Origin of the sequence: Pseudodesulfovibrio profundus, from assembly GCF_900217235.1 — a bacterium.
Taxonomy (GTDB): Bacteria; Desulfobacterota; Desulfovibrionia; order Desulfovibrionales; family Desulfovibrionaceae; genus Pseudodesulfovibrio; species Pseudodesulfovibrio profundus.
Genome location: NZ_LT907975.1, coordinates 3,772,487 through 3,882,821, shown reverse-complemented (window position 1 = coordinate 3,882,821; position 110,335 = coordinate 3,772,487). Strand labels below are relative to the sequence as shown.

The following is a 110,335-nucleotide window of genomic DNA, read 5'->3' as shown; positions in this document are numbered from 1 at the left end:
GCGTTCATTGTCACCTCATTCACTGGTTGGAGTTCTTGAGCAGCCCCATGAGGGTTGCGGAAATGATCAAAACAGCAACGCCGACACCGAGTATCGGGCCGGGACCAAGCCCACCGGCCAGAGCCAGACCGCACAACGCAGGCCCCACAAAGAATCCGGCATCAACCATTTCGAGCATCAGATTGGTATTGAGTCCACGGAATCGGGGTTGAGATATGGAGAACATCAGTCCGTTCATGAGCGGTGTGGCCGAGCCGACTCCGACCCCATACACAACAGAGGCTGCGTAAAAAACAAACAGCGAGTCCATGATGCTGATCATGAAAACGCCCAGTCCAAACAGCAGCAGACTGCCCGCAGCCAGCACTCCCTTGTCAAACCGATCGAACAGGGGACCGAAGAACAGCCGGGTGGCGATCATCACGCCGGTGGCCGCCATGAAGAACAGACCGGGATCACCAAAACCGTACATGGTGGTGAACGTCTTCAGGAAAAAGAACATGGAAGAAAACACACTGAAAACCAGACCGTTGGCGATCAGCAGCATGAGCACTTTGGGTTGGCGAAGATTGTCCCACATGCTGCCCTTTGCCGCTTCCGTGGCAGCTCCCGATGGACCGGCGTCCATGGAGCGCAGAATCTTCGATAACGGAAAGAGCAGAAAGGCCGGGGGAGCCATCAGCAATGCCGTATAGCTATAGATGATTCCCTGTGGCACGGCAGCTAGTCCGTTTTCCAGAATATACGGAATGACAGCGTAAGGAAGCAGGGTCATGATGGTGATGATGCCAAATCCCTGACCACTTTTATCCGAAGGCATGAAGACCATCAGCAGGGTCACGGAAGCGGACATGACGGTCACGTACGCCGCTCCATGAAGAAGCCGCAGCAGAAGCAACGGGAACAAGGATTCGATATGGTCATAAAGCAGTAGTGAGACCACAGTCAGCCCCAGCCCCAATGCGACTGCTCGCAGGGCGTTGGCAGGAGCCAGCCGTGCGCTGATGATCGGTCTGATCACCAACGCACTGGCGGAAAAAATACCAATGAGCAGGCCATACCACTGCGGCGGGATGGGAAGCTGATTGAGGAAATCGTAGAAACTGAAAAAAACCGCCAGATTGCTGAAGGCAAAGAGTACGAGGATATTCAGCGTGACAAACCCGAAGTTGAAAAGTGAACGCGGTGCTTCCATGATATGCCTTCTCTACCTCAAGGCACCCCATGGTACAATAGAACATTGCGCTACTATGCGGTTATGAAGCCGAAAATGCCCCGATGCCTTCTCCATTCAGTCCAAAAAGCCACGGAAAACCTCTCTTGAATAGCCTTAGGGGACTTTCACCGGCTCGGGCGGCGCCGACGGCTTGGCGAAGAGAAAACCCTGTATATAGTCGGCGCCTTTATCCAGCGCCCATTGCCACTCACCAACGGTTTCAACGCCCTCGGCAATGGTCTTGACCCCCAAACGCCGGGACATCCTGATAAGGTTTTCCGTAATCACGGCCTTGTAGGGATCGTTGTCCACATCACGAATCAACTCCATGTCCAATTTGACGAAATCGGGCTGGAGTTTGGTCAGCAGGTTCAGTGAAGAGAAGCCCGCTCCCAGGTCATCCAGAGCCACACGGAACCCATGCTCCCTGTAGTAGTTCAAAATACTGAGAAGATGTTCGATATCCCTGACTTCCTCACTCTCAACCACTTCAAAAACAATCTGCTCAGGCGAGATGTTGGCCTTTTCTATGGCCGCGATGGTCGTCTGCAGGCAGTGTTCTGGCTTGTAGATGGTTCCGGGGGTAAAATTGATGAAGATGGTCGTGTCGATATTATGCTCCACGCATCCCTCAATGGCGGCCAGGCGGCACGCCCGATCAAGGAAGAACATCATGTCGGTCTGCCGTGCAATATCAAACATCAAACCGGGATTCACGACTGCACCTTCCTCTGTGCTGGCTCTGGCAAGGCACTCGTACGCAAAAACATCGTGCGGGTTATCCGCTGCAACAATGGGATGGAAATGGGAATAAATACGGTCGTTTTCGAGCATTCCGAACAGCCATTCACCCTGTATTTTGGCAACGATAGCGCTCAACGGCTCCATCCGTGTCAGGTGATGGATCGTGAGGCTCTCATTGTCCCCGAGAACCAGCGCCTTGGTATCATGGCGCTCCAGACTACTGACATTATCCAGAAAGTCGCTGCACAGTCGGCTCAACTCCGATTCATTGAAGCGCACACGAAAAACACCGTCATAGGGCTCGTCGTAGGCAAGCTTCATCTGATCGAAGGCATCAATCAGCGCACGCGTTGTATGGATCATGGGCGGTGCCAGATACAGGAAACCACTTTCAGGAAGAGGGTCGGGCGTTCGCTCGCATCGAGAGCATCCGCCAAGTGAAGCGTTCAGTTTTTCAGCAGTCATGGTATTTTCTCCCAATTCTCCAATGGATCGTCAAGTAGTCGAACGGGTTTCAATCAATAGGAGCATGCACCACATTTGAAACATTTCCCATATTATGAATCGGTTGCTGAGTAATCTTATTATTTTTCAGCACACTTCTCTGATCGTCGGTATTCCAAATTTCTGAAAGCTCAAGGACACCTATCTCCCAAATCAGTTAGGGACACAATGCTCGGGAAGAGCGCACCTTCACCAAGGAATGAGGCTTGCCATCAGCGATGGTATCAAGCGGGTCTACTTCCCTGGATTAATTATTCGGAAGTAAAAAACATGGTGTATTCATGGTGCCCTGTATGCTCGTCTGCCTGTTCGCTGAGCACGGTAAACCCCTGGGACAAATAGAATGCATAGCTTGCCTGATTTTCCTTGTAGACAGAGAGGCTCAATTTCGTCCTCTGGCTTTTTGCATGGTTGAGCAGGCTCGTCCCAACGCCCTGTCCCTGATGTTCGGGTGATACGAAAATCGCCGCCAGCGTTTCCTCATGGAGAGAGTAGAAACCAACGACTTTCGAGTCCTGCTCGTAAACGTAGTTTTCGGATGCCGGGATGTACATATTCCGCATGTTGTCCACTTGGGATTCCCAGTATCCTCCATCAACAAAATCATGTGCCTTGACCGAGGCCCCAAGCCAAATGGCCAGAATGTCTTCAAGGTCTTCCTTCGTATATTCTCGTATCATTTTTCACCTGTGCTTGATCGTACCCGGAGCAGTCCTCCGGCGACGTGACGACATACTGGGTAACAACATCCCTTAAGATCAAAAAGCGGAACATTCATTTGTTCCGTGTTGCACTTGAGCTGTATGGCGAAGTTCTATATCGTAAAACCTTAACTGCAACGCATAGGAATTGCGAATGATTGCCACAGTATCCTGCGCCGCCCTCATGGGCATCGACGCCTTCAAAGTCCAACTCGAAGTTGATTTCTCCCGGGCCGGAATGCCCGCTTTCACCATGGTCGGACTGGCCGAAGGTGCCGTCAGGGAATCCAAGGAGCGCGTTTTCTCCGCCCTTAAAAACAGTGGCTTCAAAATTCCACCTGCCCGCATTACGGTCAATCTCGCTCCGGCAGATGTGCGCAAGGAGGGGAGCGCCTACGATCTGCCTCTTGCCATGGGTATTCTCTGTGGAATGGGACTAATTCCGCAAGAGATGCTGGACGACTGGTATCTGGCCGGAGAGTTGTCTCTCTCGGGAGAACTGAAACCGGTCCCCGGCGTCCTGCCGCTGGCCATGGCTGCACGACAGGGCGGTGGCAAAGGCATCATCGTTCCGGCTGCCAATGCCCGCGAGGGAGCGGTGGTCAAAGAGATTCCTGTTCTTGGCGCGTCCTCCATCGGACAGGTTGTGCGAATGCTGCTGGGCGAAGAGACCATGGAACCGGCTTCGGTGGATATCGACACACTCTGGGCCGAACGGCAGGATTTCCTCTGCGATTTTTCCGAAGTCAAAGGACAGGAGCACGCCAAGCGCGCCATTGAAATCGCCTCGGCAGGCTCACATAACCTCCTTTTTATTGGTCCCCCCGGATCGGGCAAGACCATGCTCGCCAAACGCATCCCCACGGTTCTCCCGCCCCTCCGATTCGACGAGGCGCTGGAAGTCACCAAGATCTATTCCGTGGCCGGCCTGCTCCCCTCGGATCAGGCACTGCTGGTCAACCGTCCGTTCCGCACGCCCCATCACACCATATCCGATGTGGGACTCATCGGTGGCGGTCGATACCCGCAACCCGGTGAGACATCACTGGCTCACCGCGGCGTTCTGTTCCTTGATGAAATGCCGGAATTCAAAAAGTCTGTGCTTGAAGTACTCCGCCAGCCCCTGGAGGACGGCGAAGTCTCCATTTCCCGGTCGCTGGTGACGCTGAAGTATCCTGCTGACGTCATGCTTGTGGCGGCCATGAACCCCTAATTGTATTTTCTTTTGGCCAACATAACATTTTTCATGGCGAGGCACTAAATTTGCTCCAAATGTAGCTTTACAGCCCTCCTATTTTCTTTTTCCTTTCCTCGCGCAGTTGTAACCGAGTACAGTTTTAGCCACACTCCAGCGCGAGCAAGGCCTCACGCCCGAAAGGAAACCCCGCCTGAAATGGCGGGGCTTTATCTAAAGGGAACTGCCAAGATAGGCGTTAGATATGTCGCGGCGACCAGGGGAATGCCCTGCCGCTTCCTCGATGGCGTCTCGCGCTTCGTTGTCGAGCCGGGGCCATTCGTCCCCGGCCGTTGTCTGGGCTGCCTCCTGGAACGCCTGCACACTCTCGTGCTGGTTGGGCGGCTCAAAGCCTGCGTGATTCACATACATTTGATGAAACCTTTCGTGCCGAAGGCCGTGCAGGGTTCCTCCGGCATTCTTGCCCGCAAGGCCGTGTTTCCTGGCCGCATAGTCCAGCCGGTGCAGCCAGTTGTCGCCCATGCCCACGGGCATGAGGTTGTAGATCCCCTTCCTGTTGGAGGGGGACACGTATTCCTCAGCCCGCTCAAGAGCCGCCTCCTGTTGCGGGGACAGACCATGCAGAGTCCGAGGCCTGCCGCCCTTTGTCCCGTACTGAACGAGAAGGCTATGGTTTTCCCGGTCCCAATCATTGGGCAGGTCAACTTTGGCCGACTCTTCCCTTCGCAGCCCGAGCTCATACATCAGCTCGATCTGAACCGCCGCCCGACCCGCTTGCGGATACGACGCGTCGTTCCGCATGCGGGTCAGGGTGTCTTGGAAGGCTTCCGGGCTGATCGCGCGGGACGTTGCATTAGCGATGGACCCGCGCTTGACCCCGAAGGTCGAGTTGCTTTTGCTTATGCGGTCGTTTTCGTAAGCGCGGCAGATGTGGCGCGCGGCGCTGAAGACTTCGGCAATCCTGCCGTCGCCCAAGCCATCCGCACGCATGGCGTCCGCCACGCGCTGGAAATGTTTGTTGGTCACCTTGGTCCACTTTTGGGCTCCCATGTTCATCTGGCGCAAGACCTTGACGAAATGGTGGGCCGACTGGCGGATTCGGTGTTGTTTAGATTTCGGTCCGGACAAGGTTGCCCGGTTGATTCCGTACTTGAGGCTGTCGGACTTTCCCATTGGAATTCTCCTTCCGTTAAAGGTTCGGGGCAGCGCCCCGGGGCCAAGCAGATCTGACTTTTCCCGTTATCCTGGAAAGATCTGCCTGTGGCGGAAACCCGCCACGCATCACCGGTCAGGGGTAGAATGAATGCCCGATTCCCATTCGGAAGAAGGTTCCGGAAAAACCAGTCAATAAAGGGTGATGCCCCGCAAGCGCGTATGTCTTGCGGATTGGATGGCATCCATAGGGGAAGTGCGGCAATGACAGACGTAGATATCTGTCATTCAACCTGTGGCGGGTGCTGCGTTACAGCCTGCGTGTTAGGATTTGGAAATGGCCGTTTGTTTGGAAAACGGCGCGCGGATCGTTGAAGCACAAGGCTTCTTCATGCGTCATCAGTTCGGACTTCGTCACGAACTTATGACGCGCGTCAATGCGTTTCACCTCCTTCTGGTGACCGATTTATCCGGTGGATATGCCCCACGATATGACGTCGCTCAACCCTTGCGCAAGCTCTAGCGGGACGATTTTTTCACCTCCCGCCGATTTTTCCGCGAGCGTGACGCAAGCAGCCGCCGGAGCAAGGCCAAGCCCTTCGGGCGTCCGTCTTCGCCGGACGGCCTTGCCCCGGCGGCTTTGCTTGCGTCGTCATCCACGCAGGCGACGGCGAGAGGGATGGCGGTTTCGACTCCGGCTCAAGGGATATCCCCGGTCTTTGCTCTCGCATCCACCCCGCAACAAGCAACAAACCCCTTGCTACTGGGTATTAACTTGTTTATTAATTTGATTAACCATCTAGTTACTTAATTCTGTTAACAAGGTAGTTGATTAACTATGACCAAAAATCACGTCGTTGACCTCACCCCTGTGAAAACCCCGGAACAATTGCTGAAGGAAGAAGTCGGGCTTTACCTGAAGATTGTCCGGGAGACTCAGGGCAAGCCTTTGCGGTGGGTGGCCCAGAAGCTGGGGGTCTCCAACTCGTTCATATCCCAGATCGAGAAGGGGCACGCTCCGATTCCACTGGATCGGGTGCTGGACTTCTCCCTTGCCTACGACCTCCCTATACCGGAGTTTACCCGTATCGTTCTCGTCACCATGCACAAAGACACGTATAGGGCTCTGATGAGCATACTGGAGAATGACCCGGAAATGACCAAAACCGCCAACCTTTGTCACACAACTGCAAAACCGGAAAAGCGAGCCAAGCGGCGCAAAGCTCTTAATCCGGGACTGAGTTCAAAGTCTCTTAATCGAATGCGACAATACATCTTGGAGAACCAGAAGCCAACATATGGGAAACCAATGGCAGGTGACTCGTGATCGATTTGCGGAAACTAGAGCATCTGGGGGTAACCTCGTCGTCCGAGGATGGCGACATCCACAATAATGACGCATTCTTTTTTTTGGAGAATTGTCCTGCACACCGCTACGAGGCCATAATCACGGACCCACCATACGAGATCGGTATTGCTGGCAAGGACTGGGATTGCAAAAAGCTACGGATCGACGTTCTGGCTTACCAATTCCATCGCGTTCTGAAGCCTAGCGGCAATGTCTTTGTCTTCTGCTCGGACTTCCAATTCGGAGACTGGTACCGGGAGCTATCTCGCTATTTTACCAAACTACGCAAATTTGCTTGGTGCAAAACTGATTCGGTCGGGTTCAACAAGGGTATGTTTCAGGAGAGCTTCGAACTCGGACTGCATGTGTGCTCAGAAGATTCATACTTCGGCACGGAAAAACGCAAAAATTATGTGGTCTCCGGAAAAACATCAGGGAAAGAACGGCTAATGCCTGACCCCGACGAAAAGTGGTCAACCAAGAAGGGCGAAAAATCACTTCACCCCACACAAAAATCACTGGAGGTAATCGAAAGTCTGGTTACCTCATTGAGCAAAGAAGGCGACACAATCTTTGATCCCTTCTCCGGAACCGGGACACTTGGGGTCGCAGCCAAAACATTGGGCAGGAGATTCGAGATGGTCGAGTACGGCTTCCGATACCACATTGCAGCTTGGGATAGGATTCTAGGGAAAGAGTAGAACCACGTCCTAACAAGGCAGATCAATATTCAAGGCGAAGATTCACTGCCCGATTCAACTTCATTCGAAAGTGTTCAACGTCGAATATCTCAGTTTCGATGCCCGCGAGCCTAGAGAAGGTCAAGACCTTCAGACAACAAGTTCAGTTCCCGTGCACCATATTCCATGACTTCGGCCTCGGAATCCGACGAAGTGAAGCGTTGTTTTCCCAGCCGTTTATGCCTGAAGCAGAACCCGTTACGGTCCCAGCAAAGAATATTGATGATGCCTGCAGGCAACAGGATACCGGCACGCTGCACTTCGGCCGACTGGCCGGTGACTGGGATCTGATCCATGGGGAGCTGGTGACCTTCACCGATTCGCAGCGCGACTTGCCACCCATCGACCGGCTGGAAGGATTTCGCCCCGACGGGCAAAGCATGCACCATCAGGTGATGGTGGCGGTGCTGTGCGGACGCACCCCGATTACTGCCTGGACCTACTGGATGCCATGCCCGCCTTATGCGGAAAGATTCGCCAGCGGCGAGTGGTTACGTCCGTGAGCAGACCTTTGCGGCTTTATCCTGACGAAATCGTTTGACAATCGGCCTCTGCCAAAATATATTAAAGGACGTATTAATTTGGGGAAGCTTCGCCCTGCATCCCCGTTGCCGCCTCTGGCGTGGCAAAAAACCAATCGCCCTTGAGGAGCTGGAGATATGGCCGAAATAGAAGACCGCTGGTTATCAGTGGACGAGATAGGCAAGTACATCGGTGTCAGCAGTGACACCATTTACCGCTGGATCGACAAGCATGCGATGCCCGCCCACCGCATGGGCCGTCTTTGGAAGTTCAAGAAAGATGAAGTCGACGAGTGGGTGATGGCTGGAGGTGCGGCGGATAAAGCAAATGGAAACAGTTGATTTACATGAACAGGAACCAGTGATGCTTATAGAAATGGAAAAAAGCCCTCCAATGACTCGACCAAAGAAAGAAGCGCATTCGGCTGTGCGAGAAAGATCTGTGGTCTCTTTTTTTTGTGGATGCGGAGGCCTGGATCTGGGGTTTCTCGGAGGCTTTTCGTACAAGGGAACCAAGGTGCCCAAGCTTCCATTTAAACTGCTCGCTGCTTATGACCATGACGACAGGTGTATTCAGACGTACGTCCAGAACATTTCCGATCACGCCGAAGTACGGGATCTATCTAACTACAACCCGAACGAAGTCCCTGCCGCCGATGTTTTGATAGGGGGGTTCCCTTGTCAGGATTTTGCCACGTGCGGCCCACGTCATGGATTGAAATCCACCCGAGGCAGGCTGTATCAAACACTGATTCAGTATATGGAAGTTCACAGACCCCTTGTCGTCATTGGTGAAAATGTTCCGGGTCTCGCCAATATGAAACAAGGAGATGTGCTAAACACGATAAAACAGGATATATCTTCGGTCGGGTACAGGGTCGAGGTTTGGACTCTTTTTGCTCCCGATTATGGTGTTCCTCAAAGGAGAACAAGACTTTTCATTGTCGCTGTCAGAGACGATTTGCAGGGGTACCCAGTCATGCCTAAGAGGACTCACGCTGAGGAGCACTACAGGACGACTCGCTGGGCGATAGAAGACCTTGAGGAGATAACGGACGATTCGATACCAAACCAGTCACAATATTTCAGAGCGTCAAGAGCAAAAAAAGGAAATGGGCAGGGAGACGAGACCACACCAGCCGATTCTCCTTCATACACGATCAGAGCGAACGCAAAGTCCCGTGTGCAGTTTCACTACTCTCTTGAAAGACGGTTGACTGTCCGCGAATGTGCGCGGTTACAGACGTTTCCCGACACTTTTTATTTTCCCCATTCGGCAACTTCTAACATCATGCAAATTGAGACCTCTGCGCATCCCCTTTTCGCGTCCGTGCCTTGCGCTCCGCACCCAATTTGATGTTCTGACCGCACCCCAGCTTGGGCTCATTCCCGGCCTTTTCCTGCCATTTCTGGCCGAAATGCCGGATTTTGGACGCACCTCTCCCTTCAGGCTCGCGCCAGTCGAACAGCTTTTTTCAAATTGAACGCCATGGCGAGGATGTGGAACTCTCCCTCCACCTTCTCACGACCCACGTATCGGGACCGAAAGAATGCGTAGCCACGTTTGAGTGTGCCGAAGGCCCGCTCGACTATTTGCCGAATGCTGCTGATGTCACGGTTGCGGGTCTTTTCGAAGTCTGTCAGCCTGCCGCCACGAGGCGTCTTGTCCATGGTTCCGTCCTCCAAATCGCGATCAAACAGAATGTCCCGGTTCTTCCCGCTGCAATAGCCCTTGTCCGCATAAACCCGTGCGCCGGGATCAAGGCCGACGCCATTCACGAGCCGCTCGAATTCGCCCGTGTCCGAATGGTTCGCGGGAGTGATGTGACCACAGAGCAGAAACCCGTCTCGACTGTCCGTCGCGGCATGGAGCTTGTAGCCGTAATAGGCCCGATTTCTCTTGCGGAGCCAGGCCGCCTCCTCGTCATCCGAATAGCTGACCCGGCAGTCCACCGGCCCATCCTGTTCTTCGGCGTCCTCGGAACGGTCCTCAGGCATCACGTCGATAACCTTGCGCGGCCGCCGCTGCGACTCGACTACCGAGGCGTCCACCACGGCTCCCTCACGGACAAGAAGCCCTTGTCCTTCAAGCTGGCGGTTAAGCATGTCGAGCAAGGAGTCCAGCACCTTCAGGCGGATCAAACCGTTACGGAAACGGCATATGGTGGTCTCGTCCGGCACGTCGTCCTCGATGGAAAAACCGGTAAATCTGACAAAGGAGAGCCGGTCGAGCAGCGCCTGCTCCACGCCCGGATCACTCAGGTTGTACCAACGCTGCAAGAGCAGAATCTTGAACATCGCCAGAGGCGGATAGGCGGGATTGCCCACGGCGTTGGCCTTGCGCCTGATCTTCTTGCACAGAAAGGCGTTGATGGGCTGCCAGTCGATGAGTTCGTTGATCTCATCCAGAAATGTGGTCTTGGTTCTGCGGTGCCCCAGGAAGTAATCACCCAACCGAGGTCCTTTCTGCCGAATAGCCATGCCTTCCTCCTTTGGATGGAGAAATAATAGCATAATAAATCAAATAGTTAAAGAGTAAAAGTGTGGGATTTGCCGTGCAGAGGTCTCAAAGAACTTGCAGAAGCGTGTGGTGCAGATGATTACGCTGAAGAAATCTCAGAAGCGGTAACCGGGATCGTCACCAAACAAATTGAAGAATACAGCGAAAGAAAAAGCTCGACAGAAAACTTCACATCAGCCTTAGAGCAATTTGTTGAGAAAAACACGAAAGGGAAAGGTCCTTTGATCATCTTCGTCGATGAACTTGATCGCTGTCGTCCAAACTATGCGGTCGAGTTGCTGGAACGGATCAAACACCTTTTTGACGTTGAGAACATCGTCTTTGTTTTGTCAGTCGATCTAAGGCAGCTTAAATATGCTGTTGAATCAATATATGGTTCTGGTCTAGAATCTGAAGGATATTTGAGACGGTTTTTTGATATTGTAATCGACCTACCTGAACTTTCTAAAAAAGACTATTGTAGCAACCTGTGTGAAGCATACGGGCTAGAAGAGAATACAATCACGCCTCTGCTGTCCTCCTTTAATGAAATCTATCCCATTTCTCTCAGGCAAATAGACAGAGTTTTTACTCTTTTAAAGATTCAAGTAGGAACGACAAAATGGAATAATGATTATCTCATCAACCTGTATAGCTATACCATTTTAAAAGTTCTTGATGATGATAAATACAACCTTTTCAGTAAAAACAAAATGGCAGATGATACCTTTAAATCATTTGTGAAAGAACTTCATAAAAAACACCCATACTGCGCAGCAGCCATGATGTCATATATGGTGGAAACCATGGCAACAACGCATAGAATTAATCGTCGCGAAGAGTACGATCTAATAACAAAAGACAAGTTCTGGGAACAGGCTTTCAATCAATACGGACAGTTAGGAGATACCACATTAACTGCCCTATTCAATCGATTAGACTTTACTGCCGATCACGCAAGAACGGGGTTTGATTATTGAGAAGCGCCAATTAATCACAAAACTAGAAACCCCTTACCTCAAACCAAGCCGGAAAACTACAATGCCAGCCCACGGATTGCCATTTCAGGTTGGCAGCAAGCCAAAAAACACGAAAAGGGGCAGCTGAAATAACAGCTGCCCCTAAAATTGCATTGGTGCCCCCAGTGCGATTCGAACACACGGCACCAGGATTAGGAATCCTGTGCTCTATCCACCTGAGCTATGGGGGCAACCTTTGAGAAGCCTTGATATACGGGCCTTTAACTAAGGTCAAGGCTAAAAGGCAATCTACCAAAAACTACCAAAAAAAACCCGTATGGGACGCCTAAAACGTCCCTTTTGCGTCCCAAATCCGTCCCGTATTTTTACTGCCGCACGCCGAAACATTTTATAACCGGTACTGTCAGCAGCCTACAAAGGCTTAGGGTACAACTCCTTAATAGCTTTCACATCGGCAAGCAGTGCGTTCAGCTTTTCCATTCGCGGAGGGTCTTCAGCCGCTTCGATATGGGCTTCAAGTTGCTGAGGGATAGGCCATTTCTCAAGGATAGCCGCTTCGCGCTGTTCGACGTAGGAAGGGGCAGGGGCCGGTCCCCATGTTCCGTCAGCTTGAGCTACATAGTCGGGAGAGGGACGTTGCGCTGTCATCTCAACCCAACCTTCGCCGGGGTATTGACCGCCGATCCTCTGCTCATTTGTACCTATTTTCCCATATACCATATTAATAACTCCTTTTTACAACAATTCTACATTTTCCAGTTGTCAGTGTTGTTCCGTCTTCAGTAGCTACTGATATGAAATTTCGGGCTGTTTTGATATAGATAAACTTATTATCAATAGTTCTCACCCGTGTTCCGAAGAAAGAAGCAGAACTTTCGGCGTGATCATCGAATGTACGGACCCATTTTGATATAGTGGGACTATAAATTTCCGCTACCGCTTCGACTGGGCCGGGGTATGTTTTTGTTTCGGCATATTCGGTATTGGCAACAACGTCAGTGCCACCGTTCACCGGCAAACGAACCTGTGTGCCGAGGGAGTAGCTAGTGACATCAGTTACGTTGCTAGCCAGGACATTAGCTTCGCCAATGTACACCCGCCTGATAGGTATGTCGGATGAATTTACCATAACCAATGTTGCCGGATTATAAAGGTCTGAACCGAGGTCAATCCTATCAAAACCCACATTTTGAGGGATTGCTGAAAAGTTGAAGCCAGTAAAAAGACCATTGGCGTCTAAGTCTGCATAGATATAATATGTTCCGTCCAGTTGAGCACTAAGGTCTACAGTGCCGCTTACAGATAACAACTCTGAAAGATTTACATTACCCTGGTAAGCATAGGCTACCTGGAGTCCTGTTTGAACCGTGACTATACCTCCAAAGAAAGTTAGCGATTCAGTCGGGACATCCATACCAAATGCGCTCCACCCTGTCGGACGAGTTCCCATGTTGGCTTGCACTATGGATTGCGGGGCGTGTGGAATATTGACATCAATACCTGTAAGGTTCCCGCCATCAAGGGCTGGCAGCACTCCACCTGGGGCTATAACGGTGTCAGCGTCGTAGCCTTGCACCGTAACGCCAATATCCGCGTCCTTCAAAATGGTGCTATCAGCCGCCTCCACAGCCGTCCCAATCACAAGCCCCATCGTGGCGCGTGCGGCAGCCGCGTCTGCGTCATCGAGCAACGTCTTTGCAAACGCGCTGATACCAAGGTTGGTTTGAGCGGTTGAAGTGTTGGCAAGCCCTGCGAGGTTGTCGGCCTTTTTCATGTCACCCTTGGCCGCTATATCCGCATTGGCTGCGCTGATCACATCATCAATGGCTGTGCTGTTTTTCAACACTGCCGCCATTTCGCTGTCACCGTTAGGGACCGATGGGTCCGGCACGGTTGCGCTGTTACGTACAATTGTCATATTTTCGCCATCCTTGGCTTTGTCGGCTGACTTCCTGTCTGCCGGTGGTTATCTTTTAATTGGGGCGTCAAAGTTATCCAGATATGCGTCGATCTCGTCTTTTATCTCGGGATTCATTTTGGCAATGATGGGGAGCTTGGCGAGTTGTGCGGTTGTGCTGATCTGTCGCCCAGGAGCGGAGACAGCCTTGCCAGACTGAGCCAACCATTTCACAAAGTCGGGATTGGTCAGTAATTTTGCCATGCGGTAGTCTGCTCCAATCCTTGCACCCTGGACAGCGGCACCAACAGCGGCACCCTTTGCCATCGCGGGGATACTGCCACCAAAACCTCCACCAGCGCCGCCTAGTAGCGCCCCTTGACCAATAGGCTTCCACAACTCGCGCCACACGCGAAGATTATCAGTGTTTGAATGGTTAGCAGCTTTTTCGAGGTTCTTCATGTACTCGGCAACCTTGAGCAAGTCTTGATAGCCAGCCGTAGGCTTGCCGCCGCGCATAAAGAGGAAGTTGCGTGATTCGGGGGATAGTTTGTTGATGTTGGTCAGGAACGTATTGAACGAGAAGGCATCACCGGTTGCGTTTTGTGCGCCTGGGTTAGCCTTGCCCATCTGCTGCAACACTGTTGCGCGGATATTCGCCTGCTGCTTTTCTGGGAGTAGCTGGAAGATACGGCGCAGTTTGTCAGAGTCGCCGCCAGCCTTGTTGACAATGGCCTTGTAGGTGTCGCTTGAATTTGCTTTTCTGATGAGTTCATCAAGGGTCCCCTGCCAACCTGGGTCACCTACCAGCTTGTCGCCCTTGAACTTGCTATAGAAAGAGTTTGCTTTGTTCATAGCTTCGGCTGCTTCGGGGCCAACGGCAGACGTTACGTTGTCCAAATCTTTGCGGAGAGCCTTAAAAAGCATCTTATATTTGCCGTCAAGGATGTCAGCATTAGGCTTGCTGTAAACAGAGCCGAGAAGTGATTTCAGGTTCTTCATGGTGCGGGCATTAAGCTCCCCGGTTTCGCCCATAGATTTTTTAATCCCTGCAATGATCTTGTTCACTCCACCGACCAGCGGCTTTGTTGCCGGGTCTGCAAGCTCAGCCTCCAAGGAGGCAACAATCTCACGGGTATTCGGGGCAGACACCATCATATCGTCTGGGATAAGCTGTTCTGCTCTTTTGAACAATTCGTCGGCTTGCCGCTTGAGCGCTTCTTTTTTTGCACTCGCTGCGGTCTTGACGTCAGCACCAAGGACACTTGGTGTCTGAGGCTGCCCAAAGGCGCGAGCTATTTTGTCTGCAACGATACTGCCCTGTTCCATGTTGTGGGCATCATTTGCGCCCATCACTCCACCACCACCGGGAGTTTTGCGGATGGACTGTGACCAAGTATGCATGTTCTGGTTATCGGTCACCATGCCAGCATCAGGCTTAAAGCCGTGCCTCTCAAACATGGCAACGTCATCGGCGGCAGACGGAGCGACCTTCCCAACATGTCGAGCTATGCGCGACTTAATAGGGGCAACCGCACCTTTTACAGCCTTTGCGACATACGGCTTCGCCATGTCAATGCCAGCAGGCACAGCCATGCCCATACCTGTGTCAACAGCGGCAGAGTTCATATAATCGCGGATGTCTTTGTCTTGGTCTTTGCCTTGCACATGACGGCGGTAAGTGTCCCATGCGAGTCCCCCGATAGCATCGCCCATGCCCATGGCAAGAAACTCATCACCAGGAACGGGAGAGGCCGCGCCAATCAGCCCACCGATAGTTCCGCCCACCCCCTGAGAGATAACACGGCCCCAATCAGTTGCACCCCTTTCAGACCCCATGATGCTGCCGTTCTCGTTCAAATAGCGGTCAGCGGCGTGGTAGTCCTTGATATATTGCTTGATTTTGTCTTCAGCCACCCCGGCCTGAACCATGCGGGAGACGTTAGACTTGAGAGCGTTGTCCATTATTGGCCTCCCATGGCCTCTTTGATAAGACGGTCAGCCTCGGCATCAGGGTCAAAGGTCCCTATCCGCCGCGTTGCCGCCCCCGGCTTATTCATTGTTTTTTCCATCAAGTGAGTGAATGTTTTGTCATTGGCATCTGTGGCAGAGCGACGAACAACGTCTGCATACAGGTTGCGTACATCCATCAAGTTTTGGGTTAGCAGCTCATCCGAAGTCTCGGGGTTAAGGTTACCCAAAGCCCTTGCCAAAGCTTCAAGCTGAGATTGAGGGACCTGACCAAGCCCTGCGCCCGAAGCTTTGATTTCAAGCAGCCGGTTAATGGCGATGGTGTCTTTAATTGATTGCAATGTTCCCATAAAATCACCTGTTCCGGTTCCGGCCACCAAGTATCGACCGACACCGGAGTCTGCAAGCATACGCCCGCGAGGCCCAGCAACGGAGCTGCCTTGAACCCTCTTTCCGCTTTCGGGGTCGATCCCAAGGCTTCCAAGGACATAATCAAGCTCTCGGACTGCAATAGCAGCCGCCGTGCCACCAGTGCGAGCGCGAGTAGTTTTTTCGCTTTCAGTCTTACCGCCGGGGAGAGCCACAACGCGCATACCGTTCTCGGCGGTGGGGTCAGAAATGACGGCTGTGTGATTGGTTTTATCCACACTAAGGATTTCCCCGGCCTTGTTGCCAGTGTTCACATCAACCTTGACAGCCGAAGACGGAGTAATTTCCTTCTGGATAGCCGCCTCAACTTGGGCGCGGCGCGGGTCACCTTCGGGGAGTATGCCTAGATAGGCTTGGAGCTTTTCAATCTTTGTAGATGGTTCCCTCTTTGCGGGCGTCATAGCCTCTCGCGCCTTCCACGCCATTGAAGTACTGGGCATATTCACAAGCCCTTGCCCCTGACCGCTTGGCGCAAATGGTCCCTGCATACCGATGGTTGAGAGCAACTGAGGATTAGCGGCCAGCTTCACGTCTGCCGCCTGCTGATTTTGCTGCCGATTAAATTGATTTTGTTGCATTTCAAATTGCTTGCGCGTCATATCGTCAAGCATCCCTTGCCGCTCTTGCTGCCCTTCCCACATCTGCCGCTTGAGGTTGCGATCCTGCGCAGCGTTGAACGCCTGCAAGCCTGAATTGAGGCCATAGGCGAGGGCGAGTCCGTTATTATCTAAAAATCCCATATGTCACCGCCTACCAAGAGAAGAGGCTACCGAGATCATCAGCTATGCCGCCGAAAGACCAACCGTCATCGCCGCCGTATGAACCAAGCAATCCGCCACCAATGCCGCCGATTGCAGAACCCCATGCAGACGTTCCAGCAGCCTTTGCCTGCAAGTTGGCTGCTTCAAGCGCGGCCTGATTTGCGGCTGATTGATTTGCGATAGGAGCAGAACCACCGGCAAGGGCCATGTAGTCAGCGAACGGCTGACGGTGCTGCTGATAGCCCCAGGCGAATTGGTCTTGATTATAGGCGTCCTTGCGTGCGGCTTCACTGTTTGCAAAGTCGATTGCGTTTTGCGCCTGACCGTAATCCCACGCGAATTGATTCGCATTCTGGGCCTGTTTACGTTCGGCCTCAGTGAGTCCTGTTTTCCATGCGTTCAGGTTCTGCGCGTCCCTGCGGTCCAAGTCCTGACCGTAAAGATTGAGAGCCGCTGTATCCGCTCCGAGCAGTCCGGCTTGCAAGCCCTGACCAGCCTTGACAAGCGTGTCGTCGTTCATTCCGTAGCCGCGAGAGCCGAAAAGCCCGTTGCCAGAGAACCGCTGATCAATATCACGGAGACTCTGATCATATGCCTGATAAACAGGCTGGCGCATGTCCTGCTTGAACTGGTCCCAGTCCTGCGCAATGCCGCCGACCTTTTCGTATGGGTTGGCGTTCTGTGCGAACTCAACGCCGTAGTCCATTTGCGCCGGACCCTGACGGTCCGTGTATTCAGGATAAGGGGTCTGATAACCGTCTTCGTTGTTCTTGAGCCAGTCCTGCGCCTTGTTCAGGCCATACTTGACGTTGTTTTCACCGACTGTGCCGTATGCCGTATTTGCCATTGTTCACCATCCTTGGTGATTGTCCCGCCGCTTCCATGCGTTGGGGTTGACACGATATAAAATACTTATTTGAATATGTGTGAGGTTGTGTTATAAAAAGGTCAGGAGAAGACCCATGAAGAAGCTTATTGTTATGATTTGTCTGGTTGGCTTGCTGTTCGGTTGTGCCGCGAAGCAACAACAAACGGCAGAGGCTGAGAAGGAGGAAGAAAAGGCCACTCAGCAGGAGAAGAAGAAGGACAATTCAACCCTGAAGACTATCGACAGCATTCTAGGGATACTGTCTATTTAGACAGTCCACCACGGTCTACTTCCACCGCTTGACTCACTATTTTTGAGTCCTTCGGTTTTGTTGGTATGCCCTGCATAATTCAAATTGGCACCTTTGTTCATGAGTCCAGCCATTTGGCGCATTTGTGCACCCATTGGTACCCCCAGAGCCTTTGCCCCCATAGAAATGGCACCTGATCCACTTGGCGTTGTTGGCCCGTAATTTTCAGCGACAGTACCTACTACGTTTTTCCCAATCATCCCAGCAACAGGACTGCGAGTGAGTTCAGCGAGTTTTGCCCCAATGTGAGGCGCGACAGTCACGCCCATGAAGCCTAACGGCGAATAGCCCATTGGGTTGTCTGGGTCCACAGTCCCAAGGCCGTCCCTTGTTTCGCTCATGGTCTGAACATCATCAGCGCCAGCCCCCCACCCGAAGGCCTGCCCCATGAAACCGCCGCCATGGTGCGTGTCGCGCATTTCCTGCGTGTCAATGCCCACAGCGTCGAGTTCGCCAAGCAAGCCGGATTCAAGGTTGTTCATGGCCTCGGCCTTTAAGCCCCACCCCATGTCACTGTTCACGATACTTTTGTACGTGTTGAAATCAGCGGCCTTTCGAGCCGCCGCCATGTCGCGTATGTTTTTCTGCAAATTCTGGCGATACTGGTTATGGAACGGGCTAGACTTGTTGCTCATGGTCATAGCCTTCCACGCCTCATTCAGGTTCCCACCACTACGCATGGTGTTCAGGAACCCAAGTTGACCCCCTACGCCGGTAGTCATCATGCCACGGCCAGAGAGGGAAGGCATCCCAACTTGCACAGTTCTCCCTGTTATCGGGTCAACTCCCCAAGCTGTGTTATTGTGGTGGGAAGAAGAATAATCCCTATCCCCACTAGAGTCATATCCACCACCGTGGCTTCCACCAGCACCGCCGCCGACATCAGAACCACCATACTTGCCGCCGCCACCTAAACTAGGCATAATCTACTCTCCAAGAGGACCGGCAATCTCTGCCGTTATCTGTTCAATTTCGTATCGTGCGCCGTCACCGTACCATTCTATTTGCAGTCCACAGTCTCGGATGCCGCCATGGATGGTCTGTTGCGTTGGCTCTGCACCGCCTGCGCCGAGCAAGCCGGTTGCGAGGCCGAGAAGACCCGTAGCGAGGCCGAGAAGGTTGCGCCCGTCTTCAACGGGGAAGCCGTCACACAACTGTACCTGTGTTGCTTCATTGTTTTTGACGGCTCTCAAGTAAACCGTGCCTGACCGTATAGGCGTCATGGCGAGTGTGGTTCGCTTGAGAACCATGTCGTAACCGTTGGCTGTAACCTTTTTGGTTCTGCCGTAGCTTTGAATTGGCTTTGGGTCCACTCCCGGCTCAACCTCGTCGGCACCAATGTTTTCATTCATGCGGTAGAGGTTGCCGTCTGCTGTTCCCATGTAGATATTATTGTCAATGGTACAGGCACTGTTGATAATGGCACCAGACATGCGCCACGGACAAAATGCGTTGTTTCGGGGGAAATAGAGGTAGGGCTGGGTATAGCTCTGCAAAAGGAGCATGAACGCGCCAATGGTCGGCAAAAAAGTTATCTCTTGCACCACGGCGTTGAACAGGTTGAACGCTTTGTTGATGCGCTTGCCGAAGTGGGCATCGACGTTGACCTCATCATAGCCGTCTGTTGCGGCTACTGCCCTCATGCCCGTATCGTCAAAATAGAATGTGCGGCCAAAAGCGTTCAACATCCCATGCGCGTTCTGTGCAGCGGAGCTGCTGTCTGTTGGCTCTGAAACATACCAAGATAAAGTGTCAGCACCCGGCATGATCAATCGTCTGATCTGCCCCACGCCCTGCCTGTCGTCTTTTTTGCTGACAAGTACATCCTTGCCGCCGGGACCGACACAAAATGCGTTGACGGGCACACCATCGCCGAATCCGACAGCAACTTCACGGTGTCCACTGCCAGACTGCCAATCCTTGTCGGCAAAGTTAGGAGCAGACAGGTAAATATAATCCACTACATCACCCGAGTTGCCGATCAACACCCCACGCGCTTCGGCAAGGGCGGTGCATTTGCTTGGCGAGTTGGCGATAAGTCCCGTTGTCGTGCCGTCCCAATAACGGATTGAAGGACCACCATCAGCGATCAAAAGCAGACCGTTATAAACCACGGCTTGCGGTTTGGTTGTTGAGTCAGACAAAAAACCTATTTCAGTCCATGCCGGGGTTGAACTCTCAAGGATTGCCTTGCTCATGGCGTAAATTTTGCCACCTGAAAAAGCCACAAGGTATAAGGTCGTGCCGTTGTAGTACGGAGTCAGTCCAAGAATGGGCGTAGTCAGTTTGTTAACGGCATCAGTCACACACTCAAAGCCGGGGCGTACTGTCCACCGGCTCGACTGCTTCGGGTAATACCCGTTCATACTCCGTGAAAGCTCAGTCGATTTCAGGTCAATAGGCGCGTTGCCGTAATTCACCCCCTGGGTTGGCGTGAACACTTGCGGCCTGAGCATTGAATGCTTGCTGGACGGTACGGGCATTAGAGCCACCCCACGCTGTCATCAGCAACGGTGCCAAGTGTGCCGTATGTCTCAAACACACGGTTTTCGAGGTCGCGCATAAGCGTCTGGTCTGCTGACCAGTTGGCACCATCGACATTCGATGCGAGGATAGACATGTACCACGCCATGATGGAGTCACACTTGCCGCCCCATGGGGTTTCGTCTGTGCTCATGGTCGTTGCGGTCCAGCTGCCGGTGTCGTTCTTTGTGTAGTAGTACAGGTACAGGTCTTCCGCGCTCCTCGGCGTTCCCTTGAAATAAGCGTTGGTGCCGCGAATAATCCAGTGCGAAAGCTCACCCGCTGAAATAATGCGCTCCCAGTTGTCGGAGTTGCATTTAATGAGTTCGGTGCTTGTCGCCGGTCGATACAGTCCGTTGTCCGTGAGGAAGTCGGCGGGCAAGGGAAGATAGTCCTGATCGGCCACAGTCGTGAGCGTGGCGCGTTCCTTGGCAAACTCGATGTCGAACTTCGCCAAAACAAGTTCGACGCGCTCTACGGCCTCCTGCGCCATTGCGACCATATCCGCATCTTCCCAACGGGATTTTGCGGCATCGTTCAGCTTAAGCCGAGTACGATCAATCAAATTACTAACAAATGTCATTAAGCCACTCCTTGGTAGGTGGGCCGAAAAGGTCGAGGGTGTTGCCTGAGAGGGAACGAACAGCCGGGGAGAGTTCCCGGTAAAGACGCTGAAATGATGGGAAAAATAAATCTTTGTAGGGACCGGAGAGGGGGACGCCAGCTAAAACAATCTTGTGATATCCCCACTTGAGGAGAGCCGCATAAATCGCCGGGACAGCGGAGCCTCCACCACTAACTCTTATGGGCAGTTTCACGTGGTTCACACTTGGATATTTATGGTGTGACCACACTTCGACATGAGAACCATTTGGGACCCATTGCCGCACCTCATCAGCATGAAAAGAAAAGAGGTAGCGATAAGCCAAGGGGTAATTGAGGCAAGCCCTGTTGAGACCACAAGCGTCGAAGTCAACGCCCATTGCCAACCATGTGGCAAGGTCTGCTTTCGTGTTGGGGCTATCTCCAACGATTAAAAGCACGTCACTTGACAATGATCCGGCCAGAACGCCCGGTGTCGATAGCGCGGACGGTGCGGTATTGAGGGTGCAGAATGAGCCACTTCTCACGGTCAGACGTTTTGAAAAGGTCGTACCCCTGCTTCTTGGCTTCCTGAATGGTCACCATGTCAATGGATGCAACCTTGCGCCCCAAACCTTGCCCCATTGGAGCAGCAGCAGACATGCGCCGCGCCTCGTTCTCCATGAGAATGGGCGTGACGTCCTGCGAGTGGGTGAAGGTCATCTCGTCGGTCTTTTCGTTGTAATCAAAGCCAGTGGAAATATCGAACATGAATTATCCTTGAGAAAGGGGCGGAGAGCCGGGACAAAGGAGGAGAAAACCCAGCCCCCCGCCGTGGAGGGATGTTAGGGGTTAGGCTACGGCAGAGTTGTAGATTTTGCCCATCTTGGCGTTAGCCTTCTCGGAGCGACACTCCAGGGTGTACTCAGTGGAGATGAGAACCTTCTGGCTCATGCCTGTACGGGCAAGCTTTTCGGTCTTCACCTTGCCGAGGCTGGCGAGCTTCCACATGTCCGTCTGGAGGAAGAACATGGAGTCGTACAGCTTGGAGGTGTCGGTGTCCTGTGCGATGAGGCGATGCGGGATGATGGCCACGGAACCGAAGTCTCCTTCGTAGAAGTCAACAACGGCCACGACCTTTTTCGACTTGGCGGCAATGTCCTTGGTCAGGGTGTTGTACCCGTCGAAGTTGGAAATGGTGCGCTTGACCTTCGGGGGAGCAAGTACGCGATCCAGTTCGCCGCCTTCGGACCATGCGGCCTGCATGGCGTCATTGAACAGGGTTTCGGTCAGCGCGTTGGTGACGGCGTAGGAAGCAAAGGATTCATCATTGGTGGAGATGAAACCCTTGATACCCTTGGCCTGACGGGCAGTGAGGGCACCACCGGCGGCAGATGTTGCGTTGTTGACCAGACCGTATTCCATATCCAGGGCCAGTTCTTTGAGCTTCTTGGCGGTCTGGTAGGCGACTTCGGACTTGCGACCATATTTCTTCACTCGCTCGGAGGTGTCAGAAATACGGAACTGCTTGGCCGAAATCTGGGTGTAGTTGTTGTCCAGGATGGGCGGGCTGATGGCGGCGGACTCAAGGTCTGCACCTTCAACCTGTGCGTTGTTGGAAGGAGCCGCGAGAGAATCAACGGGCCACTGGTGAAGGGTCGATTCAGCCTTGGTCTTGCCGATAGCAGACATGAAAGGCGTGGAGTCGGGCGAGATATTGGTGATGACGTCGAGAATGTCGTCTTTCATCGTCGCGGAATAGTTTGCTGTATAAGTGGTGCTGGTAACTTCAGGCATGATTGTACGTCCTGTAATTACCCGCTAACGTCCTGTCGGCGGGGTAATGTGTTTATGCGAGGTGGTCGAGCAGGCCGCTGTTGAACAGGTAGCCGCCGATTTCCTCTAATCCTCCATTGCGGAGGGCCTCAGACTTCATGCGCTTGTTTGCTTTACGCTGCGCTATTTCTTGGGGTTCAGACTGCGGGCCGGATGCCTCAAGGATGGGGGCGCGCTCCTGCGTCTTGACCGGCTGCGGTTTCTGCACGCCCTGTTCAGGGGCAGCCTTGGCCGCAAGTTGTGCCTTGTAGTGAGCGAACATTTCGCCGTAGGCTTGCGGATTACTGTCAAGGTGCTGGTACATCGGGCGACCGATGGACTCGGGGAGGCTCTTGACATGCTCGATGATTGCGCTTTGCACTTCCTCGTACTGAGGGTCTGCCGCAAAATGAGCCTTGGCCTGTTCCATTTGCACCTGGCGCTGGAACTGTGTCATCTGCTGAGCCTGTTCCTCAAAACGGGGGGAAAGCTCCTTGATGGCCTCTTGCTTGGCCTCCCACTTGAGTTCTTCAACGGGGTCGTCGAAGTGTGGCTTTTCAACCTCTTGAGGCTGGCCCGGCTGAACCGGACGGTATCCTTTCAAAACGTGTTCGGCGTAATTGGGGTCCATCTGCATTTGACGGTACAGACCTTCCATAGCGGCGAGTCGGTTACGTTCCTGCGCCAATTCCTGTTGGGTCTGTGTGATCTGCGTCTGGGCACCCTTGCCGACACGCACAATCGCCTCTTGCTGCTGACGGGGTAAGGCCGCAAAATCTGCGCGCTCTTGCTCGTTCAAAAACGAGGGAGCGTGGATAGGTTCGGCCTTTGGTCCTTCCTGTGGTGAGTCCTGCTCCGGTTCCTCAACCGGCTTTTCCTCTACAGGGGCCGGGTCAGGGTCGGGCTGCGGTTCGCCCTCTTCGGAGAGGTCCATCAGTCCATCGGTGATTGCTTCAAGCTGTTCATCCATGCTCTTCGGCTCGGATTCAGCGACTTCAACTTCGGGAGTTTCCTCGACTGGCGAGACTCCACCTTCAATGATTTTGGGGTCCACGGTGTCCTCCTGACTCTAGGCAACGTCCTGTTGCCCGTGGATATGTTCGACATTCTCGAATTGAGAATTGGTCGGTTACTAAGATAATTGTACGGGAGTGAGCGCGGCTGGCTGCAATGTCACTTGCCGCATTAGCGTTCCGGGGGTGGGGGATGGTCCAGGGGCTGCGCCAACGGCAACAGCGCCAATGTCGCCGCCATCATCGGCAGCGGATCGTCCCAAAAACCACTTGCTACTGCGTTAATCGTCGCCATCAAAAACCCCGTACTTTTTCACCCAACGGATTTTTCTTTTTGCTGCACGTTCGATACGTTCGTCATCCCAGTCCGGATGATCTGCTCTCAGGCGCTCCTTGAATTTGGCAAGGGAAACCTTAAAAAAGCGATTTGACCCAGACATGACCTAATCCCAAGAGCGAACAGTGACCGAGTAACTGATCCCGTCGAATAATGAGGGCGTGAAGGTCATGGAACCAAAGGAGCCGACCACAGACTGAGGCGTTGGCGCGGTCATACTTATGGCGACGCCGAGGCTCTGATCATTCTCGTCTGTCACAGCCAGAGTCCCCGCCGTGGGTGAGCCTGTAACCGTGACTTGAATCTGATGGTTGGTGAGTTCAGGGTTGAGGCCAAATGTTACAGGGGTTCCACTTGAGACGCCGCTTGACTTTGTTTCTTTGAACTGGCCCATGCTTATTTCCCCTTGAGCTTTTCAAGCTGTTTCTTGAGTTTGCCTTCACGCATCTTACAGGCGCGGAGTTCTCCGGATAGAGACTCATTCTCGGCTTTGAGTTTGTCGAGTTCACCAGAGTCAACGCCACGCTTTTCAAGTTCGGCAACCTGTGCCAAAGCCTCGTCGCGCTGCTTTCTCACTTTGCGGAGTTTGTTTCTCCATCCAAGCTGATTCATATCAATCCACCTTCACCGGGCTGCTCGTCTTCAAGTTCGCCGTTGAGATAGGCAAACGCTTGTTCGCCTTTGAACTTGTCGAGTTCGGCATCGTTAAACATTTGGTTCAAAAACTCTTCTTGAATTCTGAGGACCGCAAAAGCCTTATCGTCCCATGGGTCCAGTTGGGGGTATGCCCTGCGGAAAGCCTCCCGCATTTGATCTGCCCATTGCTTGAGCCATCGGCTGTCCAGGAACTCCTCCGCTGCCCTGCCCAGATTGCTCTGCCGCTTCATTTCGCTGTCGCTCTGCACGCAGTTGTCCCTCCTGCTCTTCAATCTTCTTGGTGGCCTGTGCAAGTTTCTGCTGCAATGCTCGGCAGTTCGCGGCCTCCTCCTGCGTGGGCAGGAAGTTATCCACCTTGATCCCGAGCAATGAATATTTGTATTTGATGAGTCCGAAGGTCTGCTCCGGAGAAACGCCCATTTGTGCGCCCGGTCCAGCGTTGAACTGAACAAGCTGCTCAAGCATCATGGCTTGCTGGTATTTCTCATTGAAGGACACGCCGACATTGATCTCGATGTCCTCAAGTCGGATGCGCTGCCCCTGCATAATCTGCTGATATTCAGGTGTCGGCCACTTCTCCATGATCTTGAGCATGTCGCCAATGATGTGCTTGAAGACCCAGCCCATACGCCGCGCAAGGAGCCGTTGACGCTGTTGTGCCGCGCTCATGATGAGATTCATTCCGCCAAGCGTCTTGTTGAGGCTGTTGGAGTCCAAGCCCTGATTGTATCGCGTGATGCCTGACTTGTTCTCAATGCCAGACATGGCGTCTTCTTTGGCCTTGAGAATGGCGTTTGAACGCCCACCGCGAGGGGAAGCGTCACCGATGCGCTGCGGATCCCCCTGCAGAACAGTGTGCGGGCCACGCTTCAACAAAGACTTGTAAAGCTGCGGGTCGTTGGTGATCGGGTTGCTGTAGGTCTGTAAGGCCGCAGAATCCTGCGCCAGGCGGTCAAGGTTCGTGACAATGCGCTGATCGTCTTCCAACTGTGACGGATAAGGGTCTTGTGACCATTGATGTGGCAGAGGGAAAGGCTTGCCGACTCTGAACGGTGGCCGCTTGTACGGATTCTCCATGATGTTCAGGACAACGCCGCACGACTCCCAAACGATAACAGGCTCAAGAAGGCCGTCACCGTCAATATCAAGCTTGGTGTAAATCTCGCGAACCTTCACAACCGTATTGGGCTTGAGCAGCTTTTCGTCGCTCTGAAAGTCGTTAATCTCCGACTCCAAGCCTTCAAGGTGTTCGCGTGAATCGCGCTCTGCATCGAGCGTGTCAACGCTGTCCTCATGGCTCAGATTCTCGGATACCTTCTTGTAGCTGCCCTTGCGGTAGATACCGGCCTTTTCATTCTTGCGAATATAGTTCAGATCACGGTCTGTCTGGTGGAAGCAGAGACGTGCATCATCAATCGTCTTCGCCTCTGGCGTGCGGAAAAATTCTTCGGGCGGGATGACTTCAAAGCATGGCCCCGCGAAAGTAATGTCTTTACGAACCGCCTTGACGTCCAGGTACTCTGTGTTTTCATCAAAGGCGGGATTGCCGAACTCGTCAACAATCTGTTGCCCCCACTCGTCAACGGCAGGAATGACGAATGTCTCTTCTTTGTACCGTGAAATGGTATAGGCCGGGTTTGCGCTGAGTTGCTGGAACTCTTCCGCGCTCAACCGCTCGTATTTCTCGGTTACGAGGTCATAGTCTTCTTTGTAGTAAACCTTGACCAGACCACCGTCACGATAGATCAAGCAATCCGTGATGAAAGCGTCGATCATTTCTTCGCCCGGCTGCTGCTTGTACAGAACCTTGCGAACATAGCGGCGCAACGCTTCGGCCTGCTGAGTGTTAGGCAGCTTGAAGGCGAAAAAGTCGTCCGAGAAAACCTCAATCAAGCCGGGCTGTGTCCAGTTCACCGCGTTGGCGATAACCGTGTTAACGGTCGTGGACCACCCTTTAGCCTTCTTTTGCTCGTCGCCGGGATAAGGAGCGCCACGAAAGCGCTTGAAGTCCTCAACGCGCAACTTCGAGCGATCCTCGGCGTAGTTCTTTGACTTGTCGATGTCAGCAGACAGCAAGTCTAAAATTTCAGAATCTTTGATCTGGATTTTTTCCATGAATTGGCCCTTGGGCTTGGTGGTGGGGAAAATTAGAGGAGCATGTTTTGCTGTTCAGGTGCTTCAAGCCGCCCGAATGCAATTGCACCAACGGCGCTTGAGTCCATCGTTAGGACAAAGGCGTCCGCGAGGTTTGGTGAGGGAACGCCACGCTTGGCGAGGTCCGGCTTTGATTCAACCTTTCTCTTGCCGCTAGGCGTGTGCGAATATGTGAGGTTAGAAAGCTCCGCGACAAGTTTGTCAGTGAGCGGGTGGTCAGATAGGAGACTGCATTGCTTCTCAGCGAAAAAGTCCCTTGCCTTGAACCAGAGTTCGGCTCGACTGTTGGCAAAACGCTCGTTTTCAGCCGCACGTTCAGAAACATTGATACCGGTGACGGGCAATCCCCATGATGCGAGGATGTCATAAACGCCCTTGCCCCATGTGAGGGCATCAATCACAATGTGATTCGCTTCCTGATCATAAAATGCGTCACGTACCCTACCGGCTATTTGGATGGAGTCCGTCATGTTGAACTCTTCCATGTGGGTGACCTGACCGCCCTGCCGTGTGACAATTGCGCTCGGGTCACCGCCCATGCTCATGCCAACGTCAACACCCATAACCTTGCCCATTTGCAAGTATCCAATATGGCGCCCTATCGAGGCGTTGATCTCCTCAATTGGGATAACAACGTCACCGGCTGAAACGTCAAACGAGCACTCAAACTCTTGCTCAAATTCGGCATCGGTCATCTCTGACTTGGCTTCGGCCAGTTCGTCAGCATCGACAATCCCGGTTTCACTCGCCTTGTACAACTGAGCCGACCAATTCCCCGACCTCAAAGCCTTGTTGTAAAGCTCCCAAAAGTGGTCGTGCCCATTTGGCGTGCCAATGAAAATCACAAAGCCCTTGCGATCTGAAAGAGCGGGCCGAAGAATCTCACCGTAAAGAGAGGGTGAACACTGTGCAGGCTCATCAACAACAACGCCGTCGAAATACAGACCGCGCATTGAATGGGGATTATCTGCGCCGTAAAGCGTAATCCGCGCCCCATTGGGGAAATCAACGCGCAATTCACTCTCATTGAACTTGACGCCAGGGAAGCCACCTACAAAGGTTTTTAGGTAGTCCCATGAAATTTGCTTTGCTTGCTTATAGAACGGAGCAATGTACCCGTATCGAGCATTTACTTTCGGCGTGCTCGTCGCGCTCAGAATCAACGTAATCAGTGCGCAGACTGTTTTCCCAAACCGTCTATGGGCAACAAGCACGTTGTAGCGCTTGATGTCTTGCAGGAATATTTCTTGGTATTTATGGGGCGTAACTGGAAGCTGGAATTTTGCCACCCTACACCCCCGGCAGGCTCACCGGAACGGGAGCAAGAAGGTTGTCTTTTTTGAGGCGGTTCTGACTCGCGGGTAGCAGGCGAAGGTTGTCCAACGCCCAGCATTGCTTGAAGTCAAAGCAGTCAGCTGATGTGATATTGAAAGATGCTATTGGCCGGATGTGGTCAATGTGGAGATCCCCACTCAAAAAATCATCCCACGAATAGCTTTTGGGCATCGTCTTTTTGAGGCGCCGCTCAAGTTGAGAGTAGTTATAACCAACCAGGTCTTCCCAATGCGCGCCCCCATTAGCCACCCCATCTTTGAGAGAAAACCTCATGCCGGCGGCAATGCGCTTGCTCACATTATAGCTAACCTTTGGCCGCAAAACCTGATGGTAGTAATTGCGTTGGTATTCTCGACGTTCTTCCCTGTGCGTGCGGTTGTACTCACGGTTCTTGGCCTTGCGAACTTCGCGACGCTTTTGGTAGCTTTTGCGGTCAATCTCTCGCGCCCGTTCCTTGTTCTTCTCTCGCCATGCGTACTTTCTAGCACGGTCCTTGTCGGCGTTGTTCTCCCGCCACCGCTTGGTTGCTGCGGCACCACACGACTTACAGTTTGAGACAAGGCCATCACGAGACTCAGCCCTCTTATAGAACTCAGAGACGGGTTTAACCTCACCGCACTTCGTGCATCTTTTTGTTTGGTACTCGGCCATGATATCCATGAAAGGGAGCGTTGCACTCCCAAAGGCTATGCGGATGAAAGAATATCAGCCGCGAGGTGGTAAATTTTCTTGGAGCCACCGAGAGGACTTGAACCCCTGACCGTCTGCTTACGAGGCAGTTGCTCTAACCAACTGAGCTATGGCGGCAAAAACATAAATTGCATTTGGGACTCTGCCCAATCCAAGGGAACCCTTAACTGTAGCCATCTCGCTCCCAACCACACCCCCTTAAAGAGAAGGAGCAGGGGGCTATCTCATCAGCTTCGGCCATCGCATTACACAACGGGCAAACCGACTTGCGCCCCCAGTCCTTCCTTGGGAGGTCTTCAAATTCATGCCCACACTTAGGGCAGTGAAAACTTAATAGCGGCACTTGCTCACCATCTTGCGGTTGCGCCACTTACGAGCCAGAGCCTTGATTACTCGACGGGGGAGGGACATCTAACGCCTCCGCCCTGCATGGCTATCAGCGTTTACATCAATCAATTTCTGAGTACAGGTAGGGCAAAGTCGGGTGGAGCGCATGCGAGGACGCCCGCAGTCGCCACAGCGCAAATTCTGACCATAGCAATTTTCCCATACGGGACCAGTTGGCTTATTCATTGGAACCTTCCTTTTGTGAAAATCGTTCGTGCAGGGGGCAACCTGTTTATTCACCGACATGGGCCAAGCGAGTCTCGACGCCCTACGCCACCATTTTGACCCCACACCCCCCCCTGGCCGGTGGGATGGCGTGCTACCGTTGATAATGGAAGTTAACATAATGGCCGTTACGGGAATAGGCTCTACAGCCTAAGCACTTGTAGTTATTAAATATCCAAAAGCTGCCACTTTTTATCCATTATCAATTAGCCTAATGTGTCACCCAGGTGTTACGACTCGAATTCTTCGTATTCGGCTTCTGCACACGAATCGAGTTGTGCCTGATTGGGCTGACCAGAGAGGACAGCCACGGCTGACTGGGGGAGCTGCGGCATTCCGACGACCTCGACCTGAATACGTGTGTCCTGCGTGGAGTGGTGGTCCACCTTGTCTACCCAGCCACCAGCACCAGGCTGTTTTATCCTGAAGATATGCTTGGTTGGGTTGCCCTTGTCCTTCATCATCGCCTTCTCACACTCAATTTCAAGGCGGTGTCGGGCTTTTTTTATGACGTTAGAAAACTCGGGATTCTGCTCCAAATCAAACACGGCATGCCTTGACCCAAAGCCTATGTAGAATGGCAATTCCGAGATGAGCACTGGTTCGCCGCTCTCTAGCTTCTCCTCAAAATAGAGTTCGCACATGGCGTCGAGGTCCATGCAGTTGTTGTAGAGAGGTGGGCGTCCGATTCTAGCCATTAGAAAGGTATCCCTTCTAGATATCCCGGCCCTGAGTTGAAACCGGATTCAAGTTGCTGTTGTGTGTAGCCCGTGTTCTGCGCGCTGGACTCGGCCTGGACTCTGTCGATATTGCGGCTCCACTCTGTGTGATCAAGCAAATGCGCCTTATCGACCAGCTTGCCATCGAAGTGAGGCACAATTCTTCCTGTCGCTGGCCTTTCATCGCTATATTGTTTGTATGCAAATTTTGCAGGGGTCGGGTACAGGGTGTATGCATTTGAACCATTGGGGTGCGCTCGCCACTTAACGAAATCCCACTCTTTTAGCTCTGCCAGGAGTCCGTGAACACTTCGGATAGACATCCCAGCCCTTTCGGCTATTGAACTTATGGCCGGGTAGCATTCTCCCGTATCGTTGTTGCGGAAGCTGCGGATGGCATGGAGTAGGGCCTTGTGAGCAGCCTTTGGCCGTGGGTCTTTGTCTATTGCGTTGATGTAGACCCAATTGGGCGTGGTAGACTTCTTTCTTTTCACCTATTGCCCGTGCTCCTTTTTGTGACACTCTTTACAGAAAACAATTACATCCTTGGGGAACATCCACTCACAACCTCTATGCTCGTAGGTCTTGTGGTGGACATGCAACTCAACATCCTTTGCCCTGCACTTTTGGCAGCGGAACGATGCCGCCTTGAGAAACTGGTATCTGTTCTCTCTCCAGTATTGGGACTTGAGATATCCAGGGTAGGACATGGCGCGGAGTTCATCAGGCGATTCCCACCGCCTCTTGGCAGGCTTGAATGTCCTACCGCTATTCTCCCACGCCTTCTCTCGCTGCTTGCGGGAGGCGTTGTATCCTACGTTGAATCTGCTCTTTGCCATTCTCACTACGCCTTGCGTCTTTGCGAAATATAACCCGCCCTGTCTCATCGTCGAGCGAACGGGCGTGATTTTTCTATTTGATGCCCCTATGACAAAACGGGCACGTTTTCGACTGCTTGTGTTTGCTGTCGAGCTGCGTCCAGATGATTGTGACGCCGCAGTGAGCGCAGTAGTATGTTCGTTTGCCGTTAGGCATGACCTATGACGGCAGTCCGTTCAAAAGCGAAGTTGGGTGGATAGAACAAAATAACTTCAACCATACTTGCTAGAAACCTCCACCTCCGCCGCGTTTCATTCCTGTTCCCTTGCTCACAGTCACACCGCCTACATGGTCCTGTCTTTCCACGACCAAGCGGCGAAACCAAGGCAAGCGGCAATGATGACAACGGTCAAGCAGAGTGGCATCCAGATCGGGGCAAGCACCCACCACCAAGACCAAGCAATATGGCCGGTCAGTTTCAAACCCACGAAAAGGGCCGTCAAAAGCCCGAAGAACCCAACGCCACCGGATTGTGTCACGGTTGTTTTGCTCATTTAAAACTCTCCTTTTTACAAAAGCAAAAGCCAAATTGCAGCCCATATGGGCGCGTCAATGGACAAAAAGAAAATAGTTATGTGGTGCAGAGCCATTTTCACTTATCTACTGCCTGCTTAATCCACTTAACGTCTGTCTTGATCTCGGTAATCTGTTGCATGATGTGTTCATATCTGGCCTGCTCTGTCTCGACAGAAAGAAGTCGTGCTGAAAGGTCAGATGCCCACCAAACAGTACCGGCGAACTGGACAAGAAAAATAATTACGACAGCAAGTGATACTTTGCGATCAAGCTGCCAGCAGGCATCAGTGTGTTCGTTTGGCTTTGTCATGTGCTACTTGAGTGAGTTTTTTGCTACTCCCTTGATGTGCTCAACGGTCCGGACGGCACCAAGACCAAGCATGCCGCCGATCAGCGAGACAAGAGTCCCGATAGCAAGGGCTGGGGGGTAAATTGCTGTTGCAGGGATAATTGAAAAGGCGATTAAGAGAGACCACAACCAAGTAAGGAGAGGGTAGACTAAAAACTGATAGGCAAGGCCGGCTCCACACACCCAGCCGATAAATGGTCTCCACCCAGCAACGAAAATTGACTTATGACCAGCCTCGGTCTTGTTGACTTCAAGCTGCCCCATGACGAGTTTTACATGCGCGGTCAACTCAGCCATGAACTGATTGAATTTGCGCTTTTCCGCCTCATCTGCGTCCGGCCATATTTTATCGACAATCGTCTTTCCAAAATCAAAGACGCTGCCAACTGCATCATCAAGGCCAAACATTACTTCCCTCCCCACTCAAACACCATGAACTTGCCACGCTTCCACCCGCGCCCATTCAACCAGTTATAAACCGTACTCCACCGCTCGCACAGCCAAAGGGCCAAAGGCTTAGGGCAGCCAATGGACCTCAGTCTGCAAAAGCAATGCAGCGGGTTGAATATGTGTTGAATCCAATTGGGCATTATGGCCTGTCCGTTACCTGATAAGAGTGCCCGTCCTCGTAAAGGCCGTAACTCTCCAAATCTTCGTCGCCGTCATACCAATCGGAAGCGGCAACAGACCCGAACATCAAATCCGGATCCATTGCTTCGTCGAGGGGTGTGATAAGTGTGTCGTCCATGAGGGTTCATATATACCCAAGCGGCGTGGAAAAAACGGGTGCCAAAAAGCACAAAAAAAGCCCCACAGGAGTGAGGCTATAGCGCTGACCTTGGTGGGATTCACCCCTTGCTGATAATCTTACAAACCGTCGAGTAATTCAGCCCAAACGCTGCCGCTATCGTCTTCCTCGGCACGTCGCCCTTGAACATTCGCATTATCTGTGCGTTGCGCTCAGTACGCGGCGGCTTAGGTATCTTTTCTTGACAGCCACCGTACATTTCGCACAGCTTGGTTGCGGACTCTTCGCCGATCAGGTCTCGCAGTTCGTGGAATTTCACACCCCACCCCCAAGCACCTTTTCCCGCTCATCAAGCAGCTTCTTGCAAATGGAGTCAAGCCGCTCAAGACGATCTGCCGCCCGTTTGATAGTCTTTTGGCTCAACGGCTGGGAAGTGTTGCGGAGTGTTTGAATGATTGTTTTGGTGGTCTTCATTTTTCCCCCTTCGCTTTGGCAAGAACCTGTCTGATGGCATACATCTCGTTGGTAAAGTCAGCACCCGCAACCTCCAAACTATTTAGGGTGTCCTTCAAAGCGTCATACATATCCGGTGCGGCGGCGATAAGGGCGGCGTTGGCTTTTGCTGTGTCGTAGTTGGCAAAGCCATCGCGGTCCCCGACTTCATGATTAACGAAGCAAATGTCATCTTGGTCCGAGGTGAACTTGCCGCCCTGCGAAACGTCAAGATTTTTATCGAACACCCACGGCCCCGGCGTATGCCCTTCAAATTTACTCATGTCGTCCTCCTTCTTCGATCATAACCCCAACCGTCAACGGCTTGTCGTGCTCTGTGCCACGCAACCATGGGAACACGTCACTCGCCATGCCATGACGCTTGTCAACGCGGTAGATTTTGCCAGTATCAACGTCTATGATTGTCTCGGTCAACGAATCCCGGCACTCATTGCGACCACATGTGTTGGAGATATTGCCTGTGATGTCCACGCCGCATCCTTTGCAGTGCTTAGTCATGCTTCACCTCCGACCACTCGCCACTCTTCATCTGAGCGGCCAATTCAGTTGCCCTGTCACCGACCTGTTTTGCCCAACGCGAATCAAGCATTTCGGCTGCGGCCTGTTCCCAGTCTTCATAGGAGATAGCTCGCCACATTTTTTGGAACTGCATCAGGCGGCTAATCCCGAGATTGAAACACATGTTGATCAATACGGCCTGACGCACTTCGTCGAGTCGAAGGAATCCCGAATGTCTTTCAAGCAGCGCACGCGCTTCGGCGACATCACGCCACAGCATGGTTTCGGCTTCGCCTTCATTGATCCCCTTGTCATCAAGATTTCTCCCAAATCCAATGGAGAGTTTGCCAGCGGTGCATCGATATGGCTTGAGCCTCAATCCTTCGTGCCTTTTCAGTTGCTCAGTCAATTGTTGCATCATAAGTAGCACTCCCTAAACTCTCGGTATTTCATGGCCTTTTCCATATCTTCATTCATTTTCGACTTGTCCTTGAACCCTGCCCGAAGGCGGTATTTGAGTTCGTTGCCCTTGCAGTATCCGACAAACTCCTCCGGCGTCAGCGTGTCGCGGATGATGTCGATGACCTCTTTGCCAAACTGCCGGTAGTGACTCGGCAGATTTACAGGGTCCGAACATAAAACCTCTGTTGATTTATGCTTGTTGTCGTGAATGTATGCGTCTGGCATTATGCACTCTCCCTTTCTTCCCACGAAACCCATGGGGAATTGTCGTTGACTGGTTGGCCCGGTTCGACACAGTAGACCTCAAGTGGGTTAACAAGTCCCAAACGCCTATTAGTCAACCAAAGCATTTGCTTAGGTTCGTCAAAACTAAAGTTGTTGTTGATGGCGAACTCGTTATATCCGACCAGTGAACCGTTGCAGAGAACTCGCGGCAGCTTCATGCACTGGTGAAAGTGACCGATGAGCAGGGTGTCATACCCCGCATTGTAGGATTGGACAGCAATCCGCTTTTTATGTTCACCGCGAGTGACCGGAGCCAACGCGCCGATGAATCCGGCACCGCCTCGAAACTGATTGCCGTGCGTCATGCGGTAAGTGTGATCGTACACCTTGAACTGCACGTCAGCGCCTTCACCAATGAGGAACTTGATTCGATCATCGTCGGCCATGAAGTCGGCAAGCTCATGGTAGAGCAGCCAGTCAAGGTTCTTGTGCGCGGCTTTCTTGTGCCGAATTTTCTTGGTGGTGCGGGTATGGTTGCCGAACTCACAAGGAACAAACACCTTGCCGAATCTGTCAGCCATGAGAGTCAGCGCACTTTGCAAGTTACGGCGCAAGTCAATCCACGCCGGTCCAATATCTTCGGCGTTGGTTTCCGACAACTCTTCGTGAATGTCGCCAGAAAGCATGTCACCATTCAGGCAGACGATAATCCCCGGCCAGTCGCGGCCCTTGAGGTGATCGGTCAACAAGTATGACGTGTTATCGCAAAGCGTGCGCAAGCGCTCGGCAGCGATATCCATGTCAAACCTGTTAAGCCCCTGGATCTCCTCCGGGCGAACCTGCTCAGCCCAATGGAAATCTGACCACATTGTCATAGGCACATCTTCGCCATGCTCGTGGATTTTTGCCGACCTTGGCACCCACACCGGCACATCGTCCGTGTTGGCACGTGACTTGAGAATAAACCGTTTTACCTCGGCGTCCGTCAGTTTCTCCTTGCGAGCGCGCTTGAGTTCCTTTTCAAGTTGCTGGATCTTGACCTCAAGCCGCAAAGTGTCCTCGTTACCGGGGTCAAGCTGCTCATTGGTGACTATTTCAGCGCCAGCCGGTTGACTCTTTTCGAGAGTTTCGCGTACCTTCCTGACCATGCGGGTTGAACAATCCGCTGCCCTTGCGAGTTCCTTGACCACCCTCCCCTGTCGCCAAACACTGCGAGGGAGGTCGAGGAGCTTGCTTTTTACAATATCGCTTTTATTCACTAGCCGTTCTCCTTTACATCGCTGACGTGCCCATCAAGCTCATGCAGCTTGTCAGTGAGCAGTCGCTCGATGTCCTCTTTCTTGTAGCCGCACATTTCTAGCACTAAGTCTGGCCCATTTGAATAAGTTTGTGTTCCTGCTCTGCCTCCTCAATTGTCCTGCTGCACATCCCGCCGTTCATAATTCGCTTGTTGCAGACTCGTTGATGTTCGTTCCAAGCTGCGCACCCTTTGTATCGGCCCTTGCCTCTTCCCGGCTCGCCTTCGCAGATGACGGGAAAGCGGGAGTGGATGTCTTGCCATGGAGTGCTCACTACAGGCCCAATGCGGCGCGTGTCTTGTTGGCCGCTGCGCTTTGTTCGTGTTGTTTCCACAAATCGGCGCGTTCCTTCTCCGTGAGATAACGCCAGTCCGATGACCATCGGATATTGCGCCCATGCTCGACGATAAAGTCACGCTCCATGCCCTGCGGGTTGATCTGACCGAGCGGCAACTTGCACTTGACGATTTTGCAGGAGTGCATCCCGTGATTATAAAACAGGCTGATTGCAAGGCGTGATTTCTCAAGCCCGAACTCGCCGCCTCTCGCAAAGTCCAAACCCTTTGATTTCTGGATGCAGACAATGGCAATGCCGTTGTTCAGCTTTTCGTGAATCTGCTGAATCATCTTGCCGACCAGGTAGAACTTGTCTGAGATTTCAAGATAGTCGATGACGTTGAATCCATCAGGGTCGATGACCTGGTGAAAATCCCGGGTTCGTTCAAAAGCTTCAAGCCCAGCCCAGTTCGACGGGTTGTTGTCCATGTTCAGCAGTCGAGCACGGAGTTCGCCGTCTCCCATTTCGGAGTTAAACAAGTTGATGCGTTCGTGTGAGCCTCCATTCTGTTTAAGGTTTTTGTGGATTGTCTCGACAACCAAGGCAGTCTTACCGGCGTTTGTCTCACCGGCCACGACAACCACGTTCTTTTTCTGAACGCCGCATATCCGGTGGATCTCAAGCGGCAACCAAATCGGATAGTAATCCGTGATGGCGTTATGCCAGTCCATAGGGCGGCAGTCTCGCTTGACCGGACGATACCGGCCACGGACATCACCAAACGGCTCAATGAGATTCATGGTCACCATGTCGCTGAGAACGGTGTCCCGAACTTCGGGGAAGGCGTTCAGGCCCAACTCTGATCCAAACACCCACGCCGTGAATTCACCTTGCGGCTGAGCGTTCAACCACTTCTTGGCTTTCATGGTCCAAGCCGCTAAGCCCTGTTGCTTTGCGTCACTGTGCATTACGTCCCTCGTACTCTCGCTCAATTGCTTCCATCAGCCGCTGAATCTGCGTCTCTGCCCACCGCTTGCCGGGAACAGTCTCGGCATCCTCAAGCACTCCGAGAAGCGACCAGAATTGCCACGCGCCATATTTGCCCCACATCCCGCGCATCAGCTCAAGGCGGCTACACTCGCCACGGTGCCAAGCCTCAAGGCCGCGCCGGATGGTGTGCCAAGGTTCGTCACCCGTGATGAACTGTGGTGTTGCGTCCATAAGCTCAGGGAAACGAGCGAACCCGGCCAGTGTCCTATGCTGCAACTCACCGCGCATTGTGAATCTCCCTTGCCCTTGCTGCCAGGATGTTGGCGAATTTGGTTTCTCCGTTCTTGCCTTTTTTCGTCAACGAACCGAGAGAGCGAAGCTGTAGGCTCCAAAATTCATGAACTCTGGCCCACTCGATAGTTTCGTGAACGGTCTTCCTCGGGAAAGCCTTAACCCTGATGAGGTTGTCAATTGCCCTGGCACCGGATTTGATTTTTACATCCGTGACCTCAACGAGCTTGCCCCACATATCCTGCTGCTTTTTGAGAAAGCCCTCCGAGTAGGCAAGGTACTCTTCCCACTCCTCAGAGGAACAGGCACCCGGCTTCGCGGAAGCGTTGCCGCTATCAACTGTGTTATTAACTGTGTTATTAACTGGTATAGGTTGGGCATTTTTGCCAAATCGATTTGGCAAATCTGCCAAATGGAACTGGCTAAATTGACAAATGCATTGGGCAGAAATGGCATACCACTTTGTGCGGTCATAACCGGACGGGTTGTAGTTGCCGGTGACGATCAACCCCTCCTTTTCCATTTTCTCAAGGATACGCCTGATTTTATTCTCGTTCCAATATGGGAATATCTCAGCCAACGCCTTGCGTGAGTTGTATGTCCACACAAGCCCGTCATGGATGTGTTTCTTATTTGCTGCATTCTTTTGCGCCCAAAAGTGGAAGCAATTAAGGATAATAGCCGCCTCAACGCCGTACGCCCTTGCTACTTCAACGTCGAATCCGTGGTGCATTACTTCGCCTCCAACGCTTTTTGCAGGGTCTTCATGGTCTTGATCTCCCGTTCCCACATCAGCCGCATTTGCTGGTACATTTCTGCCTCAGCTTCAGCTCGGGCGTTTCCCATGGTCCTGGCAAACCAGAATTGGATACCGTTTTTTTGCGCCCACGAGCGGCAGGAGTTGACGAAAGCCTTGGGGTTGCCCTTGCGCCTTGGCATCTGCTCAAAGAGGACGCTATAAGGAGCCTCAACGACAACCGCGAAGTATTCATAACCCCGCGCCCGGTGCATCTCTCTTGCGAACCGTTCACGTCCTTGGAACATCGAGCCATAAAGGTCCTCAAGGCTCTTACGCTCCCAACCGAAACGATGCTCAAAATGCTTGATGGCGTAATCACCCGTAGTGAGCGTCCCCACCTCCACGGAGACGGGGAAACGCTCAAAGGTGAAAGGAGCCTGCTCACGGCTGTCTACTATGATGGTGAAATCACTCATCCGAACAACCTCTTAGCTGATTCTTCAGATTCATTTTTGTATCGAACCTCCCGCTCTTTGCGGCATGTGATCCATTGGGCCAAGCCCTTTGTTGCTGCTGCTCCAATTTTGTTTTGCAGTATCCAAAGCTCACGCCAATACCGACGCTCTCGTCTAAGGTCTCGGAGCCGGGCAGCCACCTTGACAAGTTGAGCGGCATTCAGTGACAAATCTTCAAGCATATGAAGACAATCATTGATTTGCCTATCCAACTCGCCTGTTCGGGTTTTGGCATTAGCCAAATGAGCAAGATTAATTACTTGATCACTCATTGTAACCTCCTAAAATGGCACATCTTCCATGGCCGACGCATCAGACGGGAACCCTTGACCGGCAGCTTCCCGCTGCGTCTGTGGCTGTTGCTGATAACCACCATGTTGTGGCGCCTGTCCGGTTGTCGGCTGTTGCTGAGGTTGTCCACCGCCTTGCTGTTGTGGCGCGCTGTCCAGTCCCTGAACATTGAACGCCTTGATCTCGGTCATGTAGCGATCTTGTCCGGTGTTCTGGTCCTGCCACTTGCGGGTTTCAAGGCTGCCCTCGACGAGCACCAAGCGGCCTTTGCCGAGATAGTTACCGCAAAACTCTGCGGTCTTGTTCCAGGCCACAACGTTGTGCCATTCAGTTTTGTCAACCTTCTGGCCGGTCTGCTTGTCGCGGTATCCTTCATCCGTGGCCACGGAGAATTTGCATCTCGCCGCGCCGTTGGGTGTATAGGACAACTCAGGGTCACGCCCCAATCGGCCAATTATCATTACTTTATTCAAGCTTCCTGCCATTACTGACGCTCCTTTATGATTTGTCCGTCTTCTATGATGACGCTGCACTCTTCGCCCTTACTGACTCTCTCAATCCAAACCTGTGCGTCTGCCTCTTCCGCAGCCTTGGCAACCATTGCGAGGCTCTGAGGGTCGAGCAAGGATCCGTCACGAATCAACAGCACCTTGAGTTCGGGATTCATGGCGATGCCCATGTGAAGCGAAACGAGAAGGCGCTCGGCACTGGAGCCTTGGGAGAAGGGAACGCCGTTGTAAATCACGCCGCTTTCATCGAAGGAGAGGCCATCAACTGGGAACTCAGCGGCGGCCATGGCATCGGCCTTCTGTTTATCAATATTGTTGATGGCATCAGTGAGCGCTTTGCTTTCGACTCGTAATTCCTCAAGTGTTGACTTCTCTTCGGCGTAGGCGGCATTTTCGCGAACATTGGCGTTAATAGTGTCGGCCTGTGCTATTTTGTCGCGGATAGCCTGAGTGTCTATGTCCACCAAAGAAGACAAGGCTTCAGCGCTGCCTTCATGCTCTTGCTCAACGTCAGCAAGCTTCTTGGTCAAGACTTCGATTTCTTCCTTGAGAGTAGCGATTCTCTCTACCCTTTCTTCAGCCTCTTTGCGCTTGCGGTCATTCGATGCATTTTGAGATTCAGCTCCACTCAACTCTGTCATAAGACCAGAGACAGACACTGGTTCGGTTGGGGCGTCGAGGTGTTGCTTCATCCCGTCAAGCCGTGCAGCCTTTTCCTTTCCTGCTCGGTTAATCTCAGTACGCCTTTCATAAAGCCGCTTGCGCTCGGCATCGAGATCAGAGAAGTCAAGACCAACAAGGCTTTTGAGTGTTTCAAGCTGAGCACCAGGCTTTTCACTGGCAAAGGCGAGAGGGTCAAATGTCAATTTTGAAGATAACGCATCAAGCATTGCCTGGGGGCTGGAAAATGTCGCGCCTTCTGCATTTTTTACTTTTACGGTCGTCTTGCCGTCTGGCGAGATCGTTCTTGTCACCATAAGTTCTCCCAAGTCGCACTTGATGGTAGCCTTTTCTTCCCCGTCCCTGACAGGCCGTTGACCTTGCGCTGACTTCCCACCAAGGGCCATGAAAATAGAGTCAAGCACGCTGCTTTTCCCTTGGGCGTTGTCTCCTCCGATGACAACAGAATTGCCTTGCGGTGAGATTGATACCGCTTTCAACCTTTTGACATTTTGGGATTCAAGATTAACGATCTTCATTACTGACGCTCCTTGATGATATTTATGATGTCAGCCAACTCAGCCGAAAAACATTCAAGCTCTGCGCTCAAGCTGGCGTGAAATTCCAGATCCGGATCCACCCTCACGATGAGAGGCGGCAGGCCGGGGAAATAGGACATGAAATCCCAGTACTCACGCCCGGTGACGAACAGTGAGCCCTGGACTTGCTGAAAGTATTTTGTAGGAAGTTTATTGCCGACCAGATATTCAACGTGGGTGTGAATCTTTGGACACTTGATCTCAATCCCGCCGGTTTCACCGACAAGCCCGTCAGGAGAGCATGACCATAGTTTGCGATCATCACCGAAGCAAAGCGCCACCTCTTCGACGCTCACGTCATTGATGAACTCGTAAAGGTCGCGTGCCTCTGATTCCAACTCAATGCCGCGTTCCATAGCCGCGTTTGTGTAGCTCTCGGCTTTTTCGCCAAGGATGGCTTCACCGGCCAATTGAAACATGTACGCCTTGCGCTGCGTCGACCGCTTGCCTTTGCTCGTCACGATCTTGTCAAAGCAGGATGCAGACGGAACGCCAGCCCTTGCCGCAAACCATTCAGGCGTGCCTTGCTCAAAGTCGGTTACGGCAATCATTTTGGAGCCTTTGACTTGAGAGCAGCTAACACCTTTTTGAAATCTGCGGCCTTTATGTCGCTGAGTTTCCCAACCTTACACCATCCCAAAAACTTTGGACGGTCAACGCCATACTCAGAAATCATGTCCTCAATGGTGGCTAGTTGCTCATCATTGATAGGCTCTGACATTGCCCCATCATCTTCATGCTCATGTGTGGCAAGGCCGCAAAGCGCGAGGAGCGTGTACCGTTGAAGATAGGTAACAGCGGAGCCGATAGCTTGAATGGAGTTCTTGCCGCCGCTGTTATCAGGCATCGTGTGAAGTGTGGTTGATTCGGAGTGACCGAGAATGTGCGTGATACGACACGAAACAACAATTTTTGCCTCGTCTTGGTCGGTCTGCCAGCTTGCAGTCAATCCATGCTCTGCCAGAGCCGCACCGACAACCGTTGTAATATTTGCAAGGGTTGCGTGGTTGTACTTCGTGTTACCGAAAGCAACGTGTTTGTCCTTGAAAATCTTCGGCGGGTTAGCCTTGAAAGCGGTCATTGCCGCCACATACGCCTTCTCAGCCTCGCGCCTCTCTATGCGCTCCTGCATCCCGATAAACTTCTCGATTTGCTCAGGAGTTGCACCGCGCTGCATGGCTTCCATAACCATGTTTGTCGGGGCAACTTGAGCCTCGTTTTTCTCAACCTTGACCACTTGAGTTTCCATAAAACCCTCCATTCTCTAGACTCTAAATTATTACACCGCTCCTGGGCAGCGGCAGGGAATTAACGGCTTGTGAGTAGTTTTGAGAACTGGGCTGGACTTAAACCCCTTCTGTGTGCTAATTGCAGCACCAAGCCCGAAGGCCAGACTTGTAAGAAGGAGGCACGCTCCATGGAAATCATCATTTCCGCACTTATGAGTTGGAGGTGTTCCTAGGCGATGAAATTGACGAACTCTTGCGGGGTACTGGCCTGAAACTGTCACGACACATAAAGCCAGCCGCAAGTGAGTCAACGATTCGCCCATTATGGACAGGTACGGAGAGCAATTGAGACCAACCCTCAACTCTCCTAACTGCGGGGCGGGGTTGCCGTTGTGACCCGGCATAACCGTTCCCGCACCTCTCTTTTTTGCCAACCCAGTTCTCAAAATATTGTTTCCTCTCTCCATTCTCTAGACTTTTACTCGTACTTTCTCTAGAGTAAGAGCCTGTTATGTTTGCTTTTTTTCACAAAAAGACTTAATTAACTGTTAATGGGAATTCCCTTCGGGGAGTTTTTCTAGGAGGAATAATATGCTAATTAGCACTCATTTGCAAGCGATGGTTTCTATCTAGCACTTGCCAAAACAAAGGGAGAGCGTATGTTGAGCCTGATGAGCAATTTATTTGGGAAGCGACTTAAAGAGTGGGCCGAAGGGCACGGGCTCAACCAAAAGCGGCTGGCAGAGATGGTCGGTATAGACCCGTCTCAAGTGTCTAAGCTTTATAATGGGAAACATGTCCGATCTGACACTATGCTCAAATTGTTGGACGGAGTGGGGGCAAAGATAGTTATGCCTGGTGCCGACGAGAACATGCCGACCAAAGATGTCTGTTTTGTTGATGCTCAGACCGTAAACGCGGCCCATGCAAACGGCCTTGCCGCCGCTGACTACATGGCTGTCCCTCTTGCTCAGGAGGCTGTTGCAGCCGGACCGGGCCTCATACCAGAGGACAGCGTTGAAGGCTGGATAATGGTCTGGAAGGGTCATGAATCCGTAGGGTTAAAACGCAACCTCATTGCCGTGAAGATAGGCAAGGGGCAAGACTCTATGGAGCCGACATTTCACCCCGGTGACATATTACTAATAGATAAATCAGACCGTGACCCCATGGCCTCCCCTGCCAAGACATGGTTGGTCTGTGAGCCGGATGGAGCTTGCGCTATCAAACGTGTTAACGTCCAAAAGCGTGACGGTGACCATGAATTCATATTTTATTCAGACAACAAGATGTACCCGCCCACATCCTATTGGCTAGGGCGGGACTACAGCGGCGACATAAACCGCGCCATAGGCGGTCGAGTGGTGTGGGCGTGGTCTGATGTGAGGAACAAATAAGTGTTCGGGATGCTCGACTATAGGGCCCAAAAGCTGTTTTGGCTTTTATCACTTCCACTGGCTACGCTCGCTGTCATTGCCCCCTATGCAGCTATACCTTTCTCTGCAGTTCTCTCAGACGCATGGACAAAAGTATGGTACTACCAAATACTTTTGGCCTATGTCCTCTTTGAAGGAGGAGTGTTTGTTTTTTCTTTGGTTTACAAGGCACTTATGCATGTTCTTGAAAAGACCTTCTTTTGGTTAATTGAAATTATCCCGAGCCAAGGTGAAGATATAGAAGAAGCCAAAATTATTGCCACCAATAAGTGCTACTCCTTAAATAAAAAGCTCTTATCACAGACTGATAAATGGACCGAGCAGGACACAAAAGCATATTCTCGCCTTTTTAATTGGAGAGCCCGTCTGTTTTTTAATGTCCCGCAACGAGTAAGGGCCATGGTTGGAAAAATAGAGGACTTACACTTTACTGCCCCCATTAACGTTGAAGACGTACACAGAGGCGACCTTAAAAACGTTTTTTCGCTTGATTGGAAATGGTATGAGGCCCTTGCTGTTAGCACCCCTATTTTTCGATCTTTGGTAGCCGTATCTATTTTTTTGTACATTTTCCTGTAGCCACGAACCATTCCCCTCTTTTTTTTGCCTAGCGTTTTCTATTTAGAATTTATTTATTGACAATAAATTTCTAATTAGCATAACCTTATTCTCAACAACGCAGCGAACCCCGCTCCTCCAGACGGAAGCACGGCCAAAGCGAGTGTTGGAAACAACAAGAGGCAACGAGTAACAATTCAATTACGGGAGGGGCACGGTGAAAAGACTTAAAGAAGAACTCGCAGAAGTTTTGAAAATTCATAAAAAGTGGGTGCTTGGTGAGCCTGGCGGTAAACGCGCATACCTCGAAGGCGCAGACCTCGAAGGCGCAAACCTCGAAGGCGCATACCTCAGAGGCGCAGACCTCAGAGGCGCATACCTCGAAGGCGCAAACCTCGAAGGCGCATACCTCAGAGGCGCATACCTCAGAGGCGCATACCTCGAAAAAATTGCGGCCGTCACCAGAAATTGCCCGGAAGAAGGCGCCTTTATCGCTTGGAAATCAAATAAGCATGGCGACATTATTAAAATAGAAATCCCTGACCTCGCCAAGCGTCTGACCGCAATCGGGTCGCGTAAATGTCGGGCTGAATTTGTCAAGGTGTTGGAAATTGTCGGCTCAGACGGCGAACCTAAAAAGCAATGCGGAGGGTGGATGGACGGGTCATTTATCTACACCGTTGGAGAAACTGTTTACCCCGACTTGTACAATGACGACCCGCGTATTGAATGCACCAACGGCATCCACTTTTTCATCAGCCGCCAAGAGGCAGTTGACTGGGCTAAATACTAATTTCCCAACAAGACCGGCGCCGTGTCAGCCTCGGTGAAAGCGTGAAAGACCGTGATTAGGAGGGGCAACGAAAAACGGGCGGTATGACGAGAGTGTTTGCTACGAGGCTTTCTGTATCGTCATAGCCATACCTACTCCTCGTGATCCTTGCCGGGAGGCCATAAACCCCGGCTAAATTTCAAACTGGAAATGGAGAACAAAATGGGGCGCACGCCTTATTATGACGGGTCAACTGGCGAGTACTTCATAAACGGGCGTTGGTACAACTCTCTTGATGATTACGAGCGGGAAGCCAACGACCACGCCGACAGGGAAACCATGGAGCGTAAAGACAATGCAGAAAAACGATGAATGTTACCACTGTGCGCACTGCAAGCCGCTTACTCATAGCGCACACAAGAAGTGCGTCAATCCTGACACTGCAATGGAGGGAGTTGCACACGGAGTAGCAAACGGCTGGTTTGATTATCCGTCAAACTTTGACCCGATTTGGAAGGCCAGGGACTGCGCTAACTTCAAAAGGAGCAAGTAGCATGGGTATTTTCGAATTAATCAAGCGCAAATTTTCTGATGATCGCCGCTGCCGTCTCTGCACCACTTGCGGCTTTATCCATCACAGCCAAGGCCAAGCGTGTTTCATATGCGAAAGCAACACCATCAAGACAAACATCAACCGCGCCAAGCGTTGGCGGCGAGAAATGGGAATGAGGGAGGTCTAATGCAAGCGGCAATCACAATGAAAATAGACGGCGTTCAACGCGAGTTGACCTTCAATAAGGAAAACGCCATGGCCATTCTGGTTGGCAATGGCTTCTCTCCTGCACGCGCCAGGGTCAAATGGCTTGAAATAATGAGCGGCATCCCAGTTGTTTTCGGTAACGGACTGGCTTTCACGAGGGCAGAATAATGGCAGCCATGAAAAAGAAAAGGCTTTGCGCCGTATGCAAGAAAGAGTTTTTGCCCAACAGCGGTGTGCAGATAGTTTGCTCCGATATCTGCAAGTCAATCCGCATCCGTGACCAGTACCGCAAGAAACGAGGGACTAAAGTTTACAATCGCGAGTGCATCATCTGTGGCAAACCCTTTGAAACTGCCAGAGAGAAGCAAATTACATGCGGCAGTGAAGATTGCCAAAAAGAGCATCTCAGACACCTCAGTTTGGAAAACAACAGGAAGGCACGGCAGAGGCGGGAAGAGGTCAGGAAGCATAGGAAAAATATCCCTTGGAATATCCCGGCCACCGCCGACCCATTCAAAAACTTTGAACTCCACTGTCAAGGGTTTGTGCCAGACGCGGCGATCTGCCCACTTGGGTAAGCAACAAATTTCGGGGGCTGTCTCCGATGAAAAAAGTTGGGCCGGTCCGCATGGTGCGGGAAGGGATTATTGAGACCCTATTGTCGCCGGCCCTTATCAAATTTCTAGGAGTCAGTAGAGATGCCCCCGTCGAATTTGAATGTGTGGCGTGTGAAAAGACCATTTGGGTGGACGAGCAAGTCGAGCGCACCTGGAAGGCATACGCCGAGAAGCCCGACCCGTACGACTATTGATAGAAGGTAGACCAGAAATGATTGTAGTTTCTTGTTTCGACCACAGCACCAACATGGTGAAGCCTTGGGCAGAAGCCGGGTATACCTGTTACTGCGTGGATATTCAGCACCCCGAAGGCGAACACCGGGAAGGCAATATCATCAAAGTCGGTGCTGACATGCTGGATTGGATGCTTCCCCGCGAGGAGATCGCCTTTGCCGCGTTCTTTCCGCCCTGCACTAACGTAGCCGTTTCCGGTGCGCGTTGGTTCAGGGACAAGGGTATCGGCGCACTGTGGCGCGCCCTCCGTCTCTTCGACGTATCGGTGAAGCTGGCCGAACTGTCTGGCGCACCTGATATGCTGAATGTTTTGGAGCGGTGCCTTGAGCGCGAATACAACCCCTTTGAACACGACAACCAGAGCAGCCTTTATCACGACCTTAGTGCGGTCGTTGCCAAGGCAAAAGGCCAAAACGCTTGATAGGCAGTTTAGATTTATGAAGCCTTATTTTGAAACTAAACTTGGACAGCTTTTTCATGCTGACTGTGCTGATGTACTGCGCGACATGGAAGACAAGTTCGTTGATCTTGTTCTTACCGATCCCCCGTATGGGATTGGTGGCAAGTGGGTTGGTGGTTCAGGCCAGAAAAGCGGATGGTCAAAAACACACGCTGAGAAAGAAGTGCGTAACGATTGGGACGCTGCCGCTCCCAGACAGGAAGTCTTTGAAGACATTCAACGGGTCTCCAAGGGGCAAATTATTTGGGGAGGAAACTACTTCGCACTCCCCGCATCGCGTTGCTGGCTGATCTGGAACAAACCAGAAAGGGGATTCACACTAGCAGAGGCCGAACTTGCATGGACAAGTGCAGACAACATTGTCCGCGTCTTCGATCACAACCGCCATGTACCTGGACGAGAACACCCCACACAGAAGCCTCTTGAATTGTTTGCGTGGTGCCTTGGCCTTTCGTGGGCTGAGAAGCTGCCTGTAGTCCTCGACCCGTTCATGGGGAGCGGCACAACAGCCGTTGCATGCGAGCAGCTTGGCCGTAAATGGATAGGCATTGAGCGCAATGAGCAATACTGCGAACTAGCAGCCAAAAGACTTTCACGTCCAATGCAAAAGTCGCTCTTTTCAGCGGCATAAACGTATTCAAAAGCAGGTGACTAGAATGGATAAGTTGACCCCGTTCCCAAGGTCTCACGAAGAGGAAGCAATCAATACCGACTTCGGCATTGTGAAGTGTACGCGGTGCGGTTGGTGCAACTACGAAGAAAAGGGAATTCACCATGACGACGGCGAACCAAATCACGGTGAGGGGTGTCCTGAATTCCCCGATTGTGGCCGTATGTGTCCTGATTGCGGATGTTGGGTGGAATATATCGGCAACGCAGCTTGGGACTTCTATGACCCGTTCTGGCGGGAAGACTGTCCATTTTAACCGTACTATCAGCAGTAGCAAGACTATGAAGAAAACAAGACCTGTACTTCGATATCATGGCGGCAAGTGGAAGCTGGCACCCTGGATTATCAAGCACCTTCCGCCCCACAAGGTTTACGTTGAGCCATACGGGGGAGCTGCAAGCGTATTGCTGCAAAAGCCCCGCGTGTATGCCGAAGTCTACAACGACCTTGGCGACGAGGTTGTGAACGTCTTTCAGGTAATGCGGGAGCCCCTCCAAATGGAAGAGTTGAAAAAGCAACTCACCCTCACACCGTTTTCCGAGGTCGAATTTTTCGGCGCATACGAAGCGGCAGAGGATCCCATTGAAAAGGCCCGTCGAACAATCGTGAGGTCTTTCATGGGGTTTGGTTCGGCCTCTTCAAATGCGAAGTACACCACTGGCTTTCGTGGCAAGTCATTTAGATCCGGCACCAGCCCGGCCAATGATTGGCGCAACTACCCCAACGCCCTTGATTGGTTTTGTGAAAGGCTCCAGGGCGTGACCATCCGAAACAAGCCAGCCCTAGACCTCATCCCGACATTGGACCGCGAAGACGTTCTTTTCTACGTGGATCCCCCTTATGTCCGGTCTACCCGGTGCAAGGACTCCAACGGCGATGTGTACGCCCACGAAATGGACGATGCACAGCACGAGGACCTAGCCGCCGCGCTGCACGACCTCAAGGGCAAGGTGGTCCTGTCCGGTTATCGTTGCGACCTCTACGAGGACCTATACGGCGATTGGAAGTCCCTCGATAAAGATTGGTTCGCAGACGGTGCGCGAGAGCGCGTCGAAACACTTTGGTTTAACCCGGCAGCGGCAAACAAGGACCTCCATCTTTTGGGTATGGCCAGCGACCTTGCCGAAGCCGTCAACTAATCCGCAATCATCACAATTTTTCGTAGGCACGAACGCAAGTACGCAAGGAGATACGCAATGATTGCAAAGTTTGAAACTGAACAAGGCTGGAGCTTCATGGAGTGCGTCAAGCTGGATACTCAAAACGAAAGGATAGCCCCCGCCATGGCGGAGGAAGAATGCTCCTACACCTTCGGCGTGGAAGACAAGGCTAAAGACTGCAAGCGGTTGGTCTTGGCTCGATATGACGGAGATTTGGTGGCCGTCTACTACGACAAGAAAGCGTACCTGATGAACGATCAGGGCGACACCGTCTGCGCACTGTAGCGGAACCAAGGCAGCCCCTGGAGCCTACGCCAGGGGCTGCCACAACAACGAATAGGGAATCATGAGGTGAGAAGAATGGAAAATGGTCAAATTTATTGCGTAAAAAGCAAGCGTCCCTCAGGCGAAATTAACACGGTTCATGTCGTTGCGGCTGATATTCATGACGCCGCCGACTACGCAGATGACGTTGTTATCTCTGTAGAAATGATATGCGACATCGACAAGGTTTCGACAAAAGTTAAAGGCGAATAATTTTATTGTGGGGCGGCTCCCGGTGGTGAGGGCATATCGCTGAACGGTTTGCAAGCCCGAAGGCTTTAGAAAACGCATCTATAAGCCTTGTATTCTAGACATCAAGGACGATGTGCGGTGGTTCAAATCCTCCCCGCTCCCCACTCACTCAGCATAAGGAGACGACCATGAAAGTGATGAAATGCAAAAAGTGCGGATATACCGCGTTCGGGATTACCACCATTCCTTGCTGCTCTGAGTGCCGCGAAAACGGCGCATGGGATAGCGAGAATGAGAAGTGGATATACGACGAGAAAATCATACATGAGCGGGGGCTTCCCCGTGAAGAGGTTCTTGACGGCGGCGAGTGCAACATGGGTACGGCCTACGGTGCTGGATGCCACATCTTTCGTTGTGACAATTGCCAGAGCCTGCAAGACCATCTTCCGATGTCCGATAGCTGCGGATAACCACTTACATGAGACAAGGCGACTATTTTTACCACTTGGGAAAATTGGTCAACACTTTCCAAAAAGGAAACAGTTTATGGTGACACTGGACGAGATTAAAGAAGATATAGCGATTGAGGCCGGAACATATGACGCCGACGAAGCGTACAAGGACGCGGCGGCAAGGATTATCCACGCCCTCATGCAAGAGAACGAGAAAATCATGAGGGCAGCGCGTGAAGCAAAGGCTGACGTTGAACTGCTGGCTGCTCGTTTTGCCTCTGTGTTTTCCGCAACTGATACAACCGAGGTCGATCAATAATGGATTTAAGCAAAATTGAAATTGATGGATATGGCGACCTTGAAACTATTTTGAGGCACTACAGTGCTATACGAATATTGATTGCCCAAGTGAAAGAGGAAAATGCTAATTTTGATTTTTCAAAGTGGGATGAAGAAAGGCAAAGGCCAATTCTTAAACCTCCACGTATCACAATCAACGGAGATTTATAAAAACGGCGAATATTGGAGAACTCACTATTACGGTCAACATAGACGTAACACCCATTAAAGTTTTGCGAGATCGGCTTGCGCTTCAAAAAATGTTTCAGCATTGCCGAGCGATGAAAAACAGAATTACGGAGATGCGCTCTCTCAGTGGCCATGAGCTGATTAAAGCCTTTGACACCTTCGAAAAAGATACGAGTCACATGCTTTTCAAAGGCGGGTATCTGCGAGGCGTAAAAGAAGCCTTCTTCGTTGCCCAAAGAGGCGAGACAATAATTAACAGGTCTCCCCCCCTCTAAACTCTTCCCCTCCCCAGCGGCGGCCTAACCCACCGCCAACAGGACAGAGAGCCGGGCGGTCAACGTCTGGACTACCCGGATCTCACTAATCGCGTTCAACTGGGAACACCCCAGCGAAACAAAAGTATATAGGAATAAGAGATAAAATAAAATGACTCCTCGATGGTTATCCCTCAAACAAGCTGTTTGTTACAGTGGATTGTCTCCCAACACGCTTCGAAAATATGCGGATGAAGGCGTGATTCAAGCATCTCGCACGGTTGGGAACCACCGCCGTTTCGACCGCGAGTCCATCGACGAATTTTATAACCGACATGAGGTAGACTCTCTTGCAATCAGGAAGGCACTCGGATTATAGGGACATGATGTCCCTCTCCCTTTGCACCCGCCCAGATAGGCCGGGATATTTTATCCGCATAGACGGCAAACGCCACAGCCTCAAACGGTATGTGGGGCGCACTGTCACGGACAAAAGGGAGGCAGAGCGTGTCTTCAAAGAGATAAAAAAGCAATACCTTGCGGGAAAACTGGTAGAGCTAAAGGGGGAGACAAGTAAAACTTTTGGCGAGTTTAAAGATGAGTATTTGGAATGGGCCAGAGAAACAAAAACCCATTCATCCTACGATGAGGACCGCGTAGCATTCAAGAAGTTCAGCCAAATGATCGGTGACTCTACTCGAATTGATAGGGTGACCCTTAAACACGTCGACTTATTCGTTGCCCAGTGCCTCAAGTCTGGCAACAAAGCAACCACCATAAACAAAAATATTCGTCACCTTCGGGCTGCTATGGGAAAGGTCAAAGAGTGGGGCTATATGCGCCAAAATCCTATAGCCTCGGCCAAAGAAATACCCACAGAAAAAAAGCCGCCGACCTACATTGATGGCAACCGCATATCAAAATTTTTGGCCGGGATATCTGACATAGACCTCCGAAGAATGACAGCGGCGTATATCTCTACAGGCAGGAGGCGCAACGAACTGTTGAATCTTGACTGGTCGGACGTTGATCTACAGCGTGGCGAGTATCTTGTTCGCAAGGCCAAGGGACACCTTACAAGGTGGTATCCAATCAACGCCGCCTTTCGAGCCGTGTTGGAGTCGATAGGCCCACAAAACAACGGTTGGGTGTTCCATCGTTGGCGATCTCCGCACACAATCAGCAGATACACAAAGCGTGAATTACGAGCAGCTGGCCTTGGACACCTAAAACTCCACTCCCTGCGCCACACATTTGCAACTCAATTCATCGAAAAAGGTGGGAACTTGCGGGTGCTCCAAGACCTAATGGGACACACTGATTACACAACCACAGAGATTTACGCGCATGTCGCAGACAGCCACCTCAAAGAAGAGGCAGACCGTGTGAAGCTCGGCCCGATAGACCTTTTCGCCGCAAAGTAGCCACACAAAAAACGTCCCAAATCCGTCCCAAAAACGAAAAAGCCCCGCAAACACGGGGCTGGTTACCGGATTAGGAATCCTGTGCTCTATCCACCTGAGCTATGGGGGCACACGGATGACCGTACTGGCGATCACCGGGGAAATCTCCTAGCCGACCCAACGGGAAAAGGCAAGTCTTCACACCCATCAATATAAAACATACCACTGATGCCGATAAATGACATCAGGATTCAAACGCTTAAATGGCGTGAGACCTCTGCGCATCCCCTTTTCGCGTCCGTGCCTTGCGCTCCGCACCCAATTTGATGTTCTGACCGCACCCCAGCTTGGGCTCATTCCCGGCCTTTTCCTGCCATTTCTGGCCGAAATGCCGGATTTTGGACGCACCTCTCCCTTCAGGCTCGCGCCAGTCGAACAGCTTTTTTCAAATTGAACGCCATGGCGAGGATGTGGAACTCTCCCTCCACCTTCTCACGACCCACGTATCGGGACCGAAAGAATGCGTAGCCACGTTTGAGTGTGCCGAAGGCCCGCTCGACTATTTGCCGAATGCTGCTGATGTCACGGTTGCGGGTCTTTTCGAAGTCTGTCAGCCTGCCGCCACGAGGCGTCTTGTCCATGGTTCCGTCCTCCAAATCGCGATCAAACAGAATGTCCCGGTTCTTCCCGCTGCAATAGCCCTTGTCCGCATAAACCCGTGCGCCGGGATCAAGGCCGACGCCATTCACGAGCCGCTCGAATTCGCCCGTGTCCGAATGGTTCGCGGGAGTGATGTGACCACAGAGCAGAAACCCGTCTCGACTGTCCGTCGCGGCATGGAGCTTGTAGCCGTAATAGGCCCGATTTCTCTTGCGGAGCCAGGCCGCCTCCTCGTCATCCGAATAGCTGACCCGGCAGTCCACCGGCCCATCCTGTTCTTCGGCGTCCTCGGAACGGTCCTCAGGCATCACGTCGATAACCTTGCGCGGCCGCCGCTGCGACTCGACTACCGAGGCGTCCACCACGGCTCCCTCACGGACAAGAAGCCCTTGTCCTTCAAGCTGGCGGTTAAGCATGTCGAGCAAGGAGTCCAGCACCTTCAGGCGGATCAAACCGTTACGGAAACGGCATATGGTGGTCTCGTCCGGCACGTCGTCCTCGATGGAAAAACCGGTAAATCTGACAAAGGAGAGCCGGTCGAGCAGCGCCTGCTCCACGCCCGGATCACTCAGGTTGTACCAACGCTGCAAGAGCAGAATCTTGAACATCGCCAGAGGCGGATAGGCGGGATTGCCCACGGCGTTGGCCTTGCGCCTGATCTTCTTGCACAGAAAGGCGTTGATGGGCTGCCAGTCGATGAGTTCGTTGATCTCATCCAGAAATGTGGTCTTGGTTCTGCGGTGCCCCAGGAAGTAATCACCCAACCGAGGTCCTTTCTGCCGAATAGCCATGCCTTCCTCCTTTGGATGGAGAAATAATAGCATAATAAATCAAATAGTTAAAGAGTAAAAGTGTGGGATTTGCCGTGCAGAGGTCTCGGCGTTGTTATAATCGACGCAAAACGTTTGTCTATAACGGTCCCGGCGAGGTATAAACTGGGTAGGTAGTTGATAAGCGACATAGAAGCAGAACTCCAACTCATTCTCTTTTGCCCATTACCACCGACAATTCGTTCAGATAATGCCCTTCGACGCCAAATGTCGCACAGGTGTTGTCGTATTTTTTTGGCCTGAAAGGAGGCAAAAATGGACGAAAGAAGAAGGTATCAGCGGTATCAGTTGGATCAGGAAGTTTCGTGTGAAGTATTGTCGGGAGAAGGCACCAGCTACAAAGCCTACCTCTATGACATCAGCTCCAACGGAGCCAGACTGAAGTTTGAGGAGAACCAATATCCTTATGAAATGGCTGTTGGCGATGTGGTCAATGTGTACAACTACAGCCAGGGCGGTGATTACATTGACGAACGCATGACTGCGCAGGCCGTATGGTATTCCGACAGTTACTACGGCATCGAGTACGATGGCTCCATCGTGAAGACCATGGACAAGCTGCTCAAGGCATACCCCACTGCCAAGCCCATCTAACCGACATTTTCAATCCACACTCGCCAGGACGCCTCTCCCCCCGGAGGCGTCTTTTTTGCGCCTTTCCGCACTCTCACACCCAGCCAATCAAAGACCGAAATCAGTGGTGTCATCCACCAATGAAGACACCGGTTGTGCATTTTTTTCGATGCAATCCATTGCACACTGTTTACAACACAAAAAAATGACATATACTCAACAAACTGTGGGAATAATCCACCATCCTGTTTTCCGCATCCTTTTAGGAGGCTATATGATTCGACGCATTGTAAAAATACCTTTTATCCTCACACTGCTCCTGCTTTTGCCGGCGTTTGCACAGGCCAACGGCCTGCCCGTGTTCACGGAGCTGGCAGCCGAAGCCGGTAAGTCTGTTGTCTTCATTTCCACCGAAAAGACGGCTACAGCCACACCGCCAGGCCAGCAGTTTAGACAGCAGATTCCTGATGGACATCCGTTCAAGGATTTCTTTGACCGATTTGATCAGTTCTTCGGCCAGCAACCCGGCCAACCCCGCACCCAACGCGGTCAGGGATCAGGGTTCATCATTTCATCCGACGGCCTGATAGTGACCAATAACCACGTCATCGAAGGCGCGGATCGCGTCACGGTCACCCTGCAGGGGAACGAGGAAGAATATGAAGCCGAAGTGATCGGCAGCGACAAGGAAACCGACCTCGCTGTGATCAAGGTTGATATCAAGCGTGACCTGCCGACGCTCTCTTTTGGCGACTCAGACGCGATTCAGGTCGGAGAATGGGTGCTGGCTATCGGCAACCCTTACGGCCTCGAACATACGGTGACGGCCGGTATCATCTCGGCCAAGTATCGCAACCTGCGAGTTGGTCCTTTTGACAACTTCCTGCAGACCGATGCTTCCATCAACCCGGGCAACTCGGGTGGCCCCCTGCTGAACCTCAAGGGCGAGGTCATCGGAATCAACACCCTGATCAATGCAGCGGGACAGAACCTCGGCTTTGCCGTGCCGTCCAATCAGGCCAAAAAGATTATCGCCGACCTGCGCAAGGGCAAGAGCGTCAAGCGCGGCTGGCTCGGCGTGACCATCCAGCCTGTGAGCGAAAATCAGGCCAAGGCTCTTGGTCTTGATGAGGCCACCGGTGCACTCATTGCCTCGGTCGGCAAGGGACAGCCCGCTGATCAGGCCGGTGTCCGTCAGGGTGATGTCGTGCTCAAGGTCAACGGCAAGGAAGTATCTGACAACAACGAACTGCTCCGACTTGTGGCAAGCCTCAAGCCCGGTGACAAGGCACGCCTGACACTGTGGCGCAACGGCAAGGAAACCACACGAACCGTCATTCTTGGCGAGCGCGGCAAGCAGGTCATGGCATCCATGCAGCCCAAGGCCCCGAGCAAGCCTTCGAGCGTCCTTGGCATGGGCATCAAGCCCGTCAACGAAAAGGAAGCCGCTGCCCTCGGGCTGGAAAAGGTCCAGGGACTGCTGGTAATACAGGTTGCCCCCAACTCTCCGGCAGCCAATGAAGGCATTCGACAAGGTGATGTGATCATCCAGGCCAACCAGCAGGATGTGAACACCTCTGACGAACTCGAAACCGTCATCGAGCGCGACAAGAAGCGCGGTGCGGTCATGCTGCTTCTCAAGCGGCAAGGACAGAACATCTTCGTGGCCCTGCCCATCGACGAATAACAAACAACAAAACGGGGCTCCGACCGGAGCCCCGTTATCCTTTATACATGTCCATTCAAGAACCCATTTCCGAATCCATCCTCGCGTCTCCGGCCAAAATCAATATCTACCTGAAAGTACTCGGCCTGCGTCAGGACGGGTATCATGAACTCGACACGCTCTTCTATCCGATCCACGGACTCTACGACACCATACGCATAGAGCCCGGTCACGACGAGCACATGTTCATGCGTTGCCCTGAAAATCCTGATCTGGAATCAACATCCAACCTTATCTATAAGGCATGGAAGGCATTTGGCGAAGCTACAGGGTATCAACCCGGTATGTTTGTCACACTGAACAAGAACATTCCCATGGGCGGCGGCCTGGGGGGCGGTTCGTCCAATGGCGCAACCATCCTGCGCTGGCTCAACGAGAATGCCGGGACAAAAGCCCTCCCCCATGATGAACTGATTCAGCTCGCAGTCGGACTTGGCGCAGATGTTCCTTTCTTTCTGATGGATGGCCCTGCTCGGGCGCAAGGTGTAGGCGAAAAGCTGGAAGCGAGTGACATCTCCCTGTCCGGCTTCACCCTGCTTCTGGCCATGCCCGATTTGCACGTTGATACGCCGTGGGCCTTCAAGGCGTGGGACGAAAAACAGGAATCCATATCGATCAAGGAATCCTTGACAACGCCCGCGAACCTTACTAAGAACTCTTCTCCCGATTCGACCTTGGTTGTGGAAAACGACCTTGAATCGATAGTTTTTTCGCAGCATCCAGAGCTGCGATCAATCAAGGAAAGGCTTATGCAGTCTGGTGCGATGGCCGCATCAATGAGCGGTTCCGGAGCCACGATTTTCGGATTGTTCAGAGATAGAGCGAACGCTGAAAGTGCTGCTGCCCACCTTGAGAAGAACGGTATTGAAATATTCATGACGGCCTGTTCATGACAGACCGTCGGCCGAAAGGCCGGTCCTGCAAAGCGATGCCGACCACCGTTCCCGTCACGAAACGCTGACGGACGTTGTTGACAAACGCCGAATAATCGGGCAGCAACGCAGCGAACGGCTTGAAGCAATATACATGCTGGGGCGTCGTCAAGTGGTAAGACATCAGGTTTTGGTCCTGACATTCGGGGGTTCAAATCCTCCCGCCCCAGCCACTTTTTCCATAAAACATTGCATTTGCGGGGATTGACATGCACGGAGAGTTGAAGATCATCAGCGGTTCTGCGAGCCCGCAGTTGGCTGAGGCCATCTGCGAACATCTGGGAACCAAACCGTCACCGGTACTTCGTGAGCGCTTTTCCGACGGTGAAATCCGTATCGAAATTGGCGAAAACGTTCGAGGCGATGACGTCTTTGTCATCCAGCCCACCTGCTCTCCCGTCAACTACCACCTCATGGAACTCTGCCTGATGCTGGATGCGCTTAAGCGTGCCAGCGCTTCTCGCGTGACAGCGGTTGTGCCGTACTTCGGCTACGCCCGTCAGGACCGCAAGGTCGTTCCAAGAGCACCCATTTCCGCCAAGCTGGTTGCCGACATGTTGTCCGCAGCAGGCATGCAGCGTCTGGTCACTTGTGACCTGCACGCAGGCCAGATCCAGGGATTCTTTGACTGTCCCGTGGACAACCTGTTCGCCGCTCCCGTTCTGCTTGAGCACCTCCGCGATCGTGATGACGACTTCGTCATTATCTCTCCGGATGCTGGTGGTGTGGAACGCGCCCGTGCCTACGCCAAGCGCCTCGGAGCCTCCCTTGCCATCGTCGACAAACGTCGCGACGCACCCAACCAGGCTAAAGCCATGCACATCATTGGCGATGTCCGCGACAAGGTCGCTGTCGTCGTTGATGACATGATCGACACTGCCGGTACCATGTGTGCAGCCGCCAACGTCATCATGGATAACGGCGCCAAGGAAGTCATGGCCAGCGCCACGCACCCGGTTCTTTCCGGTCCTGCAATGCAGCGCCTTGAGGAATCCGCATTTTCCGAAGTCATCGTTACCGACACCATCCCTCTGAACGGCGAAAATTGCTGTCAGAAGATCAAGGTTCGTTCCGTAGCTTCCCTGTTGGCCAAAGCCATCAACAATGTGCACACGGAATCTTCCGTGTCCGTACTGTTCGTATAAAGAAATATCACGGCGGTTGAACCTCAGCCGCACAACCTTTTAAAGCGCGAGCGTCCGTTCATGGTGAACGGCCAGGGCGTAACAAGGAGAACTATCATGGCAGAACTGCTCAAACTGAATGTTCAAGAGCGTACCAAGCTGGGCAAAGGCCCCAACCGTCGCCTCCGTGCCGCTGGCATGGTCCCAGGCATCTACTACAACGCCAAGGGTGCAAACCTTCCTGTCCAGGTAGAGCTGGTTCCTCTGGAAAAAGCTTACGCACAGGTCGGTAACTCCCAGGTTTTCGAACTGGTCATCGAAAAAGATGGCAAGACCGAAACCATGCCTGCACTGCTGTGGCGCATCCGCAATGAGCCGATCCTCGGATTCCCCGAGCATGTCGACTTCTTCGGCGTAGACTTGGATTCCGAAATCAAGGTTTCCGTACCTTTCGAGCTGGTTGGTTCCGCTCCGGGCGAAAAAGCCGGTGGTACTCTGCAGGTGCTTCGTGACACTGTTGAAGTTGTCTGTAAGCCCATGTCTATTCCTGAGACCATCACCATCGACATTTCCGGTCTCGAGATCATGGACTCCGTCCACCTCGAAGACATCAACTTCCCCGAAGGTGTCGTTCCCACCTTTGAAGAAAACTACGCTGTTATCACCGTTGCTCCGAAGGCTGAAGAGTCCGAAGCTGAAGAGGGTGAAGAAGAAGCTGCGGAAGAAACTGCAGAAGCAACCGAAGAATAACTTCGGACCCAATAATGTTATGATCTCCCGGAGCACGGTTATCCGTGTTCCGGGAGTTTTTGATTCCTGGCAAAGACGCTGCTATACTGCTTTGCACACTCCAAATGTAACCTTGCGGCACCACCATGGAATATAAAAGCGTCATCGTCGGCCTGGGCAATCCCGGCCCCAAGTATGCAGATACCCGCCATAATATAGGGTTCATGCTCATAGATTCTCTGCTCACCATGGGTGAAGCTCGCAAGAACATGCGCCTGGAGCGGATTGAGGAATCTGGAGACTACGAACTCTGGAAGATAAAGTTCGCCGGGGCATACCGACTCCTCGCCAAACCGCAAACCTACATGAATCGAAGCGGAAAGGCTGTCGCCAAAATATGTGGACGGCATGGCCTTACTCCAGATAAGGTGATGGTCATCCACGACGAACTGGATCTGCCAGTCGGTCGCATGAAGCTCAAGAAAGGCGGTGGAAACAATGGTCACAATGGCCTTACTTCCATTCAGGAGTTTCTCAATACCCCTTCTTTTTACCGCTTGCGATTGGGAGTTGGTCGACCGGATGACAAGTACAAACCTATCAGCGATTGGGTTCTGGAACCCTTTCTTCCCGAAAATGCCAGCCATATCCCTGAAGTGATGGCCCACGCCAGCAAAGGGTTAGATATTTTTTATAGACGAGGCGCAGGCTTCGCCACTCAGCACATCAACAGTTTTTCCATCACAGTACCCGAAGAGAAAGAAAAAACAGAAGAGAGAAAAGAAGAGACCCCGGCAAGGACCGACAGCTAGTCGGCTTTCTCCATGGACTCTTTCGTCCGTTTTAGGTATGATCTCTATCTGCGCATGTGAAAAGCCAGAAGCAAGGAGCTTGGTTTCCAGTGTTCAAGGTTAATGAATTAGTTGTGTATCCCTCTCAGGGAGTTGGTCGAGTCGAACGAATCGAATCGCAGGAAATCGGTGGTGTCAAAGCCGACTTCTATATCGTTCGTATTCTTAGCAACAACGTGACATTAATGGTGCCTGTTGCCAATGCCACCAATGTTGGTTTGCGTCCTGTCTGTGACGCTGAGCATGGTCATGCTATTTTCGAGTCCCTCAATGACCGTTCCGAATTCACCGGGTATACCGGGCAGAACTGGAACCGACGGTATCGTGAGTATTCCGAAAAACTGAAAAGCGGCGATCTCGGCGATGTCGCTTATGTTCTCAAAGAACTGTTCCTTATCGGAAAAGACAAGGAACTCTCCTTTGGTGAGCGCCGCTTGTTGGAACAGGCAATGGGACTGGTTTCCATGGAACTTGCTTATTCCGTGGACCGCGATCAGGAATCCATTAAGGAAGACATCAACGAAATGTTTGCAGACGTCATCGCAGCGCAGGAATCCAGCGAATAAACATGTACTGGTACGTTTTTATCGAAAGATAGACGTTAAGGGGTTGTCAAGGCTTCCTGTTTAGGATAACTCGGTTTTGTCGCCGCATCTGCGGCTTGATTCATATACCCCACAATATTGTTTTCCAGCGCACAGCGCTGACAGACCGCAGCACGAGGTAATGACAATTACCCCCTTTGGGCACTTCTATGATTTGCCCCTCTCACCCCGCATTATCAGCAGGTGACTACAATCTGCGACGAAGCCCGAAAGGGCTCATCAATATATCATGCTAAAACCCTTTAAAAACTGAATTTCACACCTATGCCCGAAAAGAAAACCGGCAAAGAAACCACAAAGCCAAAACGCAAGCCCGCCACAAAAAGCAAGAAAAAACCAGTTGTCAGCACGTCTACCAATGGTAACGGCGTCAGCAAACTCAATCTTGCGGAACTCAAACTCAAATCCATGCAGGATCTCACTGACCTGGCTGTACAGCTGGAGGTAGAGAACCCAAGCGGCATGCGCAAGCAGGAGCTGATTTTCGAGCTCCTGCAGCAGTGTGCCTCCCAAAACGGCCAGATATTCGGCGACGGCGTTTTGGAAATCCTGCCCGACGGATTCGGCTTCCTGCGTTCTCCAATGTACTCTTACATGCCGGGCCCAGACGACATCTACGTGTCTCCGTCCCAGATTCGCCGCTTCGGACTGCGTAAAGGTGATGTTGTCTCCGGACAGATTCGCCCACCGAAAGAAGGCGAACGCTATTTCGCACTACTACGGGTCAGCGAAATCGGCTTTGAAAAACCCGAACACTCCAAAAATTTGGTTCTGTTCGACAACCTGACCCCACTGTATCCCGAAGAACAGCTCAAGCTGGAAAACGGCGACAAAAATTACTCCTCCCGCATCATCGATCTTCTGGCTCCTATCGGTAAAGGCCAGCGCGGCGTCATCGTGGCACCGCCCCGCACCGGTAAGACCATCATGCTCCAGACCATAGCCAACTCCATCAATGCCAATCATCCCGAGGTCGATCTGATCGTTCTCCTCATTGATGAACGGCCTGAGGAAGTGACCGACATGCAGCGCACAGTCAAGGCAGAGGTTGTTTCCTCCACCTTCGACGAACCGCCGCAGCGCCACGTTCAGGTTGCCGACATGGTCATTGAAAAAGCCAAGCGACTGGTCGAGCGCAAGCGTGACGTTGTCATTCTTCTCGATTCCATCACCCGACTGGGCCGTGCGTATAACGCTGTCACCCCGTCGTCCGGCCGCGTACTTTCCGGCGGTATCGATGCCAACGCTCTGCAGCGTCCCAAACGATTCTTTGGTGCCGCTCGAAACATCGAGGAAGGCGGCTCCCTGACCATTATCTCTACCGCTCTCATCGACACCGGCTCCCGCATGGATGAAGTCATCTTTGAAGAATTCAAAGGAACCGGCAACATGGAGCTCTACCTGGATCGCCATCTCTCAGAGAAGCGCGTCTACCCTGCCATCGACATCAACCGCTCCGGTACCCGCAAGGAAGAGCTGCTTCTCGGCGAAGATGTCCTCAACCGAGTCTGGATTCTCCGCAAGCTCCTGTCACCCATGAGTTCCATGGATTCGATGGAGTTCCTGAGAGGAAAGATGAAAGGCACCAAAAACAACAAGCAGTTCCTCGACTCAATGTCCAAATAGGAACAACCAAAACGATACAAACGAAGCGGCCTCCGGGCCGCTTCGCTGTTTAGTGCATATCCACGCACAAGGTTGCCTTACCCCCATAAATGATTACAATGAGCGCAATCAACTCAACACAGGATTGCCCGTGAAACGCCTTTCCATCATATTTGCCCCGTTGCTTGCGTTGTTGCTCATTGTAACTCCGGCAGTATCTGCGCATGCGAGCATCTTACCGAAGAAGATCACCATTCGTGACGAAAACGAAATGGGCAGGAACTTTGATCGCCTCATCCGCATGCAGATGGGCATGGTCGGTGATACCTACATCACCGATTATGTGGACACGCTCGTTCAGCGCATCGTTGCGGCCAAGCGCCCTATGCCGTTTACTATCACCAGCGCTGTCGTCGCCAATCCGATACTCAACGCCTTCGCCATCCCCGGCGGATATATCTATATTTTTACAGGGCTGATCCAGGAAGTGGAATCCGAATCACAGCTTGCTGGCGTCATTGCACACGAACTCGCGCACGTTTCCCAGCGCCACATGGCGAGCCGGCTAGAAAAGCAGGGTAAAATCGGGATGCTTTCCGTAGCCGGAATGCTGGCCGGTGTATTTCTCGGCATGGCAGGCGGCGGAGATGCTGCCCAAGCCGTGATGATGGGTACACAGGGGCTGGCGCACACCGCCATGCTCAAATATTCGCAGGACGATGAACGCGAAGCAGATCACGTCGGTCTCAACTCCATGGTCAAGGCCGGATACAACCCTGAAGGCATGCCACAGACCTTTGAGATCATGATGAAGAACCGCTGGTTTGACAGCGGCGCAAATATCCCTTCGTACCTGTCGACTCACCCGGGTCTGACGGAACGTATATCCTATCTGAACGACAGAATAAGCCGCATGCCTCCAGCCTTTGGAGAACGCGAAGACAACGATGCCCTGCTCAAGCGCTTGCAGCCAATGGTCCGCGCCAAAATGTCCCCGGCCAATACCGCCCTCGCCTACTTCAACAACAAGCCCAAGGCCGAGTATTCCGCCATGGACTACATTGGACTCGGCATAGCGCATCAGCGCCTCAAGGATAACAAGAGCGCTCTTGCATCGTTTCAGAAAGCGTTGGAAATGGATGCCAATGACCCGTTGGTCAGTCGTGAAACCGGCATTTTCTTTTTCAAGACCGGACAGCACGACAAGGCATTCCCTTACCTGCAAAAGGCCGTCATCCAGAATTCACGCGATGCTCTGGGACTTTTCTACCTGTCACGCCTTCAGGCCGACGCCGGTCAATCCGACCGAGCCATCGCCAACATGAAAAAAGTGCTCGATCTAGTCCCTGAAGATGCGGAAGTTCACCAGCACCTCGGACGCATGCTCGGCCAGTCAGGCGATGTTTTCAGCGGCAATCTGCATCTTGCCTATGCGGCCATGTATTCCGGCAACATAAAAAAAGCCAACTATCACGCTGTACAGGCTGAAAAAGATGCAAAGTCGGATGAGCAGAAAAAACGACTGGAAGATTTTCAAAATACCCTCAAGGAGCGAACGGCCGACACCTAAGACCCGCGCTTGAAGAGCGGGCGGTTTTAACGTATCCTCCCAACCTCATTTTTACCTAACCCCGGAAGACAAAATTTTATGATCGTCGCCAGGAACCCAGAAGATATCAAGGACATCATTGCCGGATCATGCGTCACCATCGGCAACTTCGACGGTGTTCACAAAGGTCACCAAAAACTCATCAGCCTTGCCTGCGCTCGTGCAGAGGCTCGCGGTTTGGTCAGTGTCGTCGTAACATTCGATCCGCATCCGCTTCGCGTCCTTCGCGATGATCGCAACCCGCCATTCATCACGTTGACCCAGCAAAAGTTGGAGCTCATTTCCCAATACGGCCCGCAAGTATGCCTGCTGCTGCATTTTACCATGGATATGGCCAAGCTCTCTCCTGAAGAATTTGTTCAAAAATACCTGCTGGACACACTCAATATGAAGGAAATGATCATTGGCTATGACTACCACCTGGGCAAAGGACGAGCCGGAAACTTTGAGACATTGAGTGCTCTTGGTCAAAAGAAAGGATTCACAGTCGACAGGCTCGATCCTGTCTCTGTGGATGGCGCAGTGGTCAGCTCAACCCGTATCCGTGATCTGGTCCAGGCTGGTCAGGTCTGGTCTGTCCGCCCTTTGCTCGGCCGCTTCTATCAGGTTCGCGGTGAAGTCGTTCATGGCATGAATCGCGGCGGACGGTTGCTCGGATTTCCAACGGCCAACCTCAAGCTGGTGGACGAACTGTTCCCCAAACCCGGCGTATATGCCATTTGGGTTGAAGTGGACGATGACGTTTACCAGGGCGTAGCCAATATCGGGAAGAACCCCACTTTTGATAATGATGCCCTGTCTGTGGAAGCCCACCTTCTGGATTTCAAAGGTGACCTGTATGGTCGCGAAATACAGGCACACTTCGTACAACGCATCCGTGATGAAAAAAAATTCTCCGGCATCGACGAGCTCAAAGAGCGCATCGGCAAGGACATAGAGTTGGGCAGGCAGATACTCGCCCAGCCCGATGCTGCCATCAAGCTGACCCGCCCCGACCTCGGTAATGCCCGCACACAAAAATAGTCATGAGCCTTTTCACCCAATTCTTCAATTACTGGCGCTCGTTTGCCAAAGCCTATTCAACCGTTGCATCTTTTCGCTGGCTGGTTATCGGCGTCCTCGTCGGCACCATGTCCGGTCTTGTCGCTGTCGCCTTCTTCTGGTTGGTTGAAATAGGCAAGTTCATTCTGCAACACAATCTGGCCGGACTGGTTTATCCGGAACCCGCAGGTGAAGGTATCTTCCATGGACCCCATGGGGAGTTCCGCCCATGGCTGATTCCGGTGTTCACGACAGGAACCGCCCTCCTCACCGGCTGGCTGGTCAACAAGTTCATCCCCGAGACTGTCACAGGCGGTACAGACGGCACCGATGCAACCATCAATGCGTTCCACAATCAGGGTGGCGTCATCAAGGGGCGTGTTGCGCTCATCCGCGGCGCATGCTCTGTTCTGACTATCGCCTCGGGTGGTAGCGCCGGTCGCGAAGGTCCCATCACTCAGATTGGGGCTGGCCTCGGCTCGTGGCTCGCCAACAAGTTCGACTTTTCCGCCAAGGAACGCCGCCTCCTCCTGCTCTCCGGCGCAGCCGGTGGCCTTGGCGCCATATTCCGCGCCCCCCTTGGTGGTGCGTTGACCGCTGTTGAGGTTATCTACCGCGAAGACTTCGAGGCAGAGGCCATTCTGCCTTCGGTCATGAGTTCGGTTGTTTCCTACTCCATCTTCACGTTCTTTTACGGAACCGAACCGATTTTCGGCATCCCCCGCTTTTCGTTCCATGACCCGCGCGAGCTGATTTTCTACGTACTGCTCGCCTTTGTCTGCGCCGCTGTCGGTTGGATGTACATTCGTACATTCACCATCATCAAATACAACATATTCTACCCGCTTCGCGAAAAGCTCGGCATCATCTGGTCCATGGGCATTGGCGGTCTCGCCATGGGACTCATCGGTATCCTTTACCCGCACACCGCGCAGGATGGACTGATCATCGGTGGTGTGCTCTCAGGTGGATATGGCTGGCTTGAGTTAGCTATTCTGGGACAGATTCCGGCCCTTGGCATGTGCTACATCATCGTCGGTAAAACCGTGGCTACCTCGGTCACCATCGGCTCCGGCATGTCAGGCGGCATGTTCGCGCCGGCCCTGTTCGTGGGCGGCATGTCCGGCGGTCTCGTAGGCAAGTTCGGGCACCATTTCTTCCCGGATATTGTCACGCAACCTGGCGCCTACATTCTGGTCGGCATGGCTGCATTCTTCGCCGGTGTCGCCAGTGCTCCCATTGGGCCGCTGATCATGGTCACGGAGCTGACTCAGGGCTATGGCCTGCTTGCTCCGCTGATGCTTGCCTCGGCACTATGTCTGGTGCTTTGCCGCAAGGTATCGCTCTACGAGCATCAGGTTGAGAACAAGTTTGAATCACCGGCACACGCTGAGGACGCTACCATCAACGTCCTTGAGCAGATGCATGTGTCTGACTTCTACAACCCCGGTGAAGTCATTGTTCTGGAAGAATCCACGACACTCAAGGCGTTGACGGACATCATTGCCAACTCGGATCAGCTCTACTTCCCGGTCAGACGATCCGAAGACGGCTGGTTCGTGGGCATGGTTTCCATTCATAACGTCCGCAACTGGATGTTCGAGGAAGACCTGCACGACCTCGTTGTGGTGCGCGACCTCATGTCCAGGCCGGTCTACGTACGACCTGACTATGACTTGTATCAGGCGCTCCTTCGCTTCGTGAACACCGACTACGGTCAGATTCCGGTTGTATCCGAAACCGATACTTCGGAGATTATCGGCCTCATCAACCGTGACGACGTCTTCCAGGCGTATGCCGAAGCCATTGCCGAAGTGAAAGGCGAAGCCGACGAAGTCAAATAAGCTCAATCAAATACAATCAAAAAGGGCGAAGGATCATGATGATCCTTCGCCCTTTTTATTCGTATAAATCACGGTTAATTCTTGAGCATCATTCCTGCGATCTCTCGGGCCAGCTTGGCAGCGACCATGCCGGTAACACCGTTGAGATCGCGCTGAGGATTCAGCTCCACAACATCCGCTCCAATGACCGGAACGTTGATGGAATGAATGATATGCAGAGCCTCCCGAACCGACATGCCGCCGGGTTCATGGTGTGATACTCCCGGTGCAAAGGCCGGATCGAGCGCATCGAGATCAAAGCTGATATACACCGGCTCATCAAACGACAAAGCAGGCCAGGACTGCTGGTCTTTCATCTCCAGCCACTCGATACCAAAGGTATCGCGCTGGTCACGCTGATGCCCATGGGCAGTCCGTATACCAACAGAGACAAGACGCTTGCACAGCCCGTCCTCCATGATCCGCGAAAACGGGCTTGCATGGGAGTACCGGTTGCCCTCGAACGCATGGTAGCAATCCGGGTGAGCATCAAAATGGAGTATGGAGAACTCCCCCACACTCGCCGCCAGTCCCTTGACCAGCGGATACGTTATGGAATGGTCTCCGCCGAGAAACAACGGCTTGCTTCCCGATTTCCCCGCTTCCTTTGCTGCGGCATGAATAGTGTGAATCGCAGCTTCGCCGGATGGCAACACCAGATCACCCTTCTCATGAAGGACATCAGCGAGATCAACCCCTGTTTCCGCCCACATGTTGGCCGAATCGCATCGAAGCGCTTCAACGACCGCAGCAGGTCCGGCTGTCGCACCTCGCATGTATGACGAATTTTCATCGAGCGGAACGCCGATAAGATCAATCCCAGCGTGCATTGTCACTCCTACAGAATGTAACGCGACAGGTCGCGATCCTCGATGACGTCACTCAGTTGTGAGCGGACGTATTCACGATCAATGGTAATGGTCTGCCCGGACTTGTCCGGCGCCTCGAAGGAGAGCTTCGCCAGTATCTTTTCCAGTATGGTGTACAATCGACGAGCGCCGATGTTTTCGGTTTCCTCGTTGATCTTTTCGGCAGTCTCGGCAATCTCTTCCAAGGCTTCCTTGGTGAAGTCGACAGATACGCCTTCGGTTTCGAGCAGCGCCTTGTATTGCACTGTCAGTGCATTCTTGGGCTCCGTAAGGATACGGTAAAACTCTTCCTTGTGCAGGGAATTCAACTCTTCCCTCAGAGGGAAGCGACCCTGCAACTCGGGGATGAGGTCCGACGGCTTGGCAAAGTGAAACGCACCAGCAGCAATGAACAGGATGTGATCGGTCTTGACCATGCCGTACTTGGTGTTGACCACACTTCCTTCCACGATGGGCAACAGGTCACGCTGCACCCCTTCTCTGGAAACATCGGTTCCGCCGCCAGCGTCCTGTCGGGAAGCGATTTTGTCCATCTCGTCCACAAAGAGGATACCCTGCTGCTCCACTCGCTCGCGAGCAAGCTCGTTCACGGCATCAGGATCGATGAGCTTGTCAGCCTCTTCATCAATCAGGACCTGATAGGCATCCTTGATCTTCATCTTCCGGGGCTTTTTCTTGCCGGGGAACATGTTGGAAAAGGCGTTTTGCAGGTTGGAGCCCATCTCTTCCATGCCCGGAATGGCCATTATCTCGACCTGAGCACCGGACTGCATGGTCACTTCCAGTTCCACCTCGCGGTCATCCAGCTGCCCTGCACGGAACATCTGGCGGAATTTCTCCCGCGTGGCATCATCTTTGGGCGGCTCGGGCTTCTCTTCAACCTCGCCATTGGCAGAGCCCATAAAGAATCCGGCAGGCCCCCCACTACTCTTGGGAGTGCTTCGCGGCAGCAACAGGTCAAGAAGCCGCTCTTCAGCATGTTTTTCCGCCTTGATGCGCACCTTCTCGGTTTCCTCTTTGTGGACCATGCTCACACCGATTTCCATCAGGTCACGAATCATGGATTCCACATCCCGACCAACGTAACCGACTTCGGTGAACTTGGTTGCTTCCACCTTGAAGAACGGACAATGGGTCAGCTTGGCAAGTCGGCGGGCAATTTCGGTTTTACCAACGCCGGTAGGTCCCATGAGGATGATGTTTTTGGGGGAAATTTCATCACGAAGATCAGGATCAATCTGCTGACGACGCCAACGGTTACGCATGGCGATGGCTACCATGCGCTTGGCGTCATTTTGTCCGATGATATATCTGTCGAGTTCGGAAACGATTTCTCTGGGTGTCAAATTACTCATAATATGAATAGCCTCCACATCTCGCTTGTGCTTTTACGCTGACCTTCATTGAGAGCAGCAAGCCACGATTGCGATAAGTGTGTTATTTTTCCTGTGCTTCCAGGACAATATTGTCGTTGGTGTAAACGCAGATTTCCGCAGCGATTTCCATGGCCTTTTGAGCGATTTCACTGGCTGGCAGATCGGTAGAGCGTTGGAGAGCCCGAGCGGCTGCAAGAGCGTAGGAGCCCCCCGAACCAATGGCAGCAACGCCGTCGTCCGGCTCGATGACATCACCGGTGCCGGAGATGATCAGGACATGTTCGCCGTCAGCGGCCAGCAGCATTGCTTCCAGTTTGCGCAAGTACTTATCTGTGCGCCAATCTTTCGCCAGCTCCACCGCTGCACGAAGCAGGTTACCGGCATAACTCTCCAGTTTGGCCTCAAACCGCTCGGAAAGGGTGAAGGCATCGGCTGTGGCACCGGCGAATCCGACGGTGACCTTGTCCTTGTAAATCCGACGAACCTTGCGAGCCGTATGTTTCATGACGACAGACTGGCCGAAAGTTACCTGTCCGTCGCCTGCTACCGCGGTACCGTTTTCGTCTTTGACCGCGACAATGGTTGTTCCTCTGAGTTGCATACTATCTCCTTGCCTGATTACAGGCAGTCTTCGGCTGCATTACGCCATACGTCGAAAGCGGTGCGGCCATGCAATACCATGAAAATTTCTGAGACCAGACCGTCTTGCAGCCCGGACTTGAGTTCGCCAAGCGCTATCCCAGCGGCCTGTTCCGCAGGATATCCGTATACGCCACAAGAAATGGCAGGAAAGGCTATGGAGTGGAGTTCATGCTGATGTGCCAGTAGAAGGGAGTTGGCATATGCCTGCCTGAGCAATCGAGGTTCGTCACGATCTCCTCCATGCCAGACTGGACCGACAGTATGGATGATGTGACGCGCACTCAGGCCGAAGCCTGGCGTGATGACGGCTTCACCTACTGGAAGAGTTCCGATTTCAGCGATGATTTTTTTGCAGGCTCGTTGAAGAGAGATGATTCCGGCAGCGTCATGGATGGCACCATCAACTCCGCCACCGCCAGCAAGGCGCGAGTTGGCGGCGTTCACGATAGCGTCCACTTCCAGGGTCGTTATGTCACCCTGCATGACGACAAGATTGCCGGAGCCGATTTTCCAACGTTGCATGTTGGTTGAGAGATAAATCGCCACAGCCGTTTGGCAAGGGGCGAAACAAGAAAAGAAAAAGACTAGTCGAGTAACTCGCCGATGATGAACGTATCGAGTTTCTCGAACATGGCGCGCGTGGTTTCCACCCAGATGGCTTTGGTCAGACAGGTCTGGGCCTGAGGACATGCATCACACTCGCCACCGGCCGTGCAGGTGCAGTCATCATATTTGGGCGGACATTCCATAATGCGGACAATATCGCCCACGGTGATCGAATCGGCAGGACGCGCCAGAAGGTGCCCGCCCTGGGGGCCACGACGACTTTCAATCAGTCCGGCACGTCGTAACTCGCGAATCAGTTTTTCGAGATATTTAAGAGAAATGTTTTGCCGTTCGGCAATATCACGCGACTGCACCGGCCCATTTTCACAATGGAGGGCTATGTCCAGCACCATTCTGGTCGCGTATCTGGATTTGGTTGTTATGCGCATAACGGTATCGCCCACCGATCATTGAACAGCGCAGAAGTTTCCGCACTCCATAACCGGATGGTAATGGGTCTTGTCTCGCACCATCCATGCCCGGCCTGGCGGTCGAAACCACCAGGCCGGTTGGACAGTTATTACATCCGCCTTATCGGCGTAAGGATCGAGAGTACTACTCTTCCTCTTCCTTGGGCTTCAGATGATCAGGCACAATAGCCATTTCGATCAGAAGCGGCTTGAGGAAGGACCATTCGATACCGATTTCGTATTCTTCTTCGAGGTCACGGATGGCATCCCAGCAGTTGTGGCAGGGTGCGATGACCAGTTCGGCCCCGGTTTCGAGGATCTGGTCACGCTTCTTGCGAAGCGCCACGTTACGCTGAGGACGGTATTTACCAACACCGTTGAATCCGCCACCACCGCCGCAGCAGTAGTTGTGTTCGCGGTTCGGAGTCATTTCGATGAAGTACTCCGGCTCAACGATGTAGGTCATGATCTCACGGGTGATGTCGGCCAGGCCGTGGTTACGAACGTAGTTGCAGGAGTCCTGCAAGGTGATCGGGCGCTTGAGCTTCTTGGCCGGATCGATTTTCAGACGTCCGGAACGAAGCACCTCGGCAACCCATTCAACGTAGTGGATGAACGGACGCGGAGGCAGGCCGTCTTCACGACCGACCCAGTACGGTCCCTCGATGGAGGTAGCACGGTGAGCGTGACCACACTCGGTACCGACGACGCGTTTCGGCTTCAGACGCTCAATCGCATCGTACACTGTTTTTACCTGCATGGTGCAGGCTTCCCAGTCACCGGCGAACATGGACAGGGAGGTCTGCTCCCATCCTTCGGAAGGCACGGTCCAATTCTCACCGGTCAGGTGGAACAGGATGGCGGCTTCAGCGATGTCTTCAGGGTAGTGCTTGGGCTCACGAGCGTTACAGGTGTACATCATGTCGGCGCCTTCAACATCCACAGGGATGGTCAGACCCGGCCATTCTTCCTCGGTTTCCTCGGCCATCCACTCGCAAGTTTCGACCCAGTCTTCCGTGGTGACGTTCATCTGTGCGCGATAGACACGGTGCATGCCAGCACCGATTTTCAGTTCCCACGGCACGAAGCCCTGAGAGTTGAGCAGTCCGCGCAGGTAACCGAACATGACACCCATATCGATGCCGTGCGGGCAGTAGTGACCGCAACGGTTACAACAGGTGCACTGAGACCATGCGACATCCATGCAGTGACGCATGAACTCGTTGGTGACGTTCCCGTTCTTCTTGACGATCTCGCCCAGGGTGGACTGGATCTTGTAAGCCGGGACCTGTTCAGGCACACGATCATTAACTTCATACAGGAAGCAGGCGTCGGCGCAGAGGCCGCAGTGGGCGCACATTTCAAGCCACGTTTTCAGACGGGACTTGAGTGTGGCCTTCAGGGATGCCTGTAATTTCTCGACATCAACGTCGAGCTCTTCCATTTCTTTATAGTATTGCTTTCCACCGGTATCGCTGAGTACCTGCTGGAGGTATTCCTCATCGTTGATCGGCGTTCTATTGCAAAGCTTACCTTCGGGCATTGTGGTTCTCCTTATACGCTAACGACTTACCAGTCGAAGCTCTTGTACTTCATGCCACCGCGCTTGATGCCGAAGTCCATACCGAGCTGTGCACGGGACCAGAAGAAGCCTACGGCGTGGAACAGCTTGGTGAACGGCAGCAACGCGATCCAGGCCAGGCCACTGATGATGTGAGCCGTCAGCCAGAAGTCGTAATTGCCTAATTCGTGAACGACCAGATAGCCGGATACGAAGGGGGCGATGGAGATGATCAGAACGAACCAATCCTTGGCATCGGTGAGAATGCGAACTTCAGGCAGAATCAGTCGGCGAATGGCGATACCTGCAGCAGCTACCAGCATGGCGACAGTCAGGAAGTCAGCGGCAGCCATGGACATGGTAGGCCAGGAGATGCCGAAACGCTCATTGAGAATGACGGCATGGCCTTCCAGCAACAGGGGAACGCCCAGCAGACCGATGTGGAACACGAAGAACATGATCGTGAATCCGGGTTTGGCCCTCCAGCTATGGTTAGCGAAGGGAATGATGAAAGCCAGGATGGAGCGCAATGCTCCCTTGGCACCGGCAGCGGGATGCGCGGAATAAGCGACGCGGTCCAGCTTCCAGTTCAGACCTTTAATGTAGAATACAGTGCGGGTGATCAGACCGATGACGGCGATAGCAAACGCCAGCCAAAGGATCGGGCCCGTTAACAGTTCATACATGGTTCAAACTCCTCGTATGCTGACCGTTAGTCTTTGTCCCTGCTGAACAGGAACTTCCAGTAGGCCACGAAGACCACCAACGCGGAACCCATCAGAATGTACACCCACCCTTTCGTGGCGAGCAGGAATTCTTGAAGGGAATATATTTCATTAGCCATTTTCTCGTCCTCCTAGGATTTAGTGCTCATCCTTGTAGTCAGGGTGATCATAAAAGATCGGCGTCTTACTACTGATGAACTTGAAGGTTACGACGAGCATGGTGCAGACAAACAATGTCACACCGATCTCCTGCCAGCTCGGGAAGTAGCGCATCTCGGACGGCAGGTGGTAATTGTAGGCGATCAGGGAAACGTTCAGACGGTTCAGGACAATGCCCAGAACGGTGAGAAGCGCGGTCCATTTGATCAGCTTGAGGTTCTTTTCGCGTGCACCTATGGCGTACAGGAAGGACGGCAGGAGCGCGAAACCGAGCAACTCGAACAGGAACCACTGGCCCCATCCGGTGGCAAGCAGGTGCCATTCGTTGTCGGCGGCAATGCCGATGACCTTGATGAAGAAGTACCCCATCAGTACCCAGGAAGCGCCTTTGGCGAACCCGAAGTACAGATCATCATGCTGTCCCAGGTATTCCTCGGACATCTTGCTGTGCAGCGTCTTGGAACCGTGGGAAATCCACCCTTCGAGCATGACCATGGACATACCGGCTGCTGCCGAACTTACGAAGAAGAACGTTGGCAGGTACGCGGAATACCACAATGGATGTAGCTTCGATGGCGCGACAATATACAGCGCTCCGAGCGAAGACTGGTGCAAGGTGGAAAGCACGACGCCGAATACGGTCAGGGCGATGGTGCATTTGTGAATCAGGTTACGCAGACGTTTCTGGCCGAAGTACTCGAGCGCTGCCGGAGAGAACTCCAGGAACAGAACGGTCAGGTACAGAGCAACGCACAAACCCACTTCGAAGAGCATGGACGTGGTGCCCGCGGACACGACGAACGGGTAAGGCAGGCGCCAGGGACGACCGAGGTCGTACTGCAGGGCAACGACAACGAAGAGGTAGCCGAGGAAGGCCGTCAGGATGGCCGGACGGACAGCGGCGTGATGCTTCTTCATGCCGAAAAGGTAGACGGCCGAGGAGGTGACATAGCCACCGGCGGCCAATGCGACACCACAGAGCAGGTCGAACCCGATCCAGATGCCCCAGGGGTTGTTGTTATCGAGATTGGTAACCGCTCCGATACCACCGGCGAAACGCCAGATGGTCAGGACGACACCGAGTACCAGGATGAGGCCGGCAATAACATTGAACGGCGTCATCAGGGATTGTTTGGTCTGGGCTTCAGTGCTCATTTATGCGCCCTCCTCTTCCTTTTCACCATTGGCCTCTTCTTCGGCAGCCTTCAGGGCTTCCTCGACGGCTTTGGTGACTTCACGCTTGACGGTGGCTTCCTTGTCATTGCGAGCGCGCTCCATGGCGGCCTTCATGTCGGAATTGGCTTTGTCCTGCGTTTCCTTGATGGCCTGAGCTACAGCTTCGGCCTTTTCTTTCTTGGCGATCTTGTCCGTGCGCTTGGTGATGCCGTAGACGCCTGCGAGCAGCAGAGGCCACAGGGCCGGAACCATGGCAACAACAGACAGTGCGCTGGAGTTCAGTTCGGGACCGGAAGTGGTACCGAGGTCCTCGCGCATGCCGATCTGGTTGAACGGCGTGCCGGAGAGGTACAGCCAGCTGGTGCCACCGACTTCGTGCTCACCGTAGAGGTGATCCACGTACAGCTCGGGATGGGCTTCGATACGGTTGCGGGCGATCTTGATCAGATCATCACGCTCGCCATAAACCAGCGCTTCCTTGGGGCACTTGTTCACACAACCCGGAGCATCGACCTTGCCAGTGGAGATGTGCGGTTCGCACAGGTGGCACTTGATGACCTTCGGGGTGATGGGATCGTTGTATGTGTAGGTCGGAATCTCAAAGGGACACGCGACCATGCAGTAACGACAACCGACGCAGACGGATTCGTCGTACGTAACGGCGCCGGAAGGCTGCTTTGTGAACGCCTTGACGAAACAAGCAGAACCGCAGGAAGGCTCCATGCAATGCATGCACTGGATCTTGCTGAACACGGAACCGCCTTCAGGCTGTTCGTATTTATTGACGACTGTGTAGGCTTCGTTTTCGGTACGGCGTTTCGTATCGAGCACACTGAGATCGCTGAACGGTTGTTCCGGCTTGGCCAGACCGTTGATCTCATTGCAGCCTTCTTCACATTTGCGGCATCCGATGCAGCGCGTGGCGTCGAAGAGGACGCCTTTGCTTCCCGGATATCCTTCAAAGTGTACGTTTCCAGCGGCTTGAGCCTTTGTGGGAAGCACGGTGGCGACACCGGCTGCCCCCATCAGGCCGAGGAAGTTTCTACGTTTCATGGATGACTCCTAGTGTATTTTCACCGGGTTCGGATTACTTCTTCTTTACGTGACAGCCTTCAGCATCGCTACACGTCGTATTCGACGGCTTTTCGAGCTGCATGGCGGTATGACAACCCATGCACTGACCATGGTATGCGGCTTTCAGGCCCGGTACGTCCGGCTTGGCCGGGTCGAAGGGCTTGTTGTGGCAGCTAGCACACTTGGGCGGTGTTTTGGATGCGGGGCTGTTGTGGTGACAGCCGGAGCACATCAGGGTGTCCTGTCCGTGGAAGTAACCAGCCATGTTGTCACCCTGCATATCGGCAATCAGCTTCTTGACGATCTTGCGATGGGGGAACTTGCTCGGCTCGTACTGGTCAGACAATGCGCCGATGACGATCTCTTCCGGGATGTCAGCGTCGGTGATGGTCATGACAGTCTTGTCACGAGAAGAGACAAGCTCGGCTGCAACGGCTTCTTCGATCTCCTTCTCGGGGATCATACCGTCGACGTAGAGTTCCTTGGCGGATTCAACGTGACACTTGGCGCAGGAGTCTTTGGAAGGAGCCTTGGTCTCGCGCATCTGACTGTGACAGCCAGCGCAAACGGGTTTCTCTTCCTGTTTGGCCTTGTGGCAACCCACGCAGCCCTGCATGTTGGTCTTGAGGTGCATGTCACCGGCCAGCTCGAAGAACTTGCCGTCCATGGAGCCTTCGCCAACGTGACAGGAACGACAATCCTTGACGTATTCCTCATGGCCTTTGTGATCAAAGGGAACGGGACCCATGTTTGCCTGCGGCTTGCCATCCTTGACGGTGACGAGCAGCGTGTGATCGGGCTGACCGCGCATGAGGCGTTCAGGATTCTCGACGACCTTCATCTCGGCCTGGCTTGCAGCAGAGTGACAACCAGCACATTTGGCGGGACCGGAAGCTTTCTTCTTCGCGGTGTACTCCATGTGGCAGGTAACGCACTTTTCATGCGAAGCCATGGCGTACGAACGCACAGTCAACTCTTCGTTGACAACGCGATCCTGTTCCATGTGACAGTTGCGACAGTTCTGCTCTTTGCCTTTGTCGGCAACGAGTTCCTTGGCGGCTTCATCATAGGTGTGGTGGCAGGTCTGACATTTTTCGTCACCGCCGGTTCCGCGGACGTGGCGGAAGTGAAGCGATTTGTCCAAGGAGATCGGCTGCCATTCGGAAGCAGCAGGATTCTTGGTGTGGCAGGAGCGGCACTGGCCGTCCAGCGGACCGGACTTCTGTCCGGCAGAGACCATGTCTTTGTGACAACCAATACACTGGTTGTGGTAGATGGTCTTGATGGTGTCTGGGTCTTCATCGACCAGACTCTTGAATTTGATGGAAAGTTTTCCGTCGGCATCTTTCTCGTGACACGATGCACAGTCCTTGCCCTGTTTAGCCAGAGCTTCGGTGTGCTGGTCGTGGTAGAAAGTAACCACGGGCAGTTCAAGCTTTTCGAATTTCGCCAGCGTATCAATAGTCACTGCGTCGACCCGAGCCTCGGAAACGGCTTTGGCCTGCGCTTCGAGCCCCTGGGCTTCGATAGAGACAATTGATGTGACAGCGAACACGAAAAGGATTCCAGCCCAAAACAGCAGTCGTCTTCCTTTCTCCATAACGCATTCCTTAATAAGTTTGTGGAATACTATGCACCCTCTCCAACCAGGATGTTCTCAACGACCTACGCATTCGTGGATACGTCAATCGTCGACTCCCGAAAAAAAGTGGACGAATCCACACGATCGGTCGCCGGAACACCCGGTGGTTGCAGCAACACGCCCTCCGGCGTCAGTGCAGCGAGCCCCTCAGGTCAGGCATTTATCGTTAGGTGAAACGAAGACGCACCACTCCATAAAGGATGCACCACACGAATTCACCAGACGACAAAACGCCCAATGTCCTAAAAACAATATGTGCTCGAGATTAGCCCCTCAGCTAATTCCCTCTGCAAAGGTACGGTTTTATTATCTGTTGAAATAACAGGATAATTCCACTTTCCCTTTAGCAACTCGTCCTTAATTCGCAGTTTCAGCAAACCACGTTTTGCCCCAAGTCCGAGTTACTCTACCAGTTCGGTAGGAATTGATCTATACCGAACCGGTATACAACCGTCAAGACACCTATGGGAAAAAGCAGGCAAAAAACTTGTAATTTATTGGCAATAAGCCGTTTTTGCTCACCTTTTGAATCACCCCTAATTACGTGTCTCAACCGGGCTGTTTTTCCGTCGCAACGGACCGGTCTTTCTGCCTGCTTCCATAACTTCTGTCACGCGGAAAATAATTTCACTCTTATTTAGTATGGAATTGCAAGACGGCCCTGACAGCCGATCTGTATACAAACATTCGAGGGCGGGTTACTGAAAAGGATCTGGGTTTCATTACCTCATAATAAGAAACGGAGAAGTCATGCCCTTTGTCAACATTCGCATCACACGGGAAGGAGCCACGCCTGAGCAGAAGCAGCAACTCATCAAAGGAGTCACTGACCTGCTTGAAGACGTGCTTGGCAAAAACAGAAAGACCACCTTCGTCATCATTGACGAAGTGGATACGGACAACTGGGGGATCGGCGGCGAACAGGTAACGGAACTGCGCAAGAAGTAGCATGGGGACCGGAGTTACCCGCTCCCCTTCCACTTTGCGATTAATCGTCTGACAGGTGCAGTGTCATCCGGACATCGGCGACAATGGCCTTCTCATGATTGATGAGCACAGGATTGAACTCTGCTTCCCATACCTGCGGCAGGTCCAGCGCCATCTGTGACATGACCATGATGATATCTTCCAGGGCCGTGAAATTCACGGGCTGCTCTCCCTTGATCCCTTTGAGCAGCATATAGGATTTGATCTCACGAACGATCTCAAAGGCGTCCTGTCGGGACAGCGGAGCAAGCCGGAAGGAAATGTCCTTCATGATCTCAACGTAAATTCCGCCCAGACCGAACATCAACATAGGGCCGAACTCTTCGTCGCGCTTGAAGCCGATGATCACTTCCTTGACGCCGGGAGGCGCCATCTCCTGCACCAGACAACCGGCGATATAGGCTTCCTGGCGCATGCGCTGGGCACGGGCTGTGATATCCTTGAACGTTTCCATGACTTCGGTCGCGTTTCGCAGGTTGACCTTGACTCCACCCACGTCCGACTTGTGCGAGATATCCGGCGAGGCGATCTTGAGCACAACCGGATATCCGATCTCTTCGGCAGCGGCCACAGCCTCATCGGAAGAACGGGCAAGCACGGTTTTGGGCGTCGGCAGCCCGTAGGCGCGAAGCACTTCCTGCGCCTGAAATTCGACTATCTCCGACTGGTGTCGCTTCTCGTGATCGCGAACCAACTGCAACGCGGCTTCCTTGTCCCGCTTGACCTCTGCGTACTGCGGTTCAGGGCGATTCTTCCATATATTGTATTTGTACATGGACTCAATGGACCTGACCGCGGGTTCCGGGAAGGAATAGCAGGGAATGCCCGCTTCCATGAGCATCTTCTTGGCCCCGGCTACCCGGGTTTTGCCCATGAAACACGCAAATACCGGTTTGCCGCATTTGGCAGCAGTGCGGATAACCGCCTCTGCCGTCTTTTCGATCTCAACCGAGGCTGTCGGCGTCAGCAGCACCAGAATGGAGTGGACCATCGGATCTTCGGAAACGACACCAAGGGTCTTGCGGTAGCGATTGGCATCCGCGTCACCAACGATATCCACTGGATTATAGAAAGCAGCGTAGCTCGGCAAAAATTCCTGCAGTTTCTGGATGGTCTTCTGTGACAGTGTTGCCATGGACAAGCTGGACCTGTCGGCAGTATCCGCCGTGAGGATGCCTGGGCCACCAGAGTTGGTCACAACAGCGAGGTTAGGCCCTTTGGGCAGCGGCTGATTCGAGAATGCCTGAGCCAGATTGAACAGTGTTGCCACATCGGCAACACGAATTACGCCCGACTGATGAAAGGCAGCAGAGTACGTCTGATCCGACCCGGCAATGGCTCCGGTATGCGAGGATGCCGCCTTGGCTCCCGCAGCAGTGGTACCGGACTTGATCATGATGACCGGCTTGTTCAGGCTCGCCTTGCGTGCCTGCTTCAGGAACTCCTCTCCATGCTCGACATTCTCGATATAGCCAAGAATGACCGTGGTCTCATCATCATGGTTCAGGAAATCAAGCATGTCCGCTTCATCCAGAACCGCCTTGTTCCCGAGACTGATAAACTTCGAAAAGCCGATGTTTTCGCCGAGCGCCCAGTCAAGAATAGCCACACACAGGGCACCGGACTGGGAAAAGAAGGCAATGGAACCGGGATTGGGATGACCTGCCGCAAAGGAGGCATTGACTCCGGCAGTCGTATTCATCATGCCGAGACAGTTCGGCCCGAGGAGGGCCATGCCCGACCGTTCGCACAGCTCAATAATCTGCTGTTCGAGGTCGTACCCTTCCTTGCCTATTTCCTTGAATCCGGCGGTGATGACGATGGCGGACTTGGTACCGATCTCGGCCAGCGCCTCCAGTGAGGGCAGTACATACTCCCGAGGTACGGAAACGACCCCAAGGTCGAGGCCTCGCGGCAGCTCGGCTATATCATTGATAACAGCCAGCCCTTCGATTTCGGTCGCCTTTGGATTGACCGGATACAGCTTCCCCTTGAAGCCTGCCTTGAGCATGTTCGAAATAATGGTGTGGCCGACTTTGCCGGGCGAAGCCGAAGCACCGATAACGGCAACGGTTTCCGGTGAAAAAAAAGCGTGTAATTGTTCCTTGGCGATCAAGGGGGAATCTCCTGTGAATGGTGTTCGCTAATGCCTGCCGACACTAACCTGAAACAGAACACGGAACAAGGGCGGATTGCAGGACGCAAGATGCCGTTGTACGCCACGGCCTAACGTCCGCAGACGGCCCACATCAATCGCCAACACGTAACAGGAGGGAGAGAACATCTCCCCCCGTCCCTACTCGTTCTGCTACTTCTTTTTCGCCTGCTGCTTGGCCTGATCTTCATCAACGGCCTTCTGTGCAGCCGCAGTTGCCACGGTAGCCGCTTCTTCAGGCGAAAGCTGTGCTGTCTCAGGCAAAGACACGGAGACACGCGGTTTGGCGAACTCGATCCCCGCAGCTTCAAACTCCTTGCGCATCTTGGCCAGCACCAGTTTGCGGAGCGTGAACTGTCCGCCCGGTTTGGTCATGAACTTGACCCGCATGCGCATGCCATACTCTTCCATGGCCTTGACGCCCTGGCTCTTGATGTCCGACAGCATGAACTCGTTCAACTCGGGAATAGCCCGGATTTCCTTGTTGATCTTCTTGATGATCTTCTTGATCTTGTGAATGTCGGTATCGAACGGCACAAGGTAGTTCAGCTTCATGACCGCCCAGTCTCGGGTCATGTTCTGTATCTCCTTGATGGAGCCGAACGGGATCGTATAGAGCGGCCCCAGGTGGTGGCGCAGCTTGAAGGAACGAACGGATATCTGTTCCACGGTTCCTCGGGCACTGCCGACGATGATGTAATCCCCTACGCGGAAGGCGTCATCCATCAAGAAGAAAATACCTGAGATGATATCCTTGACCAGCGTCTGAGCGCCAAAACCGATGGCGATACCAAAGACGGACGCACCTGCAATGAGCGGCCCGATGTCCACGCCAAGTGACGACAGAATGATCAGGGCAGTGACAACAGTCACGGCCGCAAAGATGAACTTTTTCACCAACTGCAACAGGGTCGAGAAACGGTCACCGCCAGGGCCACCGCCGTCGCCTTCACCGGAATCATCCTGCGCCGCCTGTTTATCCCGCAGCTTGTCTTCGATGTAGTTGGAGATGTAAATCCAGAAGATATAGGCAAGCACCAGTGTCAGCAGGATATCAATGCCCGCACTGACCGTTGCTCGGCCAAAGTTCAGATTGACCCCCCAGATGCGCAACAGCAGGAATACGGCTGCCGCAAAGACCAACATCCGAAAACTGCGAGACAGGAAGGTCTGAAAGCGCGTAATGGCAGGCGCTTCACTTGCGCCTTCCTCGCCATCAGCCGAGGCTGCTTCTGCCCCGCCACCAGAGTCGGCAAGGTCAACTGCAAACCGAACCAGTTGCTGCGTCGCCCAATCGACCAGAAAATACAGCGGAACTACCAGCAGCGTGTAGACACCGGCCATCATGGCCCTATCACCAAAGACCAACAGGGCCACCACCCAGAAGAACCAAAAGACAAAGCAGTACCCCGTCACCCCGACATGCCATGTTCCCGCCAGTTGATACTGCAGGGAGTTCTCTTTGGAGAAACGACGGATGGTATCAGCCACTTTTTTGCTGTGCCACAGCGCAACGAGGCTGATTGTGACGGCAACGACCAGCCCGGTAATCGCCAGGATAACCAGAAAAGCCAATTCGCTGCCACGTGACATTCGGATAATGCTTGAGAGCAGGATACCAACGGACACAATCCATGCGATGCGGATAGTCCACTTGTAAATGAGCTTGGCCGCTTCATCGCTCAAGGGAAGAAATCGTATGGCGCTGACATCCGGCACAAGCAGAAGCCGCGCCAGTGTGCGGACAATTTCCACGACCAGCATGGCCCCGAACCAGGCGAAGATGACGGGGCGCCCCGTGGCAGGCTCGTTAAATATGATGAGATACGGAATGAGCGTAACAACTGCGATAATCAGCACAGTCACGATATCAAACAGCGCACGGGCCAGCAGACGGCCGATCTTGATCCAGAGCGGTGCTGCCGGATCAACATCCTCAATCCGCCGACGAACGCCGTCCATCCTGCGCTTCACGAAGAACCGCACGCCAAACCACATGACAGTGATGGTGACAAGCCCGGCCAGCAGATGTCCGGGAGGGTGCACCCCTTCGCCGGAAAGCGACTGCATGATAGCATCGGGAAGCAGGCGAGGCGCGGAAGCCGCACCGGAGAACAGGTAGGAAAGTCGTTCCTTCACATGTTGAAGTGATGCCTTGCTGCGCAATATCACCCCGGCTATCCCGGTTTGCTGATGTTGATCGGGAGAAGGATGCGGAGCATTCTGCAATTCCGAGATGAGCAGTCGACGCACCTGCTCGTCGCTCATGCCAGCAAGCAATGCCTGCACTTTTTCCGGGGGTGTCCCAGGGGGAATGGAAACGGATTCGGCCTGTCCACCTCCACCGGCATCGGCCATCATGAGTGCTGCAGCAGGATTGGCCCCACTGGCTCCCACAGGAACCAGCAGCAGAAAAAGAACTATCAAGGCGACCAAATTGGACGGTTTGCAAGACATGGCGACTCCGATTGATGCATGAAACGATTGATCAACCTGTTCGCTATAACAAAAAGCTGAAAAAAACTTAAATGATAAATTCCGAGGAATCCCCTGATTCCGAATAGATAAAGAGCCTGGTGAACACTTCTCCCACAGCCTCCCGGAACCCTTCAAGCCAGTCGGTTTCCCCAAAGCTGTGCATGGGGACGAAGACCTTGGCCCCGGTCTGCCGGTACGCCTCGACTCCTCCGGCCAGATTATCCAACCGCTTGTCTACATTGGAAAAGGCTACATGAGGCTGAAAATCCCGCACCCGTTCCATGGCATTATGGAAGAATCGGGAAGTATACTCCTGCTCCTTGGCTGATGCGGTCTTCCAAATCCATTTGGCCAGATCGCCACCGAAATAGAAGCGGAAATCACCGTCTTCCACAAGAAAAGCCACACCCAGGTCATTACTCATCATTGTCTCAATGGACAGGCCGTGAAACTCGTAGGTTTCATCAGGTTCGACAATCAGCACTTCGGCGTCAGTGGGAATCGTTTCCGGTCGCATGTCCTGCACATCATCGGAAAAGACATAGCAGACGGACTCGGCAGTCGAGACCATGCTCACCATATCGGCGTTGAGGTGGTCGTCATGACTGTGAGAAACGAGCACCACGAGATCGCTGGAAGCCACGGCGTCCATAACCCGCTTCTGCGCCCCCTCCGGCAGATGGCTGTCACTGGGATAATCGAACAGATAGGTACGGCTGGCAGTTTTCAAAACAAAGCAATTATGGTGAATGTACGTGATTTCAATGTGCAAGAGGTCTCCTTTCACGATTCATATTCTGATCGTGAGCTTAGCAGACCCGATGCATATTGTCCCAAGGCAATTGAAAAAACTATTCACAGCCCAGGGCGGTCGTCGGCTTGAATTCTCCACTGGGAATTAGGCGTCCCCTCGGTTCAGGGAAGAAATATATCCACGCCCGCAACCGTTCTCCCGAGGCTAGAGTCACTTCGATCTGTTCCCGGCGATAGAGCCTCGGATGCCCTTCCAGCATGTCCAATCTCGAAAGCAGGGCATTATCCACCTGATACACTTCACCCACTATGCGACTCACCGGTTGACCCGGATAGACCAACGGATACTCATCCACATACAGGCTGTAGCGTACAACCGTTTTGGCTTTGCCCAGGAATCGGGCGTCACGAAAAAAATAGTGATTGGCGAACCCGTGTTTCAAGGTTCCATAGGCAAAGACTGCATGGCGCCCAGAGCTGTTTTGGTTGGCGTTTGTCCCCATGAAGACCCCGTGATGTTGACATTTTTGATCACGTCAGCAGCCGCATCTCGACAATTATGTCGAAGCCAGCGCCAACGCTGTCTACCACCATGATCCCGGGACATTGAGAGAATCGACAACACTGACAGTGGATTACCCCGTGTGGCCGAAACGTGCGTTCCGGAGCGGCAGGTCATGTATATAGGGTCTCTATCAAGTATCAGGCCAAAACCATTGCGGCGCTGAATCAGGAGGCTTCACCGGGAAGCGGAATCCGAACGATGAAGGTGGCCCCCTTCCCTTCAATGGAGTCAATTTCCATGACGCCCCCGTAGTGCTCGACAATCTGTCGGCAAAGGGTCAAACCGAGCCCCGGTCCTTTATCGGTCCTGTTGAGGGTATCGCCGGTATCGACCTGATGAAATGGCTCAAACACCTTGGCCAGATCCGCCGCAGGGATGCCGCTGCCTGTATCGGATACAGTTAAAACGAAATGACCTCCCTCTGCCGAAGCGGCAAGGGAAACAACCCCTTCGGCAGTATGCCGGAACGCATTGTCCAGCAACACCGAGACCACCTGTACCAACCGTTTGGGATCCAGATGAAGCAGAGGCAGCTTTTCTGGAATATTCACCTCGAAACGAACCGCGTCCGAATATTGATCACGATACCTGAACGAATCAGACACGCCGGAGAGAATACTTACCGGATCGACCGGCACATCCTTCCATTTCGCGCTCCCTTCGTGAATGGCGGTCAAATCCATGAACACATCAAAAAGCCCGTTAAGACGGCGTGCTTCCGACGAGACGATTTCGAGGTTGGACAGAATACGCGTGGCCGCCCGATCTTCCTTGCGGTCCTGATACACTTTCTCCAGGTCTTTCCTGATAAGCTGCACATACCCAAGCACAGAGGTCAGCGGAGTCCGCAGGTCGTGGGCCACGGATGTCAGGAACATGGATTTCATTCGATCCAGCCTCGACAGTTGATCGTAGGCATCCTCCAGTTCCATGGTCTTCTTCTTGAGCGCAGCGGTTCGTTCCTCAACCAGACTTTGCAAATCCTGACCAGTCTTGTGAATCTTGGAAACATCCAACAGGCAGATAAGGTCGGCGAAACCTCCCCCTATGTGGATGGTTTTGGAATGAATTTCTACCCATCGGACACGACCAGTGGCGGTTATGGCCCTCCATTCGTAGGTACCGACAGCACCGGATTGGTTGCGCTGTTTTTTCTGTACCTGCATGCTGACGAAAGCACGGTCGTCAGGGTGCACAAACCGCATAAAGCCCTTTGGAGGCATGGAAAGCAACTCCTCGATAGACACCTCAAAAAGGTCGCAAAATGCTTGGTTGGCAAAGGTTATCCGATCATCCTGAATCAGACCGATACCAAGCATGGTTTGCTCGGAGAAGGTCCGGAACCGTTCTTCGCTCTGTCGTAATTCCTTGGACATAAGCGTTTCGCTCAAGGCATCCGAGAGGCGACGGCTGGCCTCTTTGAACAGCAACTTGTCTGCTTCGTTCCATATGCGAGGATTTCGGCACTGGTGAACGCCCAAAACCCATGGCAGATCGGTGCGAGGGAAAATCGGTACCAAAAGCTGTGATTGCACGGAAAACTCTTTGCGCAAACCACTTGGGATGGGGTGTCCCGTACTTGCGTCAAAGGCCACCGGACCAGAACTGTTCAACACAAGCGTGATCAAATCCGCTGTTTCCTCATCGACCGGAAGGGGAGCTCCGGTCAATCCGGCTCCGGGGAACTCGGGGACTGTCCGCTCCACGGGAACACTAAAAGTTTCCGCTCCCTCCACACAAGGATACATGAGCCATGCACGGTCCGCCCCCAAAGCCGCACGCAAGGTTTCGACCACAGCGGACAGCATGGATTCCATATCGCTATTCCTTCGAATATCGCGGTCCACACGTTCCATGCTTTCAAGGAAATGAACGTGCGCCCGTCGCTCCTCATCGGTTTGCCGACGTTGGGTGACATCCATCAACACGCCATCAAAAGCTACAGGCTCTCCATTGTCATCATAATGAACCCTGCCCTGGTCCAGAACCCAGCGAGAGGTGCCCATCGCATGGTGAACACGATACTCCAGGGCATACGGCTTCCCATCAATGATATGTTCCTCAATGATTTGCTCTACCCAAGGTATATCCCTTTCATCCATCATGGAATCAAATGAGCGCTTCCCTTCCATATAGTCACTCGCAGGATACCCGGTCAGCTCAAACACCGCATCGCTGATGAAGTCCACGGATCGCTGCTCACCTATGGTAGAGTGATAGACGACTCCGGGAATATTGGAGACCAGGGTCTCGAAATTTTCTGCATTTTTTCGAGCCTTGCTCTCGGCAAGAGCTCGATCACGCAACATATCGTTGGCAACTTCCACCAACTGCTGGAACTCGGAATACTTTAATGACTCCACTTCCAGAATCTCACCCGAAGCTGAAGCCTCAGCCCACGCAGAAGAATAAGCCTGCAAGCGATTTCGCATACGCTTGGCCAAGTATAGTGAGATCATGAAAGCCAGGAAACTCAACAGAATCAGCAGAGCTACGGCAAGCCCTGTTTTCAGCCATAAATCTTGTTCCAGCTCTGCTCGCGCATCAGCAAGACGCGCTTCGATGGCGTCGACATGAAGTCCGCCTGCGACAAACCATCTCCACCTGGGGACAGGGGCGGCATAGCTCACCTTGTCGTGAATGACGTTGTCGCTGAGGCTGGCCTGTTTATAGGAAACAAAACCGCCCCCATTCTTGGACGTAACAATAAGACGCTGGATATATTTAACTCCCTCGGAGTCTCTGGCATCCCATATATTCACCCCCCTGTCGGGGCCGACTACGGCCGTACCGTCCCATGTTCCGGCAAAAATGTAACCGCCTTCTCCAAAGCGCATGCTTTCCAAGCGCTCTGCCAAATCCCACAGGGTTTTATTGTCCACCACCTCAAGACAAGCGCCTGTGACAAAACGGAATGGAAGATCGACTGGAGAGGACGTTTCAAGCAGCAAGGTGTATTGTTTTCGCCCTGAATTGGATTGGACGACCACCCGTCGTTCCCCTTCGACAACTCCTTGCAGACTTGTAGAGAGCTGCAACAAAACACCTTGAACATCCATGCCTCCAGGGAATGGAGCCAACATGTACAGTGTACCTTCGTAAGAACGGAATAATGAAGCTACCCCTGTCCGGCCGGGAACAAGGGTTTCGAGAACCGATTCGGTTGCATGGTCGACCCTATCCCCATGCAGGTGAGCGCGGGCGATAACCTCGGCCCGATGAAGCCGGATGGCGTTTTCCTCACGAATCCGCTTCACATTTTTCCGCCGAACATGTTCGATAACCGTAAGCGCCTGGCTGACCTGCTCCTGCATCAACTGCTTTTGCTGATCATAGTATTCTTCCCGCAATCGTTCCGACTCATGCGTAAAATCAAGCACCATCTTTCCGGCCCACACCCCGCCAAGGACGAGTATCGAGAACCCCGAAACGGCAAGCATTGCCCAGAAATTGATGCTACTGATGGAACGTAAGAACATGCACGGCCAACCCGGTCAGAAGTAATAACAATATTCAACAATCGATAGGAATCTACACTAAAACCCCACTTATGAAAAAGCCAGACAATTATAATCTGATCACTCCCTATTTTCCCTTGACCCGCCTCCACCGCCTAGTATAAAAAAACCTCCCGTTTCGCCAGAATAGCTCAGTTGGTAGAGCAACTGATTCGTAATCAGTAGGTCGTCGGTTCAACTCCGATTTCTGGCTCCACGGTAAATCAAGGGCTGACAAGGGTTTCCACCCATTGTCAGCCTTTTTTTATACCTACGAAAACTATCGAAAACCAGGGCAGAGGGACCACTTTTGTGGTCCCTCTGCCCATAGTTGGAGTCCCTAAGTGGTCCCTAAAAGGTCCCTCTAGATTGCCTATTTTTTGTCTGTGAAGAGATCGACCGGACCACCGAAGCCAACAAGATTCACAGCCTCCTGCAAATGCTCATCGGTCATGTGGGCGTAGATGTCGGATGTAAGTCGAGACCTCTGCACGGCAAATCCCACACTTTTACTCTTTAACTATTTGATTTATTATGCTATTATTTCTCCATCCAAAGGAGGAAGGCATGGCTATTCGGCAGAAAGGACCTCGGTTGGGTGATTACTTCCTGGGGCACCGCAGAACCAAGACCACATTTCTGGATGAGATCAACGAACTCATCGACTGGCAGCCCATCAACGCCTTTCTGTGCAAGAAGATCAGGCGCAAGGCCAACGCCGTGGGCAATCCCGCCTATCCGCCTCTGGCGATGTTCAAGATTCTGCTCTTGCAGCGTTGGTACAACCTGAGTGATCCGGGCGTGGAGCAGGCGCTGCTCGACCGGCTCTCCTTTGTCAGATTTACCGGTTTTTCCATCGAGGACGACGTGCCGGACGAGACCACCATATGCCGTTTCCGTAACGGTTTGATCCGCCTGAAGGTGCTGGACTCCTTGCTCGACATGCTTAACCGCCAGCTTGAAGGACAAGGGCTTCTTGTCCGTGAGGGAGCCGTGGTGGACGCCTCGGTAGTCGAGTCGCAGCGGCGGCCGCGCAAGGTTATCGACGTGATGCCTGAGGACCGTTCCGAGGACGCCGAAGAACAGGATGGGCCGGTGGACTGCCGGGTCAGCTATTCGGATGACGAGGAGGCGGCCTGGCTCCGCAAGAGAAATCGGGCCTATTACGGCTACAAGCTCCATGCCGCGACGGACAGTCGAGACGGGTTTCTGCTCTGTGGTCACATCACTCCCGCGAACCATTCGGACACGGGCGAATTCGAGCGGCTCGTGAATGGCGTCGGCCTTGATCCCGGCGCACGGGTTTATGCGGACAAGGGCTATTGCAGCGGGAAGAACCGGGACATTCTGTTTGATCGCGATTTGGAGGACGGAACCATGGACAAGACGCCTCGTGGCGGCAGGCTGACAGACTTCGAAAAGACCCGCAACCGTGACATCAGCAGCATTCGGCAAATAGTCGAGCGGGCCTTCGGCACACTCAAACGTGGCTACGCATTCTTTCGGTCCCGATACGTGGGTCGTGAGAAGGTGGAGGGAGAGTTCCACATCCTCGCCATGGCGTTCAATTTGAAAAAAGCTGTTCGACTGGCGCGAGCCTGAAGGGAGAGGTGCGTCCAAAATCCGGCATTTCGGCCAGAAATGGCAGGAAAAGGCCGGGAATGAGCCCAAGCTGGGGTGCGGTCAGAACATCAAATTGGGTGCGGAGCGCAAGGCACGGACGCGAAAAGGGGATGCGCAGAGGTCTCAAGTCTGAATTCGGAGTGACCGAGCAGCTCCTGCAGCGCTTTGATATTTCCCCCCTTGTCGAGAAAATCAACAGCGAAGGAGTGTCGCAGATCGTGCAGGCGTAGATGGCCGACGCCTGCCGCGCACATCGCTTCCTTGATCTTGTGTGTGTAGGTGTCAGGGTGCGCCCACCTGTCGAAGATCCGGCCCTTGCCTCTCGGCATGGACTGCAGCACAACCTTGAAGGTCGTGCTCATCGGATAGGTTTTGCAAAGGTGGCGCTTTTCCTTGGCGATGAAATATTTGTTGTCATCCCATAGGATATCATCCCAGGTCAGCCGGAAGATCTCTGAACGACGACGGCCAGTGGAGATACAGGCTGCGGCAAAGCGACGTACGTCAACATCCTTAATCTTGTTTAGAAATTCAGCGGACTTTCCCGGGTCTAGGAATTCAACCCGCTTACCCTTCGGTAACTCTTTTGCCCCTCTGAAGGGATTAGCCTTTAGGTATCCCCAATCAACGGCCTTATTGAGAACGGCCTTGGCATGTCGAATGTAGTTGTTGATTGTTGTCGGCTTCAGAGGCTTGCGTGCTTCGCCCTTTTTTTTCGACTCCCTCTTAAGCCGCTTAAGTTCATCCATAGTTCTCATGGTCAGTCGGTCTAGGCGCTGGCTTTCACCTTCAATCCCGATGACCTTTTTCAAGGCAAGCATATTGGCCTTGAAAGTTTTGGTCGGCTGGGTTTCCTCTGCCCACGGTTCATATTCGTTTTTGAACTCGCCTAAAGTCATGCTGCACTCGCCTAGTAAATGGTCGAGTTTGCCGCTCAGATAGGCGTCCTTCATTCTTCCAAGCAGCTTACAGGCTTTGGAATAATTGTTTGTTCCCAAAGACAGACGACGCTTGTCTACCCTGTAATACCAGCTTGTTTTGCCGGAAACTTTGAAAGGCTTTTTACTTATGGCCATAACATCCACCAATGGCCCGACCTTCTCAAGAAGAGCGAGGGCTTCAATTTCAAATTCGTTGGTGGGGTTGTTCAGGGAGCGTTCCAGGATTACCCAATCCATACGCTTTCCTGCAGGGCGCTGCTCGGCAACGACATGCCCATCGCGAATCCATTTCATCATGGTATCCCGATGACAATTCGCAGCCTTGCACGCTGCACCCATTTTCAACCAACGATCCATTTAGGAGCCCTCATTTTTTGAAGGCCCCTGTGTTGCCACGATGCAACAAGCTAAGTCAACAAAACGTTAACTTTTCCCAAGAAGGAAAAATTAATCGTCAGATTGGAGAGACTCCGCTCGCTTCAGAATGACGCCAGGGTCCACACCAATAGCCTTGCAAATTTTGGAGAAGTCGCTTGTTCTCATAGTTGCGCGACCCTTCAGCATGGCTTGAATATCAGGCAGATCCAACAACTCCAGTTCCCGTGCAATATCCGCAGTCCCTTTGCCTACTGCCTTGGCAACTACCACCAAGGTTGAAGCGATCGACTTATCCAACTCCGTAGGGGTTCGGTCTGGTGAAGGCGGAGGCAACTCGCCTTCGCTTACATCAAAGACTTCATGTAAGGGGATCCGCAGCCTATCCAGATATCGAATCATATCCCTGAAGGTTGTGCGTTCACCGCCTCTACGGTCTTGAATCCAACGGTTAACGGTAGCACGATCGCAGCCAATAATCCGAGCAACAGAAGACTGCGTCTCTCCCTTCTCCAGCAATGCGTTCACCTTTGAAAGAATAAGAAACCAAGCGCGTTCGTTGATTTTAAAACTATCCATGCTTTCGGACATATACCCCCTCTCGTTAACTTGGCGCTTAATTTAATATTGACTTTATTGTTGTGCTGATGCAACAAGGCAGTCATGGAAAACGCACTCGAACAATATCGGCAGAGGTATCAGCTCAGCTACGCAGACCTGGCGCGCATGGTCGGAAAAGACCGCGCCACCGTAATGAGGCACTGTAAAGCAGCAGCCGTCCCGGAAGCCGCGGTAGCCCGCTATCACGCCAAACTAATGATCCCGGTCAAAAATCTTCGACCTGATTTGTTCGAGGGCGAGTCTAAGTCCTAGCACGTGGGGGAATCCCTGCAATCAACGTATTTCCAGACGGAGGAGAAATACAATGGAACACTCATTTGTTGACGCAAAGACGCTGGCCGGATTGGCCCCTGAAGATGCCTTTAAGCAGGCTTTCGCTCTTTCTGGCCTGACCCAACAGCAGCTCATGGAAAGGATGGGCTGGAAAATCGACAAGACCCGCCGAGTATTCGCCACAGGGCGCTATTTTCCGTCCTACGAAGAACTCCCAAAATTCTGCACCGTCGTGGGCAACACCATCATTTTGAAGTGGTTGCAGTTCAATGTCCTACTGGCTGACCAAGATATGGAGCATGTTGATATCGACTGCCAAGAACTCATTATGCGCGCCGGGGAACTCTATTCCGAAGTCGGCGACGTAGGACAATACGCCGCCAAGGCCATCGAAGACGGAAAGCTCGACCTGAAAGAGATCCGCAAGCTCAAGGAAGAAGTGGGCCAAGTGGCAACGAAAGCTTTTGAAACCCTCGGTGACCTCGGAGCCATGGAACGCAAACTGAAAGGCCAGACAACCAAGGGGGAATAATGAGTGCTTACGAATTGAATCCAAAGCAAAAATCTTGGCTCCATGACTCCCCTGATAAAGATGATCTTCTCCGGTTCCTCATAAATGGCCCGGTAGACACTGTCTCAGTCATTGAAGGTTTGGACCTTAAAGTTGCGGGACGTCTCCGAGGCGTTCGCGTCACTAAGCCTGTCAGGAGTATGGCCCTTGCCCTGAAGGAGGCTGAACAGATCCGCAATGAATACATTCAAGCCGTCGGCATGATCCCATTGGACGAAGAAACCCTGGGCATAAACGACAATCCAAAACAGAAGGTGACGGCATGACTCAAAGAGAAAAGACACGAATGGCAAGAAAGCATCAGCTGGCTCTTTTTCTCAGTATAGGCATCAGAAAACAAAAAGATGAGATTTCACTTCTTGAAATTCTTCCTCAGTTCCATGGAGACGCAGCCTTTAAGAGAGCGTCATCTCTCCATGCCTTTGTAGGGACTTTGAGGATTAACGCTCCGCACTGCGGCCCTGGGGGACACAACCAGCGAGTAATAAAACTGGACTCTCTGGCAAATCGTTTTGTCAATGAAACTCTTGGAACCATTACAAACGGCGAATTTATCCCCGACGGTACCCCCATTGGTGACCCCATTTTCACCGCATCCACGCCCAGGAGATAACGTGACATACCGAAAAGACATAGGAGTTGAAGAGGTTGTCCGTGCGTTGCTGGCCGAATCTTCCCTCCAATTCCAGCAACAGGGCGAATACCTTCGGAAGGGGATTTGTCCCTGTTGCGGGAAAAAGGAACTGTTCATCAGCACGGAAAAGCCTTGGAAGGTTCAGTGTGGCAGGCTTAACAAATGTGGTTGGTCATCCTCTACCCGCGAATTACTCCCTGATTTGTTTGCTGACTTCGCCACCAAATATCCACCTACTGAAAAAGATAGGAACGCCACAGCTTCTGCATATCTCGGAATTGACCGAGGCTTTGACCTTTCCAAAATTCGAGGCTGGTATGAGCAAGGTTCATTTCAACGGCCACGCTCAAATGAGTTCACACCCACTGTGCGCTTTTACATTGATAAGGGGGCAGGCATCTGGATGGAGCGATTCATTGACAACCGATTCATTCAAAAGATTGGCCGCAAAGCACACTTTCAAGGTGCACACAAAGGAATGGCGTGGACCCCGCCCGACTTTTCTTTGAATGAAGGTGATCGCTGTTTTCTGGTTGAAGGCTGTATACATGCAGCGGCAATGTACCACATGAAAGAGCCTAAGAATGCTGCAGCCTGCTTATCGTCTGGCAACTTCCCAAGCCTTTTCATTGAGGAACACAGCGGCAAAAATATAACCTGGGTCATAGCTCTGGATGGAGACAAAGCCGGACGCAAGGGAACAAGACGGTTTGTGCGAATGCTGCAGGAAATGGGCGAGAAGTATGAGGTCCTACTCCTGCCGGATAACGGGATGGATTGGGATGATTACTACCGTGATGGACGGCTCACCGATACTTTTATCAATGATCGTCTCTACCACGGCAAGTTGTTCATGGCCGAGAATGTCCATGAAAAAGCCTATTACATGTACATGCGGAACGGGTACCGCACCTTCACTCTGGATTATGCCAACGCGCTTTATTCCGCAGAGGTCTACACCGACAAGATTGAAGGCGAGCTTTCCCCAGGTAAGAAGGAAGACGGCGAACCAGAGCCGGAGAAAATTGACCTGGGTTCGGAACAGGGCTGGAACATTTTCATGCGTCACCATGACGTGGACAAATTATCCAACACTCTCCCGCGCTTTCTTTACATGGAAATCGACGACGTCATGGGTGAACAGTACTACGTTTTCGAGATTCACTACGCCAACGGCACCGCACCGGATATCGTTCGTCTGGAGGGGACAAACATTACCAGTCCCGACGCGCTGCATAAGGCGCTGCTGAACAAGACCCGAGGCGGCGTCTTCGATGGAGACTTCAAACAATTGAAGAGCCTGCGGGACCGCTGGCTTGGCAAACGAATGCGGATGGTCTCGTCCATTCCCTTTGTTGGATATGATGACAAGACAAAAGCCTATGTCTTTCAGGACCGCGCCTACTTAAATGGCAAAGAACTGGAAATGAACAAGGATGGCTACTTTGATGTCGGGCAGCGAGGTATCAAAACAAGCCTGATGGGAACTCACATCGTCACGGAAGGTGAATTTGATCCATCCTGGCTAGACAAATATATCACAGCCTTTCATTACCAGGGCATGGTCCTGCTGGCCTTCTGGGTCGGCAGTCTGTTTGTTCAACAAGTCAGGGACAGGCACAAGTCTTTTCCTTTTTTGGAGTTCACCGGCGAACCTGGTGCAGGTAAGTCGACGGCGCTTGAATTCCTTTGGGCCTGTTGTGGCCGTGACGATTGGGAAGGATTCGATATCATGAAGGCCACGGTTGCAGGCCGACGTCGAGCAATGAACCAGGTATCCAATATGCCTGTCGTTCTCATCGAGTCTGATCGGGACAATGGATCACCCGATGCCAAGGCAAAGCAGTTTGATTTTGACCTCTGCAAACCATTCTTTAACGGACGCGGTACCGGCACACTCGGAATAGCCAAGCGCGGCAACGACATCGAGGAGAGCCCATTCCGTTCAGCCCTCATCATCAGCCAAAACGCAGAAGTCGACGGATCCGAAGCACTGCTGCAGCGCGTCGTCCATGTCCATGTCGACAAGCGCCACCATAAGCCGGGATCGCGAGACATCGCCCGATGGTTTGAAAAGCAAAACAGTAAAACCGTTGGCGGCTTTCTCCGCAAAGCTTTGAAAAACGAGCGAAAGATTCTCGAAACCTATGAGCAGGCTTTTCACCATTTTGAAGACCTCTTCAGCAAAAGCGACAAAATCCGCAACGAGCGAATAGCCAAGAACCACGCCCAGGTCGCAGCCTTCGGGAAAGCACTACAAATCATGTTTCCCAGCATGACAGATGAACGAGTTGCGAAGCTTGGCGACTATATATTGGAACGAGCCGAAGCCAGGGAGCAGCGCCTCGCAGCTGACCATCCGCTTGTCGAGCAATTTTGGGAAACGGTTCAATACATAAACAACGCCAGGGAAGCCGACACCGAAGAGTTCCTGAACCATTCCAATAAACATGAACAGATCGCCATCAACCTGAACCAGTACAGAAAAGAATGCCTGCACCAGGGACAGGAACTCCCCGATATGAACCAGCTGAAGAAGCTGCTCAAACACGGCAAACGCCACAAGCTCATCGCCTCCGGCAAGAACGTGTCCAGCCGTTGGGAAAAATACAAGTCCTCAGACCTGGACGAAAGCGGAAAGCAAATATGGAAACCGAAGGTTCACCGTTGCTGGATATTCAAACGATAGGTTAATCAACCACAAACTCAAAATCAGTGGGCGAGAAATGAAGAAGCCCCCTACGAAGGGGGCTAAATAAGGAGAACAAGAGTGCTATTCGCAGTGTTTAACGGTCCATTCACCATTTACCTTACCGTAGGTGGCTTCGCCTACCGCATGGCATTTTTTGCAGTTAACAGAATAGTTAATTCGATCAGAGAACATTGGGTCACCGTCAAGGATGCCAAAAACAGAACCTCCTTTGCACCGCTGGCATTCAGCATGAGGATGAAGATCCCCTTCATTGGTTTGGTTAAAAGAAAACTCAAAGTCACTCATAAACACACCTCGCAATGTAAGATCAAAGACTACGCCTTAGCCGTAATCGACAACTGCATGCACATGCTCAAAAGTCAATATCAATATTCAAATAACACTACTATCAGCAGGCAGGATTCGATTTTTTTTTATCCACTTCGACGAGCCATCATGGAAGATATCAACGAGACCAGGCAACCGAACATTACAAAGCCAAGCATTGCTTCAACACAAATGAGAATCAATTCTCCCGTCGAGTGTGCGTTGGCGTCAATGAAACCAAAGGATGTAAACGCCATAATGCTAGAAATGAGTGGCAATGGTGTTCCAGCCCAATCGAAAAATACGGCAAAAAGACCGACAATAAAAACGCACCATACGAACAGAAGCTCCCAACAACAGCCACAGTCGGATGTATAACTCCACAGAAAATGCTTTACGGGATGCTTTTCTCTTGTTTCTTCAATGTAATCCAAATCTGCGACGTGGCGGATGAAGCGTTGACTACCGACACAGTTTTGAACATTGATGACTCGGCAACGCATAGCATTATCATATGTGACTCCTTGGACACTGGCACCGTCCAAGTTCGCCTGAATGAGATTCGCCCCTTCCAGGTGAGCCAAATAAAGGATCGCTCCTTTGAGTTGAGCCCCATTAAGCCGAGCCCCTTCAAGGTGTGCCTCAATAAGGAAAGCCATATTGAGGTTCGCCGAGGTGAGGCGAGCTCCTTTAAGGTAAGCACCACTGAGATCCGCCCCTTCGAGGGACGCTGCCAAAAGGTCCGCTCCTTTGAGATCTGCCCCTTTGAGGTCCGCCCCTTGCAGATCCGCCGAATAGAGGATCGCCCCTTGGAGAAACGCCTCCCGGAGGTTTGCCCCCTTAAGGTCAGGTTTCACATAAGGATTATCTTTTCTCCACCCATTCCAAGTCACAACACCTTGCTCCAATATTTCCACATGCTCTGGGTTTGCCACTACTTATCTCTCCAAAGTAAATATGAATTAGCAGGATCGACTTCACGCTAAAATGATTTGAAAACAGGAACTATGTCAACAAGATCAATACATACTACTCAGCATAAGGAGATAATTATGGCCGGACACTATGTTTGTAAATACTGCGGAGCTAATTGGTTCTTCGGGGAGCGGTGTTCATCTGACTGCCCTCATCCTTTATCCTTTTAGATAATTATCCCATACCCTCGCCTCTGCCGCCGTCCTGGTTCAATGAATGACCAGGGCGGCGGCTCTCTTTTGTCTATGGCCATAGACCTAGTTATTTACGCACGTGCGTGCGTGTGCGCGTCGCGCGTGAGGAGGATTCCAACAAACCAGAGAGGGCTACGGAAAAGTGTAATATTTGTAATATGGATTTTGAAAACATGGATTAAGCCTAGAGCCACAAGGGTTTTCGCTGAGTGAACAAAGTGTAATATTTATGTAATCAAAACGTAATATTATTACAGTTAAATTATTACATTTCACAAAAAATCAACTCACTGAAATAACTGGATATTACATTTCATATTACATCTGTTTACACAAAAATTACACTTTGCATTCTGTTGTGAAACTCAAGTATGATGCGGGTTAACGGCTGGTTTTAGATTTTCAATTACAAATATTACACTTTTCCGTAGCCCCCCCCCTGATTGGGGAAAGGAGTCATGATGGACGCTGGTGATTATCTTCTCATTGATGGGATGTCTTTGAAGATCCGACAGGTCATAGGCTCTGTTGTCTATCTGGAAACCGGAGCCAGGCTCGATATGGATGAAGCCAAGCGGTATAAATGCAGTTCTGGAATGATGCAGTCGGTATGCGTCAAGTCCAAGAACATAGGAACAACTCATAAAATGAAGCAGCTTGGACTTCTATAACTACTCATTATTAATGAATATTCAGGGTACAAATTTAGCATGTGAGTATTTTTGATATTGTCGCGTCCATTTATTTGACGCATTGGTTCCCTTTTCAGAGGATCTACTCACTACCGACTATCGGAGACTCTCATGCTCGACCCACACCCGCAGGACCTCAAGGACTCTCTCAACAAACTTTCACTCGTTGCCCACACTCTTCGCTTTCTTGCTGAACAGAATGAAAGTAACGACCTAGGGGCCGTGCTGAAACTACTAGAACAAACGCTCTCTGAAAATATTTTGGCACTGGATACTCCGTCGAAACAGTAGCCAAAAAGAAGCCCCGGCAGTCTAGGACCTGCCGGGGCTTCTCTATTATAGTTAACTTGCTTGTTTCTTTACGCTGCACACTTTCCTTGTGCCAAGTGCTTTCCGGCCATTGCCAAAAAGGCAGATCTATCAAGACTACGGGCTGCAGCTGCATCATCAATTACTGCTAAATCCAATTCGGGAATGCTAACATTCACTCGGACGCGCTTCACTTTCTCCGGCACGGTAACAAGCAAAACTGCTACAAACCCTTCCTCGCCAGAATACTCCGAATGGATTTGTTCATACTCGCTGGGTGCAGGAACTTCCATCCCTTCATCCCGCAAAACCTCAAGATGTCCACCCAAGGCATCTCTCGCCATACTGTCCACTTCCGCCAGCGTAGATCCGGCGGTAATACAACCGGGCAGGTCAGGGAACGAGACACCGAAATCGGAATCAGGATCCTTGTGGATTACAGCAAAATAGGTTGCCATGTGTCGCTCCATTGTTTTTTTGTTTTAGAGGTCTTGCTCCCCTCTAAAACGACTCCATTTGTTTGTTGTTAAAAACATTGCAAGAGCATTCAGGATAAAAACTTACTCCTAAAGGTCCTAAAAATTCTCTCACATTCCATTACCATATATTTAAAAGCCCTGTCTCATAAGCCGGGAAGAGACAGGAGGTGGCCCCTCGCGGGGCCGGACCTTACCTGAGTTTGATGCCGGACTGTTTTTCGATCGACTTGAGGGTACCTCTCGGAAAGTCTTTTTGGGGATGCGGCACTGTCACCAGACCCGGCTTTGTCGGGTGTTTAAAGTGATGATGATCCCCAACCGTTCTGACAAGATACCATCCGTCAGCCTTGATCATTTTTATGATAGCCCTGCTGCTCATGTGTAAGATATACACACACAAGAAAAAACAGTCAAGAGACTGTGTGTATTTTTTACACACGGAAATCATGTTTATCCATAGCAACAAAAATCATGATATACGCCAAGCTATAACCAGACATAACAACGGAGAATCCATGTCACATTGTAAATTGCTCACTGCTGTTGTCGTTCTCTTTCTACTTGGTGCCTGCGGTGAGGACCGACTAGGTTACGATGAAATCAAACAAACCATGACAGAATATCCCGCCGTTTCAAGTTGGGAGACCGCCGGGCTTTGTGGTGGGCTTAATGAGCTTGTAGGTTGTCCCAAATCAGCCATTGGCGTAACCCCCCTTCTCCTTTTCCGCAAAGTGGGTTAACCCCTGCTTAAAAAGAACGGCAAAAGCCCCGGTAGATAGAATCTGCGGGGCTTTTGCCGTTCCGAGTAGCTAAAAAATGGAGTTTCCCACTGGCAACAAAAACTATGATAAACGCGAAATCCTATCCCAATATAGCTAAGGAGGAGATATGGGAAAAGGTAGAGCCAGTATGATATTGGCTGAAACGGGTCTCGCAGAAGAAGAATATGCCGACCTTTCAGAGTGGGAGTTATGGGAGACAATTTGTCGGCTTCCTGGGCATTTCAGAAAGGAGTTTTATGTACCGGAGATATGCTTCACTGGGTTCGGGCGTGGAAAAGAGAAATCCATGCTGCAAGAAATAGCCAGAATGAACGGGTACATCGTGCGTGATGCGGTCACTAAACAACTCGACTTCCTTTGCTGTGGCCCGGAACCTGGACCATCAAAAATCGAAAAAGCTGAGTTTCAAGGCGTGAAGATCGTCACGATTGAAGAGTTTCTCAACGCTCTCGGAATACCTATGCCTTGACACACCCCTACCCGGTGTGGCTTACTGCGTTTGGTGCTAAACACACCTTGGCGGCAGCCACACCCGTAAGAAGTGGTTTTTTTGCGTCCGATGAAGGGACGATAACGGTATGATTTCATGCCGGGTGGTGGCCGAATACAATACCCTTCGGGGAAATACGCCAGCAGCTCCAAGCTGTGTTTACCACCCGGCATTTTTCTTTTTGCGATGCCGACTTAAACACACTTGGAGTAGCCTCATGGCACAAGCAACCCCCCTTTCCCCTGTTGAGGACATCCGCGACGTAGCGGACATGCTGGACCAGCTGCGCGAGATCGTACCGGACGAATTCACGTCCCTGGACTATCTGGCCGGCAAGTTATTCGGTATTGCCGAAGAACTGGAAACGCGGGAGGTGACATCATGACTCCCGAAGACGCACGCCATCGGCTCTATCTCATTTCCTATGCCCTTGAAGAACTCAGTCGAGTGACCGAAGATTCAAAAGACGCAACACTGTCCAGCACACTGGACATACTGGCTATATCCATGGGTGAAGCCATGGGGGTTGTGCATCCGCACATTCCAGATTCACCGCACCATTCAAAAACAAATCGAAGACGATAAAAGAAACAAGCCCCGGCATTCGTGTCGGGGCATTCTTATTAGTAGTTTTTAATAAAAACCTCGCCAGCCGTTTTCGTTTTTTTGCCGCCGCCGACGGTGTATTTTGTTTTTGTTGTGATGATATCGAATCCGTCAAAGATATCCCGGACTTCTTTGCAGTCATTGAGGGATAGTAGGAACTTGCCTTTTACTCCCCTCAGTATTTCGGCGAGTTCAACAAAGTCATTTTTGGTGAACAAGCCACGTCCGTAAAAGAACTCTGTTCCATAGTATGGTGGATCCAAATAGAAAAACGTTTCTTCACGATCATACCGCGTAATGTACTTTGCCCAGGGCAGATTTTCGACCGTCACACGCGCCAGTCGCAAATGAACGTCTGAAAGCTCTGTCTCCAAACGGAGCAAATTAATTGGCGGGTATCCATTTACGTTGACGCCGAAGTTACGCCCGGTCACTTTCCCGCCGAAAGAATGGCGCTGCAGATAGTAAAATCTTGCTGCACGCTGGATGTCGGTCAAGCCACCGGCCTCCATCTGTTCCTTGAATTCTGAAAAGGTTTCTCTTGATGACAAGATGAATTTGAATTGTTTGCAGAATTCCTCAAGATGGTTTTGCAGGACTCGATAGAAGCTGACCAGGTCGCCATTGATGTCATTCATACTTTCAAATTTGCTGGGATCCTTGCGGAAGAATACCCAGCCAGCACCGGCAAAGGCTTCAGCATAATGCTTGTGTTCGGGAATGAGATTGCAGATCTGATCGGCCAGTCTTGATTTACCGCCGACCCATTTCAGGGGACTTTTCATGGTGTTATCACCTTTACAGGTTTGACCTCGCCTGCTACCACCCTCAAACCCTTGAATAAAGGGGAGGAGTAGCGGCTTCGGTCGTGGTCCGATGTGGCAGCATCGAGCCAGTGGGGACGCTTTTTCCGTCCTCGCCTACTCCGCTTGCAAACAAGCCCCGGCATTCGTGTCGGGGCTTAGTTTTTGAGGTTATGAACCGGCATGGGCAAAAAGTGATGCCTGCTGTTCGGGTTGGGTTTCGCTGATCCGCTTTCGCAAATCCTGGGGGAGAGACAGTGCCGAAGGGCTGACCGTGTGTGAAAATTCGATGCTCATGACAAAGCTATGACCGCAGTCCTGGTTGGTGCAGTAACAGTATGCTTCCTTCAGCTTCGGATCCACGGCGTTGGAACTGTGGATCACGGCGACATCTTCGCAGATGGGGCAGTACACTCGAAAGGCCATTGTATTTCCCTCTTGGATTCATGACATTGGAGTTATCACATTGGGGTAGTTTCATTTTTTGGGTCAAATGAAATCCTGTCTTTCGGGAGCAGCACACGGTTAACGGACGCTGCCAGGTGTTTTCGGACAGGCTGTATTTCGTTTTTCTGGTAGACTTCATCGGCCTTGGTTATGTCGCCGAAGCCGGATTGATTCTGTGGGATGAGACAGGCCAGGGCAGGCTGTATCCGGTGCGCCGCGATAATGTCATCGCGGGACAGGTTTTTTATTTTCTCCAAATCGTCTTTGGTGGAGAAGTCACCAACCGGCTTGATCTGGACGTCATCCTTGTCCCCGTTCGGGATATGCAAAAACATGGACCGGAAATTCCCCACCCCCTTGGAACCTTCGACGGCTTCACGGACTGCCTTCTTTGAGTCCTCGTCCAGCTCACCACCAGCGTAAAAAACATATCCCATGTGAGCGCCGTTTTTGTAGTACCTCCGGCGAAACAGGGTTGCATCCTCGTTGAGCAGCATGGACTGGATAGCGCCAAGGTATCCCGGCAATCCGTAAATTTCCTGATTTACGTCATAGTTCTTGATGTGCAGGACTTCATCGGGTTCAAATTCCACTATCGCCCCATACGGTTGGAGCATGCAGTACCTGTTCGGCTCTTTCATGCGCCGCATGTTGATAAATGGCAGGTGCCGCAATTGGACGACCTCACCGAAGCCGTTGCGGATCTTCTGAAATGTGGCGTTGGCGAAGACGCCAAAGTCAATCACTACCGCATTCATGGCCTCATGGGACACCGCCCACGACTCTTTGAAGCTCTGCATGACCTGCAGCGCTTTGAACTCTATGGCCGGGCCATGGTAGGCGTTTGCCCGAAGCAGCCGGGCCAATCCCTTCAAGGGAACCGGCGTTTCATAGTAACGGCCATTATCCACCAGCCAGGTGCCGAGGGAATCATAGATTGCACCGGCCATGACCGGTTCGGGGTCGCCGAAGGTGAAAACCAAGGGTTCGCTTTCGCTCATATCTGCTCCTTATTTGCCGACGATTATCTCAATCTTTTTTTTGTATTTCGTGTTCAGCGGTTCGTTATGCAGGGCGTGCATGATGGCCCATGCAACGTCAGCATGGCCGGTGGAGGCTGTACGCGCAGCCGAGTAGGTAATGAATCCGGTGGTCGATGTGTCCTGACGAATCGTGAGGAATGCGTGGGCTATGTCATTATGTACGGAATCCCATTCCAGCCTACCGTTTTCGATGACGTCCTTGGCTTTGAGGACCAGCTGGCTTTTGATCAACGGAGAATAGTGAATAGCGGTGGCCGGGAAGAATGACTTCACAATGTCATAGACACCGATGCCGGGACCTGTGGTGTCGATGCCGATGTGAGAGAAGTTGTACCGTTCGGTCAGCTTCTTTATCTGTTCGGCCTGCCAGGTATAGGATTTATCCACCCACTTGAAACGGGCTATGACGCGAAACTTTCCCCCTGGCTGTTCCGGTGGTGCCAGAACAACGAACGCGGCATCATCTCGGTTGCGGCTCGGATCGTACCCACCCCATACCTGTCTGTTACCGAACGGGCGGTCGACATCGGGATCAACGTCGTCCCAATCCTCTGGATCGGCCATACATGCTTCGAGCTGCCGCAACCGGAACACCGCCTGCAGCTCGTCCACAAATTCGCACATGAACAGATTCTTGAACTCGTCATCGCTGTACTGGATCTTCAGGTACTCGATGTCGAACAGATCACAGCCCCCCTTCTCCGCATCCTTCAGGGTAATGATCTTGCGCCATGTCTTATCCGGGCAAACAACGCCCTTCTGCATATCCTTGAAACCCGGAAATTCCTGACGCCTGCCCTTTTGCTTATAGCGTCGATTGAAGCGGTCACCTGTCCACAAATCATAGGCTTCATGGGTGACGGCTGATGGCGTTGAAAACAGCGTGATGCGCCATTTCTTGTGCGAGGCCATGGCCGTGGCGACCTTGTACAGCTCGTTGAATTTCGTGATCCAGAAATATTCGTCAATATAGACATGGCCGGAATGTGACTGTGCCGATTTGGAATTGGTCGACAGGAAGATAAGTGAGGCCGAGCCGTGCTTGGCGTGCAGGACTATTTCTTCCGTGCCCTTCAGCTCAATATCAAACTTATCCTTGACGATGGCGACAATGTACCGCCGGAAGACATCAGCCTGCCGACGAGTTGCAGAAAGGAATATCTGGTTATCGCCGGTCAAGACGGCGTCTTCAAACGCCTCCTGGGCAAAGTACCAGGTCGCGCCGATCTGGCGTGACTTGAGAATGTTTCGGCTTCGGTGGACTTTTTTGGCTTCACGCAGCTCATGCTGGTACTCGAAAAAGTCCTTGTGGAACTTTTCCTTGAAATCCTTTTCCGTCAGGTGGGAGACATCATTCTTGATGACCTTGCCGCGCTTCTTCTTTGGCCTGCGCTTTCTGCCGCCGACAACGGGTTTACCCCCGTCCTTTTCCTCGTTGGCAGATTCCAGTTCACGAAGACGCATTTCCCGTTCGCGGAGCATGTACTGATGAAGACGATCCATTTCCTTTAGATCGCCATCCGTTTTGTTATCTCGCTCGACCAGCAGATTGAAGCGACGCGCTATACACTGTATCGCGTCTTCATTGATTTTCAGATCATCCCAATTGTACACCTCTTTCCAATGATACAAGGTGCGTCGGGCAATCTTCATCTCTTTGTGAATCTCGGGAATCTTGTTTCCACGAAGATACAGCGACTTTGCTGCCGCTATTATTTCTGCTGAATGCTGCGCCATGCAGTATCGAGACCTCTGCGCATCCCCTTTTCGCGTCCGTGCCTTGCGCTCCGCACCCAATTTGATGTTCTGACCGCACCCCAGCTTGGGCTCATTCCCGGCCTTTTCCTGCCATTTCTGGCCGAAATGCCGGATTTTGGACGCACCTCTCCCTTCAGGCTCGCGCCAGTCGAACAGCTTTTTTCAAATTGAACGCCATGGCGAGGATGTGGAACTCTCCCTCCACCTTCTCACGACCCACGTATCGGGACCGAAAGAATGCGTAGCCACGTTTGAGTGTGCCGAAGGCCCGCTCGACTATTTGCCGAATGCTGCTGATGTCACGGTTGCGGGTCTTTTCGAAGTCTGTCAGCCTGCCGCCACGAGGCGTCTTGTCCATGGTTCCGTCCTCCAAATCGCGATCAAACAGAATGTCCCGGTTCTTCCCGCTGCAATAGCCCTTGTCCGCATAAACCCGTGCGCCGGGATCAAGGCCGACGCCATTCACGAGCCGCTCGAATTCGCCCGTGTCCGAATGGTTCGCGGGAGTGATGTGACCACAGAGCAGAAACCCGTCTCGACTGTCCGTCGCGGCATGGAGCTTGTAGCCGTAATAGGCCCGATTTCTCTTGCGGAGCCAGGCCGCCTCCTCGTCATCCGAATAGCTGACCCGGCAGTCCACCGGCCCATCCTGTTCTTCGGCGTCCTCGGAACGGTCCTCAGGCATCACGTCGATAACCTTGCGCGGCCGCCGCTGCGACTCGACTACCGAGGCGTCCACCACGGCTCCCTCACGGACAAGAAGCCCTTGTCCTTCAAGCTGGCGGTTAAGCATGTCGAGCAAGGAGTCCAGCACCTTCAGGCGGATCAAACCGTTACGGAAACGGCATATGGTGGTCTCGTCCGGCACGTCGTCCTCGATGGAAAAACCGGTAAATCTGACAAAGGAGAGCCGGTCGAGCAGCGCCTGCTCCACGCCCGGATCACTCAGGTTGTACCAACGCTGCAAGAGCAGAATCTTGAACATCGCCAGAGGCGGATAGGCGGGATTGCCCACGGCGTTGGCCTTGCGCCTGATCTTCTTGCACAGAAAGGCGTTGATGGGCTGCCAGTCGATGAGTTCGTTGATCTCATCCAGAAATGTGGTCTTGGTTCTGCGGTGCCCCAGGAAGTAATCACCCAACCGAGGTCCTTTCTGCCGAATAGCCATGCCTTCCTCCTTTGGATGGAGAAATAATAGCATAATAAATCAAATAGTTAAAGAGTAAAAGTGTGGGATTTGCCGTGCAGAGGTCTCGTATCAATACATTGCCACTACATAGACCGCGCCATATTCAATTCCGATTTTACAGTAATCGGAATCGGTTTTATTGCTTCCGGTTTTCCTGCACGCGTACTCTTGCCGCATGCCGAATACATTCATTACCGACTGGAAAAAAATAGGGCAGTCCGGCCCCACCATGGACGGACGGGAGATCGAAGGTCAGTGGCTGCTCGATGCCGCCGACACCTACGATCCCGATACTTACACCGCCGTGATCTGGATTGACCATTTCCGGTTCCACGGCAGCTTCGGCAAAGTGGTTGCACTGAAAGCCGAAGAAAAAGACGGCATTGTCAGCCTGTATGCCAAACTGCAGCCCAATGAATGGCTGTTGAGCCAGAACAAGAACAAGCAAAAGCTGTTCACCTCCATGGAGCTGACCCCCGATTTCGCCAAGACCGGCAAGTGTTACCTGACCGGCCTGGCTGTGACGGATATCCCGGCCAGCCTGGGAACCTCCGAACTCCACTTTTCCCACCGCAAGCAGAACCCCGACAACTTTCTGGTGGATGGCGTCGAACTCGGCGACCTCCAGGAAGAATTGTCGGAGAGCGAAGCCATCACATGGTTCACCAAAACCTTACGGATGCTTGGCTGCAGTATTCCCAACAACCAGGGGGATTCCCCCGAACCCGAAGAGGACACCATGACTGAACAGCAGTTCAACGCGCTCATGGGCAAGTTCGACGATCAGGACAAGCGTCTCGCTTCGCTTGAACATTTCGCCGCGCAGAAGCCCAAACAGGATGAAGAGGGCAAAGGCTCTGACGCCGGTGCCGCCCCTGAAGCCGGAAAGCAGGACTTTTCCGCTGAAGTGAACGAGGCCATCAAGCCCTTCACCGAAAAGCTGGGGAAAATGGAAGCGGCTTTCAATGCCAAGGTCGACGACCTGACCAAGCGCTTCGAGCAGGCAAAGCCCGGTACGCCGGTTCCCGAAACACAGAAGCCCGCCGACGGCGCCAAAGTCCTTTAGGAGGGAACCATGGAAGTCACCACCCGCGAAATGTATCAGCAGCTCTGCGACAGTATGGGCGAAAGCTACGGCGTTCAGAATGTGCATCAGCAGTTCGCTGTTGAACCATCCATCCAGCAGGAACTGCAGGACAAGATCATCGAGCAGTCTGAATTTCTGCAACTCATCAACGGTAATGTCCCGGTTCGCGATATGAAAGGCCAGGTCATTTACGGTTCTGCCAACAGTTCCGTTTTGAGCCGCACCGACACCTCCGGTAACGGAGAGCGTGTTCCTGCCAACGTACTCGGCCTGGACCCCAAAGGGTACGAGCTGCACAAAACCAACGGCGACGTGGCACTGCCCTATGCAACCATGGACTCCTGGTCCATGTTCCCGGACCTGTCTACGCGATACACCCGCTACGTGCAGGAAGCCATTGCCAACGGCAAGGAGATCATCGGTTGGTACGGTGAAACCGTGGCGATAACGACCGACAAAGCCACCTTCCCGATGCTCCAGGACGTAAACAAGGGCTGGATGCAGTACATGCGCGAAAACAACGCGGCCCATATCATCGAAGAGGGCGAAGCTCTTTCCGGGGTTATCAAGATCGGCCCTGGTGGCGACTACACCAACCTCGATCACGCCGTTTCCGACATGAAACGACTGATCCCCCGCCACAAGCGCAAAGACCTCATTGTTCTGGTCGGCGACGATCTGGTTTCCGAAGAGCACACGCAGCTCATGGAAGCCATCGGCATGGACCCGCAGAACAAGGTTCTCGCCAAGTCTGCCATGTCCACCATCGGCGGCCTGCCCTGGATGACCCCGTCCAATTTCCCCAGCCGTGGCCTGGTGGTTACTTCGCTCAAGAATCTGTCCATCTACACACAGAAGGGAAGCTGGCGTCGCCACCTGAAGGACAACCCGTCCAAGGACCGTGTGGAAGACTTCAACAGCTTCAATGAAGGCTATGTCGTGGAAGACGTCGAGGCGTTCGTGGCTCTGGAATTCAAGGACGACAACGTCAAGGTCACCCGCGACGGTGGCCAGAACTGGGTTTAATCTTCCTTAATTTGCACAGAGGGGGCGGCCTAGCTGCCCCCTCACCCACCAATAAACGCGGAGGAGCAACTATATGAGTCTGGCACTGCAATGGAAAAAACGAGTTGAAAACGGTGAAACTGAGCCGCCTGCAACAGTTGGCAGCTCCGGCCCCGGTGGCAAAGGGTCCGTGGACAAACCCACGCTCATGAAGCTGTTGGACGATGCGTTGGATGTGGCCCGTAAGGGTCTGAAAAGCCTGCGCTCCAAATCCGACAAGGTCGCCCACAAGAAAGAAAAGCTGATCCCCGAATTTCAGGAGTATGTCGACCGGCTCATGGACAAGGGCTGGGCGCACGACCTGCTGCCCTGGCACATGATCTGGTGCCTTGACGCCGGTCTCATCGGTCCGGCTCTGAAGGTCGCTCATTACTGCATGGAGCAGGGAATCCAGCCGGATGAAGAATACTTCCGGCGAGACATCCCGACTCTTGTTGCCGACCTGACCCATAAATGGGCTGAACAAAATTTCAAGGATGGGCTGAGTTCCGAGCCGTATTTCAGCGAAGTCTATGAACTCGTTGTCACATCAAGCGGCACTGATCCCTGGGCGCAGCACGATGAAGTTCGCGCCAAGTATTTCAAGCTGAAAGGTCTCATTGAATACGAGGCCGGGAATCTCGAAACCGCCAAGGACAATTTCGAGAAGGGCGTCAAGGTCGGCGCGACGGTCAAGACCGTCCTGGCCGAAGTCACCAAAAAGCTGGAAGACGCCAAGCCAGCAGTAGAGACCGAGGAACGCGCAACCTAGCTCCTCCAACCCGTCGCTGCCCCCAAGGTCTGTTCGGGTAATAGCCTGGCAGCAGACCGACGGGGGCAGCCAATAAAGGATAGATCATGAGCTTTTCCGGCAAAACCACCGCAGAATCCACCGCCATCGTCCAGAACGACGGCTGGTGGCCCGACTTTTCTGTTGCCGATTTCCAAAAGCGGTACCGGATGCCGTCCGAGTATGCCGAAGAATTACTGGTGGACGGCCTGCAGATAGGCGCAGCCTGGGCGAACAAGGAACTCATGGAGTGGAAGGCAGGACAGGTCGCATCCGGGTTTGCCGGACTTTCCGAGGTCCCCTGCGAGTCGAAGCTGGGGAATGACACCCTGCACCTCATCAATTACCGACGGGCTGTCTACAGCCACGCCAAAGGGTATCTGCTGCAACAGTACCCCACGGTGGATCGCCGGGAAGCTGCCACCAATGAGGCCAGGGAAAGCGAAGAAACCGAAAGCAAATTTTACGAGTACGCCCAACAGGCCATATCCGACATTTTGGGCAAGAGCCGGGTTACGGCGGTGTTGCTATGAAGAAACTCAAAGCACTGACTACTGCCCTGCAGGATGCCGGAGCCTTCAAGGATTCCGACTATTCAGCCGTTGACCAGGGCGCATACTTCTTCACGGGCAAGGATCTCGGCCATGGAATCGAAGTGGCGAAGCTGAAGTATGACGCACACATTCAAATCGAGAACCTCCCGGATCGGGACAGCTATACCCTGCTCGTTTTTATTCCTGCCTGGCTCGCTGACAATGATGCCGACCGGGAAAGGGACGGTTTGGCCGACCCGGACATTGACATCAGCCTCAACGGTGACGGCACCGCTGACGTCGAGTTGTTGATCGAGTTCGAGGAGAGCCTGCAGCTCATCCCTGATGGAAATGGATCCATCCCCTACAACGGCCAGATGTGGACGGTTGCCGATGTCCCCATAGACATAGCTGAAGGCGTGGACAAGGTCGCAAAGCAAAGCGAGGGAGCCAATGGCTAACCAGCCGTTCCAGCTTGACACCGATCCACGTGGACGCATGCGGCTGTATGAACAGTTGGACATCGTTTCTCTGCCGCATCGGACCCGCCGCAATATCACCATGCGGATGGGGCGATCCATCATCAAGGACGCCAAGCAGAATATCAGGCGGCAACGCACTATCCATGGCCTATCCATGGCTGAACGCAAAGGGACACGCACCAAGCGCAAACTTCTGCGGAAGATGGGCAAAGGGCTGAAACCTTTTATGCGGGGCCCCAACCGTGTTGACCTGACCTGGGCCAATGGGATGACCGCCAAAATCGCGGACCGGCATCAGCGCGGGATACCCGAACAATGGACCGCTCCCAAAGCCGAGAAGGTGTACGGCAAGCCGGATTACGACAAGCCCGCCACCAGGGGACAAGCCAGGGCATTGAAAGCGGAAGGGTACCGGCTTCGCGTCAAAAAAAAGCGCGGCAAGGGATGCACGCTTCGCCGCGTTTCCATGAAGTGGATCATGCAGAACCTTACCGTTGGTCAGGCTGGCATCATTCTCCGACAGATGCGCGACAAGACCAGGCGCGGCAAACAGCGCTGGGAAGTGAAGCCGACCGCCCGGCCCTTTCTCGGCCCCAAGCCGGGGACCGAACCCAAATTTCTAGACGACCTCGCCAGAACGGCGTTGTCCCAAATACGCAACCGTTAACGATAGGAGTCCGTCATGGCGCTCGGAAGTGTTGATGTCAACAAAGAGAATTTGAAACAGGGCGACATTGCTGATGTCGAACGATTCTTCATCTATGTCGGGCTTGGAGCCGGTACCAATGAAGGCAAGCTGCTGTCCGTGAGCAACGACACAGACCTGGACGTTGCTCTTGGCTCTGCCGACAGCAATCTGAAAACACAGCTCGACGCTGCTCGAAAGAATGCCGGGGAAAACTGGTTTGCCGCCGTGTATCCCCTTGACGGTGTTGCAACCTGGGATGTGGCTGTCGACTATATTATGACGCAGATGTCCTGCGAGGCGTTTGTCCTCACGGATGCTGTTGCTTCCGCTGCAGACATTGAGAGCATGCAGGCCAAGGCCGTTGAAATTGAAGGCCAGTATGGTCGTCCCATCATTTTCATCCCCACCTGTGCGGCCATTGATCCGCTGACCGAATCCTGGCCTGATTTCGTTTCCTCCCGCAATGCCATCCTGAATGGTATCGCGGCTGACCAGGTCAACCCGGTTGCCACCATCTGGGATGATGACCAGGGCGTATACTGCGGACGCCTCTGCAACCGTGCCGTAACGGTTGCGGATTCCCCCATGCGCGTGGAGACCGGCCCTGTGGTCGGCGTCCGGTCGATCAAGCCGGTGGACAATGCCGACGTCGAAGTGTCCATGGCCCAGCTCAAAGCACTGGACACCGGGCGCTGGTCGGTTCCGCAGTGGTATCCCGATTATCCGGGTGTCTATTTTGGCGACGGTAACGTGCTGGATGTTCCCGGCGGCGACTTTCAGGTCATCGAGAATCTGCGCGTCACCCACAAAGCCATGCGCAAGGTACGCGCCCTGGCTATCGCCAAGGTCGCCGACCGCAAGCTCAACTCCACCCCTGCATCAATCGGCTACCATGAATCGTATTTCATGCGGCCCCTGCGCGAAATGAGCAAGTCGGTTGAGATAATGGGCATCACCTTTCCCGGCGAAGTGCAGCCTCCCAAGGAAGGCGACATCGTCATCAGCTGGGCCACCAAGACCAAGGTCTCCATCTACATGGTCGCCCGCCCCTACAACTGTCCCAAGGAAATCAAGTGTCACATCATGCTGGATCTGACCAATTACGCTGAATAGGAGGCGTCATGAGCCGTATATCTGGAAAAAGTTTCGACTTTTATGTGGGGGACCTGCTGGTTCACGCCGACAAAGTCTCCCTGGACATCGAGGACAACCGATCTGTTGCCAAATCGCATGGCGTTCCTGACGGGACCGTGTCCGGTGACGTTGGGGCTTCCGGCTCCATGGACCTGGATGCCACGGCGTTCAAACTCATTGTTGAAGCAGCCCGTAACGCCGGGAGCTTTGAGGACCTGGCCGACCAGC

General features: G+C 52.7%; 133 protein-coding genes, 4 tRNA genes and 1 pseudogene (2 of these 138 cut by a window edge). 59 read left to right on the top strand and 79 right to left on the bottom strand.

Features of this window, described 5'->3' with window-relative positions:
- The 4 genes from DPRO_RS18215 to DPRO_RS18200 all read right to left on the bottom strand — a co-directional run.
- Positions 1-8, bottom strand: the 5' end (the start) of a protein-coding gene (locus DPRO_RS18215) for an ATP-binding protein (RefSeq protein WP_097013357.1). It extends 1,501 nt beyond the left edge of the window; the window shows 8 of its 1,509 coding nt (coding positions 1-8); it begins with the start codon at positions 6-8; the stop codon falls past the left edge of the window.
- An 11-nt stretch (positions 9-19) separates the two neighbouring features.
- Positions 20-1,195 (bottom strand): MFS transporter, encoded by a 1,176-nt coding sequence (locus tag DPRO_RS18210; RefSeq protein ID WP_097013356.1) that lies wholly within the window; start codon positions 1,193-1,195, stop codon positions 20-22.
- 135 nt (positions 1,196-1,330) lie between these two features.
- Positions 1,331-2,425 (bottom strand): EAL domain-containing protein, encoded by a 1,095-nt coding sequence (locus DPRO_RS18205; protein ID WP_097013355.1) that lies wholly within the window; start codon positions 2,423-2,425, stop codon positions 1,331-1,333.
- Positions 2,426-2,715: 290 nt separating this feature from the next.
- The gene (locus DPRO_RS18200; protein WP_097013354.1) at positions 2,716-3,144 is read right to left on the bottom strand and encodes an N-acetyltransferase; all 429 of its coding nucleotides are present in this window, start codon (positions 3,142-3,144) and stop codon (positions 2,716-2,718) included.
- 175 nt (positions 3,145-3,319) lie between these two features.
- Between DPRO_RS18200 and DPRO_RS18195 the strand changes: the two are divergent.
- Positions 3,320-4,375 (top strand): annotated as a pseudogene (locus DPRO_RS18195) (YifB family Mg chelatase-like AAA ATPase); the annotation flags it as partial.
- A gap of 198 nt (positions 4,376-4,573) precedes the next feature.
- Here the strand turns inward: DPRO_RS18195 and DPRO_RS18190 are convergent.
- Complete coding sequence (locus tag DPRO_RS18190; protein WP_097013353.1) at positions 4,574-5,533, bottom strand: site-specific integrase; 960 nt, start codon at positions 5,531-5,533, stop codon at positions 4,574-4,576.
- Between the two features lie 316 nt (positions 5,534-5,849).
- Between DPRO_RS18190 and DPRO_RS18185 the strand changes: the two genes are divergently transcribed.
- The 3 genes from DPRO_RS18185 to DPRO_RS18175 all read left to right on the top strand — a co-directional run bounded on the left by DPRO_RS18185 (position 5,850) and on the right by DPRO_RS18175 (position 7,561).
- Complete coding sequence (locus DPRO_RS18185; protein WP_097013352.1) at positions 5,850-6,035, top strand: hypothetical protein; 186 nt, start codon at positions 5,850-5,852, stop codon at positions 6,033-6,035.
- Between the two features lie 315 nt (positions 6,036-6,350).
- Positions 6,351-6,839, top strand: a complete 489-nt coding sequence (locus tag DPRO_RS18180) for a helix-turn-helix domain-containing protein (protein ID WP_097013351.1) — start codon at positions 6,351-6,353, stop codon at positions 6,837-6,839.
- Complete coding sequence (locus DPRO_RS18175) at positions 6,836-7,561, top strand: DNA-methyltransferase (protein ID WP_097013350.1); 726 nt, start codon at positions 6,836-6,838, stop codon at positions 7,559-7,561. The genes DPRO_RS18180 and DPRO_RS18175 overlap by 4 nt, the downstream gene beginning before the upstream one ends.
- Before the next feature lie 110 nt (positions 7,562-7,671).
- Here DPRO_RS18175 and tnpB read toward each other — a convergent pair whose 3' ends face one another.
- Complete coding sequence (gene tnpB / locus DPRO_RS20580) at positions 7,672-7,896, bottom strand: transposase (protein WP_232005645.1); 225 nt, start codon at positions 7,894-7,896, stop codon at positions 7,672-7,674.
- Positions 7,897-7,905: 9 nt separating this feature from the next.
- Here tnpB and DPRO_RS20575 point away from each other — a divergent pair, with 9 nt between their 5' ends.
- The 3 genes from DPRO_RS20575 to DPRO_RS18160 all read left to right on the top strand — a co-directional run bounded on the left by DPRO_RS20575 (position 7,906) and on the right by DPRO_RS18160 (position 9,478).
- Entirely contained in the window at positions 7,906-8,103 is a 198-nt protein-coding gene (locus tag DPRO_RS20575; RefSeq protein ID WP_232005644.1) for a gamma-glutamylcyclotransferase, read from the top strand.
- A 156-nt stretch (positions 8,104-8,259) separates the two neighbouring features.
- Entirely contained in the window at positions 8,260-8,463 is a 204-nt protein-coding gene (locus tag DPRO_RS18165; RefSeq protein ID WP_097013348.1) for a helix-turn-helix domain-containing protein, read from the top strand.
- Positions 8,450-9,478 (top strand): DNA cytosine methyltransferase, encoded by a 1,029-nt coding sequence (locus DPRO_RS18160; protein ID WP_097013347.1) that lies wholly within the window; start codon positions 8,450-8,452, stop codon positions 9,476-9,478. Before DPRO_RS18165 ends, DPRO_RS18160 begins: the two co-directional genes overlap by 14 nt.
- Before the next feature lie 89 nt (positions 9,479-9,567).
- Here the strand turns inward: DPRO_RS18160 and DPRO_RS18155 are convergent, their stop codons facing one another.
- Complete coding sequence (locus DPRO_RS18155; RefSeq protein WP_097010253.1) at positions 9,568-10,635, bottom strand: IS5 family transposase; 1,068 nt, start codon at positions 10,633-10,635, stop codon at positions 9,568-9,570.
- A gap of 27 nt (positions 10,636-10,662) precedes the next feature.
- Here DPRO_RS18155 and DPRO_RS18150 point away from each other — a divergent pair, with 27 nt between their 5' ends.
- Positions 10,663-11,601 carry a KAP family P-loop NTPase fold protein gene (locus DPRO_RS18150; protein WP_097013346.1) on the top strand — a complete coding sequence of 313 codons (939 nt, stop codon included), beginning with the start codon at positions 10,663-10,665 and terminating at the stop codon, positions 11,599-11,601.
- A 153-nt stretch (positions 11,602-11,754) separates the two neighbouring features.
- Here DPRO_RS18150 and DPRO_RS18145 read toward each other — a convergent pair.
- The 6 genes from DPRO_RS18145 to DPRO_RS18120 all read right to left on the bottom strand — a co-directional run bounded on the left by DPRO_RS18145 (position 11,755) and on the right by DPRO_RS18120 (position 17,506).
- Positions 11,755-11,831 (bottom strand) — tRNA-Arg (locus DPRO_RS18145).
- Positions 11,832-12,012: 181 nt separating this feature from the next.
- Positions 12,013-12,321: a hypothetical protein gene (locus tag DPRO_RS18140; RefSeq protein ID WP_097013345.1), complete on the bottom strand. Its 309-nt coding sequence runs from the start codon at positions 12,319-12,321 to the stop codon at positions 12,013-12,015.
- A gap of 1 nt (position 12,322) precedes the next feature.
- Entirely contained in the window at positions 12,323-13,519 is a 1,197-nt protein-coding gene (locus DPRO_RS18135) for a hypothetical protein (RefSeq protein ID WP_097013344.1), read from the bottom strand.
- 48 nt (positions 13,520-13,567) lie between these two features.
- The gene (locus DPRO_RS18130; protein ID WP_097013343.1) at positions 13,568-15,463 is read right to left on the bottom strand and encodes a hypothetical protein; all 1,896 of its coding nucleotides are present in this window, start codon (positions 15,461-15,463) and stop codon (positions 13,568-13,570) included.
- A complete protein-coding gene (locus DPRO_RS18125; protein ID WP_097013342.1) occupies positions 15,463-16,638 on the bottom strand; it encodes a hypothetical protein in 1,176 nt (391 codons plus the stop codon). The genes DPRO_RS18130 and DPRO_RS18125 overlap by 1 nt, the downstream gene beginning before the upstream one ends.
- Before the next feature lie 10 nt (positions 16,639-16,648).
- On the bottom strand, positions 16,649-17,506 hold the full coding sequence (locus tag DPRO_RS18120; RefSeq protein ID WP_097013341.1) for a hypothetical protein: 858 nt from the start codon (positions 17,504-17,506) through the stop codon (positions 16,649-16,651).
- 115 nt (positions 17,507-17,621) lie between these two features.
- On the opposite strand from DPRO_RS18120, the gene DPRO_RS20215 reads away from it, so the two are divergent.
- On the top strand, positions 17,622-17,798 hold the full coding sequence (locus DPRO_RS20215; protein WP_157917562.1) for a hypothetical protein: 177 nt from the start codon (positions 17,622-17,624) through the stop codon (positions 17,796-17,798).
- On the opposite strand, the gene DPRO_RS18115 is transcribed toward DPRO_RS20215, so the two are convergent.
- The 37 genes from DPRO_RS18115 to DPRO_RS17955 form a co-directional block, all read right to left on the bottom strand.
- Positions 17,795-18,760, bottom strand: a complete 966-nt coding sequence (locus DPRO_RS18115; protein ID WP_097013340.1) for a hypothetical protein — start codon at positions 18,758-18,760, stop codon at positions 17,795-17,797. The two genes, DPRO_RS20215 and DPRO_RS18115, sit on opposite strands and share 4 nt — an antisense overlap.
- Positions 18,761-18,763: 3 nt before the next feature.
- Positions 18,764-20,293, bottom strand: a complete 1,530-nt coding sequence (locus DPRO_RS18110) for a hypothetical protein (RefSeq protein WP_157917561.1) — start codon at positions 20,291-20,293, stop codon at positions 18,764-18,766.
- 26 nt (positions 20,294-20,319) lie between these two features.
- A complete protein-coding gene (locus DPRO_RS18105) occupies positions 20,320-20,943 on the bottom strand; it encodes a phage adaptor protein (protein WP_097013338.1) in 624 nt (207 codons plus the stop codon).
- Entirely contained in the window at positions 20,930-21,403 is a 474-nt protein-coding gene (locus DPRO_RS20210; RefSeq protein WP_162291197.1) for a hypothetical protein, read from the bottom strand. The genes DPRO_RS18105 and DPRO_RS20210 overlap by 14 nt, the downstream gene beginning before the upstream one ends.
- 1 nt (position 21,404) lies before the next feature.
- Positions 21,405-21,713 carry a hypothetical protein gene (locus tag DPRO_RS18100; protein ID WP_097013337.1) on the bottom strand — a complete coding sequence of 103 codons (309 nt, stop codon included), beginning with the start codon at positions 21,711-21,713 and terminating at the stop codon, positions 21,405-21,407.
- Positions 21,714-21,794: 81 nt separating this feature from the next.
- Positions 21,795-22,739 carry an SU10 major capsid protein gene (locus DPRO_RS18095; protein WP_097013336.1) on the bottom strand — a complete coding sequence of 315 codons (945 nt, stop codon included), beginning with the start codon at positions 22,737-22,739 and terminating at the stop codon, positions 21,795-21,797.
- Between the two features lie 52 nt (positions 22,740-22,791).
- Positions 22,792-23,811, bottom strand: coding sequence for a hypothetical protein (locus DPRO_RS18090; protein WP_097013335.1), 1,020 nt, complete (start codon positions 23,809-23,811; stop codon positions 22,792-22,794).
- Positions 23,812-24,051: 240 nt separating this feature from the next.
- Positions 24,052-24,210, bottom strand: a complete 159-nt coding sequence (locus DPRO_RS20205; RefSeq protein WP_157917559.1) for a hypothetical protein — start codon at positions 24,208-24,210, stop codon at positions 24,052-24,054.
- 3 nt (positions 24,211-24,213) lie between these two features.
- Positions 24,214-24,501 (bottom strand): hypothetical protein, encoded by a 288-nt coding sequence (locus DPRO_RS18085; RefSeq protein ID WP_097013334.1) that lies wholly within the window; start codon positions 24,499-24,501, stop codon positions 24,214-24,216.
- A 2-nt stretch (positions 24,502-24,503) separates the two neighbouring features.
- Positions 24,504-24,719: a hypothetical protein gene (locus DPRO_RS18080; RefSeq protein ID WP_097013333.1), complete on the bottom strand. Its 216-nt coding sequence runs from the start codon at positions 24,717-24,719 to the stop codon at positions 24,504-24,506.
- Between the two features lie 144 nt (positions 24,720-24,863).
- The gene (locus DPRO_RS18075; RefSeq protein WP_097013332.1) at positions 24,864-26,879 is read right to left on the bottom strand and encodes a portal protein; all 2,016 of its coding nucleotides are present in this window, start codon (positions 26,877-26,879) and stop codon (positions 24,864-24,866) included.
- Between the two features lie 32 nt (positions 26,880-26,911).
- The gene (locus DPRO_RS18070) at positions 26,912-28,207 is read right to left on the bottom strand and encodes a terminase large subunit domain-containing protein (RefSeq protein ID WP_097013331.1); all 1,296 of its coding nucleotides are present in this window, start codon (positions 28,205-28,207) and stop codon (positions 26,912-26,914) included.
- 1 nt (position 28,208) lies between these two features.
- Positions 28,209-28,913 carry a hypothetical protein gene (locus DPRO_RS18065; RefSeq protein WP_097013330.1) on the bottom strand — a complete coding sequence of 235 codons (705 nt, stop codon included), beginning with the start codon at positions 28,911-28,913 and terminating at the stop codon, positions 28,209-28,211.
- 70 nt (positions 28,914-28,983) lie between these two features.
- Positions 28,984-29,060: transfer RNA gene (locus DPRO_RS18060), tRNA-Thr, on the bottom strand.
- 725 nt (positions 29,061-29,785) lie between these two features.
- Complete coding sequence (locus DPRO_RS18055) at positions 29,786-30,253, bottom strand: hypothetical protein (RefSeq protein WP_097013329.1); 468 nt, start codon at positions 30,251-30,253, stop codon at positions 29,786-29,788.
- Positions 30,253-30,768 (bottom strand): helix-turn-helix domain-containing protein, encoded by a 516-nt coding sequence (locus DPRO_RS18050; protein WP_097013328.1) that lies wholly within the window; start codon positions 30,766-30,768, stop codon positions 30,253-30,255. The genes DPRO_RS18055 and DPRO_RS18050 overlap by 1 nt, the downstream gene beginning before the upstream one ends.
- A complete protein-coding gene (locus DPRO_RS18045) occupies positions 30,769-31,113 on the bottom strand; it encodes a hypothetical protein (RefSeq protein ID WP_157917558.1) in 345 nt (114 codons plus the stop codon). It lies immediately after the preceding gene.
- A 324-nt stretch (positions 31,114-31,437) separates the two neighbouring features.
- Positions 31,438-31,647 (bottom strand): hypothetical protein, encoded by a 210-nt coding sequence (locus DPRO_RS18040; RefSeq protein WP_097013326.1) that lies wholly within the window; start codon positions 31,645-31,647, stop codon positions 31,438-31,440.
- A 98-nt stretch (positions 31,648-31,745) separates the two neighbouring features.
- Complete coding sequence (locus DPRO_RS18035) at positions 31,746-31,979, bottom strand: hypothetical protein (protein ID WP_097013325.1); 234 nt, start codon at positions 31,977-31,979, stop codon at positions 31,746-31,748.
- A gap of 3 nt (positions 31,980-31,982) precedes the next feature.
- Complete coding sequence (locus tag DPRO_RS18030; protein ID WP_097013324.1) at positions 31,983-32,426, bottom strand: holin family protein; 444 nt, start codon at positions 32,424-32,426, stop codon at positions 31,983-31,985.
- Positions 32,427-32,607: 181 nt separating this feature from the next.
- The gene (locus DPRO_RS20200; RefSeq protein ID WP_157917557.1) at positions 32,608-32,766 is read right to left on the bottom strand and encodes a hypothetical protein; all 159 of its coding nucleotides are present in this window, start codon (positions 32,764-32,766) and stop codon (positions 32,608-32,610) included.
- A 100-nt stretch (positions 32,767-32,866) separates the two neighbouring features.
- Entirely contained in the window at positions 32,867-33,085 is a 219-nt protein-coding gene (locus DPRO_RS18025) for a helix-turn-helix domain-containing protein (protein ID WP_097013323.1), read from the bottom strand.
- Entirely contained in the window at positions 33,082-33,240 is a 159-nt protein-coding gene (locus DPRO_RS20195) for a hypothetical protein (RefSeq protein ID WP_157917556.1), read from the bottom strand. The genes DPRO_RS18025 and DPRO_RS20195 overlap by 4 nt, the downstream gene beginning before the upstream one ends.
- A complete protein-coding gene (locus DPRO_RS18020; protein ID WP_097013322.1) occupies positions 33,237-33,542 on the bottom strand; it encodes a hypothetical protein in 306 nt (101 codons plus the stop codon). The genes DPRO_RS20195 and DPRO_RS18020 overlap by 4 nt, the downstream gene beginning before the upstream one ends.
- Complete coding sequence (locus tag DPRO_RS18015) at positions 33,535-33,777, bottom strand: hypothetical protein (RefSeq protein WP_097013321.1); 243 nt, start codon at positions 33,775-33,777, stop codon at positions 33,535-33,537. Before DPRO_RS18015 ends, DPRO_RS18020 begins: the two co-directional genes overlap by 8 nt.
- Positions 33,770-34,198 carry a glycoside hydrolase family protein gene (locus DPRO_RS18010; RefSeq protein WP_197706486.1) on the bottom strand — a complete coding sequence of 143 codons (429 nt, stop codon included), beginning with the start codon at positions 34,196-34,198 and terminating at the stop codon, positions 33,770-33,772. The genes DPRO_RS18015 and DPRO_RS18010 overlap by 8 nt, the downstream gene beginning before the upstream one ends.
- Complete coding sequence (locus DPRO_RS18005; protein ID WP_097013320.1) at positions 34,195-34,464, bottom strand: DUF3310 domain-containing protein; 270 nt, start codon at positions 34,462-34,464, stop codon at positions 34,195-34,197. Before DPRO_RS18005 ends, DPRO_RS18010 begins: the two co-directional genes overlap by 4 nt.
- Positions 34,464-35,723, bottom strand: a complete 1,260-nt coding sequence (locus DPRO_RS18000) for a hypothetical protein (RefSeq protein WP_097013319.1) — start codon at positions 35,721-35,723, stop codon at positions 34,464-34,466. Before DPRO_RS18000 ends, DPRO_RS18005 begins: the two co-directional genes overlap by 1 nt.
- Positions 35,724-36,035: 312 nt before the next feature.
- A complete protein-coding gene (locus tag DPRO_RS17995) occupies positions 36,036-37,007 on the bottom strand; it encodes a P-loop NTPase family protein (RefSeq protein WP_097013318.1) in 972 nt (323 codons plus the stop codon).
- Positions 36,997-37,317 (bottom strand): hypothetical protein, encoded by a 321-nt coding sequence (locus DPRO_RS17990; protein WP_097013317.1) that lies wholly within the window; start codon positions 37,315-37,317, stop codon positions 36,997-36,999. Before DPRO_RS17990 ends, DPRO_RS17995 begins: the two co-directional genes overlap by 11 nt.
- Positions 37,307-38,110, bottom strand: a complete 804-nt coding sequence (locus DPRO_RS17985) for a hypothetical protein (protein WP_157917555.1) — start codon at positions 38,108-38,110, stop codon at positions 37,307-37,309. Before DPRO_RS17985 ends, DPRO_RS17990 begins: the two co-directional genes overlap by 11 nt.
- Positions 38,053-38,535: an ERCC4 domain-containing protein gene (locus DPRO_RS17980; RefSeq protein ID WP_097013315.1), complete on the bottom strand. Its 483-nt coding sequence runs from the start codon at positions 38,533-38,535 to the stop codon at positions 38,053-38,055. Before DPRO_RS17980 ends, DPRO_RS17985 begins: the two co-directional genes overlap by 58 nt.
- A complete protein-coding gene (locus DPRO_RS17975) occupies positions 38,532-38,846 on the bottom strand; it encodes a hypothetical protein (protein WP_097013314.1) in 315 nt (104 codons plus the stop codon). Before DPRO_RS17975 ends, DPRO_RS17980 begins: the two co-directional genes overlap by 4 nt.
- A 9-nt stretch (positions 38,847-38,855) precedes the next feature.
- Positions 38,856-39,350 (bottom strand): single-stranded DNA-binding protein, encoded by a 495-nt coding sequence (locus tag DPRO_RS17970; RefSeq protein ID WP_097013313.1) that lies wholly within the window; start codon positions 39,348-39,350, stop codon positions 38,856-38,858.
- A complete protein-coding gene (locus DPRO_RS17965; RefSeq protein ID WP_097013312.1) occupies positions 39,350-40,573 on the bottom strand; it encodes an AAA family ATPase in 1,224 nt (407 codons plus the stop codon). The genes DPRO_RS17970 and DPRO_RS17965 overlap by 1 nt, the downstream gene beginning before the upstream one ends.
- Positions 40,573-41,184 (bottom strand): lambda exonuclease family protein, encoded by a 612-nt coding sequence (locus DPRO_RS17960; RefSeq protein WP_097013311.1) that lies wholly within the window; start codon positions 41,182-41,184, stop codon positions 40,573-40,575. Before DPRO_RS17960 ends, DPRO_RS17965 begins: the two co-directional genes overlap by 1 nt.
- The gene (locus DPRO_RS17955) at positions 41,181-41,882 is read right to left on the bottom strand and encodes an ERF family protein (RefSeq protein WP_157917554.1); all 702 of its coding nucleotides are present in this window, start codon (positions 41,880-41,882) and stop codon (positions 41,181-41,183) included. Before DPRO_RS17955 ends, DPRO_RS17960 begins: the two co-directional genes overlap by 4 nt.
- Before the next feature lie 639 nt (positions 41,883-42,521).
- Between DPRO_RS17955 and DPRO_RS17950 the strand changes: the two genes are divergently transcribed.
- From DPRO_RS17950 to DPRO_RS17890, 15 genes are all read left to right on the top strand, one after another.
- Positions 42,522-43,259 (top strand): XRE family transcriptional regulator, encoded by a 738-nt coding sequence (locus tag DPRO_RS17950; protein ID WP_097013309.1) that lies wholly within the window; start codon positions 42,522-42,524, stop codon positions 43,257-43,259.
- A complete protein-coding gene (locus DPRO_RS17945) occupies positions 43,260-43,877 on the top strand; it encodes a hypothetical protein (RefSeq protein ID WP_097013308.1) in 618 nt (205 codons plus the stop codon).
- Between the two features lie 196 nt (positions 43,878-44,073).
- Complete coding sequence (locus tag DPRO_RS20650) at positions 44,074-44,649, top strand: pentapeptide repeat-containing protein (RefSeq protein ID WP_097013307.1); 576 nt, start codon at positions 44,074-44,076, stop codon at positions 44,647-44,649.
- A 201-nt stretch (positions 44,650-44,850) separates the two neighbouring features.
- Positions 44,851-45,000 carry a hypothetical protein gene (locus DPRO_RS20190; RefSeq protein WP_157917553.1) on the top strand — a complete coding sequence of 50 codons (150 nt, stop codon included), beginning with the start codon at positions 44,851-44,853 and terminating at the stop codon, positions 44,998-45,000.
- 182 nt (positions 45,001-45,182) lie between these two features.
- Positions 45,183-45,368 (top strand): hypothetical protein, encoded by a 186-nt coding sequence (locus DPRO_RS17935; protein ID WP_097013306.1) that lies wholly within the window; start codon positions 45,183-45,185, stop codon positions 45,366-45,368.
- A complete protein-coding gene (locus tag DPRO_RS17930) occupies positions 45,368-45,556 on the top strand; it encodes a hypothetical protein (protein ID WP_097013305.1) in 189 nt (62 codons plus the stop codon). The genes DPRO_RS17935 and DPRO_RS17930 overlap by 1 nt, the downstream gene beginning before the upstream one ends.
- A complete protein-coding gene (locus DPRO_RS17925; RefSeq protein WP_097013304.1) occupies positions 45,556-45,966 on the top strand; it encodes a hypothetical protein in 411 nt (136 codons plus the stop codon). The genes DPRO_RS17930 and DPRO_RS17925 overlap by 1 nt, the downstream gene beginning before the upstream one ends.
- A 250-nt stretch (positions 45,967-46,216) precedes the next feature.
- The gene (locus tag DPRO_RS20185; protein ID WP_157917552.1) at positions 46,217-46,660 is read left to right on the top strand and encodes a hypothetical protein; all 444 of its coding nucleotides are present in this window, start codon (positions 46,217-46,219) and stop codon (positions 46,658-46,660) included.
- 16 nt (positions 46,661-46,676) lie between these two features.
- Positions 46,677-47,330 (top strand): DNA-methyltransferase, encoded by a 654-nt coding sequence (locus DPRO_RS17915; protein WP_157917551.1) that lies wholly within the window; start codon positions 46,677-46,679, stop codon positions 47,328-47,330.
- A 25-nt stretch (positions 47,331-47,355) separates the two neighbouring features.
- A complete protein-coding gene (locus DPRO_RS17910; protein WP_097013301.1) occupies positions 47,356-47,625 on the top strand; it encodes a hypothetical protein in 270 nt (89 codons plus the stop codon).
- Between the two features lie 25 nt (positions 47,626-47,650).
- Positions 47,651-48,508 carry a DNA adenine methylase gene (locus DPRO_RS17905; RefSeq protein WP_097013300.1) on the top strand — a complete coding sequence of 286 codons (858 nt, stop codon included), beginning with the start codon at positions 47,651-47,653 and terminating at the stop codon, positions 48,506-48,508.
- A gap of 57 nt (positions 48,509-48,565) precedes the next feature.
- Positions 48,566-48,814, top strand: a complete 249-nt coding sequence (locus DPRO_RS17900) for a hypothetical protein (RefSeq protein WP_097013299.1) — start codon at positions 48,566-48,568, stop codon at positions 48,812-48,814.
- A 75-nt stretch (positions 48,815-48,889) separates the two neighbouring features.
- Positions 48,890-49,066, top strand: a complete 177-nt coding sequence (locus DPRO_RS20180) for a hypothetical protein (RefSeq protein WP_157917550.1) — start codon at positions 48,890-48,892, stop codon at positions 49,064-49,066.
- Between the two features lie 167 nt (positions 49,067-49,233).
- A complete protein-coding gene (locus DPRO_RS17895; protein ID WP_097013298.1) occupies positions 49,234-49,515 on the top strand; it encodes a hypothetical protein in 282 nt (93 codons plus the stop codon).
- 76 nt (positions 49,516-49,591) lie between these two features.
- Positions 49,592-49,816, top strand: coding sequence for a hypothetical protein (locus DPRO_RS17890; protein ID WP_097013297.1), 225 nt, complete (start codon positions 49,592-49,594; stop codon positions 49,814-49,816).
- 58 nt (positions 49,817-49,874) lie between these two features.
- On the opposite strand, the gene DPRO_RS20270 is transcribed toward DPRO_RS17890, so the two are convergent.
- Positions 49,875-50,261, bottom strand: a complete 387-nt coding sequence (locus DPRO_RS20270) for a hypothetical protein (protein WP_162291195.1) — start codon at positions 50,259-50,261, stop codon at positions 49,875-49,877.
- Positions 50,262-50,451: 190 nt separating this feature from the next.
- Between DPRO_RS20270 and DPRO_RS20780 the strand changes: the two genes are divergently transcribed.
- Positions 50,452-50,658, top strand: a complete 207-nt coding sequence (locus tag DPRO_RS20780; protein WP_097013294.1) for a helix-turn-helix domain-containing protein — start codon at positions 50,452-50,454, stop codon at positions 50,656-50,658.
- A gap of 4 nt (positions 50,659-50,662) precedes the next feature.
- Positions 50,663-51,703: a tyrosine-type recombinase/integrase gene (locus DPRO_RS17870; protein WP_097013293.1), complete on the top strand. Its 1,041-nt coding sequence runs from the start codon at positions 50,663-50,665 to the stop codon at positions 51,701-51,703.
- A gap of 395 nt (positions 51,704-52,098) precedes the next feature.
- Here DPRO_RS17870 and DPRO_RS17865 read toward each other — a convergent pair whose 3' ends face one another.
- Positions 52,099-53,166 carry an IS5 family transposase gene (locus tag DPRO_RS17865; RefSeq protein ID WP_097010253.1) on the bottom strand — a complete coding sequence of 356 codons (1,068 nt, stop codon included), beginning with the start codon at positions 53,164-53,166 and terminating at the stop codon, positions 52,099-52,101.
- Positions 53,167-53,427: 261 nt separating this feature from the next.
- On the opposite strand from DPRO_RS17865, the gene DPRO_RS17860 reads away from it, so the two are divergent.
- The 12 genes from DPRO_RS17860 (at position 53,428) to DPRO_RS17805 (ending at position 65,811) form a co-directional block, all read left to right on the top strand.
- Positions 53,428-53,766 (top strand): PilZ domain-containing protein, encoded by a 339-nt coding sequence (locus DPRO_RS17860; protein WP_097013292.1) that lies wholly within the window; start codon positions 53,428-53,430, stop codon positions 53,764-53,766.
- A gap of 253 nt (positions 53,767-54,019) precedes the next feature.
- Positions 54,020-55,432 (top strand): Do family serine endopeptidase, encoded by a 1,413-nt coding sequence (locus DPRO_RS17855; protein ID WP_097013291.1) that lies wholly within the window; start codon positions 54,020-54,022, stop codon positions 55,430-55,432.
- A gap of 47 nt (positions 55,433-55,479) precedes the next feature.
- Positions 55,480-56,364 (top strand): 4-(cytidine 5'-diphospho)-2-C-methyl-D-erythritol kinase, encoded by an 885-nt coding sequence (gene ispE, locus DPRO_RS17850; protein ID WP_097013290.1) that lies wholly within the window; start codon positions 55,480-55,482, stop codon positions 56,362-56,364.
- A gap of 137 nt (positions 56,365-56,501) precedes the next feature.
- Positions 56,502-56,576: transfer RNA gene (locus tag DPRO_RS17845), tRNA-Gln, on the top strand.
- Between the two features lie 36 nt (positions 56,577-56,612).
- A complete protein-coding gene (locus DPRO_RS17840; RefSeq protein ID WP_097013289.1) occupies positions 56,613-57,548 on the top strand; it encodes a ribose-phosphate diphosphokinase in 936 nt (311 codons plus the stop codon).
- A gap of 96 nt (positions 57,549-57,644) precedes the next feature.
- Positions 57,645-58,277, top strand: coding sequence for a 50S ribosomal protein L25 (locus tag DPRO_RS17835; RefSeq protein WP_097013288.1), 633 nt, complete (start codon positions 57,645-57,647; stop codon positions 58,275-58,277).
- A 125-nt stretch (positions 58,278-58,402) separates the two neighbouring features.
- On the top strand, positions 58,403-59,068 hold the full coding sequence (gene pth / locus DPRO_RS17830) for an aminoacyl-tRNA hydrolase (RefSeq protein ID WP_097013287.1): 666 nt from the start codon (positions 58,403-58,405) through the stop codon (positions 59,066-59,068).
- Between the two features lie 89 nt (positions 59,069-59,157).
- A complete protein-coding gene (locus DPRO_RS17825) occupies positions 59,158-59,673 on the top strand; it encodes a CarD family transcriptional regulator (protein WP_097013286.1) in 516 nt (171 codons plus the stop codon).
- Positions 59,674-59,976: 303 nt separating this feature from the next.
- Positions 59,977-61,338, top strand: coding sequence for a transcription termination factor Rho (rho, locus tag DPRO_RS17820; RefSeq protein ID WP_097013285.1), 1,362 nt, complete (start codon positions 59,977-59,979; stop codon positions 61,336-61,338).
- Positions 61,339-61,468: 130 nt separating this feature from the next.
- Positions 61,469-62,887 (top strand): M48 family metallopeptidase, encoded by a 1,419-nt coding sequence (locus DPRO_RS17815; RefSeq protein ID WP_097013284.1) that lies wholly within the window; start codon positions 61,469-61,471, stop codon positions 62,885-62,887.
- A 78-nt stretch (positions 62,888-62,965) separates the two neighbouring features.
- The gene (locus DPRO_RS17810) at positions 62,966-63,949 is read left to right on the top strand and encodes a bifunctional riboflavin kinase/FAD synthetase (RefSeq protein ID WP_097013283.1); all 984 of its coding nucleotides are present in this window, start codon (positions 62,966-62,968) and stop codon (positions 63,947-63,949) included.
- 2 nt (positions 63,950-63,951) lie between these two features.
- Positions 63,952-65,811 (top strand): chloride channel protein, encoded by a 1,860-nt coding sequence (locus DPRO_RS17805; RefSeq protein WP_097013282.1) that lies wholly within the window; start codon positions 63,952-63,954, stop codon positions 65,809-65,811.
- A gap of 74 nt (positions 65,812-65,885) precedes the next feature.
- Here DPRO_RS17805 and speB read toward each other — a convergent pair whose 3' ends face one another.
- The 11 genes from speB to hmcA form a co-directional block, all read right to left on the bottom strand.
- A complete protein-coding gene (gene speB / locus DPRO_RS17800; protein ID WP_097013281.1) occupies positions 65,886-66,680 on the bottom strand; it encodes an agmatinase in 795 nt (264 codons plus the stop codon).
- 8 nt (positions 66,681-66,688) lie between these two features.
- Entirely contained in the window at positions 66,689-68,074 is a 1,386-nt protein-coding gene (hslU, locus tag DPRO_RS17795; RefSeq protein WP_269459702.1) for an ATP-dependent protease ATPase subunit HslU, read from the bottom strand.
- Between the two features lie 82 nt (positions 68,075-68,156).
- A complete protein-coding gene (gene hslV / locus DPRO_RS17790) occupies positions 68,157-68,696 on the bottom strand; it encodes an ATP-dependent protease subunit HslV (RefSeq protein WP_097013280.1) in 540 nt (179 codons plus the stop codon).
- A gap of 17 nt (positions 68,697-68,713) precedes the next feature.
- Positions 68,714-69,259 (bottom strand): macro domain-containing protein, encoded by a 546-nt coding sequence (locus tag DPRO_RS17785; RefSeq protein ID WP_097013279.1) that lies wholly within the window; start codon positions 69,257-69,259, stop codon positions 68,714-68,716.
- A 62-nt stretch (positions 69,260-69,321) separates the two neighbouring features.
- Entirely contained in the window at positions 69,322-69,747 is a 426-nt protein-coding gene (locus tag DPRO_RS17780; RefSeq protein WP_322788576.1) for an RrF2 family transcriptional regulator, read from the bottom strand.
- Between the two features lie 151 nt (positions 69,748-69,898).
- The gene (gene hmcF, locus DPRO_RS17775; RefSeq protein ID WP_097013278.1) at positions 69,899-71,296 is read right to left on the bottom strand and encodes a sulfate respiration complex iron-sulfur protein HmcF; all 1,398 of its coding nucleotides are present in this window, start codon (positions 71,294-71,296) and stop codon (positions 69,899-69,901) included.
- A 26-nt stretch (positions 71,297-71,322) separates the two neighbouring features.
- Positions 71,323-72,000, bottom strand: a complete 678-nt coding sequence (gene hmcE / locus DPRO_RS17770) for a sulfate respiration complex protein HmcE (protein WP_097013277.1) — start codon at positions 71,998-72,000, stop codon at positions 71,323-71,325.
- 26 nt (positions 72,001-72,026) lie between these two features.
- Positions 72,027-72,158, bottom strand: coding sequence for a sulfate respiration complex protein HmcD (hmcD, locus tag DPRO_RS17765; RefSeq protein WP_097013276.1), 132 nt, complete (start codon positions 72,156-72,158; stop codon positions 72,027-72,029).
- A 19-nt stretch (positions 72,159-72,177) separates the two neighbouring features.
- Positions 72,178-73,353, bottom strand: a complete 1,176-nt coding sequence (hmcC, locus tag DPRO_RS17760; protein WP_097013275.1) for a sulfate respiration complex protein HmcC — start codon at positions 73,351-73,353, stop codon at positions 72,178-72,180.
- Positions 73,354-74,427, bottom strand: a complete 1,074-nt coding sequence (gene hmcB, locus DPRO_RS17755) for a sulfate respiration complex iron-sulfur protein HmcB (RefSeq protein ID WP_097013274.1) — start codon at positions 74,425-74,427, stop codon at positions 73,354-73,356.
- 34 nt (positions 74,428-74,461) lie between these two features.
- Entirely contained in the window at positions 74,462-76,048 is a 1,587-nt protein-coding gene (gene hmcA, locus DPRO_RS17750; RefSeq protein WP_097013273.1) for a sulfate respiration complex hexadecaheme cytochrome HmcA, read from the bottom strand.
- Positions 76,049-76,840: 792 nt separating this feature from the next.
- Here hmcA and DPRO_RS17745 point away from each other — a divergent pair.
- Entirely contained in the window at positions 76,841-77,038 is a 198-nt protein-coding gene (locus DPRO_RS17745; RefSeq protein ID WP_097013272.1) for a tautomerase family protein, read from the top strand.
- A 40-nt stretch (positions 77,039-77,078) separates the two neighbouring features.
- On the opposite strand, the gene acs is transcribed toward DPRO_RS17745, so the two are convergent.
- The 5 genes from acs to DPRO_RS17720 all read right to left on the bottom strand — a co-directional run bounded on the left by acs (position 77,079) and on the right by DPRO_RS17720 (position 86,507).
- On the bottom strand, positions 77,079-79,193 hold the full coding sequence (acs, locus tag DPRO_RS17740; protein WP_097013271.1) for an acetate--CoA ligase alpha subunit: 2,115 nt from the start codon (positions 79,191-79,193) through the stop codon (positions 77,079-77,081).
- Positions 79,194-79,385: 192 nt separating this feature from the next.
- Complete coding sequence (locus DPRO_RS17735; RefSeq protein WP_097013270.1) at positions 79,386-81,689, bottom strand: mechanosensitive ion channel domain-containing protein; 2,304 nt, start codon at positions 81,687-81,689, stop codon at positions 79,386-79,388.
- 67 nt (positions 81,690-81,756) lie between these two features.
- Positions 81,757-82,482 carry an MBL fold metallo-hydrolase gene (locus DPRO_RS17730; RefSeq protein WP_097013269.1) on the bottom strand — a complete coding sequence of 242 codons (726 nt, stop codon included), beginning with the start codon at positions 82,480-82,482 and terminating at the stop codon, positions 81,757-81,759.
- 79 nt (positions 82,483-82,561) lie between these two features.
- A complete protein-coding gene (locus DPRO_RS17725; RefSeq protein ID WP_097013268.1) occupies positions 82,562-82,966 on the bottom strand; it encodes a gamma-glutamylcyclotransferase family protein in 405 nt (134 codons plus the stop codon).
- 226 nt (positions 82,967-83,192) lie between these two features.
- Positions 83,193-86,507, bottom strand: a complete 3,315-nt coding sequence (locus DPRO_RS17720) for a PAS domain-containing protein (RefSeq protein ID WP_097013267.1) — start codon at positions 86,505-86,507, stop codon at positions 83,193-83,195.
- A 159-nt stretch (positions 86,508-86,666) separates the two neighbouring features.
- Here DPRO_RS17720 and DPRO_RS17715 point away from each other — a divergent pair.
- A tRNA-Thr gene (locus tag DPRO_RS17715) sits at positions 86,667-86,742 on the top strand.
- 317 nt (positions 86,743-87,059) lie between these two features.
- A complete protein-coding gene (locus DPRO_RS17710) occupies positions 87,060-88,127 on the top strand; it encodes an IS5 family transposase (protein WP_097010253.1) in 1,068 nt (355 codons plus the stop codon).
- Between the two features lie 89 nt (positions 88,128-88,216).
- On the opposite strand, the gene DPRO_RS17705 is transcribed toward DPRO_RS17710, so the two are convergent.
- A complete protein-coding gene (locus tag DPRO_RS17705) occupies positions 88,217-89,446 on the bottom strand; it encodes a tyrosine-type recombinase/integrase (protein ID WP_097013266.1) in 1,230 nt (409 codons plus the stop codon).
- A gap of 90 nt (positions 89,447-89,536) precedes the next feature.
- The gene (locus tag DPRO_RS17700; protein WP_097013265.1) at positions 89,537-90,055 is read right to left on the bottom strand and encodes a helix-turn-helix domain-containing protein; all 519 of its coding nucleotides are present in this window, start codon (positions 90,053-90,055) and stop codon (positions 89,537-89,539) included.
- 72 nt (positions 90,056-90,127) lie between these two features.
- On the opposite strand from DPRO_RS17700, the gene DPRO_RS17695 reads away from it, so the two are divergent.
- From DPRO_RS17695 to DPRO_RS17680, 5 genes are read left to right on the top strand one after another with little or no spacing between them, the layout of a single operon-like run.
- Positions 90,128-90,337: a hypothetical protein gene (locus DPRO_RS17695; protein ID WP_097013264.1), complete on the top strand. Its 210-nt coding sequence runs from the start codon at positions 90,128-90,130 to the stop codon at positions 90,335-90,337.
- Between the two features lie 52 nt (positions 90,338-90,389).
- Positions 90,390-90,890, top strand: a complete 501-nt coding sequence (locus DPRO_RS17690; protein WP_097013263.1) for a phage regulatory CII family protein — start codon at positions 90,390-90,392, stop codon at positions 90,888-90,890.
- Entirely contained in the window at positions 90,890-91,195 is a 306-nt protein-coding gene (locus tag DPRO_RS17685) for a hypothetical protein (RefSeq protein ID WP_097013262.1), read from the top strand. The genes DPRO_RS17690 and DPRO_RS17685 overlap by 1 nt, the downstream gene beginning before the upstream one ends.
- Entirely contained in the window at positions 91,192-91,542 is a 351-nt protein-coding gene (locus DPRO_RS20265) for a hypothetical protein (RefSeq protein WP_162291136.1), read from the top strand. The genes DPRO_RS17685 and DPRO_RS20265 overlap by 4 nt, the downstream gene beginning before the upstream one ends.
- Before the next feature lies 1 nt (position 91,543).
- Entirely contained in the window at positions 91,544-94,252 is a 2,709-nt protein-coding gene (locus tag DPRO_RS17680; RefSeq protein WP_232005642.1) for a toprim domain-containing protein, read from the top strand.
- A gap of 84 nt (positions 94,253-94,336) precedes the next feature.
- Here DPRO_RS17680 and DPRO_RS20170 read toward each other — a convergent pair whose 3' ends face one another.
- Both DPRO_RS20170 and DPRO_RS17675 read right to left on the bottom strand, forming a co-directional pair.
- Entirely contained in the window at positions 94,337-94,561 is a 225-nt protein-coding gene (locus tag DPRO_RS20170) for a hypothetical protein (protein ID WP_157917548.1), read from the bottom strand.
- 128 nt (positions 94,562-94,689) lie between these two features.
- The gene (locus DPRO_RS17675; RefSeq protein WP_097013260.1) at positions 94,690-95,517 is read right to left on the bottom strand and encodes a pentapeptide repeat-containing protein; all 828 of its coding nucleotides are present in this window, start codon (positions 95,515-95,517) and stop codon (positions 94,690-94,692) included.
- Between the two features lie 692 nt (positions 95,518-96,209).
- Here DPRO_RS17675 and DPRO_RS17670 point away from each other — a divergent pair.
- A complete protein-coding gene (locus DPRO_RS17670) occupies positions 96,210-96,422 on the top strand; it encodes a hypothetical protein (RefSeq protein ID WP_162291194.1) in 213 nt (70 codons plus the stop codon).
- Positions 96,423-96,554: 132 nt separating this feature from the next.
- Positions 96,555-96,734, top strand: a complete 180-nt coding sequence (locus tag DPRO_RS17665) for a hypothetical protein (RefSeq protein WP_097013258.1) — start codon at positions 96,555-96,557, stop codon at positions 96,732-96,734.
- A gap of 68 nt (positions 96,735-96,802) precedes the next feature.
- Here DPRO_RS17665 and DPRO_RS17660 read toward each other — a convergent pair whose 3' ends face one another.
- Together DPRO_RS17660 and DPRO_RS17655 are read right to left on the bottom strand one after the other, a co-directional pair.
- Entirely contained in the window at positions 96,803-97,210 is a 408-nt protein-coding gene (locus tag DPRO_RS17660; protein WP_097013257.1) for a type II toxin-antitoxin system HicB family antitoxin, read from the bottom strand.
- 211 nt (positions 97,211-97,421) lie between these two features.
- A complete protein-coding gene (locus DPRO_RS17655; protein WP_097013801.1) occupies positions 97,422-97,610 on the bottom strand; it encodes a type II toxin-antitoxin system HicA family toxin in 189 nt (62 codons plus the stop codon).
- Positions 97,611-98,119: 509 nt separating this feature from the next.
- Between DPRO_RS17655 and DPRO_RS17645 the strand changes: the two genes are divergently transcribed.
- The 3 genes from DPRO_RS17645 to DPRO_RS17640 all read left to right on the top strand — a co-directional run bounded on the left by DPRO_RS17645 (position 98,120) and on the right by DPRO_RS17640 (position 99,088).
- Positions 98,120-98,482, top strand: a complete 363-nt coding sequence (locus DPRO_RS17645) for a BRCT domain-containing protein (RefSeq protein ID WP_097013255.1) — start codon at positions 98,120-98,122, stop codon at positions 98,480-98,482.
- 238 nt (positions 98,483-98,720) lie between these two features.
- The gene (locus DPRO_RS20165; protein ID WP_157917546.1) at positions 98,721-98,888 is read left to right on the top strand and encodes a hypothetical protein; all 168 of its coding nucleotides are present in this window, start codon (positions 98,721-98,723) and stop codon (positions 98,886-98,888) included.
- Positions 98,885-99,088: a hypothetical protein gene (locus DPRO_RS17640; RefSeq protein ID WP_097013254.1), complete on the top strand. Its 204-nt coding sequence runs from the start codon at positions 98,885-98,887 to the stop codon at positions 99,086-99,088. The genes DPRO_RS20165 and DPRO_RS17640 overlap by 4 nt, the downstream gene beginning before the upstream one ends.
- A gap of 38 nt (positions 99,089-99,126) precedes the next feature.
- Here the strand turns inward: DPRO_RS17640 and DPRO_RS17635 are convergent, their stop codons facing one another.
- The 5 genes from DPRO_RS17635 to DPRO_RS17615 all read right to left on the bottom strand — a co-directional run bounded on the left by DPRO_RS17635 (position 99,127) and on the right by DPRO_RS17615 (position 104,361).
- Complete coding sequence (locus DPRO_RS17635) at positions 99,127-99,894, bottom strand: DNA adenine methylase (protein ID WP_097013253.1); 768 nt, start codon at positions 99,892-99,894, stop codon at positions 99,127-99,129.
- A 189-nt stretch (positions 99,895-100,083) separates the two neighbouring features.
- Positions 100,084-100,338 (bottom strand): ogr/Delta-like zinc finger family protein, encoded by a 255-nt coding sequence (locus DPRO_RS17630; RefSeq protein ID WP_097013252.1) that lies wholly within the window; start codon positions 100,336-100,338, stop codon positions 100,084-100,086.
- Positions 100,339-100,373: 35 nt separating this feature from the next.
- Positions 100,374-101,360 (bottom strand): phage portal protein, encoded by a 987-nt coding sequence (locus DPRO_RS17625; protein ID WP_097013251.1) that lies wholly within the window; start codon positions 101,358-101,360, stop codon positions 100,374-100,376.
- A gap of 9 nt (positions 101,361-101,369) precedes the next feature.
- Positions 101,370-103,139, bottom strand: coding sequence for a terminase large subunit domain-containing protein (locus tag DPRO_RS17620; protein ID WP_097013250.1), 1,770 nt, complete (start codon positions 103,137-103,139; stop codon positions 101,370-101,372).
- 154 nt (positions 103,140-103,293) lie between these two features.
- Complete coding sequence (locus tag DPRO_RS17615; protein ID WP_097010253.1) at positions 103,294-104,361, bottom strand: IS5 family transposase; 1,068 nt, start codon at positions 104,359-104,361, stop codon at positions 103,294-103,296.
- A gap of 163 nt (positions 104,362-104,524) precedes the next feature.
- Here DPRO_RS17615 and DPRO_RS17610 point away from each other — a divergent pair, with 163 nt between their 5' ends.
- The 8 genes from DPRO_RS17610 to DPRO_RS17575 all read left to right on the top strand — a co-directional run.
- Positions 104,525-105,415 (top strand): GPO family capsid scaffolding protein, encoded by an 891-nt coding sequence (locus tag DPRO_RS17610; protein ID WP_157917545.1) that lies wholly within the window; start codon positions 104,525-104,527, stop codon positions 105,413-105,415.
- A gap of 9 nt (positions 105,416-105,424) precedes the next feature.
- Positions 105,425-106,462, top strand: a complete 1,038-nt coding sequence (locus tag DPRO_RS17605; protein WP_097013248.1) for a phage major capsid protein, P2 family — start codon at positions 105,425-105,427, stop codon at positions 106,460-106,462.
- A gap of 73 nt (positions 106,463-106,535) precedes the next feature.
- Positions 106,536-107,252, top strand: a complete 717-nt coding sequence (gene gpM, locus DPRO_RS17600; RefSeq protein ID WP_097013247.1) for a phage terminase small subunit — start codon at positions 106,536-106,538, stop codon at positions 107,250-107,252.
- 86 nt (positions 107,253-107,338) lie between these two features.
- Positions 107,339-107,803 (top strand): head completion/stabilization protein, encoded by a 465-nt coding sequence (locus tag DPRO_RS17595; RefSeq protein ID WP_097013246.1) that lies wholly within the window; start codon positions 107,339-107,341, stop codon positions 107,801-107,803.
- Positions 107,800-108,264 carry a phage tail protein gene (locus DPRO_RS17590; protein ID WP_097013245.1) on the top strand — a complete coding sequence of 155 codons (465 nt, stop codon included), beginning with the start codon at positions 107,800-107,802 and terminating at the stop codon, positions 108,262-108,264. Before DPRO_RS17595 ends, DPRO_RS17590 begins: the two co-directional genes overlap by 4 nt.
- The gene (locus DPRO_RS17585; RefSeq protein WP_097013244.1) at positions 108,257-108,952 is read left to right on the top strand and encodes a virion morphogenesis protein; all 696 of its coding nucleotides are present in this window, start codon (positions 108,257-108,259) and stop codon (positions 108,950-108,952) included. The genes DPRO_RS17590 and DPRO_RS17585 overlap by 8 nt, the downstream gene beginning before the upstream one ends.
- A gap of 15 nt (positions 108,953-108,967) precedes the next feature.
- Positions 108,968-110,086 (top strand): DUF2586 domain-containing protein, encoded by a 1,119-nt coding sequence (locus tag DPRO_RS17580; protein WP_097013243.1) that lies wholly within the window; start codon positions 108,968-108,970, stop codon positions 110,084-110,086.
- Positions 110,087-110,094: 8 nt separating this feature from the next.
- Positions 110,095-110,335, top strand: the 5' portion of a protein-coding gene (locus DPRO_RS17575) for a phage protein (protein ID WP_097013242.1). The gene runs 215 nt beyond the window's last position; the window shows 241 of its 456 coding nt (coding positions 1-241); its start codon is at positions 110,095-110,097; its stop codon lies beyond the right edge, outside the window.

Bases quoted from the DNA above. Each gene is read 5' to 3' on its own strand.
- DPRO_RS17580 (WP_097013243.1), top strand. From the start codon at position 108,968: ATGGCGCTCGGAAGTGTTGATGTCAACAAAGAGAATTTGAAACAGGGC.
- DPRO_RS17585 (WP_097013244.1), top strand. From the start codon at position 108,257: ATGGCTAACCAGCCGTTCCAGCTTGACACCGATCCACGTGGACGCATG.
- DPRO_RS18205 (WP_097013355.1), bottom strand. From the start codon at position 2,425: ATGACTGCTGAAAAACTGAACGCTTCACTTGGCGGATGCTCTCGATGC.
- DPRO_RS20180 (WP_157917550.1), top strand. From the start codon at position 48,890: ATGGAAAATGGTCAAATTTATTGCGTAAAAAGCAAGCGTCCCTCAGGC.
- DPRO_RS17595 (WP_097013246.1), top strand. From the start codon at position 107,339: ATGAGCTTTTCCGGCAAAACCACCGCAGAATCCACCGCCATCGTCCAG.
- DPRO_RS17890 (WP_097013297.1), top strand. From the start codon at position 49,592: ATGGTGACACTGGACGAGATTAAAGAAGATATAGCGATTGAGGCCGGA.
- DPRO_RS17840 (WP_097013289.1), top strand. From the start codon at position 56,613: ATGCACGGAGAGTTGAAGATCATCAGCGGTTCTGCGAGCCCGCAGTTG.
- DPRO_RS20185 (WP_157917552.1), top strand. From the start codon at position 46,217: ATGATTGTAGTTTCTTGTTTCGACCACAGCACCAACATGGTGAAGCCT.
- DPRO_RS17655 (WP_097013801.1), bottom strand. From the start codon at position 97,610: ATGAGCAGCAGGGCTATCATAAAAATGATCAAGGCTGACGGATGGTAT.
- DPRO_RS17810 (WP_097013283.1), top strand. From the start codon at position 62,966: ATGATCGTCGCCAGGAACCCAGAAGATATCAAGGACATCATTGCCGGA.
- DPRO_RS18190 (WP_097013353.1), bottom strand. From the start codon at position 5,533: ATGGGAAAGTCCGACAGCCTCAAGTACGGAATCAACCGGGCAACCTTG.
- DPRO_RS18125 (WP_097013342.1), bottom strand. From the start codon at position 16,638: ATGGGATTTTTAGATAATAACGGACTCGCCCTCGCCTATGGCCTCAAT.
- DPRO_RS17745 (WP_097013272.1), top strand. From the start codon at position 76,841: ATGCCCTTTGTCAACATTCGCATCACACGGGAAGGAGCCACGCCTGAG.
- DPRO_RS18200 (WP_097013354.1), bottom strand. From the start codon at position 3,144: ATGATACGAGAATATACGAAGGAAGACCTTGAAGACATTCTGGCCATT.
- DPRO_RS17635 (WP_097013253.1), bottom strand. From the start codon at position 99,894: ATGAAAAGTCCCCTGAAATGGGTCGGCGGTAAATCAAGACTGGCCGAT.
- DPRO_RS17900 (WP_097013299.1), top strand. From the start codon at position 48,566: ATGATTGCAAAGTTTGAAACTGAACAAGGCTGGAGCTTCATGGAGTGC.
- DPRO_RS17590 (WP_097013245.1), top strand. From the start codon at position 107,800: ATGAAGAAACTCAAAGCACTGACTACTGCCCTGCAGGATGCCGGAGCC.
- DPRO_RS17860 (WP_097013292.1), top strand. From the start codon at position 53,428: ATGGACGAAAGAAGAAGGTATCAGCGGTATCAGTTGGATCAGGAAGTT.
- DPRO_RS17915 (WP_157917551.1), top strand. From the start codon at position 46,677: ATGAAGCCTTATTTTGAAACTAAACTTGGACAGCTTTTTCATGCTGAC.
- DPRO_RS18080 (WP_097013333.1), bottom strand. From the start codon at position 24,719: ATGAATCAGCTTGGATGGAGAAACAAACTCCGCAAAGTGAGAAAGCAG.
- DPRO_RS17925 (WP_097013304.1), top strand. From the start codon at position 45,556: ATGGCAGCCATGAAAAAGAAAAGGCTTTGCGCCGTATGCAAGAAAGAG.
- DPRO_RS20165 (WP_157917546.1), top strand. From the start codon at position 98,721: ATGGCACAAGCAACCCCCCTTTCCCCTGTTGAGGACATCCGCGACGTA.
- DPRO_RS18045 (WP_157917558.1), bottom strand. From the start codon at position 31,113: ATGGCAAAGAGCAGATTCAACGTAGGATACAACGCCTCCCGCAAGCAG.
- DPRO_RS17700 (WP_097013265.1), bottom strand. From the start codon at position 90,055: ATGTCCGAAAGCATGGATAGTTTTAAAATCAACGAACGCGCTTGGTTT.
- DPRO_RS18030 (WP_097013324.1), bottom strand. From the start codon at position 32,426: ATGTTTGGCCTTGATGATGCAGTTGGCAGCGTCTTTGATTTTGGAAAG.
- DPRO_RS17710 (WP_097010253.1), top strand. From the start codon at position 87,060: ATGCTATTATTTCTCCATCCAAAGGAGGAAGGCATGGCTATTCGGCAG.
- DPRO_RS17995 (WP_097013318.1), bottom strand. From the start codon at position 37,007: ATGCACAGTGACGCAAAGCAACAGGGCTTAGCGGCTTGGACCATGAAA.
- DPRO_RS18020 (WP_097013322.1), bottom strand. From the start codon at position 33,542: ATGAGTAAATTTGAAGGGCATACGCCGGGGCCGTGGGTGTTCGATAAA.
- pth (WP_097013287.1), top strand. From the start codon at position 58,403: ATGGAATATAAAAGCGTCATCGTCGGCCTGGGCAATCCCGGCCCCAAG.
- DPRO_RS20265 (WP_162291136.1), top strand. From the start codon at position 91,192: ATGACTCAAAGAGAAAAGACACGAATGGCAAGAAAGCATCAGCTGGCT.
- DPRO_RS20215 (WP_157917562.1), top strand. From the start codon at position 17,622: ATGAAGAAGCTTATTGTTATGATTTGTCTGGTTGGCTTGCTGTTCGGT.
- DPRO_RS17670 (WP_162291194.1), top strand. From the start codon at position 96,210: ATGATGGACGCTGGTGATTATCTTCTCATTGATGGGATGTCTTTGAAG.
- hmcB (WP_097013274.1), bottom strand. From the start codon at position 74,427: ATGAAACGTAGAAACTTCCTCGGCCTGATGGGGGCAGCCGGTGTCGCC.
- DPRO_RS18180 (WP_097013351.1), top strand. From the start codon at position 6,351: ATGACCAAAAATCACGTCGTTGACCTCACCCCTGTGAAAACCCCGGAA.
- DPRO_RS17695 (WP_097013264.1), top strand. From the start codon at position 90,128: ATGGAAAACGCACTCGAACAATATCGGCAGAGGTATCAGCTCAGCTAC.
- hmcE (WP_097013277.1), bottom strand. From the start codon at position 72,000: ATGTATGAACTGTTAACGGGCCCGATCCTTTGGCTGGCGTTTGCTATC.
- DPRO_RS17955 (WP_157917554.1), bottom strand. From the start codon at position 41,882: ATGGAAACTCAAGTGGTCAAGGTTGAGAAAAACGAGGCTCAAGTTGCC.
- hmcC (WP_097013275.1), bottom strand. From the start codon at position 73,353: ATGAGCACTGAAGCCCAGACCAAACAATCCCTGATGACGCCGTTCAAT.
- ispE (WP_097013290.1), top strand. From the start codon at position 55,480: ATGTCCATTCAAGAACCCATTTCCGAATCCATCCTCGCGTCTCCGGCC.
- DPRO_RS18005 (WP_097013320.1), bottom strand. From the start codon at position 34,464: ATGCCAGACGCATACATTCACGACAACAAGCATAAATCAACAGAGGTT.
- DPRO_RS18010 (WP_197706486.1), bottom strand. From the start codon at position 34,198: ATGATGCAACAATTGACTGAGCAACTGAAAAGGCACGAAGGATTGAGG.
- DPRO_RS17640 (WP_097013254.1), top strand. From the start codon at position 98,885: ATGACTCCCGAAGACGCACGCCATCGGCTCTATCTCATTTCCTATGCC.
- hslV (WP_097013280.1), bottom strand. From the start codon at position 68,696: ATGCAACTCAGAGGAACAACCATTGTCGCGGTCAAAGACGAAAACGGT.
- DPRO_RS17965 (WP_097013312.1), bottom strand. From the start codon at position 40,573: ATGAAGATCGTTAATCTTGAATCCCAAAATGTCAAAAGGTTGAAAGCG.
- DPRO_RS17645 (WP_097013255.1), top strand. From the start codon at position 98,120: ATGGGAAAAGGTAGAGCCAGTATGATATTGGCTGAAACGGGTCTCGCA.
- DPRO_RS17960 (WP_097013311.1), bottom strand. From the start codon at position 41,184: ATGATTGCCGTAACCGACTTTGAGCAAGGCACGCCTGAATGGTTTGCG.
- DPRO_RS17615 (WP_097010253.1), bottom strand. From the start codon at position 104,361: ATGCTATTATTTCTCCATCCAAAGGAGGAAGGCATGGCTATTCGGCAG.
- DPRO_RS17605 (WP_097013248.1), top strand. From the start codon at position 105,425: ATGGAAGTCACCACCCGCGAAATGTATCAGCAGCTCTGCGACAGTATG.
- DPRO_RS17975 (WP_097013314.1), bottom strand. From the start codon at position 38,846: ATGAGTGATCAAGTAATTAATCTTGCTCATTTGGCTAATGCCAAAACC.
- DPRO_RS17950 (WP_097013309.1), top strand. From the start codon at position 42,522: ATGTTGAGCCTGATGAGCAATTTATTTGGGAAGCGACTTAAAGAGTGG.
- DPRO_RS18210 (WP_097013356.1), bottom strand. From the start codon at position 1,195: ATGGAAGCACCGCGTTCACTTTTCAACTTCGGGTTTGTCACGCTGAAT.
- DPRO_RS17905 (WP_097013300.1), top strand. From the start codon at position 47,651: ATGAAGAAAACAAGACCTGTACTTCGATATCATGGCGGCAAGTGGAAG.
- DPRO_RS18015 (WP_097013321.1), bottom strand. From the start codon at position 33,777: ATGACTAAGCACTGCAAAGGATGCGGCGTGGACATCACAGGCAATATC.
- DPRO_RS17785 (WP_097013279.1), bottom strand. From the start codon at position 69,259: ATGCAACGTTGGAAAATCGGCTCCGGCAATCTTGTCGTCATGCAGGGT.
- DPRO_RS17620 (WP_097013250.1), bottom strand. From the start codon at position 103,139: ATGGCGCAGCATTCAGCAGAAATAATAGCGGCAGCAAAGTCGCTGTAT.
- DPRO_RS17805 (WP_097013282.1), top strand. From the start codon at position 63,952: ATGAGCCTTTTCACCCAATTCTTCAATTACTGGCGCTCGTTTGCCAAA.
- DPRO_RS17630 (WP_097013252.1), bottom strand. From the start codon at position 100,338: ATGGCCTTTCGAGTGTACTGCCCCATCTGCGAAGATGTCGCCGTGATC.
- hmcF (WP_097013278.1), bottom strand. From the start codon at position 71,296: ATGCCCGAAGGTAAGCTTTGCAATAGAACGCCGATCAACGATGAGGAA.
- DPRO_RS20170 (WP_157917548.1), bottom strand. From the start codon at position 94,561: ATGAGTGACTTTGAGTTTTCTTTTAACCAAACCAATGAAGGGGATCTT.
- DPRO_RS17720 (WP_097013267.1), bottom strand. From the start codon at position 86,507: ATGTTCTTACGTTCCATCAGTAGCATCAATTTCTGGGCAATGCTTGCC.
- DPRO_RS18165 (WP_097013348.1), top strand. From the start codon at position 8,260: ATGGCCGAAATAGAAGACCGCTGGTTATCAGTGGACGAGATAGGCAAG.
- DPRO_RS17665 (WP_097013258.1), top strand. From the start codon at position 96,555: ATGCTCGACCCACACCCGCAGGACCTCAAGGACTCTCTCAACAAACTT.
- DPRO_RS18115 (WP_097013340.1), bottom strand. From the start codon at position 18,760: ATGCCTAGTTTAGGTGGCGGCGGCAAGTATGGTGGTTCTGATGTCGGC.
- DPRO_RS18130 (WP_097013343.1), bottom strand. From the start codon at position 15,463: ATGGACAACGCTCTCAAGTCTAACGTCTCCCGCATGGTTCAGGCCGGG.
- DPRO_RS20195 (WP_157917556.1), bottom strand. From the start codon at position 33,240: ATGAAGACCACCAAAACAATCATTCAAACACTCCGCAACACTTCCCAG.
- DPRO_RS17970 (WP_097013313.1), bottom strand. From the start codon at position 39,350: ATGGCAGGAAGCTTGAATAAAGTAATGATAATTGGCCGATTGGGGCGT.
- DPRO_RS17735 (WP_097013270.1), bottom strand. From the start codon at position 81,689: ATGTCTTGCAAACCGTCCAATTTGGTCGCCTTGATAGTTCTTTTTCTG.
- DPRO_RS18135 (WP_097013344.1), bottom strand. From the start codon at position 13,519: ATGACAATTGTACGTAACAGCGCAACCGTGCCGGACCCATCGGTCCCT.
- DPRO_RS17625 (WP_097013251.1), bottom strand. From the start codon at position 101,360: ATGAGCGAAAGCGAACCCTTGGTTTTCACCTTCGGCGACCCCGAACCG.
- DPRO_RS17705 (WP_097013266.1), bottom strand. From the start codon at position 89,446: ATGGATCGTTGGTTGAAAATGGGTGCAGCGTGCAAGGCTGCGAATTGT.
- DPRO_RS18075 (WP_097013332.1), bottom strand. From the start codon at position 26,879: ATGGAAAAAATCCAGATCAAAGATTCTGAAATTTTAGACTTGCTGTCT.
- DPRO_RS17660 (WP_097013257.1), bottom strand. From the start codon at position 97,210: ATGGCAACCTATTTTGCTGTAATCCACAAGGATCCTGATTCCGATTTC.
- DPRO_RS18105 (WP_097013338.1), bottom strand. From the start codon at position 20,943: ATGACATTTGTTAGTAATTTGATTGATCGTACTCGGCTTAAGCTGAAC.
- tnpB (WP_232005645.1), bottom strand. From the start codon at position 7,896: ATGGATCAGATCCCAGTCACCGGCCAGTCGGCCGAAGTGCAGCGTGCC.
- DPRO_RS17910 (WP_097013301.1), top strand. From the start codon at position 47,356: ATGGATAAGTTGACCCCGTTCCCAAGGTCTCACGAAGAGGAAGCAATC.
- DPRO_RS17930 (WP_097013305.1), top strand. From the start codon at position 45,368: ATGCAAGCGGCAATCACAATGAAAATAGACGGCGTTCAACGCGAGTTG.
- DPRO_RS17980 (WP_097013315.1), bottom strand. From the start codon at position 38,535: ATGAGTGATTTCACCATCATAGTAGACAGCCGTGAGCAGGCTCCTTTC.
- DPRO_RS18185 (WP_097013352.1), top strand. From the start codon at position 5,850: ATGGCCGTTTGTTTGGAAAACGGCGCGCGGATCGTTGAAGCACAAGGC.
- DPRO_RS17835 (WP_097013288.1), top strand. From the start codon at position 57,645: ATGGCAGAACTGCTCAAACTGAATGTTCAAGAGCGTACCAAGCTGGGC.
- DPRO_RS18095 (WP_097013336.1), bottom strand. From the start codon at position 22,739: ATGCCTGAAGTTACCAGCACCACTTATACAGCAAACTATTCCGCGACG.
- DPRO_RS17895 (WP_097013298.1), top strand. From the start codon at position 49,234: ATGAAAGTGATGAAATGCAAAAAGTGCGGATATACCGCGTTCGGGATT.
- DPRO_RS17610 (WP_157917545.1), top strand. From the start codon at position 104,525: ATGCCGAATACATTCATTACCGACTGGAAAAAAATAGGGCAGTCCGGC.
- DPRO_RS18100 (WP_097013337.1), bottom strand. From the start codon at position 21,713: ATGTTCGATATTTCCACTGGCTTTGATTACAACGAAAAGACCGACGAG.
- DPRO_RS18055 (WP_097013329.1), bottom strand. From the start codon at position 30,253: ATGGCTAGAATCGGACGCCCACCTCTCTACAACAACTGCATGGACCTC.
- DPRO_RS18040 (WP_097013326.1), bottom strand. From the start codon at position 31,647: ATGAGCAAAACAACCGTGACACAATCCGGTGGCGTTGGGTTCTTCGGG.
- DPRO_RS17690 (WP_097013263.1), top strand. From the start codon at position 90,390: ATGGAACACTCATTTGTTGACGCAAAGACGCTGGCCGGATTGGCCCCT.
- DPRO_RS17865 (WP_097010253.1), bottom strand. From the start codon at position 53,166: ATGCTATTATTTCTCCATCCAAAGGAGGAAGGCATGGCTATTCGGCAG.
- rho (WP_097013285.1), top strand. From the start codon at position 59,977: ATGCCCGAAAAGAAAACCGGCAAAGAAACCACAAAGCCAAAACGCAAG.
- DPRO_RS20205 (WP_157917559.1), bottom strand. From the start codon at position 24,210: ATGTCTGGGTCAAATCGCTTTTTTAAGGTTTCCCTTGCCAAATTCAAG.
- DPRO_RS17870 (WP_097013293.1), top strand. From the start codon at position 50,663: ATGATGTCCCTCTCCCTTTGCACCCGCCCAGATAGGCCGGGATATTTT.
- DPRO_RS18065 (WP_097013330.1), bottom strand. From the start codon at position 28,913: ATGGATATCATGGCCGAGTACCAAACAAAAAGATGCACGAAGTGCGGT.
- DPRO_RS18155 (WP_097010253.1), bottom strand. From the start codon at position 10,635: ATGCTATTATTTCTCCATCCAAAGGAGGAAGGCATGGCTATTCGGCAG.
- DPRO_RS17990 (WP_097013317.1), bottom strand. From the start codon at position 37,317: ATGCGCGGTGAGTTGCAGCATAGGACACTGGCCGGGTTCGCTCGTTTC.
- DPRO_RS20190 (WP_157917553.1), top strand. From the start codon at position 44,851: ATGGGGCGCACGCCTTATTATGACGGGTCAACTGGCGAGTACTTCATA.
- DPRO_RS17725 (WP_097013268.1), bottom strand. From the start codon at position 82,966: ATGGGGACAAACGCCAACCAAAACAGCTCTGGGCGCCATGCAGTCTTT.
- DPRO_RS18085 (WP_097013334.1), bottom strand. From the start codon at position 24,501: ATGGGCCAGTTCAAAGAAACAAAGTCAAGCGGCGTCTCAAGTGGAACC.
- DPRO_RS17685 (WP_097013262.1), top strand. From the start codon at position 90,890: ATGAGTGCTTACGAATTGAATCCAAAGCAAAAATCTTGGCTCCATGAC.
- DPRO_RS20780 (WP_097013294.1), top strand. From the start codon at position 50,452: ATGACTCCTCGATGGTTATCCCTCAAACAAGCTGTTTGTTACAGTGGA.
- hmcD (WP_097013276.1), bottom strand. From the start codon at position 72,158: ATGGCTAATGAAATATATTCCCTTCAAGAATTCCTGCTCGCCACGAAA.
- DPRO_RS18110 (WP_157917561.1), bottom strand. From the start codon at position 20,293: ATGCTCAGGCCGCAAGTGTTCACGCCAACCCAGGGGGTGAATTACGGC.
- DPRO_RS17855 (WP_097013291.1), top strand. From the start codon at position 54,020: ATGATTCGACGCATTGTAAAAATACCTTTTATCCTCACACTGCTCCTG.
- speB (WP_097013281.1), bottom strand. From the start codon at position 66,680: ATGCACGCTGGGATTGATCTTATCGGCGTTCCGCTCGATGAAAATTCG.
- DPRO_RS18160 (WP_097013347.1), top strand. From the start codon at position 8,450: ATGGAAACAGTTGATTTACATGAACAGGAACCAGTGATGCTTATAGAA.
- DPRO_RS20200 (WP_157917557.1), bottom strand. From the start codon at position 32,766: ATGGACGACACACTTATCACACCCCTCGACGAAGCAATGGATCCGGAT.
- hslU (WP_269459702.1), bottom strand. From the start codon at position 68,074: ATGAGTAATTTGACACCCAGAGAAATCGTTTCCGAACTCGACAGATAT.
- gpM (WP_097013247.1), top strand. From the start codon at position 106,536: ATGAGTCTGGCACTGCAATGGAAAAAACGAGTTGAAAACGGTGAAACT.
- hmcA (WP_097013273.1), bottom strand. From the start codon at position 76,048: ATGGAGAAAGGAAGACGACTGCTGTTTTGGGCTGGAATCCTTTTCGTG.
- DPRO_RS18035 (WP_097013325.1), bottom strand. From the start codon at position 31,979: ATGACAAAGCCAAACGAACACACTGATGCCTGCTGGCAGCTTGATCGC.
- DPRO_RS17935 (WP_097013306.1), top strand. From the start codon at position 45,183: ATGGGTATTTTCGAATTAATCAAGCGCAAATTTTCTGATGATCGCCGC.
- DPRO_RS18120 (WP_097013341.1), bottom strand. From the start codon at position 17,506: ATGGCAAATACGGCATACGGCACAGTCGGTGAAAACAACGTCAAGTAT.
- DPRO_RS18140 (WP_097013345.1), bottom strand. From the start codon at position 12,321: ATGGTATATGGGAAAATAGGTACAAATGAGCAGAGGATCGGCGGTCAA.